General features: G+C 67.7%; 101 protein-coding genes and 1 pseudogene (1 of these 102 cut by a window edge). 55 read left to right on the top strand and 47 right to left on the bottom strand.

Annotation, left to right across the window (positions count from 1 at the left end):
• Positions 1-41 precede the first annotated feature (41 nt).
• Genes ABIE65_RS09895 through ABIE65_RS09880 form a run of 4 tightly spaced genes read left to right on the top strand, consistent with a single transcriptional unit; the run spans position 42 to position 5,167 of the window.
• Positions 42-1,097 carry a type II glyceraldehyde-3-phosphate dehydrogenase gene (locus tag ABIE65_RS09895; RefSeq protein ID WP_354077401.1) on the top strand — a complete coding sequence of 352 codons (1,056 nt, stop codon included), beginning with the start codon at positions 42-44 and terminating at the stop codon, positions 1,095-1,097.
• A complete protein-coding gene (locus ABIE65_RS09890; RefSeq protein WP_253964551.1) occupies positions 1,097-1,792 on the top strand; it encodes a CBS domain-containing protein in 696 nt (231 codons plus the stop codon). The genes ABIE65_RS09895 and ABIE65_RS09890 overlap by 1 nt, the downstream gene beginning before the upstream one ends.
• A 32-nt stretch (positions 1,793-1,824) precedes the next feature.
• Positions 1,825-3,519, top strand: a complete 1,695-nt coding sequence (gene glgP, locus ABIE65_RS09885; protein WP_354077400.1) for an alpha-glucan family phosphorylase — start codon at positions 1,825-1,827, stop codon at positions 3,517-3,519.
• Between the two features lie 19 nt (positions 3,520-3,538).
• The gene (locus ABIE65_RS09880) at positions 3,539-5,167 is read left to right on the top strand and encodes an alpha-D-glucose phosphate-specific phosphoglucomutase (RefSeq protein WP_354077399.1); all 1,629 of its coding nucleotides are present in this window, start codon (positions 3,539-3,541) and stop codon (positions 5,165-5,167) included.
• Positions 5,168-5,282: 115 nt separating this feature from the next.
• Here ABIE65_RS09880 and ABIE65_RS09875 read toward each other — a convergent pair whose 3' ends face one another.
• From ABIE65_RS09875 to ppsA, 5 genes are all read right to left on the bottom strand, one after another.
• The gene (locus ABIE65_RS09875) at positions 5,283-8,024 is read right to left on the bottom strand and encodes an HAD-IC family P-type ATPase (protein WP_354077398.1); all 2,742 of its coding nucleotides are present in this window, start codon (positions 8,022-8,024) and stop codon (positions 5,283-5,285) included.
• A gap of 80 nt (positions 8,025-8,104) precedes the next feature.
• Positions 8,105-8,878: a glucose 1-dehydrogenase gene (locus tag ABIE65_RS09870; protein WP_354077397.1), complete on the bottom strand. Its 774-nt coding sequence runs from the start codon at positions 8,876-8,878 to the stop codon at positions 8,105-8,107.
• A 55-nt stretch (positions 8,879-8,933) separates the two neighbouring features.
• On the bottom strand, positions 8,934-11,063 hold the full coding sequence (gene glgX, locus ABIE65_RS09865) for a glycogen debranching protein GlgX (RefSeq protein ID WP_354077396.1): 2,130 nt from the start codon (positions 11,061-11,063) through the stop codon (positions 8,934-8,936).
• The gene (locus ABIE65_RS09860; protein ID WP_354077394.1) at positions 11,056-12,063 is read right to left on the bottom strand and encodes a hydroxyacid dehydrogenase; all 1,008 of its coding nucleotides are present in this window, start codon (positions 12,061-12,063) and stop codon (positions 11,056-11,058) included. Before ABIE65_RS09860 ends, glgX begins: the two co-directional genes overlap by 8 nt.
• Positions 12,060-14,480: a phosphoenolpyruvate synthase gene (gene ppsA, locus ABIE65_RS09855; protein ID WP_354077393.1), complete on the bottom strand. Its 2,421-nt coding sequence runs from the start codon at positions 14,478-14,480 to the stop codon at positions 12,060-12,062. Before ppsA ends, ABIE65_RS09860 begins: the two co-directional genes overlap by 4 nt.
• A gap of 441 nt (positions 14,481-14,921) precedes the next feature.
• Here ppsA and ABIE65_RS09850 point away from each other — a divergent pair, with 441 nt between their 5' ends.
• Both ABIE65_RS09850 and ABIE65_RS09845 read left to right on the top strand, forming a co-directional pair.
• Positions 14,922-15,317 (top strand): ion channel, encoded by a 396-nt coding sequence (locus tag ABIE65_RS09850; protein ID WP_354077392.1) that lies wholly within the window; start codon positions 14,922-14,924, stop codon positions 15,315-15,317.
• A 52-nt stretch (positions 15,318-15,369) separates the two neighbouring features.
• A complete protein-coding gene (locus ABIE65_RS09845; protein ID WP_354077391.1) occupies positions 15,370-16,683 on the top strand; it encodes an APC family permease in 1,314 nt (437 codons plus the stop codon).
• A gap of 331 nt (positions 16,684-17,014) precedes the next feature.
• On the opposite strand, the gene ABIE65_RS09840 is transcribed toward ABIE65_RS09845, so the two are convergent.
• Positions 17,015-17,701 (bottom strand): PRC-barrel domain-containing protein, encoded by a 687-nt coding sequence (locus tag ABIE65_RS09840; RefSeq protein WP_354077390.1) that lies wholly within the window; start codon positions 17,699-17,701, stop codon positions 17,015-17,017.
• A gap of 550 nt (positions 17,702-18,251) precedes the next feature.
• Here ABIE65_RS09840 and petA point away from each other — a divergent pair.
• From petA to ABIE65_RS09805, 7 genes are all read left to right on the top strand, one after another.
• Positions 18,252-18,815, top strand: coding sequence for a ubiquinol-cytochrome c reductase iron-sulfur subunit (petA, locus tag ABIE65_RS09835; protein ID WP_354077389.1), 564 nt, complete (start codon positions 18,252-18,254; stop codon positions 18,813-18,815).
• A gap of 162 nt (positions 18,816-18,977) precedes the next feature.
• Positions 18,978-19,328 carry a YHS domain-containing protein gene (locus tag ABIE65_RS09830; RefSeq protein ID WP_354077388.1) on the top strand — a complete coding sequence of 117 codons (351 nt, stop codon included), beginning with the start codon at positions 18,978-18,980 and terminating at the stop codon, positions 19,326-19,328.
• On the top strand, positions 19,321-19,659 hold the full coding sequence (locus ABIE65_RS09825) for a DUF5676 family membrane protein (protein WP_354077387.1): 339 nt from the start codon (positions 19,321-19,323) through the stop codon (positions 19,657-19,659). The genes ABIE65_RS09830 and ABIE65_RS09825 overlap by 8 nt, the downstream gene beginning before the upstream one ends.
• A gap of 236 nt (positions 19,660-19,895) precedes the next feature.
• Entirely contained in the window at positions 19,896-20,246 is a 351-nt protein-coding gene (locus ABIE65_RS09820) for an SHOCT domain-containing protein (RefSeq protein WP_354077386.1), read from the top strand.
• Between the two features lie 102 nt (positions 20,247-20,348).
• Positions 20,349-22,712: a heavy metal translocating P-type ATPase gene (locus ABIE65_RS09815; protein ID WP_354077385.1), complete on the top strand. Its 2,364-nt coding sequence runs from the start codon at positions 20,349-20,351 to the stop codon at positions 22,710-22,712.
• 42 nt (positions 22,713-22,754) lie between these two features.
• Positions 22,755-23,831 (top strand): YncE family protein, encoded by a 1,077-nt coding sequence (locus ABIE65_RS09810; RefSeq protein WP_354077384.1) that lies wholly within the window; start codon positions 22,755-22,757, stop codon positions 23,829-23,831.
• Between the two features lie 146 nt (positions 23,832-23,977).
• Positions 23,978-24,373 carry a c-type cytochrome gene (locus ABIE65_RS09805; protein WP_354077383.1) on the top strand — a complete coding sequence of 132 codons (396 nt, stop codon included), beginning with the start codon at positions 23,978-23,980 and terminating at the stop codon, positions 24,371-24,373.
• Between the two features lie 114 nt (positions 24,374-24,487).
• Here ABIE65_RS09805 and ABIE65_RS09800 read toward each other — a convergent pair whose 3' ends face one another.
• The 5 genes from ABIE65_RS09800 to ABIE65_RS09780 all read right to left on the bottom strand — a co-directional run bounded on the left by ABIE65_RS09800 (position 24,488) and on the right by ABIE65_RS09780 (position 32,129).
• On the bottom strand, positions 24,488-24,970 hold the full coding sequence (locus ABIE65_RS09800; protein WP_354077382.1) for a DUF305 domain-containing protein: 483 nt from the start codon (positions 24,968-24,970) through the stop codon (positions 24,488-24,490).
• A 75-nt stretch (positions 24,971-25,045) separates the two neighbouring features.
• Positions 25,046-27,502 (bottom strand): glycoside hydrolase family 65 protein, encoded by a 2,457-nt coding sequence (locus ABIE65_RS09795; RefSeq protein ID WP_354077381.1) that lies wholly within the window; start codon positions 27,500-27,502, stop codon positions 25,046-25,048.
• Positions 27,499-29,076, bottom strand: coding sequence for a trehalose-phosphatase (gene otsB / locus ABIE65_RS09790; RefSeq protein WP_354077380.1), 1,578 nt, complete (start codon positions 29,074-29,076; stop codon positions 27,499-27,501). Before otsB ends, ABIE65_RS09795 begins: the two co-directional genes overlap by 4 nt.
• A gap of 215 nt (positions 29,077-29,291) precedes the next feature.
• Complete coding sequence (locus ABIE65_RS09785; RefSeq protein WP_354077379.1) at positions 29,292-30,497, bottom strand: cation:proton antiporter; 1,206 nt, start codon at positions 30,495-30,497, stop codon at positions 29,292-29,294.
• Between the two features lie 3 nt (positions 30,498-30,500).
• The gene (locus ABIE65_RS09780) at positions 30,501-32,129 is read right to left on the bottom strand and encodes an L-lactate permease (RefSeq protein ID WP_354077378.1); all 1,629 of its coding nucleotides are present in this window, start codon (positions 32,127-32,129) and stop codon (positions 30,501-30,503) included.
• A 1,131-nt stretch (positions 32,130-33,260) separates the two neighbouring features.
• Between ABIE65_RS09780 and ABIE65_RS09770 the strand changes: the two genes are divergently transcribed.
• From ABIE65_RS09770 to ABIE65_RS09760, 3 genes are all read left to right on the top strand, one after another.
• Positions 33,261-33,443, top strand: a complete 183-nt coding sequence (locus ABIE65_RS09770; protein ID WP_354077376.1) for a JAB domain-containing protein — start codon at positions 33,261-33,263, stop codon at positions 33,441-33,443.
• Between the two features lie 233 nt (positions 33,444-33,676).
• On the top strand, positions 33,677-34,666 hold the full coding sequence (gene argC / locus ABIE65_RS09765; RefSeq protein WP_354077375.1) for an N-acetyl-gamma-glutamyl-phosphate reductase: 990 nt from the start codon (positions 33,677-33,679) through the stop codon (positions 34,664-34,666).
• A gap of 94 nt (positions 34,667-34,760) precedes the next feature.
• On the top strand, positions 34,761-35,867 hold the full coding sequence (locus tag ABIE65_RS09760) for a branched-chain amino acid ABC transporter substrate-binding protein (protein WP_354077374.1): 1,107 nt from the start codon (positions 34,761-34,763) through the stop codon (positions 35,865-35,867).
• Positions 35,868-35,967: 100 nt separating this feature from the next.
• Here ABIE65_RS09760 and ABIE65_RS09755 read toward each other — a convergent pair whose 3' ends face one another.
• Both ABIE65_RS09755 and ABIE65_RS09750 read right to left on the bottom strand, forming a co-directional pair.
• On the bottom strand, positions 35,968-37,374 hold the full coding sequence (locus ABIE65_RS09755; protein ID WP_354077372.1) for a PleD family two-component system response regulator: 1,407 nt from the start codon (positions 37,372-37,374) through the stop codon (positions 35,968-35,970).
• A gap of 16 nt (positions 37,375-37,390) precedes the next feature.
• Positions 37,391-37,756: a response regulator gene (locus ABIE65_RS09750; protein WP_354077371.1), complete on the bottom strand. Its 366-nt coding sequence runs from the start codon at positions 37,754-37,756 to the stop codon at positions 37,391-37,393.
• Positions 37,757-37,890: 134 nt separating this feature from the next.
• Here ABIE65_RS09750 and ABIE65_RS09745 point away from each other — a divergent pair, with 134 nt between their 5' ends.
• Complete coding sequence (locus tag ABIE65_RS09745; protein ID WP_354077369.1) at positions 37,891-38,847, top strand: ROK family protein; 957 nt, start codon at positions 37,891-37,893, stop codon at positions 38,845-38,847.
• The gene (locus tag ABIE65_RS09740; protein ID WP_354077367.1) at positions 38,844-40,022 is read left to right on the top strand and encodes a DNA polymerase IV; all 1,179 of its coding nucleotides are present in this window, start codon (positions 38,844-38,846) and stop codon (positions 40,020-40,022) included. The genes ABIE65_RS09745 and ABIE65_RS09740 overlap by 4 nt, the downstream gene beginning before the upstream one ends.
• 6 nt (positions 40,023-40,028) lie before the next feature.
• Here ABIE65_RS09740 and ABIE65_RS09735 read toward each other — a convergent pair whose 3' ends face one another.
• From ABIE65_RS09735 to ABIE65_RS09715, 5 genes are all read right to left on the bottom strand, one after another.
• A complete protein-coding gene (locus ABIE65_RS09735; protein WP_354077365.1) occupies positions 40,029-40,850 on the bottom strand; it encodes an EipB family protein in 822 nt (273 codons plus the stop codon).
• A 215-nt stretch (positions 40,851-41,065) separates the two neighbouring features.
• The gene (locus ABIE65_RS09730) at positions 41,066-42,268 is read right to left on the bottom strand and encodes a CaiB/BaiF CoA transferase family protein (RefSeq protein ID WP_354077364.1); all 1,203 of its coding nucleotides are present in this window, start codon (positions 42,266-42,268) and stop codon (positions 41,066-41,068) included.
• Between the two features lie 69 nt (positions 42,269-42,337).
• Positions 42,338-43,681, bottom strand: coding sequence for a phage exclusion protein Lit family protein (locus tag ABIE65_RS09725; protein ID WP_354077363.1), 1,344 nt, complete (start codon positions 43,679-43,681; stop codon positions 42,338-42,340).
• Positions 43,678-44,331, bottom strand: a complete 654-nt coding sequence (locus tag ABIE65_RS09720; RefSeq protein ID WP_354077362.1) for a hypothetical protein — start codon at positions 44,329-44,331, stop codon at positions 43,678-43,680. The genes ABIE65_RS09725 and ABIE65_RS09720 overlap by 4 nt, the downstream gene beginning before the upstream one ends.
• Positions 44,332-44,412: 81 nt before the next feature.
• Complete coding sequence (locus ABIE65_RS09715) at positions 44,413-46,644, bottom strand: primosomal protein N' (RefSeq protein ID WP_354077361.1); 2,232 nt, start codon at positions 46,642-46,644, stop codon at positions 44,413-44,415.
• A gap of 53 nt (positions 46,645-46,697) precedes the next feature.
• Here ABIE65_RS09715 and fsa point away from each other — a divergent pair, with 53 nt between their 5' ends.
• The 4 genes from fsa to ABIE65_RS09695 are packed head-to-tail and all read left to right on the top strand — an operon-like array spanning position 46,698 to position 49,561.
• Entirely contained in the window at positions 46,698-47,381 is a 684-nt protein-coding gene (gene fsa, locus ABIE65_RS09710) for a fructose-6-phosphate aldolase (protein ID WP_354077360.1), read from the top strand.
• A 25-nt stretch (positions 47,382-47,406) separates the two neighbouring features.
• Complete coding sequence (locus ABIE65_RS09705) at positions 47,407-48,132, top strand: DUF484 family protein (protein ID WP_354077359.1); 726 nt, start codon at positions 47,407-47,409, stop codon at positions 48,130-48,132.
• A gap of 2 nt (positions 48,133-48,134) precedes the next feature.
• Positions 48,135-49,073, top strand: a complete 939-nt coding sequence (locus tag ABIE65_RS09700) for a tyrosine recombinase XerC (RefSeq protein ID WP_502918519.1) — start codon at positions 48,135-48,137, stop codon at positions 49,071-49,073.
• Positions 49,070-49,561: a GNAT family N-acetyltransferase gene (locus ABIE65_RS09695; protein WP_354077357.1), complete on the top strand. Its 492-nt coding sequence runs from the start codon at positions 49,070-49,072 to the stop codon at positions 49,559-49,561. The genes ABIE65_RS09700 and ABIE65_RS09695 overlap by 4 nt, the downstream gene beginning before the upstream one ends.
• Positions 49,562-49,606: 45 nt before the next feature.
• Here the strand turns inward: ABIE65_RS09695 and ABIE65_RS09690 are convergent, their stop codons facing one another.
• From ABIE65_RS09690 to ABIE65_RS09660, 7 genes are all read right to left on the bottom strand, one after another.
• On the bottom strand, positions 49,607-50,920 hold the full coding sequence (locus ABIE65_RS09690; protein WP_354077356.1) for a TRAP transporter large permease: 1,314 nt from the start codon (positions 50,918-50,920) through the stop codon (positions 49,607-49,609).
• 38 nt (positions 50,921-50,958) lie between these two features.
• A complete protein-coding gene (locus tag ABIE65_RS09685; protein ID WP_354077355.1) occupies positions 50,959-51,507 on the bottom strand; it encodes a TRAP transporter small permease subunit in 549 nt (182 codons plus the stop codon).
• Positions 51,508-51,576: 69 nt separating this feature from the next.
• Positions 51,577-52,719: a C4-dicarboxylate TRAP transporter substrate-binding protein gene (locus ABIE65_RS09680; protein WP_354077353.1), complete on the bottom strand. Its 1,143-nt coding sequence runs from the start codon at positions 52,717-52,719 to the stop codon at positions 51,577-51,579.
• A gap of 143 nt (positions 52,720-52,862) precedes the next feature.
• Positions 52,863-53,978, bottom strand: coding sequence for an alanine dehydrogenase (ald, locus tag ABIE65_RS09675; RefSeq protein ID WP_354077351.1), 1,116 nt, complete (start codon positions 53,976-53,978; stop codon positions 52,863-52,865).
• A gap of 110 nt (positions 53,979-54,088) precedes the next feature.
• Entirely contained in the window at positions 54,089-55,432 is a 1,344-nt protein-coding gene (locus ABIE65_RS09670; protein ID WP_354077350.1) for an AmpG family muropeptide MFS transporter, read from the bottom strand.
• Complete coding sequence (locus tag ABIE65_RS09665; RefSeq protein ID WP_354077349.1) at positions 55,429-57,141, bottom strand: adenylate/guanylate cyclase domain-containing protein; 1,713 nt, start codon at positions 57,139-57,141, stop codon at positions 55,429-55,431. The genes ABIE65_RS09670 and ABIE65_RS09665 overlap by 4 nt, the downstream gene beginning before the upstream one ends.
• Positions 57,142-57,166: 25 nt before the next feature.
• Positions 57,167-58,159, bottom strand: coding sequence for an adenosine kinase (locus tag ABIE65_RS09660; RefSeq protein WP_354077348.1), 993 nt, complete (start codon positions 58,157-58,159; stop codon positions 57,167-57,169).
• Positions 58,160-58,294: 135 nt separating this feature from the next.
• Between ABIE65_RS09660 and ABIE65_RS09655 the strand changes: the two genes are divergently transcribed.
• Positions 58,295-59,458 (top strand): EI24 domain-containing protein, encoded by a 1,164-nt coding sequence (locus ABIE65_RS09655; protein ID WP_354077346.1) that lies wholly within the window; start codon positions 58,295-58,297, stop codon positions 59,456-59,458.
• On the opposite strand, the gene nth is transcribed toward ABIE65_RS09655, so the two are convergent.
• The gene (nth, locus tag ABIE65_RS09650) at positions 59,382-60,122 is read right to left on the bottom strand and encodes an endonuclease III (protein WP_354077345.1); all 741 of its coding nucleotides are present in this window, start codon (positions 60,120-60,122) and stop codon (positions 59,382-59,384) included. The genes ABIE65_RS09655 and nth overlap by 77 nt on opposite strands.
• 134 nt (positions 60,123-60,256) lie before the next feature.
• Between nth and ABIE65_RS09645 the strand changes: the two genes are divergently transcribed.
• Entirely contained in the window at positions 60,257-60,760 is a 504-nt protein-coding gene (locus ABIE65_RS09645) for a DUF2244 domain-containing protein (protein WP_354077344.1), read from the top strand.
• Positions 60,761-60,764: 4 nt separating this feature from the next.
• On the opposite strand, the gene ABIE65_RS09640 is transcribed toward ABIE65_RS09645, so the two are convergent.
• From ABIE65_RS09640 to lptF, 4 genes are read right to left on the bottom strand one after another with little or no spacing between them, the layout of a single operon-like run.
• Positions 60,765-61,676 (bottom strand): Asp23/Gls24 family envelope stress response protein, encoded by a 912-nt coding sequence (locus ABIE65_RS09640; RefSeq protein ID WP_354077343.1) that lies wholly within the window; start codon positions 61,674-61,676, stop codon positions 60,765-60,767.
• A 10-nt stretch (positions 61,677-61,686) separates the two neighbouring features.
• A complete protein-coding gene (locus ABIE65_RS09635) occupies positions 61,687-62,646 on the bottom strand; it encodes a diacylglycerol kinase family protein (RefSeq protein ID WP_354077342.1) in 960 nt (319 codons plus the stop codon).
• A gap of 5 nt (positions 62,647-62,651) precedes the next feature.
• Complete coding sequence (gene lptG / locus ABIE65_RS09630; RefSeq protein ID WP_354077340.1) at positions 62,652-63,719, bottom strand: LPS export ABC transporter permease LptG; 1,068 nt, start codon at positions 63,717-63,719, stop codon at positions 62,652-62,654.
• Complete coding sequence (gene lptF, locus ABIE65_RS09625) at positions 63,719-64,906, bottom strand: LPS export ABC transporter permease LptF (RefSeq protein WP_354077339.1); 1,188 nt, start codon at positions 64,904-64,906, stop codon at positions 63,719-63,721. Before lptF ends, lptG begins: the two co-directional genes overlap by 1 nt.
• Before the next feature lie 201 nt (positions 64,907-65,107).
• On the opposite strand from lptF, the gene ABIE65_RS09620 reads away from it, so the two are divergent.
• From ABIE65_RS09620 to ABIE65_RS09610, 3 genes are read left to right on the top strand one after another with little or no spacing between them, the layout of a single operon-like run.
• Positions 65,108-65,887 (top strand): sterol desaturase family protein, encoded by a 780-nt coding sequence (locus ABIE65_RS09620; protein ID WP_354077338.1) that lies wholly within the window; start codon positions 65,108-65,110, stop codon positions 65,885-65,887.
• A gap of 25 nt (positions 65,888-65,912) precedes the next feature.
• A complete protein-coding gene (locus ABIE65_RS09615) occupies positions 65,913-67,061 on the top strand; it encodes a dATP pyrophosphohydrolase (RefSeq protein WP_354077336.1) in 1,149 nt (382 codons plus the stop codon).
• On the top strand, positions 67,058-67,849 hold the full coding sequence (locus ABIE65_RS09610; RefSeq protein WP_354077335.1) for a nucleotidyltransferase family protein: 792 nt from the start codon (positions 67,058-67,060) through the stop codon (positions 67,847-67,849). Before ABIE65_RS09615 ends, ABIE65_RS09610 begins: the two co-directional genes overlap by 4 nt.
• On the opposite strand, the gene ABIE65_RS09605 is transcribed toward ABIE65_RS09610, so the two are convergent.
• Entirely contained in the window at positions 67,837-68,232 is a 396-nt protein-coding gene (locus ABIE65_RS09605; RefSeq protein WP_354077334.1) for a response regulator, read from the bottom strand. The two genes, ABIE65_RS09610 and ABIE65_RS09605, sit on opposite strands and share 13 nt — an antisense overlap.
• A gap of 265 nt (positions 68,233-68,497) precedes the next feature.
• Between ABIE65_RS09605 and ABIE65_RS09600 the strand changes: the two genes are divergently transcribed.
• Positions 68,498-69,283 carry a DUF3108 domain-containing protein gene (locus tag ABIE65_RS09600; protein WP_354077333.1) on the top strand — a complete coding sequence of 262 codons (786 nt, stop codon included), beginning with the start codon at positions 68,498-68,500 and terminating at the stop codon, positions 69,281-69,283.
• Here the strand turns inward: ABIE65_RS09600 and ABIE65_RS09595 are convergent.
• Both ABIE65_RS09595 and ABIE65_RS09590 read right to left on the bottom strand, forming a co-directional pair.
• On the bottom strand, positions 69,275-70,303 hold the full coding sequence (locus ABIE65_RS09595) for an LLM class F420-dependent oxidoreductase (RefSeq protein WP_354077332.1): 1,029 nt from the start codon (positions 70,301-70,303) through the stop codon (positions 69,275-69,277). The two genes, ABIE65_RS09600 and ABIE65_RS09595, sit on opposite strands and share 9 nt — an antisense overlap.
• A 13-nt stretch (positions 70,304-70,316) precedes the next feature.
• The gene (locus tag ABIE65_RS09590) at positions 70,317-71,864 is read right to left on the bottom strand and encodes an acetolactate synthase large subunit (RefSeq protein WP_354077331.1); all 1,548 of its coding nucleotides are present in this window, start codon (positions 71,862-71,864) and stop codon (positions 70,317-70,319) included.
• 192 nt (positions 71,865-72,056) lie between these two features.
• Here ABIE65_RS09590 and ABIE65_RS09585 point away from each other — a divergent pair, with 192 nt between their 5' ends.
• The gene (locus tag ABIE65_RS09585) at positions 72,057-72,803 is read left to right on the top strand and encodes a M23 family metallopeptidase (RefSeq protein WP_354077330.1); all 747 of its coding nucleotides are present in this window, start codon (positions 72,057-72,059) and stop codon (positions 72,801-72,803) included.
• Positions 72,804-72,815: 12 nt separating this feature from the next.
• Here the strand turns inward: ABIE65_RS09585 and ABIE65_RS09580 are convergent, their stop codons facing one another.
• The gene (locus ABIE65_RS09580; RefSeq protein ID WP_354077328.1) at positions 72,816-73,784 is read right to left on the bottom strand and encodes a hydroxyacid dehydrogenase; all 969 of its coding nucleotides are present in this window, start codon (positions 73,782-73,784) and stop codon (positions 72,816-72,818) included.
• 164 nt (positions 73,785-73,948) lie between these two features.
• On the opposite strand from ABIE65_RS09580, the gene ABIE65_RS09575 reads away from it, so the two are divergent.
• The 4 genes from ABIE65_RS09575 to ABIE65_RS09560 all read left to right on the top strand — a co-directional run bounded on the left by ABIE65_RS09575 (position 73,949) and on the right by ABIE65_RS09560 (position 77,251).
• Complete coding sequence (locus ABIE65_RS09575) at positions 73,949-74,773, top strand: HpcH/HpaI aldolase family protein (RefSeq protein WP_354077327.1); 825 nt, start codon at positions 73,949-73,951, stop codon at positions 74,771-74,773.
• 129 nt (positions 74,774-74,902) lie between these two features.
• Entirely contained in the window at positions 74,903-75,643 is a 741-nt protein-coding gene (locus tag ABIE65_RS09570; protein ID WP_354077326.1) for a creatininase family protein, read from the top strand.
• A gap of 36 nt (positions 75,644-75,679) precedes the next feature.
• On the top strand, positions 75,680-76,561 hold the full coding sequence (locus ABIE65_RS09565) for an alpha/beta fold hydrolase (protein ID WP_354077325.1): 882 nt from the start codon (positions 75,680-75,682) through the stop codon (positions 76,559-76,561).
• 69 nt (positions 76,562-76,630) lie between these two features.
• Positions 76,631-77,251 carry a glutathione S-transferase family protein gene (locus ABIE65_RS09560; protein WP_354077323.1) on the top strand — a complete coding sequence of 207 codons (621 nt, stop codon included), beginning with the start codon at positions 76,631-76,633 and terminating at the stop codon, positions 77,249-77,251.
• A 39-nt stretch (positions 77,252-77,290) separates the two neighbouring features.
• On the opposite strand, the gene ABIE65_RS09555 is transcribed toward ABIE65_RS09560, so the two are convergent.
• Entirely contained in the window at positions 77,291-78,301 is a 1,011-nt protein-coding gene (locus ABIE65_RS09555) for a zinc ABC transporter substrate-binding protein (RefSeq protein ID WP_354077322.1), read from the bottom strand.
• Between the two features lie 138 nt (positions 78,302-78,439).
• Between ABIE65_RS09555 and ABIE65_RS09550 the strand changes: the two genes are divergently transcribed.
• The 7 genes from ABIE65_RS09550 (at position 78,440) to ABIE65_RS09520 (ending at position 84,515) form a co-directional block, all read left to right on the top strand.
• The gene (locus ABIE65_RS09550; RefSeq protein ID WP_354077320.1) at positions 78,440-79,639 is read left to right on the top strand and encodes an MFS transporter; all 1,200 of its coding nucleotides are present in this window, start codon (positions 78,440-78,442) and stop codon (positions 79,637-79,639) included.
• Positions 79,639-80,868: an MFS transporter gene (locus tag ABIE65_RS09545; protein WP_354077319.1), complete on the top strand. Its 1,230-nt coding sequence runs from the start codon at positions 79,639-79,641 to the stop codon at positions 80,866-80,868. The genes ABIE65_RS09550 and ABIE65_RS09545 overlap by 1 nt, the downstream gene beginning before the upstream one ends.
• Before the next feature lie 23 nt (positions 80,869-80,891).
• Complete coding sequence (locus ABIE65_RS09540; protein WP_354077317.1) at positions 80,892-81,137, top strand: hypothetical protein; 246 nt, start codon at positions 80,892-80,894, stop codon at positions 81,135-81,137.
• Positions 81,138-81,159: 22 nt separating this feature from the next.
• On the top strand, positions 81,160-81,957 hold the full coding sequence (locus ABIE65_RS09535; protein ID WP_354077316.1) for an enoyl-CoA hydratase/isomerase family protein: 798 nt from the start codon (positions 81,160-81,162) through the stop codon (positions 81,955-81,957).
• A gap of 131 nt (positions 81,958-82,088) precedes the next feature.
• Positions 82,089-82,586, top strand: coding sequence for a peptidylprolyl isomerase (locus tag ABIE65_RS09530; protein WP_354077315.1), 498 nt, complete (start codon positions 82,089-82,091; stop codon positions 82,584-82,586).
• A 92-nt stretch (positions 82,587-82,678) separates the two neighbouring features.
• Positions 82,679-84,067 (top strand): SLC13 family permease, encoded by a 1,389-nt coding sequence (locus ABIE65_RS09525; RefSeq protein WP_354077314.1) that lies wholly within the window; start codon positions 82,679-82,681, stop codon positions 84,065-84,067.
• Between the two features lies 1 nt (position 84,068).
• Complete coding sequence (locus tag ABIE65_RS09520) at positions 84,069-84,515, top strand: DUF1489 family protein (RefSeq protein ID WP_354077313.1); 447 nt, start codon at positions 84,069-84,071, stop codon at positions 84,513-84,515.
• Positions 84,516-84,528: 13 nt separating this feature from the next.
• Here the strand turns inward: ABIE65_RS09520 and ABIE65_RS09515 are convergent, their stop codons facing one another.
• Positions 84,529-85,050 carry a PAS domain-containing protein gene (locus ABIE65_RS09515; RefSeq protein WP_354077312.1) on the bottom strand — a complete coding sequence of 174 codons (522 nt, stop codon included), beginning with the start codon at positions 85,048-85,050 and terminating at the stop codon, positions 84,529-84,531.
• A gap of 260 nt (positions 85,051-85,310) precedes the next feature.
• Here ABIE65_RS09515 and ABIE65_RS09510 point away from each other — a divergent pair, with 260 nt between their 5' ends.
• Both ABIE65_RS09510 and ABIE65_RS09505 read left to right on the top strand, forming a co-directional pair.
• A complete protein-coding gene (locus ABIE65_RS09510) occupies positions 85,311-86,102 on the top strand; it encodes a M48 family metallopeptidase (protein ID WP_354077311.1) in 792 nt (263 codons plus the stop codon).
• An 84-nt stretch (positions 86,103-86,186) separates the two neighbouring features.
• Positions 86,187-87,344 (top strand): L,D-transpeptidase family protein, encoded by a 1,158-nt coding sequence (locus ABIE65_RS09505; RefSeq protein WP_354077309.1) that lies wholly within the window; start codon positions 86,187-86,189, stop codon positions 87,342-87,344.
• Positions 87,345-87,382: 38 nt separating this feature from the next.
• Here ABIE65_RS09505 and ABIE65_RS09500 read toward each other — a convergent pair whose 3' ends face one another.
• Complete coding sequence (locus ABIE65_RS09500) at positions 87,383-89,053, bottom strand: EAL domain-containing protein (protein ID WP_354077308.1); 1,671 nt, start codon at positions 89,051-89,053, stop codon at positions 87,383-87,385.
• A 109-nt stretch (positions 89,054-89,162) separates the two neighbouring features.
• On the opposite strand from ABIE65_RS09500, the gene ABIE65_RS09495 reads away from it, so the two are divergent.
• Together ABIE65_RS09495 and ABIE65_RS09490 are read left to right on the top strand one after the other, a co-directional pair.
• Positions 89,163-89,726, top strand: coding sequence for a DUF924 family protein (locus ABIE65_RS09495; protein WP_354077306.1), 564 nt, complete (start codon positions 89,163-89,165; stop codon positions 89,724-89,726).
• Positions 89,727-89,784: 58 nt separating this feature from the next.
• On the top strand, positions 89,785-90,504 hold the full coding sequence (locus ABIE65_RS09490; protein ID WP_354077305.1) for a class I SAM-dependent methyltransferase: 720 nt from the start codon (positions 89,785-89,787) through the stop codon (positions 90,502-90,504).
• 1 nt (position 90,505) lies between these two features.
• On the opposite strand, the gene ABIE65_RS09485 is transcribed toward ABIE65_RS09490, so the two are convergent.
• The 10 genes from ABIE65_RS09485 to ccoG all read right to left on the bottom strand — a co-directional run bounded on the left by ABIE65_RS09485 (position 90,506) and on the right by ccoG (position 101,540).
• Positions 90,506-91,630, bottom strand: a complete 1,125-nt coding sequence (locus ABIE65_RS09485; RefSeq protein WP_354077304.1) for an ABC transporter ATP-binding protein — start codon at positions 91,628-91,630, stop codon at positions 90,506-90,508.
• Entirely contained in the window at positions 91,627-92,649 is a 1,023-nt protein-coding gene (locus ABIE65_RS09480; protein WP_354077303.1) for an ABC transporter ATP-binding protein, read from the bottom strand. The genes ABIE65_RS09485 and ABIE65_RS09480 overlap by 4 nt, the downstream gene beginning before the upstream one ends.
• Positions 92,650-92,697: 48 nt before the next feature.
• Positions 92,698-94,272 (bottom strand): ABC transporter substrate-binding protein, encoded by a 1,575-nt coding sequence (locus tag ABIE65_RS09475; protein ID WP_354077302.1) that lies wholly within the window; start codon positions 94,270-94,272, stop codon positions 92,698-92,700.
• A gap of 47 nt (positions 94,273-94,319) precedes the next feature.
• Complete coding sequence (locus tag ABIE65_RS09470; RefSeq protein WP_354077301.1) at positions 94,320-95,237, bottom strand: ABC transporter permease; 918 nt, start codon at positions 95,235-95,237, stop codon at positions 94,320-94,322.
• A complete protein-coding gene (locus ABIE65_RS09465) occupies positions 95,234-96,208 on the bottom strand; it encodes an ABC transporter permease (protein ID WP_354077300.1) in 975 nt (324 codons plus the stop codon). The genes ABIE65_RS09470 and ABIE65_RS09465 overlap by 4 nt, the downstream gene beginning before the upstream one ends.
• Before the next feature lie 217 nt (positions 96,209-96,425).
• Positions 96,426-97,151, bottom strand: a complete 726-nt coding sequence (locus ABIE65_RS09460; RefSeq protein ID WP_354077299.1) for a carbonic anhydrase — start codon at positions 97,149-97,151, stop codon at positions 96,426-96,428.
• Positions 97,152-97,205: 54 nt separating this feature from the next.
• Complete coding sequence (gene ccoS / locus ABIE65_RS09455; protein WP_354077298.1) at positions 97,206-97,364, bottom strand: cbb3-type cytochrome oxidase assembly protein CcoS; 159 nt, start codon at positions 97,362-97,364, stop codon at positions 97,206-97,208.
• A complete protein-coding gene (locus tag ABIE65_RS09450; RefSeq protein WP_354077297.1) occupies positions 97,361-99,610 on the bottom strand; it encodes a heavy metal translocating P-type ATPase in 2,250 nt (749 codons plus the stop codon). The genes ccoS and ABIE65_RS09450 overlap by 4 nt, the downstream gene beginning before the upstream one ends.
• Positions 99,607-100,083, bottom strand: a complete 477-nt coding sequence (locus ABIE65_RS09445) for a FixH family protein (RefSeq protein WP_354077295.1) — start codon at positions 100,081-100,083, stop codon at positions 99,607-99,609. The genes ABIE65_RS09450 and ABIE65_RS09445 overlap by 4 nt, the downstream gene beginning before the upstream one ends.
• The gene (gene ccoG, locus ABIE65_RS09440; RefSeq protein ID WP_354077294.1) at positions 100,080-101,540 is read right to left on the bottom strand and encodes a cytochrome c oxidase accessory protein CcoG; all 1,461 of its coding nucleotides are present in this window, start codon (positions 101,538-101,540) and stop codon (positions 100,080-100,082) included. The genes ABIE65_RS09445 and ccoG overlap by 4 nt, the downstream gene beginning before the upstream one ends.
• Positions 101,541-101,713: 173 nt before the next feature.
• On the opposite strand from ccoG, the gene ABIE65_RS09435 reads away from it, so the two are divergent.
• From ABIE65_RS09435 to ABIE65_RS09385, 11 genes and pseudogenes are all read left to right on the top strand, one after another.
• Positions 101,714-103,192 (top strand): DUF8689 domain-containing protein, encoded by a 1,479-nt coding sequence (locus ABIE65_RS09435; protein ID WP_354077293.1) that lies wholly within the window; start codon positions 101,714-101,716, stop codon positions 103,190-103,192.
• A gap of 274 nt (positions 103,193-103,466) precedes the next feature.
• Positions 103,467-103,895 carry a helix-turn-helix domain-containing protein gene (locus tag ABIE65_RS09430; protein ID WP_354077292.1) on the top strand — a complete coding sequence of 143 codons (429 nt, stop codon included), beginning with the start codon at positions 103,467-103,469 and terminating at the stop codon, positions 103,893-103,895.
• Positions 103,896-103,919: 24 nt separating this feature from the next.
• A pseudogene (locus ABIE65_RS09425) lies at positions 103,920-104,627 on the top strand (integrase core domain-containing protein); the annotation flags it as partial.
• 66 nt (positions 104,628-104,693) lie between these two features.
• Positions 104,694-106,598: a DUF6538 domain-containing protein gene (locus ABIE65_RS09420; protein ID WP_354077291.1), complete on the top strand. Its 1,905-nt coding sequence runs from the start codon at positions 104,694-104,696 to the stop codon at positions 106,596-106,598.
• Positions 106,599-106,713: 115 nt separating this feature from the next.
• Positions 106,714-108,363, top strand: coding sequence for a terminase large subunit domain-containing protein (locus ABIE65_RS09415; RefSeq protein WP_354077290.1), 1,650 nt, complete (start codon positions 106,714-106,716; stop codon positions 108,361-108,363).
• A 31-nt stretch (positions 108,364-108,394) separates the two neighbouring features.
• Positions 108,395-109,714 carry a hypothetical protein gene (locus ABIE65_RS09410; protein WP_354077289.1) on the top strand — a complete coding sequence of 440 codons (1,320 nt, stop codon included), beginning with the start codon at positions 108,395-108,397 and terminating at the stop codon, positions 109,712-109,714.
• Between the two features lie 6 nt (positions 109,715-109,720).
• A complete protein-coding gene (locus ABIE65_RS09405; protein WP_354077288.1) occupies positions 109,721-110,047 on the top strand; it encodes a hypothetical protein in 327 nt (108 codons plus the stop codon).
• A 13-nt stretch (positions 110,048-110,060) separates the two neighbouring features.
• Positions 110,061-110,963: a major capsid protein gene (locus ABIE65_RS09400; protein ID WP_354077287.1), complete on the top strand. Its 903-nt coding sequence runs from the start codon at positions 110,061-110,063 to the stop codon at positions 110,961-110,963.
• Between the two features lie 176 nt (positions 110,964-111,139).
• Positions 111,140-111,619 (top strand): DnaT-like ssDNA-binding protein, encoded by a 480-nt coding sequence (locus ABIE65_RS09395; protein ID WP_354077285.1) that lies wholly within the window; start codon positions 111,140-111,142, stop codon positions 111,617-111,619.
• Positions 111,616-112,560, top strand: coding sequence for a phage minor head protein (locus ABIE65_RS09390; protein WP_354077284.1), 945 nt, complete (start codon positions 111,616-111,618; stop codon positions 112,558-112,560). The genes ABIE65_RS09395 and ABIE65_RS09390 overlap by 4 nt, the downstream gene beginning before the upstream one ends.
• Before the next feature lie 258 nt (positions 112,561-112,818).
• On the top strand, positions 112,819-114,265 hold the 5' portion of the coding sequence (locus tag ABIE65_RS09385) for a tape measure protein (RefSeq protein WP_354077282.1). It continues 2,087 nt past the right edge of the window; only the first 1,447 of its 3,534 coding nucleotides appear in the window; the start codon lies at positions 112,819-112,821; the stop codon falls past the right edge of the window.

Raw genomic sequence — 114,265 nt, 5'->3', positions numbered from 1 at the left:
GAGCCAACGAAGAGTTTCCACGCTCACCTGAGGAGAAAGACATGAACACAAGCAGCAAGACCCGCGTCGCCGTCAACGGCTACGGCGTGATCGGCAAGCGCGTCGCCGATGCAGTGGCCCAACAGGAGGACATGGAGCTGGCCGGCGTGTCGGACATCAGTGCCGACTGGCGGGCGCGAATGGTGACGCAGAAGGGCTTCCGGCTCTACGGCGCCGCGAGCGAGCAAGCACAGGCGATGCGCGATGCCGGGCTGGATGTCGCCGGCACCCTCGACGACCTTCTCGGCGCTTCGGATGTGGTCGTCGATTGCACGCCGAAGCGCGTGGCGGCGAAGAACGTCGAGCTCTACCGCCAGAAGGGCATGAAGTTCATCGTCCAGGGTGGTGAAAAGCACGAAGTGACTGGCCACTCCTTCGTCGCCGAGGCCAGCTATGAGAGCGCGCTGGGCCGGGACAGCACGCGCGTCGTCTCCTGCAACACCACTTCGATCGTGCGCACCCTCACGGCGCTGAAGCATGCCGGGCTGCTGCGCCGGGCGCGCGGCACGCTGCTGCGCCGCGCCACCGACCCATGGGAGAGCCATCTGGGCGGCATCATGAACACGCTGGTGCCCGAGCCCGAGATCCCGAGCCACCAGGGGCCCGACGCCCAGAGCGTCGATCCCGACCTCGACGTCATCACCATGGCCGTGAAGGTGCCGGAGACGCTGGCGCACCTGCACTACTGGGCGGTGCAGCTGACGCGGCCAGCCGACAAGGAGGAGGTGCTGGACGCCTTCCGCGCGTCGCCGCGCATCGCGCTGATCCGCATGGCGGACGGGCTGACGGCGATCAACGCGGTCAAGGAGCTGATGGCCGATCTCGGCCGCCCGCACGACAACCTCTACGAGGTGGCGCTCTGGGCCGACATGCTGAAGGTGCAAGACGACGAGCTCTTCTACGGCTACATGGTCGACAACCAGGCGATCGTCATTCCCGAGACGGTGGATGCGATCCGGGCTCTGGTCGGGCAGGTGCGCGATCCTCACGAATCTATTGCCAAGACGAACGCCGCCCTGGGGATCGGCGCGGTCGTCGATGCGCTGGGAGGACGATGATGATGCAGACGAAGGACATCATGACGACGCCCGTCGTCTCGGTCGCGCCGGAGACCGGCGTGTCGGACGTGGCGCGGCTTCTACTCGAACGGCACGTCAGCGCCGTACCGGTGATCGATAGCGCCGGCAGGCTGGTCGGGATGGTGAGCGAAGGCGACTTCCTGCGTCGCGCGGAAGACGGCAGCCATCGGCACGGCTCCTGGTGGCTGCGGCTTTTCGCGGGATCCGGCGAGAACGCGGCGGACTACGTGAAGACGCATGGCCGCTCCGCCGCCGACGTCATGACCCGCGACGTGGTCACCGTCACGGAGGACATGCCGGCGGGCGACGTCGCCCATCTCCTGGAGACCAAGCGGATCAAGCGCGTGCCGGTCCTGCGCAACGGAAAGGTCGTCGGTATCGTCAGCCGCGCCGACCTGCTGCGCGGCCTTGCGGCGCAACGCCATGCTCCGGCCGACATCGCGTCCGTCGAGGACGAGACGATCCGAAAGCAGATCCTCGAAGAAATACAGGCGGCCGACTGGGCGCCGACCTACGGCGTAAGCGTCATCGTCGTGCAGGGCGTCGTCCAGATCTGGGGATTCGTGGATTCGCAGGAACAGGGCGAAGCACTTCGAGTCGCTGCCGAGAACGTGCCCGGCGTGAAGGGCGTGGAGCTGAACGTCAGTAGCGTTCCAGCGTATGGATGGGAATGAGAGAACCGGTCTCCGGCTGAGGGAGCCAAGCAATGTCGCCGATTGACCCCTTTCTCCCGCGCAGGAGGATCGCCTATTTCTCGATGGAGATCGCCCTTCGTCCGGAAATGCATACCTATTCCGGCGGGCTTGGCGTGCTCGCCGGCGACACCGCCCGGTCGTGCGCCGACCTCGAACTGCCGATGGTCTTCCTGACCCTCGCCAGCCGGGAGGGTTATCTGCGCCAAGAGATCGATGGCGACGGCCGGCAGGTCGATCACGCCGATCCGTGGGATTTGGCGGATTGGGCGACACCGCTCGACGCCATGGTGGCCGTTCGGATCGAAGGGCGTGCGGTTTGGGTACGGCCGTGGCTGTACGTTCTGACCTGCCCGGTCGGACATGCGATCCCGGTCCTCCTGCTCGACACAAGACTGGAGCACAACGATCCCGTCGACCGCGCGATCAGCGATCGCCTCTACGGCGGCGACGAAGCCTACCGTCTCAAGCAGGAGATCTTGCTCGGTGTCGGCGGCATGCGAATCCTGCACGCGCTCGGCTTCGACATCGAGACCTATCACCTCAACGAGGGCCACGCCGCGCTGCTCGCGGCTGGCCTATTGCGCGAGCATCGGCATCCGAGCGACCGGCCGAGCGACGGTGCACTGCGCTACGATGCCGACAGGGTGCGCGAACGCTGCGTCTTCACCACCCATACGCCCGTCGAGGCCGGCCACGACCGCTTCGACTACGAAGATGCGGAGCGTCTGCTCGGCGACTTTCTACCGCTGGACCAGATGAAGCTGCTGGCGGGACCCGACCGCCTGAACATGACGCGCCTGGCGCTCAATCTGAGCGGATACGTGAACGGGGTCGCGATGCGCCACGCCGAGACGGCGCGGCGCATGTTTCCTGGCTACGGGATCCGGGCGGTGACCAACGGTGTGCACGCTCCGACCTGGACACACCCGGCCTTTGTCCGGCTGTTTCAGGAGATCGCCCCTGACTGGGGGCACGATCCGGAGGAACTGTTGGGGGCGGACCAGCTTTCGGACGACGCCGTCTGGACGGCACATCAGGAAGCCAAAGGCGACCTGCTCGCCGAGATCCAGCCTCTGGCCGGCGTGGCGATGAGGCCGGACGTGCCAGTGATCGCCTTCGCCCGCCGAATGACCGGCTACAAGCGCCCGGACCTGCTGTTTACGGACCTGGAGCGGCTGCGGGCGATCAACCGCACGCATCCGTTTCAGGTGGTAATGGCAGGGAAGGCGCATCCGCGCGACGAGGGCGGCAAGGCTCTGATCGCCGAAATCCACGCCCACATGCGCAGCCTGGCGGGCGACATCCCGATGGCATTCCTGCCGAACTACGACATGACACTCGCGAAAAAACTCGTCGCCGGTGCGGACGTGTGGCTGAACACGCCGCTGCCGCCCTACGAGGCGTCGGGCACCAGCGGGATGAAGGCGGCGCTGAACGGCGTCCTCAACCTGAGCGTCCTCGACGGCTGGTGGATCGAGGCCTGGGTCGAGGGGGTGACCGGCTGGGCGATCGGCCAGGACGACCAGCGCCATGAGGACGATGCCCAGGACCTCTACGACAAGCTCGAACGAACGGTCCTGCCGCTCTATCACGCCGACCGTGGTCGCTGGATCCGGATGATGAAGGACTCGATCAGCAAGATCGGTCCCCGCTTCAACAGCCAGCGCATGATGCGCCGCTATGCGAGCGAAGCTTACCTCCGCTAGTTCCCGATTGCCGAAAACGATGAACATTCGCACAGTCCCCACGCGCCCCTTTCCCGATCAGCGACCGGGCACGTCTGGGCTGCGCAAGAAGGTCTCGGTGTTCCGGCAGCCGCACTACCTAGAGAACTTCGTACAGGCGATCTTCGACGCCGTGGGCGACCATCGTGGACGAAGCCTCGTCGTCGGCGGCGATGGTCGGTACTACAATCGCCGCGCCATCCAGACCGTGCTCAGGATGGCGGCGGCGAGCGGTTTCGGCCGCATCATCGTCGGCCGACAGGGCCTGTTGTCGACGCCCGCCGCCTCCCATCTCATCCGCAAGCAACGCGCCTTCGGCGGCCTGATCCTATCGGCGAGCCATAACCCCGGCGGCCCCGAGGGGGATTTCGGGATCAAGTACAACGCTGCGAACGGCGGCGCGGCGCCGGAGGCTCTGACCGACGCGATCTATGCGCAGAGCCTGAGGATCGAGGCGTATCGTACCGTCGACGCGCCGGACGTCGACATCGACCGGCTCGGCGTGACCGCCCTCGGCGACACGGTGATCGAAGTCGTCGATCCCGTCGCCGACTACGCGGCGCTGATGGAGACGCTGTTCGATTTCGAGCGCCTCCGAGAGTTTCTCGGGTCCGGCGTCTTTCGGATGCGGTTCGACGCCATGCACGCGGTCACGGGCCCCTATGCCCGTGCGATCCTGGAGGACCGTCTCGGCGCCCCGGCCGGCACCGTCGTAAACGGGGTGCCGCTGCCGGACTTCGGCGGCGGCAAGCCCGACCCGAACCTGGTCCGCGCGTGGGAACTGGTCGAGGCCATGAATGGCGCGGATGCGCCGGATTTCGGGGCGGCCTCCGACGGCGACGGCGATCGCAACATGATACTTGGACCCGGCTTCTTCGTGACCCCGAGCGACAGCCTGGCGGTTCTCGCCGCCAATGCGCACCTCGCTCCAGGCTACCGCGCCGGGCTGGTCGGCGTCGCGCGCTCGATGCCGACCAGCCGTGCGGTCGACCGGGTCGCCGAGGAGCTCGGCATCCCCTGCTTCGAGACGCCGACCGGCTGGAAGTTCTTCGGCAGTCTGCTTGACGCCGGCAAGGTCACATTATGCGGCGAGGAGAGTTTCGGAACGGGTTCGGACCACGTCCGCGAGAAGGATGGCCTATGGGCGGTGCTGCTGTGGCTGAGCATCCTGGCCGAACGCCGGCAACCGCTGGCGGAGATCGTGCGGGATCACTGGCGGAGATATGGACGCCACTTCTATTCCCGGCACGACTATGAGGATATCGACAGCGAAGCCGCGAACGTGATCATGGGCGCGCTTCGCGCCCGAATCGGCGAATTGAGCGGACGCCGACTCGGCGGGTTGACGATCCGTCTGGGAGACGACTTCAGCTACACGGATCCCGTGGATCACCGTGTGACACCCCACCAGGGTGTCCGCCTTCTCTTCGACGACGGCTCTCGCATCGTCTACCGGCTGTCCGGCACGGGAACTGGCAGCGCGATCCTGCGGATTTATCTTGAACGCTATGAATCAAATCCGGGTCGGCACGACCAGGATGTGCAATCGGCGTTGGCCGACCTTGCGGCCATGGCGCGCGAGTTCGCGGGGTTCTCCGCCCGGCGGGATAAACCGTCCGTGATCACCTGAGCGGCACAAGGGCGCAGGGGTTTTCGGACGGCGGATACCTGAGCTGTCAAACGTCCCGGCACAGCCCGTCCTTCGGCCATTCGACCTCCCATCCGATCTGAGGGAAGTGTTCTCCTCATGCGGTCTGACCACGAAGGCGTAGGCGCCTGCAGATTCGCCGAACCAGCTTCTCGATTTCGAGAATGGCCAACAGGGCGATTCCTGTGCCCACCACCGCCAGTCCGTCCGACGGTCCCACCGGCCTTGTATCGAACAGGGCCTGGAGAGGCGGCGCATAGGTGAAAGCGAGTTGGAGAAGCACGACGACTCCGACACCGATCAGCACCGCCGGAGTGCCCAGGACGCCGGACCAAGTGAGAGAGGGACCATGCTGGAAGCGCACGCTGAACAGATAGAAAATCTCCATCACCACGATGGTGTTGACCACCAGCGTGCGCGCTTCCTCCAGCGACAGTCCTCGACGTTCGGCCCAGAAAAACATTCCGAACGTCCCGATCACGAACAAGATCGACACGAAGACGATCCGCCAGACCACGAATCGCGACAGCAGCGGCTCGCCGGCCGCGCGAGGTGGCCGGCGCATGGTACCGGGCTCGGTCGGCTCGAACGCCAGGGTGAGCCCGAGCGCCAGCGCGGTGACCATGTTTATCCACAGGATCTGCACCGCAGTCATCGGCAGCGTCAGCCCGATCAGGATGGCGCCGATGATAGTCAGCGCCTCGCCGCCGTTGGTCGGCAGCGTCCAGGCAATCACCTTCTTGACGTTGTCGAAGACGGTCCGGCCTTCGCGCACGGCGGCGACGATGGAGGCGAAATTGTCGTCGGCAAGCACCATCTCGGCCGCTTCCTTGGCGGCCTCCGTACCCTTTCGCCCCATCGCGACGCCGACATCGGCGCGCTTCAGCGCCGGGGCGTCGTTAACCCCGTCGCCGGTCATCGCCAGCACCGCACCGTCGGCCTGAAGCGCCTCGACCAGGCGCAGCTTGTGCTCCGGCGTGGTGCGGGCAAAGACGTCGGTATCGTGCGCCGTGCGGCGCAGGGCTGCATCGTCGAGTTCGTCGAGTTCTGCGCCGGTGGCGACGAAGTCGGAATTTACGATCCCGATCTGCCGGGCGATGGCGGCGGCGGTCGCGGCGTGGTCACCGGTGATCATCTTGACCCGGATGCCCGCCGCCTGGCAGTCGCGCACCGCCGTGACGGCCTCTTCGCGCGGTGGGTCGATCAGACCGAGCAGGCCCAACAGCGTCAGGCCGCCCTCGGCGTCGGCGAAAGCGAGAGTGTGCATTTGCCGCGGCATCGGCTTGGTGGCGACGGCGAGCACCCGTTGTCCGAGCGCTGCCAGCGCCTCCACCCGCTCCCGCCAGATGGCCCGGTCCAGGGGCTCGTCGCCCGCGGGACCACGCTGGCGATCGCACATCGCGAGCACACGCTCCGGCGCCCCCTTGAGGCAGAGGAAAACCGCGCCATCATGATCGTGGTGCAGCGTCGCCATGAAGCGATGCTGGGCGTCGAAGGGAATCTCGTCCGTCCGCGGGAGTTCGCGGCGCAGTGTCTCGACGTCGATCTCCGTCTTCATCGCAAAAGCGACCAGAGCGCCCTCCATCGGGTCGCCGTCCACCACCCATCCGCCCTCGGTCCGCCGGAGGGCCGCGTCGTTGCAGAGCAGGGCCGCGCGCGCCAGCTCGACGAGCGGCGGATGGATCTCCGGATCGACCTCCTCCCCGTCCCGTCGGATGGCGCCGATCGGGCCGTAGCCTTCGCCGCTCACGGCGAAGGTGTCGACGGATGTCGCGGCCGCCGCCACCGTCATCTCGTTTCGCGTCAGCGTACCCGTCTTGTCGGTGCAGATGATCGAGACCGAGCCCAGAGTCTCGACAGCAGGCAGGCGCCGGATGATGGCGTTACGCGCCGCCATGCGCCGCACCCCTATCGCGAGCGCGATCGTCATCACCGCCGGCAGTCCCTCGGGGATCGCCGCCACCGCCAAGCCGACTACAACCAGGAAGGCGTCCTCTGTGGCGTAGCCGCGGGCGAGTACGGCAAACGCGAAGACCGCCGCCGACAGGCCGAGGATGACGACCGTGAGGCGCCGTGCGAAGCCGTCCATTTGGCGCAGCAGCGGCGTTCTGAGCGTCTCGACCGCACCGACCAGGGCGCTGACGCGCCCGATCTCGGTGTCGGCGCCGGTGGCGACGACCACGCCGGCGCCCCGGCCCACTGCGACCAGCGTGCCCGAGAAGGCGACGGAATTGCGATCGCCGAGCGGCGCTTCGGCAGCGACCGGCGCCGGTGATTTGTCGACCGGAACCGATTCACCGGTCAGCGCCGCCTCCTCGATCCGCAGATTGCGTGTCCGAAGAAGACGGAGGTCGGCCGGGACCCGGTCGCCGGGATCGAGCAGCACGAGGTCGCCCGGGACCAGAGTCTCCGCCTCGACTGTGAGGCGATGCCCGCCGCGCATTACCGAGGCGTGCGGCGCCAGCATGCCGCGGATGGCACTGAGCGCCCGCTCGGCGCGACCCTCCTGCACGAAGCCGATCGCGGCATTGAGGAGCACGACGGCCGCGATCACCGCCGCATCGGTGCCGTGGCCGAGCGCCAGGGTGATCGCCGCGGAGGCAAGCAGTACGTAGATCAGCAGGTTGTCGAACTGGGCGAGGAAGCGGCGGAGCGCGCTGCGCGGCTTGGCTACCGGCAGGCGGTTGCGGCCGTGCCCGGCAAGCCGCCGGGAGGCTTCTTGCCCGTCCAGACCGTCGTGGCCGGTTGCAAGCACCTGCAAAGCCTCCTCGACGGGAACGGCGTGCCAGGGCTGAGCCGGATTCATGGCGGCCGATTGCTGCTGAATAAGGTCGGTCATTGCATTGCTCGGCGCTGAAGGCTGGCGCGCAGGGGGAGTTCGAAGCCGGCGAGTGAACGGATGTCGCGGCGGGAGGCCGCTTATTGGGCGGTGTAGCCGCCGTCGATCACCAGTTCGGTGCCAGTGACGAATTTCGACTCGTCCGAGGCGAGATAGAGTACGCCGAAGGCGATGTCGTCCGGTTCGCCGACATGACCGATCGGGTGCAGGGCGTTCAGGGTCTGCCGGCCCTCCTCGACGTCCCCGTTCTCGGCAAGGTAGTTCTCGACCATCGGCGTCCAGATATAGCCGGGGTGGATCGAGTTGACCCGGATGCTCAGCCCCGCTTTGGCGCAATAAAGCGCCGTCGACTTGGTGTAGAGCCGCACGCCGCCCTTCGAGGCGTTATAGGCCCCGAGATTGGGATCGCCGACCAGCCCCTCGATCGAGGACAGGTTGATGATCGAGCCGCCCGGCTTGTTCCGCTTCATCGCCAGGATCGCATGCTTGGTGCCGAGGAACACGCCGTCGAGATTGACGCTCATCAGGCGGCGCCAGCGCTCCAGCGTCTCCTCCTCCGGCGGCCCGCCCCAGCCGACACCGGCATTGTTGACGAGCACGTCGAGCCGCCCGAACCGGTCGAGGGCGGTCTGCACCACCTGCTCCCAGGCGCTCTCCACGGCGACGTCGTGGTGAAGGTACATCGCCTCGCCGCCGGCCTCGGCAATGGCCTGCGCCACCCGCTCGCCTTCCTCATCCTTGATGTCGGTGACGACCACCTTCGCGCCCTCCCGCGCCAGCATCCGCGCCGAGGCCTCGCCCAGCCCCAGCGCGGCTCCTGTCACGATCGCCACCTTGTCTCGCACTCTGCTCATCTTTTAGACTCCCCTCGATTCCGGCAGGCCGAGAACCCGCCTCAGGTTTCCTGAGCTACGCTTCTTTGGAGCGGCTGACAGCGACGACTGTCGTGCACGCATCGAGCCAGATCTCGCCCGCAGCATTCATCCGGTGCCCGGCGCCGAACGAAGTGTCGGCGGTGGTTTGCTCCTTCGACGTGTCGATCACCACCTCCCATCCTCGCCCTGGCGGCGCCGGCACGACGAACCGGCATCGGACAGGAGAGGCGTTGAAGAGCAGGCAGAGTGCGACGTCGCTGCCCCGCACGAGACAGCCGAGCCGGTTGTCGGCCCCGTTCCAGTCGGGCTCTTGCCCTGCTGGTCCGAACCAGTTGATCTCCCCGTCCGTGTAGAAGGATTCGGAGCGCAGGACCGGATGCGCCTTGCGCAGCGCGATCAGCCGCCGAACGAACTGCACGAGCTCGCCATTCCGCTCCGCCAGCGACCAGTCGTACCAGGAGATCGCATTGTCCTGGCAATAGGCGTTGTTGTTGCCCGCCTGGCTCCGACGGAACTCGTCGCCGCCGAGCAGCATCGGCACGCCGCGCGACAGCAGGAGCGTGGCGAGCAGGTTCCTGATCTGGCGCAGCCGCATCGCGTCGATGTGCGGATCGTCGGTCGGCCCTTCGGCGCCGTTGTTGTCGCTGTAGTTCTCGTCGAGGCCGTCGCGATCGTCCTCGCCATTTGCCTCGTTGTGCTTGCGCGCATAGCTGACCAGGTCGTTGAGCGTGAAGCCGTCATGGCTGGTGATGAAGTTGACACTGTTGAGGGGGGTTTCGCCGCCGTGCTGGTAGAGATCGCTGCTGCCGGCGAGCCTGGTCGCGAAGGCGCCCGTCATGCCCGGGTCACCGCGCCAGAAGCGGCGAACATCGTCGCGGAAATGGCAGTTCCATTCGGCCCAGCGGCGGCCGGGGAAGCGGCCGACCTGGAAGGCGCCTCCGGCGTCCCAGGCTTCGGCGATCAGCTTGACGTCGCGCAGGATCGGGTCCTCGGCGATCTGTTCGAGCAGAGGCGGGTTCGCCAGCAGGTTGCCTTGCTCATCCCGCCCGAGCACCGAAGCGAGGTCGAAGCGGAAGCCGTCGACGTGGCAGTGGATCACCCAGTGCCGCAGGCAGTCGACGACCATGCTGCGCACCACCGGATGGTTGCAGTTCAGCGTGTTGCCGCAGCCGGTATAGTCCACGTATTCCCCATCGGGCGTCAGGACGTAGTAGATCGAATTGTCGAGCCCCCGAAAGCTGTAGGTCGGACCGTTCTTCCCTCCTTCCCCCGTGTGGTTGAAGACGACGTCGAGGATGACCTCGATGCCTGCCCGGTGAAGCTCCCGGACCATGGTCTTGAAGGCGACGAGCTCGCCGCCCGGCGCGACATCGCCGGCATAGCCCGGCATAGGTGCAAACAGGGCGACGGGATTGTAGCCCCAATAATCGCGCAGCCGCTCGCCTCTCAGCGGGTTGAGCCCTTCGACCGCATCCGGGTCGAAGGCCTGGACCGGCATCAGCTCGATCGCCGTGACGCCGAGCTCCCGCAGATAGGGGATCTTCTCGACGACGCCGAGATATTCCCCCGGTCGGCGGACTCCGGAGGACGGGTCGATCGTGAGCCCGCGCACGTGGGTCTCGTAGAGGATCGTCTCGCTCCAGGGATGGCGGAGCGGTGCCTCGTCAGCCCAGTCGAAGCGCTGGTCGGCGATGACGCAGCGGCCACGCGAACCGGCGGACAGGTCTGTGACGGCGGCGGCGTAGGGATCGAGCAGCGTTCGATGAGGATCGAACTCGTCTCCGCCAGCCCGCGAACGAGGCCCGTCGGCCTGCAGAGCATAGAGCTTCCCGCGAAGGTCTCCCGTCAAGCTGGCATGCCAGATGTCGCCGGTCCGGTGACACCGGGCATCGAGAGGGAACCGGGCGCTCGGCTGGGTCCCGGCGGCCGTCTCGTATAGAAGCAGGGTCATGGCCGTGGCGTGCCGGCTGAACACCGCGATGTTCAAGCCGTCGCGGCAATCGTGCAGCCCGAGCGGCAGCGGCTCACCGCGGTCGATCCGGACGGGGCCGCTGTCCGGCTCCGCCGGTGTGGAAGCTGCCTGTGCCGGTTCGTGTGATGGAGGCGGCGCCTGACGCCTCCCATGGACACCGACGGGCGCTCCGGCGGCCTTGTCGTCAGCCATGGGTGACCAAATTGCGCGGCTCGCCACGGACGAAGGCCTCGATGTTCTCCAGCGTGGTCTCGATGATGCGTCGCACCGCGCTTTCCGTGTTGTAGGCGTTGTGCGGCGTGACGATCACGTTCGGGAAGCGCAGCAGCACGTGGTTGGCGACGAGCGCCTTCAGGTCGTGGCCTTCGGTCCACGCCTCACGGAAGATCTGCGCCTCCTCGCGGATCAGCGGCTCCTGCGGCAGGACGTCGAGCCCGGCGGCCCGCAGCCTCCCGTCGGAAAGCGCCCGGACCAACGCCGGCACGTCGACGACATTGCCGCGCGCCGTGTTGATCAGGATCGCGCCCGGCTTCATCAGGCCGAACTCGCGGTCGGAGATCAGGCTCGCGGAGCCCGGCGTCGCCGGCACGTGGAGCGTCAGCGCGTCCGCCGCAGCCAGCACCTCGTCGAGGTCGGCATAGCAGAAGCCGAGACGGCTCGCCGCGTCAGCGTCTGGGTAGAGATCGTGAGCGATGACCGTCATGCCGAAGCCGCGGGCGATCTCGATCGCGCGCCGCCCGATCCGCCCCGTGCCGATCACGCCGAGCGTCTTCCCGCGCAACTCGAAGCCGCGCAGCCCGGCCTGCGAGAAGTTGCCGCGGCGGGTCCGCTCGACCGCCTCGACCAGGCTCCGCGCCACGGCGAGGAGCAGCGCAAAGGCATGCTCCGCCACGGTTGAATCGCCGTAGTCGGGCACATTCGCCACCGCCACACCGTGCGCGGCACACCAGCCGAGGTCGATATGGTCGTAACCGGTCGAGCGGGTCGCGATCAGCTTGAGCGAAGGGAACTGCGCCAGCACGTCGGCGCTGAGCTTCGAGTTAACGAAGGTGCTGACGATCTCGGCGTCCGCGTGAGTTGCGGCCGTGCGAGCATCGAGGGGCTCGCGCGTGCAGCTCAGCTCGTGCGCCGGCTTCAGCCGCAGGCAGGCCTGGTGCTCCCATTCCTCGGTCTCGAAGACGACAACCTTCATCGTACAGCCTCGCCCGCGCGGGGTGCCGTCGCCGCGCCGAGCCGTTCCTCCTCTTCTGCCACGCGGCGCACGGTGGCGACGAAGCTGTCGGGATTAAGCGAGATTGAATCGATCCCCTCCTCGACCAGGAAGGCGGCGAAGTCGGGATAGTTGCTCGGCGCCTGGCCGCAGATGCCGATCTTGATGCCGGCTGCGTGCGCCTTGGCGATCGCCTCCCGCACCGCGCGCTTGACCGCCTCGTTGCGCTCGTCGAACAGCGGCGCGAGCTCGCCCGAGTCACGGTCCACCCCGAGCACGAGCTGGGTCAGGTCGTTCGAGCCAATCGAGAAGCCGTCGAAGCGTTCCGCGAACTCCTCCGCCAGGAACACGTTCGACGGAATCTCGCACATCATGTAGATTTCGAGGCCGTTCTCGCCGCGCGACAGCCCGTTCTCGGCCATGACTGCCAGCACGCGGTCCGCCTCCTCCGGCGTCCGGCAGAACGGCACCATGACGATGACATTGGTCAGCCCGATCGTCTCGCGCACCTTTTTGAGTGCGCGGCATTCGAGGGCGAAGCCGTCCCGGTAACGCTCGTCGTAATAGCGCGAGGCGCCGCGCCAGCCGAGCATCGGGTTCTCCTCCTCGGGTTCGAAGGCGGCGCCGCCGAGGAGATGGGCATATTCGTTGGTCTTGAAGTCGCTCAAGCGCACGATCACCGGGTGCGGATGATAGGGGGCGGCGAGCTTGGCGATGCCGAGCGCCAGCGTCTCGACGAAATAGTCTTTCGGGTCTTCCCAGCCGCGGGTCAGGTCGCGGATCTCGCGCCGCACCGCCGGGTCGGCCACCCGCTCCGGATGGACCAGCGCCATCGGATGGATCTTGATCAGGTTGTTGATGATGAACTCCATCCGCGCCAGCCCGACGCCCCTGGCCGGCAGGCGCCACCAGCGGAAGGCGGCGGCGGGGCTGGCAATGTTCACCAGCATCGCCGTGCGGGTCGCTGGCAGGTCGGAGAGGTCTACCTCGGTCGCTTCGAACGGCAGGATGCCGTCATAGACCACGCCCCGGTCTCCCTCGGCGCAGGAGAGCGTGATTTCCTGGCCGTCGCGCAGCAGCTCGGTGCCGTGGCCGGTGCCGACGATGGCGGGGACGCCGAGCTCGCGGCTGACGATGGCGGCGTGGCTGGTCGTGCCGCCATGGTCGGTGATGATCCCGGCCGCCCTCTTCATGATCGGAACCCAGTCCGGATCGGTCATCCCGGTGACAAGGATGGCGCCGTCGCGGAAGCGGTCGATGTCGGCGGCGCTGCGGATGGCGCAGACGGGACCGGCGGCGATCGCCTCGCCGATCGCCGAGCCGGTAAGGATCGGCATGCCCTTCTCTTTCAGCCGATAGGTCCTGAACTGGCCGGTCTGCCGGGAGGACTGCACCGTCTCCGGCCGCGCCTGGACCATGTAGAGCTCGCCCGTCTCGCCGTCCTTGGCCCATTCCATGTCCATCGGGCGGCCGTAGTGGTCCTCGATGATCGCCGCCCATCGGCCGAGCTCGAGGATCTCCGCCTCGGCGAGGACGAAGGCCTGCCGCTCCTTCTGAGTGGTCGCGACCGTCGCGGTGCGGGTGCTGCCGCCGGTCGCGTAGATCATCTTGGTCTCCTTGGCGCCCAGCGTCTTCTCAATGATCGGCGTATGGCGGCCGTCGCCGAGCAGGGGCTTGAACACCAGGTACTTGTCCGGGTCGACGGCGCCCTGGACCACGGTCTCGCCGAGACCCCAGGCGGCGCTGATCACCGCGACGCCGGGAAAACCGGTCTCGGTGTCGATCGAGAACATGACGCCCGATCCGGCAAGGTCGGAGCGGACCATCCGCTGGACGCCGATCGACAGCGCCACTTCCAGATGGTCGAAGCCCTGGGTCTCGCGGTAGCTGATGGCGCGGTCGGTGAACAGCGAGGCGTAGCAGCGCCGGCAGGCGTCGAGCAGGGCGCGCTCGCCGCGCACGTTGAGGAAGGTCTCCTGCTGACCGGCGAAGCTCGCCTGCGGCAGATCCTCGGCGGTGGCGCTGGAGCGCACGGCGACGCTGACCTCGCGCTGCTCGCCGCGCCGCGACAGCTCTCGATAGGCCTCCTTAATTGCCTCGGCGATCGGCTCCGGGAATTCGGCGTCGAGGAACAGCCTGCGGATCGCCTCGCCGGTCTCGTGCAGCGAAGCCTTGCCGCTCTTCAGCGCCTCGATGCGCGCGCGCAGCTCCGCCTCGAGGCCGTTGGCCGCGACGTATTCACGGAAGGCGGCGGCCGTGGTGGCGAAGCCGTCGGGAACCCGCACGCCCTTGTCCTTCAGCGTACGGACCATTTCGCCAAGCGACGCGTTCTTGCCGCCGACGCGCGGGACATCGCGTACGGTCAGGGTGTCGAACCAGGCTGTGCGTTGTTCGGTCATCGCTGTGCTCCTCGTGATCGGGCCGAGATCCTGCGCCGCCTCCGTGCCGCCCCACTTCGGCCTTGAGTGAACCGGGCGCTTTCGGTCCTGACGGTGGCAGGTCGGCTTCTCTTTCAAGGACGCGACTGGGCGTCGTGCCTTACAGCGGCGCCGCGACGCTCCGGGAGCCGCGAGGGCGCCCGCCGGTCACAGAAATTCATCGGCTGCTCTGAAAGGTCCGACCGGAGGGCGCCTGCTGCATCGGATACAGGGAGACGGCGCGATCAAAACGTCAGCTCTGCATTGCCCTTGCTTCCATACGCTAAGCCGCTGAAGACGGCGCGAAGAATCCGACCTATTCAGATCAACCGGAGTCCGAGATGATCGTTGCAGTAATCATGGCGGTGTCGCTCGTCGTCGCGACATTCCTTTTTCACTGTGCTGCGCTGGCTTTCCGGAGGGATGGCGCGCATCGCAATGACCGCCGGCGTGCGTATTCTGGTCATCGTCCTGGTGGCGCTGATGACCCACTTCGTCGAGGTGGCTGTGTACGCGGGTGCCTATGCGCTCGCCAGTGGTGCGCTTGCCCTCGGCGACTTCGGCGGTCGGACCATCGCTGATCCGCTCGACTATTTCTATTTTTCGATCGTGAGCTATACCTCGCTGGGACTCGGCGACGTCTTTCCCAGCGGCCACCTTCAATTCATCACCGGTGTCGAGGCCTTGAACGGTCTCCTGTTGATCGCCTGGTCGGGCTCTTTCATCTATATCGCCATGGGGCATCTCTGGCCCTGGCAGCCTTGCACCGAGCCGGGCGGCCTCGCTGCGGATAGGAAGCCCGGCGGAAATGCGCCATGACATCCATGACACCTTTCCGGGCCACGCCGGAACCGAGACAGACGGGCACACGATGAAATCCGATTACCAGGCGAACAGCATCACCCTCACCGGTGCCGTCTCGATGGGAACCGGCGTCATGATCGGCGCCGGCATCTTCGCGCTCACCGGGCAGATCGCGGAACTGGCGGGACCCTGGTTCCCGCTCTCCTTCGTCGCCGGCGGGATCGTCACCGGGTTCAGCGCCTATACCTATGTCAAGATGTCGAATGCTTTCCCGTCAGCCGGCGGGATCGCGATGATCCTGCAGAAGGCCTATGGGCCCGGCGCGGTCGCGGCGGCGGCATCGCTGCTGATGGCGCTCTCCATGGTGATCAACGAGAGCCTCGTCGCCCGCACCTTCGGCACCTATGTCCTCAGGCCATTCAATCTGGATGCCGGTAGTATCCTTGTACCAGTGCTCGGCGTCGGGCTGATCGTCTTCGCCTACCTGGTCAACAGATCGGGCAACCGCTCCGTCGGCCTGTTCTCGGTGGTCATGGCGTTCCTGAAGATCGGCGGCATCGCGGTCTTCGGCATCGCGGCGCTCGCGGCCAGCGGGTTTGCGTTCGCGCCGGCATCCGGTTCGCCGGAAACCATCCCGATCGCCGGCTTTATGGCGTCGATCGCGCTTTCGATCCTCGCGTTCAAAGGCTTCACCACGATCACCAACAGCGGCGCCGAGATCGTCGATCCGCACCGCAATGTAGGCCGCACGATCGTCTTCTCCATCGCGATCTGCGTGGTCGTCTACCTGCTCGTCGCGTTCGCGGTCGGCTCGAGTCTCTCGCTGGACGAGATCGTCGCCGCCAAGGACTATTCGCTGGCAGAGGCGGCGGAGCCGGCGCTCGGTCCTTACGGGTTCTACTTCACCATCGCGCTCGCGGTCGTCGCCACCGCCTCGGGTCTGCTCGCCAGCGTCTTCGCGGTCTCGCGCATGCTGGCGATGCTGACCGAGATGGAGATGATTCCGCACAGCCATTTCGGCATGTCCGGTCCGATCCGCGAGCACACGTTGGTCTACACGGTGGTGATCGCGGGGCTGCTGACGGTGTTCTTCGACCTCAGCCGCATCGCCTCGCTCGGCGCCTTCTTCTATCTGGTGATGGACATCCTGATCCACTGGGGCGTGTTCCGCCGGCTGCGCCAGGAGATCGGCGCGAGTGGCTGGGTGCTGGTCACGGCCATCGCCCTCGACACGCTGGTGCTCGGCGTCTTCGGCGCCACGAAACTGCAATCCGACCCGCTCATCGTGGTCATCGCTGTCGTGGCCATCACCGCGGTCTTCGCGTATGAGCGAATCTTCCTATCACGCTGGACTACCGGGAAGCCGCACGCCGATCACTGAAGCGTGAAACTCCGAACGTTCGGCTAATTTGTGGCGTGGGAACACCGGACCGGGCCGGCATCGATCAGATTCGCCGCCGCCTCGACGGGAAGGGAACTTACCCGACGGCGGACGTCATCGGCAGAATGCAGCCGTTCAGCCTAAGGAACGGCCCGCGCGACCGGGACGGCCGAGAAGGGCGGTCCCTCCCACCGTAGTGAAGGGGCAGGAAGCGCGACGGCGATCCTGCGCTATTCGAATCGCGACATCCTGGAGGCGATCCCGAACTGGAGCGCGAGATCGCTCCTGCCTGATAGGTGGTGGACGCCGCCTGCCCCAGAGCGGCGTCGCCTCACCGCTTCCCAACGACACCAGCCCAGTACTGATCCAGAGTGCTGCGCCAGTTGTCGCCCGACGTCTGATCGAAGCTCCCCCGTTCGACCTTCGGCGCTGCTGCGAACGCTTCAGGGGACGCATCGAGCACATAGATCTCATGGTCTGTCGAGGCGCGAAGATCGGACCAGCGAACGGCGACAAGCTCTCCACCCAAACCGAGGAAGCCGCCACGCGAGGCCAGGACGTAGGCGATCGTCTGCCGAGCCGGATCCAAGACGACGTCTTCGATCTCCCCCAGCTCCTGGTCCTGGGGCGTGCGGATGTCGGCGCCGATGACGATATCCGCGCGCATCAGGCGGTCCATCTCCGTGACGGGGGTCGCCTGCGCCAGGTGCGCGCGACGCCAAGTCCTCCGCGCATCCGGGTCGTCGCTCTCGGGGCCGACCAGCTTCTGGTGCTCCTGATAGACCTGGCGCATTGACGCGAGCACTGTCTGGCAGGATTGCTCGTCGCCGTCGAAGGCATAGACATAGGCGGCGTCGCGGAGCGACTGCATCTTCTGCCGCGGCGTTCCGGACATGCCATAGCCCATACCGTAGCTGCCGTACCCTGTGCCGTATCCGGTTGGCGCCAAGACGCCGAACCCGACACCTGCAAGCTCATCCTCGAACGCCCGCAGGTCTGCCAGACATTGCTGCGCCACCTGCCCTGTTGAGAGGCTCCATCCGGCAGGCTCTCCACATCGGCCGCACGGACCGCCAGCGGAGCGCCGGCGGCGGCGACGAAGGCTAAAGCGACAAGTCGAGACGTATGCATGGTGTCTTTCCTCCATTCAAATCGGCGAGGCGAGGATCGCCGATGCTCCTCTGATGACTTCGTCGTGGATCCGCCGGGACGTTTCCCCTCGGATATCCACCCGAAGAGCCGGAGTGATGCCGGGCGACGGCCTCCGACGGTTTCCGGCACTGAAAGCCTGCCGAGCCCGTTGCCGCATGCACTTCAGCGCATGCCGGTTTCTCCGGACAGGCCAGATTGCCTTCACCGTCTCTAACTGACGTCGCCGAGGACGACGCATTACAGCTGGGGCGTGCGTCCTTCCCACCCACGCACGCATGGCCGACGCGGTTCCTTGGTTCCGCCAGGTCGACGCGCGGCTCCGGGGCGGTGGGAGGACCCGCCGTAAGAAAGTGCTTCGAGCCGCGTCTTTATCCGTGACGTCGGACGCTACCATGGCACCGACAGGAGGAAGAGCAATGGCCGAGACTGTCGCTTCCAGCCGCTATTACGACGGGTCGGCGGACGGCGCCGGCACCCGCCGTGATTTCCTGTACCTGGCCACGGGCGCCGTGGCCGCGGTCGGCAGCGCCGCTGCCCTCTGGCCATTCATCGACAGCATGAATCCCGCTGCCGACGTCCTCGCCGTGTCCTCCGTCGAGGTCGATCTGGCACCGATCGAACCCGGCCAGCGCGTGACCGTAAAATGGCGCGGCAAGCCGGTGTTCATCGATCACCGACCGCCGGAGCGAATCGCCGAGGCCCGCGCGGTCGATCTGAATGAGTTGATCGACCCCCAGACCGACGGCGACCGCGTGGTGCGGGAGGAGTGGCTGATCGTCGTCGGGATCTGCACGCATCTCGGCTGTGTACCGCTCGGCCAGCGGCAAGGCGACCCGGTCGGAAACTGGGACGGCTGGTTCTGCCCCTGTCACGGCTCCCATTACGATACCGCGGGGCGCGTCCGTCGCGGCCCGGCCCCGCTCAATCTGCAAGTGCCGCCCTATGAGTTCGTCACCGATACGACCGTCCGGATCGGTTAGCGCGGCGGACTTGAAGCCTGCCCAATTCGGACGGACCCACGCGGCCGACTGTAACGATCACCGTATCGCACCGTCTATACGGGCTGCAGGGTCAAAAGTGAGTACGGCGTCGCCACCCGTTCTCGATCCTCCGAGGAAGCTGAGAATGTCGGATGCAGTTTCATGAGCGAGCTTCTCTATTTTCTGATCTGGGCGGCGGTCATCTTCGTGATGCTGCGCTTCGGTTGCGGTGCCCATGTCATGGGATACGGCCACGGCAAGGCCGAGCGGGACGGTGGAAACCCGCAGAGCCGGGGAGCCGGTACCTTGCGGTGGATTCCTCCAGCCGAGGACGTGGATCCCGTCTGCGGCAAGACCGTCAGCACCGCTGCGGCGAAGCCGAGCGTCCATGAGGGCAGCGTCTACTACTTCTGCTCACGCGACTGCCGGGAGATGTTCGAAGCCGCACCCGAGCAGTACGTCGGGCCGGCGGCTCAAGGGCCGCAACTGCGGCTGGAGAATAGCCATGGCTGATGCAAAAACTTCTCCGAGCATCGCGCTGCGCTCGGGGACGCCCCTGCCAGTCCAGGCCACGCCCCGGATCCCGGTGATCGCGCTCGGTATGAGCCTGGGTCTGTTCCTCGCGGTCACTTTCGTCCTCTGCGTCGGGTTCGACCTCCTGTTCCCCGGGAAGGCGATGTATGAGAGTTGGCTGCGGCTGCTGCCGGGCTTCACTTGGCTCAGCTGGCCGAGCTTCCTTCTCGGGCTGGCCGAGAGTTTCGCCTACGGCTGGTACGTGGCCCTGGTCTTCGGCCCACTCTACAACTTCTTCGCCGCGCGCAGCGGCCGAAGAGAGAGAGGATGACCTCGCCAGCGAAAGCGCCTCTCTCCATGGCTGCGTGAACAGCGGGCTCAGCCGGCTTCGACGGTCACCGTGAGCCTCATCATGATCGGCGAGACGGCCCTGCGGCCGCCGCCGCGGCTGCATGAGGCTGACGCTTCAGACTCGAGAGAGCGCAGCACTGTAATGCGTCCAAGTCCGGCGCGTCTGAGCAGATGAACTCGCTTCCAAGATCGGAACGTGCCCGTCACGGTCGCGCGATGGAGGGTTTGAGGATGAAACGACTCAAAGCGGTTGGGCCGGCAGCGGCGGCAGCCTCGGCGCCGCTGCCGGCGCTGGCACAGGCCGCGGCAGATCGGCCGACCTATTGGCATTCCGGCTGGGACTGGGGATGGGGACACATGTTTTTCGGCTCCCTCATGATGATCCTTTTCTGGGGCGGGTTGATTCTGGTGATCCTGCTCGCGGTCCGGTGGCTGGGTGGCGGGACGTCCCACGGCGCCGGATCGCCTTCAGTCAGGCGGCCGCTCGATATCCTTCAAGAACGTTTCGCCCGCGGCGAGATCGATCAGGAGGAGTTCGAGAAGCGCAGGCGCCTGTTGTCTGATTGAGAGTGCCGCTTCGCCGTGAAACGGAAGCCGACCAAGCGCTATTTCAGCTCCCCGCAGCCGCTGCACTTCAAAGTCAACACAGCCGATAAACCGGACGAGGCGATGAATAAGCCCCAGGATCATGATCACATCCACCATCACCGCGATGTGCCCGACCTTGTTGCAAGTGGAACCACAAAAGATCCGGTTTGCGGAATGACGGTTAAGTTGAACGCAGGCAAGCCGACCCGGCAGTATAAGGGCGAGACCTACCATTTCTGCTCGCAGAGGTGCCACGACAAGTTCGCGGCCGATTCGGCGAGATACCTGGAGCCGGCGAGCGCGCCGGTCGAGAGCGTCCCGCCGGGCACGAAGTACACCTGCCCGATGCATCCGGAGATCGTGCGCGACGGGCCGGGCGACTGCCCGATCTGCGGGATGGCGCTGGAACCGATGGGGAACCCCGCCGCCGACGAGGGACCAAACCCCGAGCTCGTCGATTTCACGCGGCGGTTCTGGGTCGGCACCGTGCTCACCGTGCCTCTTCTGGTGCTGACGATGGGTCCCTTCGTTGGGCTCGGCGTCGTCCGCGACGTCCTCGGCGAGCGCACGACGCTCTGGATCGAGCTCATCCTGGGTACACCGGTCATCCTGTGGGCCGGCTGGCCGTTCTTCGTGCGCGGCGTCAAGTCCGTGATCAACCGCAGCCTCAACATGTTCACGCTGATCGGCATGGGCGTCGGCGCGGCCTATCTCTTCAGTGTGGTCGCCGTACTCGCGCCAGGCATCTTTCCCGCCGGCTTTCGCGACGCCGAAGGCCATGTCGGCGTCTATTTCGAGGCCGGCGCGGTGATCGTTGTCCTGGTGCTGCTCGGCCAGGTGATGGAGCTGCGCGCGCGCGAGCGCACCGGCTCGGCGATCCGGGCACTGCTGGACCTCGCCGCGAAGACCGCCCGCGTGATCCGGGAGGACGGGCGGGAGGAAGAGATCCCGCTCGAGGAGGTCGAGGTCGGCGACCGGCTGCGCGTGCGCCCGGGCGACAAGGTCCCGGTCGACGGCGTCGTCATAGAGGGTCGCTCCTCGGTTGACGAATCGATGATCTCCGGCGAGCCGGTGCCGGTCGAGAAGGTCGAGGGCGAGAAGGTGACCGGTGCCACGATCAACGGTACGGGCAGCCTGATCATCGAGGCCGAGCGCGTCGGCGCCGACACCATGCTCAGCCAGATCGTCGAGATGGTGGCGAATGCGCAACGCTCGCGCGCGCCGATCCAGAAGCTCGCCGACTCAGTGGCCGGCATGTTCGTGCCGGCCGTGATCGCGATCGCGATCGTCGCCTTCGTCGTCTGGGCGACCTGGGGGCCGGCGCCGGCGCTCGCCTACGCGCTGGTATCGGCGGTGGCAGTCCTGATCATCGCCTGCCCCTGTGCGCTGGGCCTGGCCACGCCGATGTCGATCATGACGGCGACCGGCCGGGGCGCGCAGGCCGGCGTGCTGATCAAGAACGCCGAAGCGCTGGAGCGCTTCGCGAAGGTCGATACGCTGATCGTCGACAAGACCGGCACGCTGACGGTTGGCAAGCCGAAGCTCGTCGCCGTCCTTCCGGAAAGCGGGCATGACGAGGACGAGGTGCTGCGCCTGGCGGCAAGCCTGGAACGGGGCTCGGAGCACCCGCTCGCCGAGGCGATCGTCACGGGAGCCGAGGAGCGCGGGATCTCCCTGGCCAAGGCCGAGGAATTCGAGGCGGTCACTGGCAAGGGGGTGAAGGGCGTCGTCGACGGCAAGCCGGTGGCGCTCGGCAACGCGAAGCTGCTCGCCGACCTCGGCGTCGACGGCGGCGGGCTCTCGGAGTCCGCGAATGCCCGGCGCGACGAGGGCGAGACGGTGATGTTCGTCATCGTCGGCTCGGAGATCGCCGGCCTCGTGTCGGTCGCCGATCCGGTCAAGGAGACGACTCCGGCTGCGCTGAAGGCGCTGCATGAACAAGGCTTCCGCATCGTTATGGCGACCGGCGACAACGCGCGCACAGCCAAGGCGGTGGCGGCGCGCCTCGGCATCGACGAGATCCGCGCCGACGTGCTGCCCGAAGACAAGGCACGCATAATCGAGGAGATGCAGGCCGAGGGCCGCAAGGTCGCCATGGCGGGAGACGGTGTCAACGACGCGCCCGCGCTCGCGCAGGCCGATGTCGGGATCGCCATGGGCACCGGCGCCGACGTGGCGATCGAGAGCGCCGGATTCACTTTGGTGAAGGGCGACCTCAGCGGCATCGTCCGGGCGCGGCGGCTTGCGCGCGCGACCATGCGCAACATCAAGCAGAACCTGTTCTTTGCCCTGGTCTACAACGCCGCTGGCGTGCCGGTGGCGGCGGGCGTGCTGTTCCCGTTCTTCGGCATCCTGATCTCGCCGATCTTTGCGGCCGCGGCGATGAGCCTGTCGTCCGTGTCCGTTGTCGGCAACGCGCTGCGCCTGCGTTCGGTCAAGATCTAGGGAAGGTCACCGATTCTCTCTCGAAATGGAGAACCTAAAGCCATGAAAGCCATATCAATCCTTCGGACGACCGCGTGGACGGGGCTGCTGATGCCGCTGGTGCTGGGAGCGCAAGCCGCCATGGCCGAGCCCCTCGTCTATGTACCTCTCGGTGGCGAGAACAGAATCGTCGCCATCGATGCCGCGAAGGACGAGATCGTCGGCACGATAGGCGGTCTCGCGGCCGTTCACGGTCTCGCCGGAACGCCTGACGGTCGGTTCCTGATCGCCGGCAGCTTCGAGACGCGCGCGCGGGACAGCGAAGCGGTGGCGAAGCCGGCGGGCGTCTCCGAAGACGAGCACGCTGCGCACCACGGCGCCGCGCCTGCCAATGCGAAAGCCGACGCGGGCGTCAGCACTGTCTCGGTGATCCAGACCGCTGACGGGTCCGTGGTCCGGCGCATCGACGTGCCCGGTGCCGTCCATCACGTTGCGGTCAGCCCCGACGGCCGGTTCGCCGTCGTCACCCACCCCAATGACGGTGCAATCAGCGCCATCGACCTGGAATCTTATGAGCTGGTCGCTACCGTCGCGACCGGACCGCTGCCCAATTACGCGACCTTTGGCCCCAACGGTGACCGGCTCTTCGTCAGCAATGCCGGCAACGACACGGTCAGCGAGGTCGACACGACGCGGTGGATCGTCCGGTCGAACGCCGTGGTCGGCAGCAGCCCCGAGCATGTCGTATTGGCCGACGACGGCGCCACTCTCTACGTCAACAACGTGGAGGACGGCACGATCTCCGTCCTCGACGTCGGCGACCGGAAGGTCGTGAAGACGATTCCGATTGGCTCGACCCTCCACGGGATCGATCTGTCCGACGACGGCCGAACGCTCTTTGTCGCCGCCCTCGGCGACGACAAGGTGGTCGCCGTCGATCTCGGTACCGGTGCCGATCGCAGCGCTTCCCTGGCTCCGGCCCCCTATCACTTGGCCGTAGTGCGCGGGACGGGCAAGCTCTACATCTCCAGCGCCGAGCAGCCCAAGATCTGGGTGATCGACCAGCGGAATCTCGAAATTCTCGGAGACATCCCGATCGGCGGCAAGGGCCATCAAATGGTCCAGGGCGCAGGCGGATGATCCCGCGCTGTTCCTCTCAAAGAGGCGGTGCGGATGCGGGGTTGTGCCAGACCATCTGTTGCCGGAAGAAGTGAGCCGTGACAGGAAAACGTAAGCGCACCGGTCCCAGAAGCTGGCGTCGTCCCAGTCTGCCGGCGGTCCTGGTTATGGGCGTCGTCGCCGCCGGGGTGGCGCTCGTCGGTTGGAAAGTCCTCGCGCCTCCGTCGCCCGACACGACAATCGAGGTCACCGTGCCGAAGCTTTCGCCTATCGCCACCGCAGGCAAGACGGCGTTCGACGCCAACTGTGCGCTGTGTCACGGCCGTAACGCCGCCGGAACCGACAAAGGGCCGCCCCTGGTCCATGACATCTACAACCCCGGCCACCACGGGGATGCCGCATTTCTCGCCGCCGCAAGACGAGGCGTGCCGCAGCACCACTGGCCCTTTGGCAATATGCCGGCGCAGCCGCAGATGAGCGATGAGGACATCGCTTCGATCGTTCGCTATGTACGCGAGCTGCAACTGGCCAATGGGATCGCATACCGGCCGCATCGCATGTGAGGAGCACGCCGCTTGCGGTCGGGCATCTCGATTCCCGGCCAAGGGGCCGTTCGTGTCGTGCGGTTGGCGCCACAATCGCCGTTCAGCCCCGGCCGCCTACCGCTCAATTCTGGTTTAGTTACCGTCGATTTCCGGTGTGGCCGGAGGACCGCCCTCGAGATCGGCGATCAACGCCTTCATCTCGGCGATTTCGAGCCGTTGCGCCTTGATGATCTCGTCAGCCAGCTTGCGAACCCGCGGATCGGTGATCTGGGCCCGTTCGCTTGTCAAGATGGCTATCGAATGATGCGGGATCATCCCCTCCATATAGTCAACATCATCGACCGTGATCTGGCTGCGAAGCAGATAAAGCAATCCTGCGAATACAAGAACTGCGCCCAAAAATATTGAAATGTTAGCAGCCTTGCTGGGGTACATCCCGAGCATGTAGAGCATCATGACCACAACCATCGTGGCGCCCATCAACAATGCCACGAACACGCGTGTTTCACTAAAATATGCATGATCAATGATCTGGAAGCTCTCCAAATATGTTATTCCAAACATCAGAATAACGGATGTACCGACCATCAATGAAAGACGAATGTAGTTTGACATTGAAACACCTCTTGGTTCGTGATGATGCATGATTTGCGATAACGTGATCAGCGCCGCACTGGACGGACTGGAACATCAACCGCCTTCGGCCCCTCCGTTCTTGTCGCCGGCGCGCGGGGCCGGTCGCCAACCGCCGTCTTCGAGGTGGCAGGGGACTTCCAGGCGCTCGCCTGCATGAAAGCCATAGGACTCGTCGCGGATGACGATGCGGTCCGGCCCGTCCCAACCGTCCGGGGCTGAGATGGTCAGACGCTCGCAGCCGATGTCGATGTCGAGCCAGTGGCCGCGATGGCGGATACGAAAGCGCAAGCCGCGCAGTTCCTCCGGCAGGCAGGGATTGAGGCGGAGCATATCGTCGCGGATCTCGAGTCCGGTCTGGCCGCGCTGGACGAGGTCGACGGTGCCGGCCATGGCGCCGAGATGGATGCCTTCTGGCGTCGTCCCACCCTGCACGTCGGCGATATCGCTCTCCAACGCCGCCTTCAGCTGCGTCCACGACCGGGCGCGGTCGGATCGCGCCAGCACCCAGGAATGGACGATGCCGCTCAGCGTCGATCCGTTCGAGGTTCGTCGCAGGTAGTAGTCGACCGTGCGCGGGATCAGCTCTCCCTCGAACGGGTATCCGAGCCGGGCGAACAGGTCGCCCAGTTCTTCGGCCGAAAACAGGTAGAACAGCATCAGGGCGTCGGCCTGTTTGGAGGCCTTGTAGCGGTTGACCGTGTCGCCCTCGGCCTCGAGCAGCCGGTCGAGCCGATGGATGTCGCCGTACTTTGCGCGATAGTCCTCCCAGTCGAACTCCTCGAGCCGCTCATAGCCCTCGAACTGACTGATGACGCCGTCATGGAACGGCACGAACATCTTGCGGCTGATCTCGTCCCAGCCGGCGACCTCATCGGCGCCAAGTCCGAGCCTCTCGTCGAGTTCGACCCGCCGCTCCGAGTCGAGAAGCATGCGCGCATCGAGCGCGCGGAGCAGCACCCAGACCGCCATCACGTTGGTGTAGGCGTTGTTGTCGAGGCCGGGCTTCTCTGCCCAGGGGTAGCGGTCATGGAACTCGTCCGGTCCCATCACGCCGCGGATCTCGTAGCGGCCGCGCTCAGCGTTGAAGCTGGCGATACTGGCCCAGAAGCGGGCGATCTCGACCAGCATCTCGGCGCCGTAGACCGACAGGAACTCGGCATCGCCCGTCGCCTCGTAATGGCGCCAGACATTGTAGGCGATGGCGGCATTGACGTGCCGCTGCAGGTGCGTGTTGTCGGGCAGCCAGCGGCCGGATTTCGGGTTGAGGTGGAGCACTTGCGTCTCCTCGCGCCCGTCGCTGCCGCTCTGCCAGGGATACATCGCGCCGCAGTAGCCGGCCTCCCGCGCCAGCCGCCGCGCCGCCGGCAGCCTCCGGTGGCGGTAGCGCAGAAGCGCGCGGGTGATCTCGGGGATGCGCAGGTTGAGGAACGGGAAAATGAACAGCTCGTCCCAGAAGATGTGCCCGCGATAGGCCTCGCCGTGCAGGCCGCGCGCCGGCACGCCGACATCGAGGTCGACGCTGTGCGGCGAGACGGTCTGGAGCAGGTGGAAGACGTGCAGTCGCAGGATCATCTGCGTCCGATGCCGGCCCTCCAGGGTGAGGTCGCAGCGCCGCCACAGATGCGACCAGGCGCGCGCGTGATCCTCCAGGAGCGTCCCGAAGCGTCCCGCCTCGCGCAGCGTCTCCTCTGCCGCCAACGCCGGGCTGGAGATCGCCCGGTCGGTGGAGGTGTGCAGCGCGACGACCTTCTCGATCGTGACCGGAGTGCCTTCGGCAACCGGGAAAGAGAGGGCATGGGCGACATAGCCCTCCTCCGTGACGAAACGGCGTTCTACCGCTAGCCCCTCGCCGTCCTGGAACACCTGGGTGCGGGCGGCCTCGGCGATACGGATATGCGACTGGCTCGTCTCGGCGAGAAGGAGGACGCCGTCCTCGCCGATCTCTCGCGAAGCCAGGGGGACGAGGTGCTTGCCGTTGAGCTGGCGGTAGCGCGGCACCCCGGCGTTGATCACCCGTCCGTCCAGGGCGGAGAGGACCTCGACCCGCCCCGACCAGTTCTCGGGCGTGAGCGTCCATTCGATGGCCGCCAGATGCGGCGCGCCCATATGCACGAGGCGCCGGCTCTCCAGCGTCGTCTCCCGCCCCGTCCGGTCGCGCAGGCGCATCGCGCGCTTCAGTACCCCCTGCTTCAGGTCCAGCTCCTGGCGGTAGGACAGGACCTCGACCGCCAACAGGTTGAGCCAGTCGCCGCCCTCCGGCCGGAAGGTGAGCGGCAGCCAGTTCGGCAGGTTGACGAGGTCCTCGTTCTCGATAACCCTCCCGGCGACCTCGGTGGCGAGGCGATTATAGCCGCCGGCGAGGTAGGTCCCGGGATAATGCGTATCGTCGGCCTCGGCTTCCTCGGCGGCGCCGCGGGCGGCGAAATAGCCGTTGCCGAGCGTGCACAGCGCCTCGCGCAGCCCCTCTTGGGCCGGCTCGAACCCCTCATAGGAAAGCGTCCAGTCCGTCATCGCGTGGGGTCTCCCAGAATGGCGACGAGTTCGCCCAGGAACCGGCCGACCTCCTCCGTATTCGCCAGCACGTAGTCGGCCGCGGTGGGATGCTCCGCCTCAGTCACCAGGATGCCGAGACCGCGGCCCTTCAGTGCCGCGAACGCGTCCTCGTCGGTGTCGTCATCGCCGAGATAAAGGGGCAGGACATCTTCCCGGTCGAACCCCAGCGCCGCCAGCAGCCAGAGCACGGCCCGGCCCTTGTCCCAGTCAACGCGCGGCCGCAGGGCGAACACCTTCTTGGCGGCGGTGCGGCGGAGGTCGGTGATCTCGGCGGCGATCGCCGCCACGGCACTCTCGACGCGTGCGACCTGATCGTCGGCCACCAGCCTGTAATGGACGGCGATGGCGAACTTCTTGCGCTCGACCAGCGCGCCATCGATACCGGCGACCTCCCGCCGCAGCCGCTCTTCGGCCCGGTCGAGCGCCGGCAGAAACGCGGCGGCGCGCTCGTGCTCCTTGCGCAGGCCGCCGGGGCCCGCGATGTCGAAGCCGTGGCTGCCGGCATAGACGAGACCGTCGAGCGCGACCAGCCGTTCGACATCGGCACGGTCGCGGCCGCTGACGATGGCGACGGGGCAGCGCTCGGCGAGATCCTGGACGACGGCGCGCATGTTTTCCGAGAGCACGGCGAGCTCGGGCCGATCTACGATCGGCGTCAGCGTGCCGTCATAGTCGAGAAAGACAGCCGGCCGCTTGCGGGTAAGACGCGCCCGAAACTCGGCGGCGCGGACCAGCGCGTTCGGGAGGGCGGCGGCATCCAGGCGGGGCCTTGCCCGCAGGGCCGTCCCGTCGCCGAGTTCCGTCAGATCCCTGACCACGAGGTCGGCGCCGCCGGCTCGCAGCCCGGTGCCGTCGCCCGACCGGACGACGCCGATCACCAGCCCGAACCCGCCCGCCCGTCCGGCCGCGACGCCGGCGATCGCGTCCTCCACCACCGCCGCCCGCGCCGGCTCGATGCCCAGGCGCCGAGCCGCCTCCAGAAACGTGTCCGGGTGCGGCTTGCCTTCAAGGCCAAGGCGCGCCGCCTCCACCCCGTCCACCCGGACCTCGAACAGGTTCCCAAGTCCCGCCGAGGCGAGCACCGCCGCGGTATTCTTGCTGGAGGAGACGAGCCCCACCTTTATGCCGCTCTCCGTCAGGGCGCGGATGAAGGTGACCGAGCTCTCGAACACCTCGACGCCGCTGCTTGCCAGCAACTGCTGGAACAGCGCGTTCTTGGCATTGCCAAGCCCGCAGACCGACTCGCGATCCGGCGGATCGCCCGGATCGCCGTAGGGCAGCGCGATGCCGCGGGATTCGAGAAAGCTCCGCACCCCCTCGTAGCGCGGCTTGCCGTCGACGAAGCGCCGATAGTCCTCATCCGCGTCGAAGGGCTGGAACAGCTCGCCACGCTGCGCTGCCCGCTGCGCAAGATAATCGTCGAACAGCCGCTTCCAGGCCGCAGCATGCAGACGCGCCGTCCGCGTCACCACGCCGTCCAGGTCGAAGATAACGGCGTCGATGGTGCGCTCCTGGCGATCGGCATGGCTCATCGGTCTTCCTTCGTCCGTTCCGTGTTCGGCCTGCCTCGCGCTGCCGCCGCCGATCTGGATCACGTTCCTTTCGCCTTGCTGCAGTCCGGCGTTTCGAGCGAGCGGCCACACGCTCACAGACGGCTCCGCCGCCTGCACATTACACAGTGAAAACGCTGAGACCTTCGTTCCGGAGATCGAGCACCAACGCGGCGCCCTTGCAACCGCAAGGTCGATCACCGCAGGACGCGTCGCAAACCGAAAGGCATAATCAGCGTCGTCACCACGGCCATGATCACGAGAGCGGAGAAGAGGTTGGCGACGATGGGATCGGGCTGATCGAACAAGCCGGCTTCGAGTGCGATGCTGGCAATGATCAGCTCGACCGCGCCGCGCCCGCTCATGCCGACGCCGACCGCGAGCGACTCTCGCGACGACAGTCCAGCGAGCCGTGCCGGCAGTCCTGCGCCAAGCAACTTGCCCAGAAATGCCACGCCTACGAGCGCGAGCAGGAAACCCGGAACTGCGGTTACGGCGCCGAGTTCGACCCGAACGCCGATCGAGGCGAAGAAGAGCGGCGCCAGCAATCCGTCCGTAAAATCTCCGACGCTTCGCTTGATGCCGTCGTAGATTTTGGCCCCGACGGTCTCCGGATCAAAGAACAGACCGGCCATGAACGGGCCCAGGATGAAGTCCATGCCCAGGGCCTCCGCCAACACGGCGAAACCAAGCGCCAGCGCCATGAGCGTGCTGAAGTGCGGCGCCGGGATGCGCATGCGGGAGACCGCCCGCGAAAGGCGTGGATAGAGGAACAGGCCCACCGCTATGGCAATCAGGAAAAACAGGCCGGCCCTCCCGAGCAGCGCCAACATTGCGGCCAGATCCGGACTGGCGCCCGTCTCGATCACCCCGGTCACCACGGCGAGCAGCATCAGCCCGATCACGTCGTCGAAGATCGCCGCCGACACCACTGTCCGACCGACGCGGGTGTGGAGGTATCCAAGCTCCCTGAAGATGCTCACTGCCACGGGGACCGCCGAGATCGATAGCGCCACACCGACCAGAAGCGCCTGCGCGAACTTCAGCGGCGTCTCAGGCAGAACAGACCAGGCCAGTGCGAACCCGGCGCCGAGCGGAAAGAGCACGCCGCCGAGAGCGACCGCGAGGGAACCGCCCGAATGCTCGGCGATCTCCCGCGGGCGCATCTCGATGCCGGCAAGCAGCAGCAGGAAGAAGATGCCGAACTCGGCGGCGACCTCGAGGAACGGGCTTTCTGCCAGGCTCGCGAGAAGGGGGATCGGCAGCGATGCGGCAGCGACGAGCGCGATCGCCACGCCGGCGACGATCTCGCCCATCGAGGCAGGCTGGCCCAGCCGTTCGGACAGTTCGCCGAACAGCCGCGTGACGACCAGCAGAAGCAAGAGATGAAGAGCATGCTCCATGGCTTACGAGGCCGCCACGAATGCAAGCGCCAGCAGCCCGGCCGCGGTGGTGTAATAGAGCATCGGCAGGAGCGTGAAACGGATGATGGCGCCCTCCTGGCGGAGCAAGCCGACGACGGCGGCCGCGGCGACGACATTGACCACCGACACCATGTTGCCCGCGTTCGCCCCGAGCATTTGTGCGGCCAGCACTGTCGTCTCCGACAGTCCCGCCCTGTCGGCGGCGCTGAACTGGAGCAACGCGAACATCATGTTGCTGAAGGTGGCGCTGCCCGACAGAAAGGCGCCCATGGCGCCGACCAGGGGGGCCACCAGCGGCCAGGCGCCGCCGACGGAATCGGCGGCGACGATCGCGAGCTCCATCGGCATGCTGGCAAGGCCCGCGTCGTTCACCCCCGACTGGATGAAGACGCGCACCATGGGCACGGCCGCGCCCAGCGCCAAGGCGCTGCCGATGAGGACGCGGCCGGCGTCGCGCAGGGCGATGCCCGCTTGCCAGGAGCCCATCCGGAAGAACACGATCGCGGCCAAGGCGACGGCGACGAAGCCGGCCCCGGGAAGATAGAGCGGTGCGACCGAGACGCCGATGTCGGTTCCCAGGATGCCCGTGGCGGATATCGTGACCGCCTGCAGCCATCCCTTCAACGGCAGGACGTCCAGGCGCGTCGCCACCAGCAGCGCCGCCAGCAGCAGATAGGGCGTCCAGGCGCGGGAAAGCGGCATTGCCGCAGGGACCGGCGGGCCGCTCACCCGTCCGCCCTTGCCCTGCGATAGGCCGTCCCGGGGCAGCAGCCATCCCTTGCGCGCCACCGGGGTCACCAGCGCCAAACCGACGAGGGCGCCGATCAGCGAGGGGAATTCGGGCCCGAGCAGAACCGCGACAGCGAGGGCCGGACCGGTGAAGGCGAGGCCGGCGAACAGAGCGAAGCGCCACGCCCGCAAGCCGTCCCGCCAGTTCCGCCCGGGGTCGAAGAAGCGGGTGAGCACGACGACCATGATCAACGGTATCGTCGTTCCAACAAACAGGTCGATCATGACCGCTTGCATGGCGACGCCCTGAAGGAAGTCGGCCGCGGGCACGTCGCCGAGTGCAGCAACGACGGCCGGTGCGAGGTCGCTACCCTCCTGCAGGCCCTGGGCGAGACCGACCACGACCGGCGTGCCGATGGCGCCGAAGGACACCGGGCTGCTGTCCGCGATCAGGGCGAGGACGACGGCCGCCATCGGCGTGAAGCCCAGCGCCACCAACAGAGGCGCGGTGATCGCCGCCGGCGTCCCGAAGCCGGCCGCACCCTCGAGAAAGGCGCCGAACAGCCAGGCAATCAGAATGACCTGCGCACGCGGATCCGGCGTGATGCTCATGAACCCGCTGCGGATCGCGGCCATCGCGCCGCTTTCGGTCAGGACCTTCAAGAGGAGGATGGCGCCGAAGACGATCCAGAGGATCGATGTCGCGATGACTGCGCCCTCGATCGATGCCGCGATCACCTGGCGGATCGGAACTTTCCACACGATGATGCTCACGGCGGCCGTGAGCACCAGGCTCAATGGCATGGCCGTGGCCGCCGGCAGCCGTAGGATCACCAGGAGCCCGAAGACGGCAAGCAACGGTGTCAGGGCGGCAAGCAGCATCGGAAATCGCAATCAGTGCAGGACGGACAGACGGACACGGCATTCTGGCGCTTCGGGCGCCTTCCACCACGAGCTACGTCCCGCGATGAACGACTGGTGCTGAATGAGAGAGACGCCCGAGCGGTACGCCCTCTTACAGTGCCGGAGGACCGAGTGGTCGCTTATCTCGACGCTCGCCACCAGACCGCCGACAACCTGTCCTTGGGACAGCGGCGACCATTCTTTCACGCCACCGAGATTCTCGCGACGCCATAGCGTCGAACATCCGACGGAGAGATCGCGAATTACGTCATCGGGGCGCTACGGCTCGCCGGCGCCGATCGAGCGCTGAGGCCCGGCCGTGCGCCTGCATGAGCGCTTTACGTTGGTTTTTCCGCCGCCGGCACTTCGCTAGAGTTTCCCGCCGGATGATTCCGATATGATTCCGGCGCGCGTTCTTGGAGACCTGAGCAGGGCACGAAAAACGCCGCCAAGCCACTGACTTGACAGCGTAATCTGTGGTTGCGGGGGCAGGATTTGAACCTGCGACCTTCAGGTTATGAGTTTGAGGCGCGTTTTCCCGGGGCAACCAAAATGCAGTCGACAAAATGCACCAACTTGCAGGCTCCGAATCGTTCGCCGCGAGCGGGGAAGCAACAGCTAGCCGAGCGCCGGTCCAAGATCGGCGCGCAGAGTGCCTATGGCAGCTATGCTCTACCCCGCCAATTGCCGCCATTTCCCTGTCTTTGCCCTACTCCCCCTACCAGTCTCTTCCATGATCCGTCGGGATTGCCATGCTAGGGCAATGACCTAAAGTGCTCGGGAGTGGCTACGATGGAGAATCGAAAGTACCTGACAGCGGAGGAAGTCACGGAACGATATCGTGGAGAGATCAGTGTGGGCACTCTTCGGAATTGGCGCGCTATGCGCGTAGGCCCACCATTTGTGAAGATCGGCAAGGCGGTTCTGTACCCTGTCCAAGAGCTCGACGAATGGGATAAGAAGAATCTCGTGATGTGCCGTGCCTCTCGAAGCCTGCACATGACGGAACAAGAGGAGCGGTGATGATCACGATCAAGCATTTCAAACCGCTCCCGAACACCGCCACCAGCGCTTCGATCTTACGAGAAATTCTCATTAAAGGTCAGTTACATGGCCACTTTTGCTAGATTGGTTCACAACCATCCGAGCGGCGACCCGACGCCGTCGCGCGCCGACATCGACATGACGCGCGAGGTCGCCGACGCCGCGAAGAAGCTGGGCATCACCGTACACGACCACATCATCGTCGGCCGGACCGGCCACAAGAGCCTGCGCGGCATGGGCATCCTCTGAGACCGCCGCGGCGGACGTTGACAGCGCGCGCCGCGCCGACGATCTTCACCGCATGACCAGCCGCGCCGCACGCCGCCGACGTACCGGAACCGATCGCCACGCGCGATTGCGATGACGCACGGCCGGTGCGTCCGCCGCAAGCCGCGCTGCCCAGCGCGGCTTTTTTGTTGTCATCCGTCGCCGATCGTCCTGAAACTCCGCCCCATCGGCGAGGCCCATCCAGAGGACTGCCCATGACCGCCCTGTCGGAGAACGCCCAGAAGACCGCGGACCAGTCCGGTGCTGCGGCCACCGCGCGTCGCACCGTCTTCATCGACGGCGAAGCCGGCACGACGGGCCTCGGCATCCGCGAGCGCCTCGCCGGCCTGGGCACGGTCGAGGTCAGGAGCATTGACCCGGCGCTGCGCAAGGACGTCGAGGCGAAACGGTCGCTGCTGCGCGACGTCGACCTCGTGGTCCTGTGCCTGCCGGACGACGCGGCGAAGGAGACCGTGGCGCTGGTCGACGGCCTGGGCGCCGACGCGCCGAAGGTGCTGGACGCCTCGACGGCGCACCGGGTGGCCGCCGGGTGGGTCTACGGCTTCGCCGAACTGGACCCCGGCCAGTCGGAGGCCATCGCGGCGGCGGCGAAGGTCGCCAATCCCGGATGCTATCCGACCGGCGGCATCGCGCTGCTGCGGCCGCTGGTCGACGCCGGCCTGCTGCCGCCGGACTATCCGGTGACGATCAACGCGGTGAGCGGCTATTCGGGCGGCGGCAAGGCGATGATCGCCGACTTCGAGAGCGGCAAGGCACCGTCCTTCGAACTCTACGGCCTGAGCTTCGAGCACAAGCACGTGCCGGAGACGCAGGCCTTCGCGAAGCTGACACGCCGGCCGATCTTCGTACCGTCGGTCGGCAATTTCCGGCAGGGGATGCTGGTCTCCGTTCCGCTGCACCTGGACACGCTGCCGGGCGCGCCGTCGGGAGCCGACCTGCAGGCGGTGCTGGCGGCACATTATGCGGGTGCGGAACTGGTCTCCGTCCTGCCGCTGAACGACGCCGGCGGCAGCAGCGCCACGCGGCTGGAACCGGAAGCGCTCAACGACACGGACCGGCTGGAACTGCGGGTCTATGCGCACCCGGCACACCCGCACGCGCTGCTCGTCGCGCGCCTCGACAACCTGGGCAAGGGCGCGTCGGGTGCCGCGGTTCAGAACATCCGCCTGATGCTCGGCTGCTGATCCTCGCCGGCCCCGCAAGACGAAATTCCGCTCTCGGCAGAGTTCGGCTATCCTGCGGGACCAGCGGTTTCATCAGTTAGCGGGGAGACGAGACATGAGGGCACTGAGAACGGCACTGCTCGCGGCCGCGGCGGCGGCCGCACTGGGCGCTTCGGCTGCCAGTGCGGACATCGTGATCGCCACGGCGGGCCCGATGACCGGCCAGTATGCGAGCTTCGGCGCCCAGATGAAGGCGGGCGCCGAAATGGCCGTCGCGGACCTGAACGCCAAGGGCGGCGTCCTCGGCCAGAAACTGATCCTGGAGATCGGCGACGACGCCTGCGATCCGAAGCAGGCGGTGGCGGTCGCCAACCAGTTCGCCAACAAGAACGTCGTTCTGGTCGCAGGGCATTTCTGCTCCGGCTCGTCGATCCCCGCCTCGGACGTCTACGCCGATGAGGGCATCATCCAGATCTCGCCGGCATCGACCAATCCGAAGCTCACGGAGATGGGCAAGGAGAACGTGTTCCGGACCTGCGGCCGCGACGACCAGCAGGGTCAGGTGGCCGGCACGTTCCTGGCCGAGAAGTACAAGGACGGCAAGGTCGCGATCCTCCACGACAAGTCGGCCTACGGTAAGGGCCTCGCCGACGAGACCAAGGCGGCGATGAACAAGGCCGGCAAGCAGGAGACCGTGTACGAGGCCTACACGGCCGGCGAGCGCGACTATTCCGCGCTGGTCACCAAGCTGAAGGCCGAGGGCATCGACGTCGTCTATGTCGGCGGCTACCACACCGAGGCGGGGCTGCTGCTTCGTCAGATGCGCCAGCAGGGCATGAAGACGCAGCTGATCTCGGGCGACGCCCTGGTCACGCAGGAGTTCTGGGGCATCACCGGCGAGGCCGGCGAAGGCACGCTGATGACCTTCAGCCCGGACCCGCGCAAGAATCCGGTGGCGGCCCCGGTCGTCGAGAAGTTCCGCGCCAAGGGCATCGAGCCGGAAGGCTATGTCCTCTACACCTACGGCACCGTGCAGGCGTGGGCGCAGGCCGCCGAGAAGGCGAAGTCCACGGATACCGATAAGGTGATCGAGGCGCTGCGCGGCAACCAGTTCGACACGGTGCTCGGCTCGATCGGCTTCGACAAGAAGGGCGACGTCACGGCGCCGGGCTATGTCTTCTACGAGTGGAAGAACGGCGCCTACGACTACTACCAGAACTGACCGCACCTGCCGGTCGGACGGGAAAGGGCCCGGCGGCAACGCCGGGCCCTTTCAGTTCGGACGACTGCCCGTAGGGCCGGCCCCCCGGCCCCGCACGGCGCTAGCCGACCGCGACGGCAGGGGTGCGACCGGCGGCCTCGCGCAATACGACCCGGTCCCGGCCGGTGCGCTTGGCTTCGTAGAGCGCCTCGTCGGCACGCCGGACGATGAGGTCCGCGGCATCGTCGCCGACCTCCAGTCCACCAAGGCCGATGCTGACGGTGACGGGCAGGTCGATCGCCGGGGTGTTGATCGAGAAGGGCTGGTCGGCAACCGCGCGCCGCAGCCGTTCGGCCGCGCGGTGGGCATCCACGAGCCGCGTCTCCGGCATGACGATCACCAGTTCCTCGCCGCCCATGCGGGCGACCATATCGAAGCTGCGCACGCCCTTGACGATGCGGGCGGCCAATTCCTTCAGCACCTGATCGCCGGCGGCATGACCATAGGTGTCGTTGACCGATTTGAACCGGTCGACGTCGAGCATCAGCACGGACAGCGGCCGGCCGTGCTCTCGGGCGTGCTTGAACAGCCCGTCGAAATGCGAGTTGAAATAGTGCCGGTTGTAGAGACCGGTCAGGCCGTCGGTGAGCGCCATCGCCAGGCTGGCCTCGTGGGTCGCCTGCATGCGCAGCTGAAAGCGGCGGCGGCGTACCTGGGTCCGGACGCGCGCCCGAAGCTCGTTACCGTCGAGCGGCTTCATCAGATAGTCGTTGACGCCGAGTTCGAGCCCCTTCAGCAGCCGCGCCTTGTCGGTCAGACGGCCGAGGATCAGCAGCGGCAGATGCCGGGTGGCGTCGTGCGACCGCATCTGCGAGGCGATCCTGAGGCCGTCTGCCGTCTTCATGTCGAGATCGACGATGACCAGGTCGGCACGGAGCGCGACCAGTTCCTCGATGATCTTGGGCCCGGGCGGCAGCGCGAACATCTCGTGCTCGTCGCGCGGCAGGACGGACAGCGTGCGCTGACGCAGCCGCTCGTCCTCGGTCACCATCACGACGCGGGCGCCGTCGCCGCGCTCTTCCGCCAGCGTCGGTCCCTGCTGGGTCGAGCCGAGGCGCAGGCTGGTCTCGTGGCGCATGCACCACTCGTCCATCAGGCGCTTCAGCCGGACCAGCGAGCGGACACGCGCGAACAGCGCCAGATCGTCGACCGGCTTGGTCAGGAACTCGTCGGCGCCGGATTCCAGCCCCTCGACCCGGTCTTCCGGCAGGTCCAGAGCCGTCACCATGACGACGGGAATGTGCGTCCAGCGCGGATCGGCCTTGATCCGCCGGCACACCTCGAATCCCGTCATGCCCGGCATCATCACGTCGAGCAGAACGATGTCCGGCGCCTCGCGCTCCATGGCGGCGAGGGCCTTCGGACCGTCCTCTGCGGTGACGACGTCGAAATACTCGGCCGTCAGCTTCGCGTGCAGAAGCCGCAGATTGACGGGCGCGTCGTCGACGACGAGGATTCGGGCACTCATGTAGGCCCTCCGGCGATCAGGCCAGATGCTTCTGAACGGTTTCGAGGAAGCGCGACACGGTGATCGGCTTGGCGATGTAGTCCTCGCACCCGCCCTGCCGTATCTTCTCCTCGTCACCCTTCATGGCGAAGGCGGTCACGGCGATCACCGGGATATGGCGGAGATTGTCGTCCTCCTTGAGCCATTTGGTGACCTCGAGCCCGGAAACTTCGGGCAGCTGGATGTCCATCAGGATGAGGTCGGGGCGATGCTCGCGCGCGATGGACAGAGCCTGAATCCCGTCGCGCGTCTTCAACGTCCGGTAGCCGTGGGCCTCCAGAAGGTCGTTGAAGAGCTTCATGTTGAGTTCGTTGTCTTCGACGATGAGCACTGTCTTCGACATTCAGATTCCCCGGGAGGTGCCGGCCGCCCAAAACGTCCGGTTCTCTTCCGATGCAGCCTCCTACCCTACCGGCTAAGAGGCAACCACCGAATTGAACGTCTTCATATAAGGCGGCAAGGCTAAACATCCGATAAATGACGGGACACTCTTTCGAAGCAGGCGAGGTAAGGCTGGGCATCGACCTCGGGGGCACCAAGGTCGAGATCGTCGCGCTTGCGCCAGGGGGGAGCGAGCCGATCAGACGGCGGCTGCCGACGCCCGCGGGCGACTATGCGGCGACCGTCGCGACGATCGCGGCCCTGGTCGCCGAGGCGCACGCCGCGCTGGCGGGCCGGGCGCCGGTCGCCGCCGGGGTGGGCGTCGGGATACCCGGCACCATCTCGCCGGCTACTGGGTTGGTGAAGAACGCCAACAGCACGTGGCTGAACGGCCGGCCGCTGGAGCAGGACCTGCGCGCCGCTCTCGGCCGGCCGGTGAGAATCGCCAACGACGCCAACTGCTTCGCCCTGTCGGAAGCGTCGGATGGGGCCGGCGCCGGCGCGGCGACGGTGTTCGGCGTCATCCTGGGGACCGGCGTCGGCGGAGGCATCGTGATCGGCGGTGCCCTGGTCGGAGGCGCCAACGCGATCGCCGGGGAATGGGGCCACAACGCACTGCCCCGGCCCGATGCCGACGAGTGGCCCGGTCCGACGTGCTGGTGCGGCCGGACGGGCTGTATCGAGACGTTTCTCTCCGGGCCCGCGCTGGGGCGCGACCATGCGTCGCGCACAGGCGGCACGGCGATTCCGGCCGCCGCGATCGCCGCCGCCGCGGTTGCGGGCGACGTGCAGGCGGGCGAGAGCATCCGACGCTATGCGCGCAGGCTGGCCCGCGCCCTCGCCGGCGTCATCAACGTGATCGATCCCGACGTGATCGTGCTGGGCGGCGGCCTGTCCCAGATCGGCGCACTCTACGAGGCCGTGCCGCGGATGTGGGCCGAGCATGTCTTCTCCGACCGGGTAGACACCCGGCTCGTCCCACCACGGCACGGCGATTCGAGCGGCGTGCGTGGCGCCGCCCGCCTCTGGCCGATCGGGACGGGCGCACCGTGATCACGACCGTCTGCCGCGACTGCGATACCGTCGCCGCCACGGCGAGCGCCGAGGGGGCGGCGTGCTCCGCCTGCGGCTCGGCACGCATGGTTCGGCATCCGGAACTCGGCGTCCTGACGATCGCCCATCTCGATTGCGACGCCTTCTATGCCAGCGTCGAGCAGCGCGACGATCCGAGCCTGCGCGGCAAGCCGCTGATCGTCGGCGGGCGCACGCGCGGCGTCGTGCTCGCCGCCTCGTACGAAGCGCGCCGCTTCGGCGTGCGCTCCGCCATGCCGATGTTCAAGGCGCTCGCCGACTGCCCGGACGCCGTGGTCGTGCGGCCGGACATGGAAAAGTACCGTCAGGCGGGCGCCGTCGTCCGCCGGCTGATGCGCGAGGCGGCACCGCTCGTCGAGCCCCTGTCGATCGACGAGGCCTTTCTCGACCTCGCCGGCACAGCGGAACCGCCGGCCGTCGCCATGGCGCGGCTGGCGCGGCGGATCGAGGCCGAGGTCGGCATCACCGTCTCGATCGGTCTCAGCTGCAACAAGTTCCTGGCCAAGATCGCCTCGGATCTCGACAAACCGCGCGGCTTCGCCGTCATCGGCCGGCAGGAGGCCGGCGCCTTTCTGGCGCCGCGACCCGTCGGGCTGATCTGGGGCGTCGGGCCGGCGATGCAACTGCGGCTCGCCCAGGACGGCATCGTGACGATCGGCGACCTGCAGCAGCGAACCGCCCAGGACCTGACGGCGCGGTACGGCCGGTTCGGCGAGCGGCTGGCCCGCTTCGCCTTCGGCCGAGACGAGCGCCGGGTCGTTCCGGAGCGGGAGGTGAAGAGCGTCTCCGCCGAGACGACGTTCGACGTGAACCTCGACCTGCTCGATCCGCTCAAGCGGGCGCTGTGGCGGCTGTGCAAGCGGGTGGCGGCGCGCCTGACCGACCGCGGCATGGCCGCCGGCACCGTGACGCTGAAGCTGAAGCGGCACGATTTCCGGATCCTGACGAGAAGCCGCACGGTCGACGGGCGGCTGCAGAGCGCCGTCGACATCTATGCGATCGCCCTGCGCCTGCTGGAGCCCGAGGTCGACGGCACGCGCTATCGCCTCATCGGCGTCGGCGTCTCGGGCATCTCGATGCGGCAGGACGGCGGCGAGCCGGACCTGTTCGCCGCGGCCGAAGCCGCAGCGCCGTAAGTCCGTTCAGCAGTGCGGCGCAGGCAGAGCCTCGATCTGTTCCAGGCGATAGCCCAGCGAGAACTCGTCGTAGATCACCTGGGCGTCGCCGACGACGCCGCTCTTGTAGAGAGTCTCGCGGATCTCGAATGCCGGCAGCATGTCGTCCTCCTCGCCGAAGAAAGCGAGGGCCATGTTCCAGGACGGCTGCGCGAGCAGGGGGTCGTTCGCGAGGGCCTCGCGGGAACCACCCGGCTTGCCGGAGACGCCGAACGTACCGTCCTTGCGCTCGGAGATCTCGGCGTTCACGGTCATCGGCTCGTCCTCGCGCTGGCCGAGCAGCACGGGGCGCATGATCCGCTGCCGGCCGGCGAGCGCCTCGCGGATCAGCAGCCGGGTGTGGCCCGCAGGAAACAGCGTCCCGGGCGGCAGGCCTACGGTCTCGGCTTCCGGGCGGGTATAGGTGGCGCTGCCGCCCTCCTCGTCCGCGTCCAGCTTGGCCTCGCCGCGCAGGTCCTCGACGACGTTGCCGTCCTGGAGCGTGCGCAGGTTGAAGCCGTAGCGGTCACCGGTCTTGTGCTCCCAGCTGGAGAAGCTGACCTCGGTGCGGACCGAGTTGCCCTCGGGACCGAACATGTCGAACCGCGCGCGCTGGCGGACGATCCAGCTGTCGCAGCTCTCGGCCCACTCGAACACCATCGCACCGGAGGCGTCGACGACGCCGCTGCCGACCTCGGCGTTCATCAGCCGCAGGCTGTAGACGGCCCGGTGCGGCCGCAACTCGATGGCGGATGCCGTGCTGGCGGCCGTGACGACGAGCAGACCGATCAGCCAGAGCGTGCGGGACATCAGGGGACCGTATCGATGCGGTTGAACGCCGGAGCGGGCCGGGCGTCAACCGGGCGGGCGCCCGGCCTGGAGAAGTATGGCATGCGGACCGAATGCCCGACAGGCAAAGCGGTCAGCGGCCGCAACAGGTGCAAGAAATACACGCTCTGTGGCAGAAGTGCGGCAACGGCCGGGCAGGCCCCGCAGGACCGGCCCGACTGCGTGCCGTCGGCAGCCTACTCGGCCGCCTGCTTCGTCGGATACTCGAAGCCGATCGCCTTCTTGGCGGCGAGATCGGCGATCTCCGCCTCGGTATAGCCGGCGCGCGCGAGGATTTCGCGGGTCTGCTGGCCGACGTGGGGGCACTCGGACATCGGCGAGCCGGTCGCGAACGGCTCGACGCCGGGGATGTTCGCCATGGGCAGCGACCCCATGCCCTGGTGCTCGACCCACGGCAGCGCGCCGATCGCAGCGACGTGCTCGTCCTTCATGAAGTCGTCGTAGGTGTTGACCTTGGCGTTCATCACGCCCGCCTCGGTCAGGTCCTTCGCCCACTCCTCGGTCGTCCGCTTCAGGAACTCGGCGCGGACGATCGGCATCAGTTCCTTTTCGCGCGCGATCCGCTTCTCGCGGCTGTCGTAGCGCGGGTCCTTGGCCAGATCCTCGCGGCCGAGCACCTTGCAGAGTCCGGTATAGTGATGCTCGCGCATCGCCGTCACGTTCAGGTAGCCGTCCTTGGTCTTCATCGTGCCAACCGGGACGTAGAGGACCTGCGGCTCGCCCTGCTCCAGGTGGTACTCCATCACCTTCGCCGCCTGGAAGGCCGCGGCCGACTGCATCAGCGAGCAGTCGATATACTGGCCCTTGCCGAAGCGGACCTGCTTCAGGATCGCGGTCGACAGCGCCTGGAAGGCGTAGAGGCCGGTCATGACGTCGACGGCGATCATGCCGCTGCGCATCGGCACGCCCTCGGCGTCGCGGTGCAGCGTCATCCAGCCGGAGAAGGCCTGAATGACCGAATCCGTGACCGGGAGCTTCGAATAGGGACCGGACTGGCCGAAGCCGGTGACCGACAGGTAGACGACCTTCGGGTTCGACTTCTTCACGTCGTCATAGCCGAGACCGAAACGGCTCATCACGCCCGGACGGAAGCTTTCGACGACGACGTCGGCCTCGGACGCCAGCTTCTGGGCGATCGCCTTGCCCTCGGCCGTCTTCAGGTCGAGCGCCACCGACTTCTTGCCGCGGTTGAACGTGATCGCGTGGGCGCAGAGATCGCCGTACATCTTGCCGAGCGTGCGGCCCCAGTCGCCCTCGAGCGGCTCGACCTTCGTCACGTCCGCGCCGTACTGGGCCAGCAGCATCGTCGCGTGCGGCCCGGCGACGCCCTGCGTCGCGTCGAAAACCTTGATGCCGGAGAAGGGCAGATCGTCCGTCATGCGGATGGGTCCCGGATTCTGATTGAGCAGACAGGAAGTCACGAATTAGCCACAGGCACGTTTGTCCTGTCAATTCGCACGCCGGACCCGCCACGCGCCACCGTCGTCCGCGCTGCCACGATAGCCCCATCGGCCGGCGAGCGCGTCGCCGTCGCGGACCATCGTTCCCCGGCCGGTATCGCCGCCGGATCGCCAGGAATAGTAGAGCTTTTCGCCCTCGATCCGGCCGTCCAGTTCGCCGACCCCGGCGCCGATGCTGAACAGCCCGGCGACGCGCAGCCCGTCGCGGACCAGCGCAAGCCGGACGTCGAAACTCTGTCCCTGGATCTCGATCGAACCGTCATAGGTGCCGCTGAAGGCGGCGCTGCCGGACGACGAAACGGCGCCCAGCTTCTCGCCGTGCCGCCGGGGCGCGAGGCCCGCGAGGGTGGCGCGACGCGACGTCATGGCGACCAGCTTCTGCAGGTCCGGGTCCGACAGCGTCTCGGCGACCAGCGCGATCTGGTCGGCCGTGAACAGGACGTTCTCGCGCCCGGTGCGCCGGTTCTCGTATTCGACCGCGAAGCCGTCGGCATGGCGGCGCAGGATGTCGGCGATGGCGCGCATCCGGTCCGGCGTGACCGGGTGGGTGGCCCGCTCCATCGCCTGCCGCCAGGCCGCGTCGCCGTCGAAGTCGCCGCGGTTCGGGCCGGCATAGGCCATCAGCTGGAAGAAGAGGAACATGCCGGTCGGCTGGGCCGGCAGCCGGCGCATCACCTCCAGCGCAAAGGCGTCGGCCTGGGCCTCGTTGGCCCGCGCATCCGCGCGCCGCACGAGCGGACCGTAGCCGGGATGGCCGTGCAGCACGTGCCCCATCTCGTGCAACAGGATGAAGATCACGGCCGACTTGAAGATCTTCTGCGACAGGCCGTCGACGGCCGGATCCTTCAGCGCGTCCTCCGGAATCCGCAGCGCCCGCAGCGGCGCCGGCCACCGGCCGAAATCCGCCTCGCGGCCGTATTTCAGCATCCCGACATATTCCTGGACCGTCTCCGGCGAATAACCGTTCCGGTTGAGCCAGGCGAAGGCGACAGAGAGATCGTCAAGGAACTTCAGCGACATCGCCGGCAGCACGACCGTCCCGGAGGCGAGGGCGTAGAAATCGAGCGGATGGCCGGAGGCGGCGCGCAGGGGAATGTCGATGCGCAGGTCGCGCAGCCCGCGCAGTTCCTCGCGCGTCAGGACGGGCCGCAGGACCTCGTCCAGGTTCGACAGGATCCCGGGGCGGTAGCGGTCCGCCCAATGCGCCAGTTCGGCGTCGTCGTAGAGCGAGGCGTAGCCGCGCTCCGCTGCGGCGGCGGCGGCCGGGCCGAGGAGAAGGGCCGCGACCAGCGCGATCCCCGCGGCACCGAGCCTCGCGGCGCGGGCGGTCACGGCGGCTGTCCCGCGCGGTAGACGGCGACGCCCGCGGCGACGGCGGGCGGCGGCGGCTCCGGCTCGCCCTGCGCCAGCCACAGGCGGAAGGCGTCGGCGGGGCCCCAGTCGCGCTCGTTCCAGACCGAGAGCAGCAGTTCGACCCGCGCCGTCCGCAGCGCGCGCTCGATGTCGCCGCGCGTGAAGGCGTCGAGGGCCGGATCCAGCGCCCCCGCCGCCCGCGCCAGCCGCTCGGCCGCCACCTGCATGGCGGCGACCCGAGCCGGATCGGCGATGGGCGGGCCGGCTGCCGTCGTCGGGACGGAACCTGCGCCGATCCCGCTGTAGCTCACGCCCCGGGCGGCGGCGACCCGCTCGCCATTGCCGTTGGCGCTTTCCGGGAATGGCCCCTGAGGGCCGGAATAGGCGATGCCGTAGTGGAGCGACAACCCGAGGATCGCAGCACCGAACAGTGTGAAGAAGACGCCCGGTCCGACGCGGGAGACGTGGATGGAGACGCCGCCGGGCAGTTCGAGCTTGCCGGCGCCGCGCTCGCGGCTCGGCATCGCCAGGAACAGCCGGTAGCCGCACCAGATCGCGATGCAGGCGCCGCCGACGACCACCAGGCGCTCGATCGAGCGCATGACGATGGTCACGATGAGCGGATCCATTGCTTCCCCCGTCGCCGACTGGCCAAGCCTACTACGACAGGAAGCGTCCGGCTGCCGGCGCGGACGCGCAAGTGATCACGTTCACATGAAGCTGTGCGGATCCACGTCGATCTGGAGCCGCACCTTCCGGCCGATCCGCGTCTCGCCGAGCCAGCGGTGCAGCACCTCCTGGACGTTGACGTGCCGGGCCGTCTGCAGGAGCAGGCGCCAGCGATGCTGGCCGCGCAGCAGGGCGAGCGGCGCCGGCGCAGGGCCGAGCATGCGCAGGTCCGGGCCGTGCGGCGCGGTGCGCGCCAGCGCTTTCGCCGAGCTTTCGACCTCCGCCGCCTCCGGCCCGGATAGGATCAGGGCCGCCAGACGGCCGAAGGGCGGCATGCCGCTGCGGCGGCGATTGTCCATCTCCGTCGCGACGAAGCCGTCGCGGTCGCCGCGGACCAGGGCCTCCATCACCGGCGCCTCGGGCTGCCAAGTCTGGAGCAGGACCCGGCCGGGCCGCTCGGCGCGCCCCGCCCGTCCCGCGACCTGGGACAGAAGCTGCCACGTCCGCTCCGCCGCGCGCAGATCGCCGCCGGCGAGGCCGAGGTCGGCGTCGACCACGCCGACGAGGGTGAGCATCGGAAAATGATGGCCCTTCGCCACGACCTGCGTGCCGATCAGGATGTCGATCTCGTGGTCGGTGACGCGCCGGACGAGTTCCGCTGCGGCCCGCGGCCCGGCCAGGAGGTCGCTCGCCATGACGCCCGTGCGCGCGTCGGGGAAGAGCAGTCCCACCTCCTCGGCGAGACGTTCGACCCCGGGGCCGCAGGCGACGAGGCTGCCCTCGGCGCCGCAGCCGGGGCAGGCGTCCGGCGGCGGCATGGCGAAGCCGCAATGGTGGCACTGCAGGATCTGGTGGAAACGATGCTCGACCAGCCAGGCGGTGCAGTTCGGGCACTGGAAACGGTGACCGCAGGCACGGCAGAGGGTCAGCGGCGCATAGCCGCGGCGGTTCAGGAACAGCAGCACCTGCTCGCCGGCGGCCAGCGTCTCGCCGACGGCCTCGAGCAGCGGCGGCGAGAGCCAACGGCCGCGGGCCGGCGGCGTGCGGCGCATGTCGATCGCCGCGATGTCCGGCATCAGGGCGCCGGCGTGGCGGTCCGGCAGACGCAGGGTCTCGTAGCGGCCGATCTCGACATTGTGCAGGGATTCGAGCGACGGTGTCGCCGAGGCGAGCACGATGGGGATGGCTTCGAGGTGCGCCCGCACGACCGCCATGTCGCGGGCGTGGTAGGCGACGCCGTCCTCCTGCTTGAAGGCCTGTTCGTGCTCCTCGTCGACGACGATCACGCCGAGGTCGGGAAACGGCAGGAAGAGCGCCGAGCGGGCGCCGACGGCGACGCGCACCGTGCCTTCGGCGATGCCGCGCCAAGTGTCGCGCCGGCGTGCGGGCGTCAGTTCGGAATGCCACTCGCCGGGACGGACGCCGAACCGCGCGGCGAACCGGTCGAGCCATTGGGCGGTCAGGGCGATCTCGGGCAGGAGGACCAGCGCCTGCCGCCCCTCTGCCAGCGCGGCGGCCATCGCCTCGAAATAGACCTCGGTCTTGCCCGAGCCGGTGACGCCGTCGAGCAGCACGGCGGAAAAGCGGCGCTGCTCGACCCGCTCGCGCAGCAGGTCGACGGCGCGGCCCTGCGCCCCCGACAGCTGCGGTCCCGGCCGGCGCCAGTCCGGGTCGACGGACAGCGCCGGAGACGGGAGGCCGACACGCTCCACCAGCCCGGCGCGCTCCAGGCCGTGCAGGACGGCGGTGCCCGCCCCGGTCTCGCGCGCGACGTCGGCGGCGGGACGCGCGAAGCCGTCGCCGAGCAGGGCGAGAACGCGGCGGCGCGCCGGCGTCTGGCGGAAGTCGGCCGGGATCTCCGTCCCCGTAAGCCGAAAGGCGGGAACGGGCCGCGGCGGCTCCAGCGCCGCGCCGACGCTCATCGCCATGCGCAGCACCGCACCCGGCGGCGTCAGCGTGTAGGCGCCGACCCAGCGCACCAGGCGGCGCATCGGCGCCCGCATCGGCGGCGCGTCGAGACGCCGCAGCACGGATTTCAGCCGGCGCGGCTCCACATCCGCGCGCTCGCCCTCGTCCCAGACGACGCCGACGACCGACCGCGGACCGAGCGGCACTTCGACGAAATCGCCCGGCGAGAGCAAAAGCTTCTCCGGCACGCGGTAATCGTAGGCGCCGGCCAGCGGGTACGGCAGCAGCACCGGCACGGTTTCCGGGGCGTCGTCGGGCCGCAGGACGAATTCCTCGGGGCGCGAACTGGCAAGGGAGCGGTCCATCGGCTACATTTACGGCCGGCGGCGGCGCCGCCAAACAGCAAGGAAGCGCGATCATGAAATTCTTCGTCGATACCGCCGACATGACCGAGATCCGCGATCTCGCGGAAACCGGGCTGCTGGACGGCGTCACGACGAACCCGTCGCTGATCGCGAAGTCGGGTCGGCGGATCCTCGACGTGATCGCCGAGATCTGCGAGGTCGTCCCCGGCCCGGTCAGCGCCGAGGTGGCGGCGACGGACCACGCCACCATGCTCGCCGAAGGGCGGCGGCTGGCGAAGATCGCGCCGAACGTCGCCGTGAAGGTGCCGCTGACGCGCGACGGGCTACGCACCTGCCGCGCGCTGGCCGACGAGGGCCGCATGGTCAACGTCACCCTGTGCTTCTCGGCTGCGCAGGCGATCCTGGCGGCGAAGGCCGGGGCGGCGTTCATCTCGCCGTTCGTCGGCCGCCTCGACGACGTCGGGCAGGACGGCATGATGCTGATCGCCGAGATCGTCGAGATCTATCGCCAGTACCCCGCCTTCGAGACCGAGGTCCTGGTCGCGTCGGTGCGCCACCCGCAGCATGTGGTCGAGTCGGCCAAGATGGGCGCGCACGTCGCGACGCTGCCGCCCAGCGTGCTGCGGCAGCTGTTCAACCATCCGCTGACCGACAAGGGTCTCGCCGGCTTCCTGGCCGACTGGAAGGGAACCGGGCAGTCCATCCTGGACGACGGCGCGCCGGTGGCCGCCGAATGACCGTAGAGCGGACGGACAGGTCGGGATGGTGAACGAGCCGGAGAAGCGAACCGAACCGCCGCGTGCCCCGACCGCCGCCGAGGTCGCCGCCTATCTGCGCGGCCATCCCGACTTCCTGGTGCGCCACCCGGATCTGCTGGGCGTGCTGACGCCGCCGTCGCGCCGCACGGGCGACACCGTCGTCGACATGCAGCACTTCATGGTCGAGCGGCAGCGCCGCGAGATCGACCGCCAGAAGGAGCAGTACGACAAGCTGGTCGGGATCACCCGCGGCAACCTCTCCAGCCAGAGCCGGGTGCATGCGGCCGTGCTGAAGATGCTGGCGGCGCGCAGCTTCGAACATCTGATCGACATCATCACCCACGAACTCAGCCATGCCCTGGCGGCGGACGTCGTCGGCCTGTGCGTGGAGAGCGACGGCAACACGATGCCCCGCACTGTGCGCGGCACCCTGTCCGTGCTGACGCCGGGCGAGATCGACGCCGCCATCGGAATCGACCGCGAGATCGCGCTGCGCAGCGGTCCGGAGGCCGGCAACCTCTCCGCCTTCGGCCCGGCCGCAGGCCTGATCCGCTCCGAGGCGCTGATCCGGCTGAAGATCAGCCGCATGACCCCGGAGGGCATGCTCGCCATCGGCTCGCGCCGGACGGACTTCTTCAAGCCGAGCCATGGCACCGAGCTGCTGAGCTTCCTCGGCCGCACCGTGGAACACAGCATCCGGACCTGGCTCGACCTGCCGCGCCCCGCCTGACGATGGCGCACGTGCCGCTCGCCGCCGACGTCGCCGCGGCCATGGAGGACTGGCGCCGATGGCTCGGTGCCGAGCGGCGGCTCTCCGTTCATACGCTGCGGGGCTACGAACACGACCTGCTGAGCTTCCTCGGCTTCCTGGCCGACCATCTCGGCGGCGCCCCGGACGTGGCCGCCCTCGGCCGGATGCGCCCGACCGACATCCGCGGCTGGCTGGCGCGGCGCGCCGGCGAGGGCGCCGAGGCACGAACCCGGGCGCGCGCCCTGTCGGCCGTCCGCAGCTTCTTCCGGCATCTCGGGCGCAGCGCCGCCATCGACGAGAGCGCGCTCGCCGCGGTGCGCGGCCCGCGCCTGCCGCACGGCGTGCCGAAGCCCCTGACGCGCGGCGAGGCGTCCGCGGTGCTCGAGTCCGCCGGCGACATGGAGGACGCGCCGTGGATCGGCCGGCGCGACTCCGCCCTGTTCGCCATGCTCTACGGCTGCGGCCTCCGCCTGGGCGAAGCCCTGTCCCTGACGCGCGGCGAGGCGCCGGCGGGCGACGCGCTGACCGTCACCGGCAAGGGGCGCAAGCAGCGCGTCGTCCCCGTCCTGCCGCTGGTGCGCGACCTGCTCGCGGCCTATCTCGCCGCCTGCCCCTTCGCGCTGGAGCGGACGGGACCGCTGTTCGTCGGGGCGCGCGGCGGGCCGCTCAATCCAGCCGTGGCGCAGCGGCAGATGCGCCGCCTGCGGCCGCTGCTCGGCCTCTCCAACACGGCGACGCCGCACGCCCTGCGGCACAGCTTCGCGACCCACCTCCTGGGTGCCGGCGTCGACCTTCGCGCCATCCAGGAACTGCTGGGCCACGCCTCGCTTTCCACGACGCAGCGCTACACGGCGGTGGACGCCGACAGGATGATGGCGGTCTATGCCGCCGCACACCCAAGGGCACGGAGGACGGCATGAGCCGCTGGCGGGCAATGACCAAGGACGATCTCGCGGCGGCCAAGGCCGTCGCCGACCGCGTCCACACCGAGCATCCCGAGGACGAGGCGGTCTTCGCGGACCGCCTGCAGATCCACCCGGAGGGCTGTCGGGTCATGGAGGCGGACGGCGCCATCGCCGCCTACATCCTGAGCCACCCGTGGCGGGCCTTCTCGCCGCCGCAGCTGAACAGCGTGCTGGGCTGCCTGCCGGAGGCGCCGGATACCTACTACATCCACGACATCGCCCTGCTGCCGCAGCTGCGCGGCACGGGCGCCGCCGTCGAGATGGTCGAGGCGGTCGCGAAGCACGCGGCCGACATCGGATTGCGGACGATTTCGCTGGTCGCGGTCAACGGCTCGGCCGGCTTCTGGCGCAGCCGGGGCTTCCGGCAGATCGAGGATCCCGCGATGGCGGAGACGCTCGCCAGCTACGGCGGCGGCGTCTTCATGATCCGCGACGCCCGCTGACGGGCGCTGACGGGCGCGCGCCGACCAACTCGAGAAGGCTGGGCGTCAGCTTCCCATCTGCCTGGGCAGCCAGAGCGAGATCTCCGGGAAGCCAATCAGCAGGACCATGATGACCGCCTCGGCCGCGATGAACCAGGCGAGGCCGCGGAAGATCGTGGTGAGCGGCACCGCGTCGCCGACCACGCCCTTCACGACATAGGCGTTGAGCCCGATCGGCGGGGTCAGCAGGCCGATCTCGATATACTTGACCACGATGACCCCGATCCAGACCAGGTCCAGCTTCAGCGCCTCGAACATCGGCAGGAAGACCGGCAGCGTCAGCAGCATCAGGCCGAGCGGGTCCAGGAACATCCCGAGGATCAGGTAGACGATCGAGATGCCGACGATCAGCCAGATCGGGTCGATCGCCCAGGAGCCGATCGATTCGGCCATGATCGTCGGCACGCCGGCGAAGGCGAGCAGCCGCGTGAGCAGCAGCGCGCCGATCGCGACGAAGAAGATCGACGCCGTGCTCTCCAGCGCCTCGACGACGCTGGTGCGGAAGGCGGTCCAGGTGAGCTGGCCGCGCAGCAGGCCGATGATCGCCGCGAACAGGGCGCCGAGCGCCGCCGCCTCGGTCGCCGTGGCGGTGCCGCTGTAGATGCCGCCGACCACGCCGAGCACGAGGACCGGGATCGGCCAGATCTCGAGCAGCACCCGGAACTTGTCGCCCCAGCTGACATGCTCGGTGACGCGCGGGGCGAGGCTGGGGTCGTAGACGCAGCGGCCGACGATCATCGCGGCATAGATGCCGGCCGTCAGAAGGCCGGGGAAGACGCCGGCGATGAGCAGGGCGCCGATCGATGTTTCGGTGAACCAGCCGTAGAGCACGAACAGAATGCTGGGGGGAATGAGCGCGCCGAGCGTGCCGGACGCGGCGACGACACCCGTGGCGAGCGCCTTGTCGTAGCCCATCTTCAGCATCTCGGGGATCGCCAGGCGCCCCATGGCCGCGGCGGTCGCGAGGCTGGAGCCCGAGGCCGCGGCGAAGCCGGCCGCCGCGAAGTTCGTCGCCACCGCCAGCCCGCCCGGCAGACGGCCGAGCCAGAGTCGCGCCGCCTTGAACAGGCTGGACGTCAGGCCGGTGTGATAGGCGATCGACCCCATCAGCAGGAACATCGGCACCGCCGAGAGCGACCAGCTCGCCCCGAACTCGAACGGCAGGTCGCCGAAGATGCCGAGGGCCGCCTCGGTGCTGCGCACCATCATCAGGCCGATCAGCGAGACGCCGCCCAGCGCCAGCCCGATCGGCACGCGCAGACCGATCAGCACGAGCAGCACGGCGATGGCCGCGAGGCCGACGAACAGATTGAAATCCATGGGGTATCGGCTCCGGGGGACGGCGCGGGGCGCGGGGGTCAGGCTTCTTCGACGACCATGTCGGATTTCGGCTGAGGCGTCGGTGCGCCGCGCCCGGTGAGCCCGAAGGTGAGGTCGCGCACCGCCTGCAGGACGAGGACGATGGCCATGGTCCCGAAGGCGAGCGGCAGCAGCCAGCGTGCCGGCCATGTGGGCAGGTCGAAGAAGGTGGCGTCCTGCACCTCGCCGGCGATCGTCGTGGCGATCGCATGCTCCAGGGTCAGGTATGCCAGCGTCGTCACGTAGACGAAGGTCAGCACCGCAACGATGCCCTCCAGCACGGCGAGGCGCTTGGCGGACATGTTCCGCGTGAAAAGTTCGACCAGCAGGTGCTTCTTGTGGACCTGGATGTAGGCGACCGGCAGGAACACGGTCGCCACCATGTAGTACCAGGCCACGATCTCCAGCGTCGCGACGATGGGCCGGTTGAAGACGGCCTTTGCAACGATGTCCGCACCGACGTGCAGCATCATCAAGGTGATGGCAACGCCGGCGATCGCCAGCAGGACGTTGCTCAGGATCGCTAGTGCGCGCTCGAGACCGGCCAAGACTTGCTCCAGAAATCGACGGTGGGACTTCGGGCGGGCCGGAGCCCGCCCATTCGGTCGCTTAGCCGGCTATTTGTCCTGAACCTTGTCGAACACCTCGCGCTGGAGGGCGGCCTGGTACCTGTCCCACTGCTCCGGCCCCCACGTCCCGTCGCCGATCTCGGCCACGATGGCCGTCCACTTCTCGACGTTCTTGGTGAACTGGTCGACGATCGGCTCCGGGTTCTTCACGCCGCGGGACGCGGCCAGTTCGATCACGCGCTTCGTGTCGTTCTCCCGGAATTTTTCGACCGCCTCGCCGAACGCCGCGGCGGGCTCGACCCACTGGACTCCCTTGGCCTGCGATTCCTTGCGGATCTCGGCGTCGTCCTTCTCGTAGACCTCGGCCATCTCGCGGGTCGCGCGCGCCAGATTCTCGCGGACGGCCTTCTTCTCCTTCGCGGACAGCTTCTTCCAGGTGTCCGTGCGGATGTTGATGAAGTTCGTCCCGTGATAGGTGCCGACGGGCCGGTCGGTGACCGACTTGACCAGGTCCCACAGCGTGTAGCTCTTCAGCCACGGCACCGGGCCCAGGGCGCAGTCGGCCTGCCCGCGCTGCAGCGCCTCGTAGATCTCGGCGCTCGTCACGTTCACCGGCGTGCCGCCCATCGCCGCCGCGAGTTGGCCCATGGCACCGGTGCCGCGGATCTTCTTGCCGGCCATGTCCTCCGGCTTGGCGACCGGCGCGCCGGTGCACATCAGGTAGTAGGGCGTCAGCGAGTAGCTGGCGAGCGGCAGGACCTTGTGCTTCAGATAGTCCTGCTTGCAGGGCTCGCAGTCGATCAGCAGCGTCTGGTTGACCGCACCGGTCATCACGCGCGCGTCCTTGCCGAGGACGGCGAGGTCGCTGGTCAGCGCGCTGGTGGACAGGTCGCCCGGCGTGTAGACGTCGGCGAGCAGTCCCATGTCGGCGGTGCCGTTGCTGATGGCGTTCAGCGTCGTCTTGCCGCTGGCCAGCGTGCCGCCGGGGAAGAGCTTGAAGGTCAGCGAGCCTCCGGTCGCCTCCTCCACCCGCTTGAAGAACGGCTCCAGCCCGGTCGCATGGACCGGATGCTTCGCTGGAACCGAGCTGGAATAGACGAGTTCGCGCGCGGTGGCGCTTTCGGGTGCGCCGGCGGCAAGGGCCACCACCCCCGTCAGCGCAACGAGCACCGACCGGATCCTGTACTCCATCCTTGTCTCCTCCCACTGAGACGTTTCAGCCCGGCCCGATCTGACGTCGGGTCCTTGGTCCAGCATGCTGGCACGCCGTCGGGGAGCGTGGGAAGGGGAATGTTGTCCAGACGTATCGGGCCGGCCGCAGCCCGCCCGGCCCGTCAGACGAGGGCGGAGGCCGCCGGATGGAAGTCGAATCCGAGGTCGGCGGCGACGGCCGCGTAGGTGATCCGGCCGCGATGGACGTTGAGGCCGGCGAGCAGGTGGCGGTCGTCGGCCAAGGCCTTGCGGTAGCCCTTGTCCGCGAGCGCCAGCACGAAGGGCAGCGTGGCGTTGTTCAGGGCGACGGTTGAGGTGCGGGCCACCGCACCCGGCATGTTGGTCACGCAGTAATGCACGACCTCCTCGTCGACATAGGTCGGATCGGCGTGGGTGGTCGGCCGGCTGGTCTCGCAGCAGCCGCCCTGGTCGATGGCGACGTCGACGATGACCGCCCCCCGCTTCATGCCCTTCACCATGTCGCGCGTCACCAGTTTCGGCGCCGCGGCACCGGGCAGCAGCACGCCGCCGACGACGAGATCGGCCTGGGCGACCGCCTTCTCGATGGCGTCGACGGTGGAGAAGACGGTGTTCAGTTTGGCGCCGAACTGCAGGTCGAGCTCGTAGAGACGGCGCAGCGACTTGTCGACCACCGTGACCTTCGCCTCCAGGCCCATCGCCATGCGGGCGGCGTTGGTGCCGACGACGCCGCCACCGAGGATCACCACGTCCGCCGCAGGGACCCCCGGCACGCCGCCGAGCAGCACGCCGCGGCCGCCCGATTCCTTTTCCAGGCAGTGCGCGCCCACCTGGATCGACATGCGGCCGGCGACCTCGCTCATCGGCGAGAGCAGCGGCAGGCCGCCGCGGTCGTCGGTGACCGTCTCGTAGGCGATGGCGACGCAGCCCGAATCGACCAGACCCTGGGTCTGCACGCGGTCGGCGGCGAGATGCAGGTAGGTGAACAGCACCTGGCCCTCGCGCAGCATGGCGATCTCGGGCGCCAGCGGCTCCTTGACCTTCACGATCATGTCGGCGCGCGCGAAGATCTCCGCCGCGGTGTCGACGATCTCGGCCCCTGCCGCCGCATAGTCGGGGTCGTCGAAGCCGATGCCGTGGCCGGCATGGGTCTCGACCATCACCTGATGGCCGTGATGGACGAGTTCGCGCACGCTGGCCGGCACCATGCCGACCCGGTATTCGTGCGTCTTGATCTCCCTGGGCACCCCGACGAGCATCTCCGCCTCCCGCACAGCTTCGACATATGCCGAAAAAGTAGGCGCCGCCCCGGGGGGCGGCGTCAATCGCCGCGTTCAGCGCAAGAAGCGGACCATCGGGGCCGGCCACTCTATCCGGTCTCGGCAAGAACCGGCCGCGGCGGCGGCTCTCGGCGCAGCAGCACCCAGGCCAGGATCAGCCCGGGCACGGCGGCGACGGTCGTGATCAGGAAGAAGGTCACCCAGCCCGTCTCGGCCGCGATGGCGCCGCCCGGCGACGCCAGGACCGTGCGGGCGACCGCCATGAGGGACGAGAGCAGTGCGTATTGCGTCGCCGTGTAGGCGACGTTGCAGAGGCTCGACAGGTAGGCGACGAAGGCCGCCGTCCCCATGCCGCCGGCGAGATTCTCGAAGCCGATGGTCACCATCAGCATGCTCGTGTCGTGGCCGGCCACCGCCTGGAGGGCGAACACCGCGTTGGAGACCATCTGCAGGACGCCGCAGATCAGCAGGCTGGCGCCGATGCCGAGCCGGTGGACGATGATGCCGCCGATGAACCCGCCGGCCAGCGTCGCGACGAAGCCGTAGAGCTTGCTGATGTTGGCGATCTCGACCTTGGTGAAGCCGATCTCGATGTAGAACGGGTTGGCCATCACGCCGGCCAGCGCGTCGCCGAACTTGTAGAGCACGACGAAGGCGAGGATCGTCAGCCAGCCGCGCCGGGTGAGGAAGTCGGCGAAGGGTGCCACCACGGCGCTCGACAGCCATGCGGCGATGCCGACGCGGTCGGCCCGCAACGTGCCGGCGATGCGCCGCTCGCGATCCACCGTGGCGGCGTCGACCGCCACCTCCGGCTCGCGGTTCAGCAGCACGGCGACGCTGCCGACCAGGACCAGCCCCGCCATCGCGGCATAGGTCCAGAACCAGTCGTAGAAGGTCGCGAGATAGAGGGCGCCGGCGCCCGCCACGAGCATTGCCATCCGGTAGCCGAAGACGATCATCGCCGCCCCCGCGCCCTGCTGGCGCTCCTCCAGCAGTTCGACGCGGTAGGCGTCGATGACGATGTCCTGGCTGGCGGAACAGAAGGCGACGATCACGGCGAGCAGCGCCGTCTGGCCGGGGTCGACGCGCGGGTCGACGGCGCCGAGGCCGAGCAGCGCCGCCACCAGCGCCGCCTGGGTCGCCAGCAGCCAGCCGCGGCGGCGGCCGAACACGCGCGACAGGACCGGCAGCGGCAGCCGGTCGATCAGCGGCGCCCACAGGAACTTCAGGCTGTAGGGCACGCCGACCATCGCGAACAGGCCGATGGTCGTGAGGTCGACGCCGCTCTCGGTCAGGCGGATGGCGAGCGTCGAGGCCGTGAGGAGCAGCGGCAGGCCGCTGGCGAAGCCGAGGAAGAGGACGGCGACCACCCGCGGCTCGAGGTAGATCATCGAGGCCTCGGCCCAGCCCGGGCGGCTCGTGCGGCGGCTCATGCGGCGGCTCCGGGGCGGGCACGGCCGGCGACGGGGCGGGGCGGCGGTTCGGGCAGGTCGCGGGCATCCGCGACCGCATAGACCGTCAGCATCCTGTCCCTGCCCCGCACCTGGATCTCGTGCGCGGGAAACCGCGCGAGATCGATTCCGGCGCGACGCGCCACGCTCTCCGAGACGACGGCCTGGCAGGCCAGTTCCTTGGTCATGGTCTCCAGCCTGCTGGCGACGTTCACGGCGTCGCCGATCGCGGTCATCGAAACGGCAGTGCCGTAGCCCATCTCTCCGACGATGACCGGACCCGCATGGACGCCGATGCCGATGCGCAGCGGCTCCGGCAGGTCGTGATCCAGCGCCCGGTTCAGGCCTTCGAGGGCCTCGGCCATGCGGCGGGCGGCGTCGAGCGCCGACCGGGCGCCCGCCTCGCGGCCGCCCTCGATGCCGAAGAGCGCCATCACGCCGTCCCCGATGAACTTGTCGACGCGGCCGCCGGCGCGTTCCACCGCATGCCCCATCTCTCGGAAATACTGGTTGAGCAGAAAGACCACGTCATAGGGCAGCTTGCGCTCAGCGAGGCGGGTGAAGGCGCGAAGGTCGGCGAACAGGATGGCGATGTCCAGTTCGGCGCCGTGACGGTAGCCGGGCCTGGGACGAGCGTCGCGCGGTCCCGCCGTCGGCGGGAAGAGCGGCGCCACCTCCAGCGACGAGACGGGGCGAAGCTGGCAGGCGAGACGGACATTCTCCGGCGCGCCGATCCGTTCGAGCACCTTCAGTTCACCCTCGTCGGCCGCCGGCAGCAGATCGGCGCCGCTGCCGACACGGATCCGGCAGGTCGAGCAGCGGCCGCGCCCCCCGCAGACCGAGGCGTGCGGCACGCCCGCCATGCGGCTGGCCTCCAGGACCGAGGTGCCCGGGACGATGGTGACGGTGCGCCCGTCTGGATAGGTGAGCCGGACGGTGCCGCGGCGCCGGGCGAGGCCGATCCGGCCGACGCGCACCGCCGCCAGGGCGAAGACCAGCGCCAGGAAGCCGCCGACGATGTAGGGCTCCGTGCCGTAGATGAAGCCGGCCGCGGCGTCTCCCGGCCAGCGCGCCGCCTGGGCGAGGCGTTCGAAACCGCCCGGTGCCGCGGCGATCTCCGCCACCTCCCGGCCCGCCGATACGAAGCCGAGCAGCGCGAAGGCGGGCAGCAGCAGCGCGAGCGCATACAGGGCGGGAAAGGCGCGCGCATACCAGCGGCGCAGCCTCAGCCAGAAATGAACGCCGATGCATCCGTGCGCCCAGACGACGAGGGTCAGCACGGTCTGCCGCAGCGCGCCGTCCGGCCAGAGGACGGCCAGCACCCAGTGATAGGTGTCCTCGACGCCGAAGACCTCGTGCGCGCCGCGGGTGCCGAGCACGTGCACGGTCAGCAGCACCGGGATGGCGAGGCCGAGCAGCACCTGCGCCCACTCCCAGGCGGGCATCGAGAGCCCCCGGCCGCGGAAGAGCTTCCAGAGCGCGAGGACGACGTGGACGCCGGCGGCGCCGGCAAGCAGGACGGTGCCCGGCAGGCTGCGCCAGAACCCCAGAAACCAGAAGCGCCCGGCCTCCATCGCCTGAAGCGACACGAGGCCGAGCGCATGGTTCAGAAGGTGCGTCGCCGCGAAGGCGAACAGCACGAGGCCGGTCGCGAGCCGCAGCCGCTGCGCCGTGACACGGGACGCGGCCATGCGGGGTTCGCGGACCGGCTAGAGGTCAGCCGAGGCGCGTGCGCACGAGATCGGCGAGCGTCGTCTCGGGACGCGCACCGACATGGCTGATCACCTCCGCGGCGCAGATCCCGCCGATCCGCGCACTGACCTCCGGGCCCTTGCCGTGGGTGTAGCCGTAGAGGAAGCCGGCGGCGAACAGGTCGCCGGCCCCGGTCGTGTCGACGACCTTGGCGACGGGCTCCGCCGGCACCGCGTGGACCGCGCCGCCGGCAACGACGACCGAGCCCTTCTCGCTGCGCGTCAGCACCGCCGTCTCGCAATCGCCGCGGACGCGGGCAAGCGCATCGTCGAACGCCTCGACCTCGTAGAGCGAGCAGATCTCGGCCTCGTTGGCGAAGAGGATGTCCACATGGTCCGCGATCAGGCTGCGGAATTCCGCACGATGGCGGTCGACGCAGAACGGGTCGGACAGGGTGAAGGCCACCTTGCGCCCGGCGGCGTGCGCCGCGTTCGCCGCCTTCAGCAGCGCCGCCTTGGCGCGCGGGTCGTCCCAGAGATAGCCTTCGAGATACGTCACCTTGGCCCGCGCGACCTGCGCCTCGTCGATGTCCGCCTCGTTCAACTCGGTGCAGACGCCGAGGAAGGTCGCCATGGTGCGCTGGGCATCCGGCGTCACGTAGACGAGGCAGCGCGCCGTCGGCTTGCCGGCCGTCGCGGAGGGCGTCTCGAACTCGACCCCGAGCGAGCGCACGTCGTGGCGGAAGATCTCGCCGAGCTGATCGTCGCGGACGCGGCCGATATAGGCGCAGCGCGCACCGAGCGACGCCAGGCCGGCGACGGTGTTGCCGCAGGATCCGCCGGACATCTCGACGCCCGGACCCATCGCCTCGTAAAGCTTCACCGCGCGATCCGCGTCAATCAGCGTCATAACCCCTTTGGGCAGGTCGTGCTGTTCCAGGAACGCCTCGTCCGTATGCGCGAATACGTCGACGATGGCATTTCCCACACCCAGCACGTCCAATTCGCCCTTAGCCATACTCAAAACCCTTTTTGCCGAAACGCGTTGTCGATCACGGGAGTATAGTGCTTATCGCCTTCGATCGCACGCCGCGCGGACTGCCAGCAGATTCCGGGCGGTCACAGGACCTTCGGGAGCAGGGACCGAGCCGCTTTGTACCGGGACGTCATTCGGACGCTTCGCCAGGTGACCGACCGCCGTTTCGCGCGGGTGCTGATGCTGAGCCTGGCATTGGCGGCGGTCGTCTTCGTCGGCCTCATCGTCGCGGCCGGCTGGACACTCGGTTCGTTCGCGGTGTTCGGGACGGGCTGGATCGACTCCATCGTCGACGTGTTCGGCGTCCTGGCGTTCGGCGTCGTCGCGATTCTGCTCTTCCCGGCCTTCGCGACGGGCATCCAGGGCATCTTCCTCGACGACGTTGCGGAGGCCGTGGAGACACGCTGGTATCCGGACCTGGGCGAACCGCGCAAGCAGCCCTGGCGCGAAATCCTGCTGTCGAACCTGGAACTCGCGGCCCTGGTGCTCGCGGTCAACCTCGTGCTGCTGCCGGTCTACCTGGCGCTGATCTTCGTTCCGCCGCTCAATCTCGTCCTGTTCTACGTCGTGAACGGCTTCCTGCTGGGCCGGGAGTATTTCGAAGCCGTCGCCCTGCGGCGGATGCCGCCGGCCGCCGCGAAGCGGGCGCGCCTGCGGATACGAGGGCACGTCTGGCTCGGCGGTGCCGTCATCGCCTTCATGTTCAGCATCCCCTTCCTCAATCTCGCTGCTCCGACGCTCGGCACCGCGATGATGCTCCACATGTTCCAGCGGCTGCGCGGGCGCCTCGGCGACGAGGGCGCCGACACGGGAGAGGCCGGCGCCATACGGCTCGGCGACGGCACGCGGGGGATGCGCGCCGGCATCGCCAGCGTCCTGCTCGGCGGCCTGATCATCGGCGCATCGGTGCAGACCTTCGAGAACCGCGACCAAGATCCCTTCGGATCCGTCAAGCCACGGCCGATGCGCCTGACGAACTCACCGCAGGAACTCGACGGCCAGGGACAGATAGAGATCTGGAGCCGGCTGGGATCGCCCGACTTGGTCAGGCGGGAGGGACCGGCACGGGTCTGGCAATACACGACCGGGACCTGCGTCCTCGACCTCTATCTCTACGAGGCCGGCGACGACTTCGAAGTCATCCACCACACCCTGCGCGGACGCCGGGAACAGGAACCGCCCACCCCCGGCTGCTACACCACCTTCATCGAGCGCGCGCGGTCGCGTTCCGGGCCGACCGCGTCCGTGGCGCCGGCTTCGACCGCTTCGCCGCCTTTCTGACCTTCGGCGCGGGAGAGACCGCGACGGGCGGCCCCGCCGTCTTCGCCGGCCACTCGCAGAGATCGTTGACCACGCAACGCTCGCAGTCCGGCTTGCGCGCCTTGCAGACATAGCGGCCGTGCAGGATCAGCCAGTGATGCGCGTGCAGCAGCCGGTCCTGCGGCACCACGCGCATCAGCGCATCCTCCACGGCGCGTGGCGTGGCACCGCGGGCGAGGCCCGTCCGGTTGCCGATGCGGAAGATGTGCGTGTCGACGGCGATGGTCGGCGCGCCGAAGGCGATGTTCATCACCACGTTCGCGGTCTTGCGGCCGACGCCCGGCAGGCGCTCGAGCGCGTCGCGATCCTCGGGCACCTGGCCGCCGTGCTCCTCCACCAACAGCCTGCTGAGGGCGATCACGTTCTTCGCCTTGGCGTTGAACAGACCGATGGTGCGGATGTGCTGCCGCACGCCCTCTTCGCCGAGGGCGAGCATGGCCGCGGGATCGGCCGCGGCGGCGAAGAGGCCCCGCGTCGCCTTGTTCACCCCCACGTCGGTCGCCTGGGCGGAGAGCACCACGGCGACCAGCAGTGTGAACGGATTGGAGTATTCCAGCTCGCCCTTGGGGTCGGGCAGCGCCGCCGCCAGGCGGTCGAAGAAAAGGGCGACGGCTTCCGGGTTCATGGGACCGGATCTTAGGGCGCGCCGGCACCGCCCCGCAATGGCGGCGCCGGCCCGAATATGCACAGGAACGTGAGCGCGGTGCGCGCCGAAGGTTGCGGCGGGCCGCATCGCGAATATGATCTGGGACAATGACCGTGAAGCGCGACATACGTCCTGTCGGAGAAGGCGATTCGCTGATCTTCGACGCGGTGCTCTACCCGCACAGAAGCCTGTCGCCGACGGGATTCTGGATCGTGATGGGCATCGTGGCCGGCGTCAGCTTCGCCGCGGGCGCCGCGGCCGTCGCGATCGGCGCGTGGCCGGTGTTCGGCTTCTTCGGCGCCGACGTCCTCCTGCTCGCATGGTGCTTTCGGCGAAACTACTGGGACGCCCGTCTCTACGAGACCGTCCAGCTGACCCCCGACGCCCTGACGGTGCGACGCGTCCTGCCGACCGGCAAGACGCGCAGCTGGACGTTCCAGCCGCATTGGCTGCGGGTCGAACTGGAGGAGCCGATCGACCGGGCCAGCCAACTGGCGCTCGCCTCGCACGGCTACCGGCTGTCCATCGGAGCCTTCCTGTCGCCGGACGAGAAGCGCGATTTCGCCCGCGCACTGGGAACCGCCCTGCAGCGGGCGCGTGCTCCGGGGGTCGCCTAGAGCATCAGCGGAAGCCGCCGCGGCGGTAGAGCCGGAGCGCGATCACCGGGGCGGCGAGGAGCGGATGCCGGCGCTGCCACGGGGTCGGTTCCAGAGCGACGCCGGAATGCCGCTTCACCTTCCATAGGATGTAGTCGAGGCCGCCCGCGAAGGTGAACGTCGCCTTGGCCAGCCGCAGCACCTGCGCCGCACGCCCGCGGATCCGCAGGCGCCGCCACAGGCGCCGAGCCGCCTGAGGATCGCGTCGCCGCCATCGCGAGATGTCGTCGGCCAGGATCTCCGCGATCCGCTCGTAACGCGCCGCGAACGTCTCGTAGAGGAGTTCGGGGCGGTTCGCCTTCTCCGCGCGCAGTTCGGTACGGAACGTCTCGCCATAGGCGCAGACCCAGAGGGCGCGGCCGTCGCCGCCGCCCGCCAGCGGAGCGGCAGCCGCGAGCAGCGTGGTCACGGCAGCGGCGAGAGCCCGCTCGATCTCCGCCCGGGCGGCCGGGTCGCGCACATGGACCAGGGCGCAGGGCTGCGACAGACGCGCCCAGAGGGCGGGCGTTCCGGCAGCGGGCGAAGTGCCGGAAGCGAGGTCGCTGCTGGACACGACCGCATACTTGCAGCGCAGGTCGGGATCGGCACCGGGTTCGTCCGGCCCGCGCGGAACCTGAGTGAAGTAGACGTTCGGCGGCACCAGGGCGTTCGCGACGGCGGGGACGGCCCGACCGTAGGCCCCACGATAGCCTTCGACGATCACGTAGAAGTCGATGACGCCGTCGTCGGTGCGGTCGCGCAGGCAGGATCCGTAGAACAGGATCGCGACCACCGCGCCGCCGAGCCGCTCGCGGACGGCGGCGGCGATACGGGCGACGCCGGGCGCCACCTCGGCATCGAGTTCCGCCGCCAGAAGGCTGCGCAGCGCCGCCGGCACCGCCGGGAGCTCAGACCCGGACGAACGAAACACGGCCGCCGTCGTGCAGCGTGAGCGGAATGCCCGGCGCCGGCCGGAACGTCTCCCCGTCGAGCGTGTAGGGACAGTCCATCGTCAGGCTGATCCGGTCGGCGCACCGGCTCTCGTATGTCTCCGGCGGCAGCCGGCGCGGCGCACCACCATACATCACGCGCGGCACACGCGTGAGCAGCCCGCGCGGCGGCCAGCGCACCGAGGTGTAGCGCAGCCCCCCCGATCCCGTACCCCAGAACGGCCGCGAACGGAGGACGAGCCGGTCTAGCGTCGTCACCAGCAGCAGAAAATGCTCGGCCGCCTGTGGGTCTTGACCGTCCAGCGCGACGGCGATCCGATCCCCCGACAGCACCGCATCCGAGCCGCCCCGCTGAAACAGCAGGCGGCGGAACAGGCCGGCCAGGGTGAGTGCCGAGGCGAGGCCAGAATTCACCTTCAACGGGTGCACCGCTTGCCGGCAATATTCGATGGCGCGGCAGATTCCGGCGGTCCCGAAGAACATCCCGAACTGGACCGGTTCGCCGACGCCGCGGTCCACGCCGACAACATGCCGCTCGACGGTGGCGGGGCGGGCGGCCCCCGCCGCGGCGGCGATCAGACGCGCGAGACCACGCTCCCGGCCGCCGCGCAGCCCGACGTCGGCGGCCGTCATGTTGGTCGTCCCGCCGGGCAGGAGGGCCAGAAGCGGCAGCCGCGCGAAGGGAGTGGCCGGGCCGAGCAAGACCGTCAGGGCGGCCTGGACCGTCCCGTCGCCGCCGTTCACGGCGACGATCTCCACCCCGCGTGCGGCGAACCCCGCCAGCGCCTCCTCGAGGCCTTCGACGCCGTCCAGGACGGCATGCTCGACGCCCGGCGCTGCACTGGCGATTTCGGAAACCCGGGCGAGCGTGCGGCGGTTGCGGCGGCTGCGACCGTTGCTGATGAGGCCAATCTTCACGGGCGTCAGAGCGTCTCGTGCCGCAGGGCGATGGACCCCGCGATCGCCGCGAAGGCGATGGTCGGTCCCCAGGCCGCAAGCGCCGGCGGCAGCAGCCCCGCCTCGCCGAGCGCCACCACGATGCCGTCGAAGCTGAAGAAGACGAAGCCCAGAGCGATGCCCGCCGCGATGACGAGCGCGGCCCCGCCGCGGCGATTGAAGCCCTGGACCAGGGGTACCGCCAGGAACACGATCAGCACGGTCGCCACGGGGACTGCGACCTTCTTGTGGAGCCAGAAGACATAGAGATAGGGCGGGCTGCTGCCGACATTCTGCTCGTAGGCATAGCGCACCAGTTCCGGAAAGGACATCTCGCGGGGATAGGCGGAGAGCGAGCGCAGCAGCGATCGGTCCGGCCCCGCTGCCCAGTCGAGGCTCTCGTGAAGCTCGGGCGCCGGAGCGCCGGGCCGTGTCACCCGCACATCCTCCAGCCGCCACCCCGCCGCGCCGGGCCGCGCCCGGGCCGCCTCGATCTGCTCGCGCAGCCGGCCCGTCTCGTCGCGCCGGAAGATGGTGACGTCGGACAGACCGCCCCTGCCGGCGGCACGGAAGCTGACCACGTCATGGCCCTGCCGCGCCCAGGTGAGGCCCGCATCGTCCTTCGCGGCGACCGGCTTATAGTCGCCGACGCCCCAGGTGCGCAGCGCCGACACGGAGGAGGGCACGAGGGCGCTGTCGATCCAGAACTGCGGAATGGCGATGAGCACGGCGACCGGCGCCAATGCCATCATGATCCGCAGCTGGGATATGCCGAAGGATTTCAGCGCCGTGAGCTCGCTCTGCCGCTGCATGCCCGACAGGGTGACCAATGTCGCCAGCAGGACCGCGAAGGGAATCGCACGCGAGACGATCTCCGGCAGGCGAAGCGCGAGGTAACGGATGATCGTCGCGGCGGGCGCGGCCGTTCCCTCGCGGACGACGTCGTCCCCCTGGGCGAGGAAATCGAGCAGGCTCATCAGCGCGACGATGCCGAAGAGCAGGAGCAGGAAACGCGCGGCGAAGAGACGCGTGAAATACCGGTCGATGACGCCCATCAGGTGGAACGGCGCAGGCGCGGCAGACGCCCGGAAATGCCCGCGACCAGCCCTTCCACCCGGGCCGGAAGCGATCCCAGCGGCTCCGAAACGATGCGCAGGCTGGTGTGCAGGAAGAAGACGAGACTGCCGCCGGCGAACAGAAGGAACGGCAGCCAGAGGCCGAACATCGGGGCGATGATGCCCTTGGCCGAGAGCGACAGGCCGAACTGCAGCGCCTGCTCGTAGACCACCAGCGCCAGCATGCCGAGGCCGATGCCGTATGTCTGGCCGCCTCGCCCGCCCCCCAGCCCCAGCGGCATCGCCAGGAACGGCAGGAAGACGACGGATAGGATCTGCACGATCCGGGCGTGGTACTCGGCGCGGATCTCGGCCACGCGGATGCCGGGGGGGGCATCGCTGCGCGCCGCCCACAGTTCCGGAAGGGTAAGCTCACGCTCGTCCTTGCCGCGCGGACGGTAGCTCCAGTCGTCGCCGCGGTTTATCGGCCAGCGATATTCGTCGAAGGTGAGCGTGCTCTTGGCACCCCCCGCCGGGCTGCTCTCCGTGCGCACCCCGTTGCGCAGAAGCAACATGATCTCGCCGGACTGCCGACCGGGCAGGAAGGAGCCTTCGTCGGCCGTGGTGGTGAACATCCGGCCGCTGCCGTCGCGCTCGTAGACGAAGATCCCGCCCAGGCGCATGCCGTCCGGCGAGACACGCTCCGCCATGAACGTCATATCGTCCGTATGGAAGAACTTCCCGGGCATCACCGACGAGCCGATCGTCACGTGCGACGCGTCGTGCGCGATCGTCCTGTAGGCATAGCGGCCGTAGGGCTGCAGATAGCTGAAGGTGACGGCGGCGACGGCGGCGAGAATGAGCGCCAGCCCGATCACCGGCCGCAGCAGGCGGATCAGCCCCAGCCCCGACGCCTGCAGGACGGCCAGTTCGCCGTTGCGGTTCATGTGGTTGAAGGTGAGCAGCACGCCGAAGAAGAAGGCCGCCGGGAGCGCCATGCCGAGATAGTGCGGCACGAGGTTCAGCATCATCCGGACGACGAGCGTGAGGCCGCCTTCCCAATTCGTGATGATGCCCATCACGCGGATCATGCGCTCCAGCAGGAGCGCGAGCAGCGCGAGCCCGGTCATCGCAAAAAGGTAGACCAGCACCCGTCGCAGGATGTAGCGGCTGATCGTGTTCGGCATGGCTCCACGGGCCGACGGTCGCTGGTGTCGGACCGCGCTCATCTGGTGACCGGGGCGGTTGAAAACACCCCTCTTGTTCCGTACATCACCCCAGTCTTTAGCGAAGTCGCGTCGGAGAGGCCAGATCGCTAGCCTGTCGCGGACGTGGTCTTGACGGTCAGCGGGCGGCGTGCCCCAGCCTTTTTGTCGCGGAGAAGCAGGGTGATCATCGGCTACCGGCGGTGGCGGGAGCAGAGCTGGCTCCTCAACAGGATGACGCTACGGGACCTCGTCAGGGCCTATTTCACCTACCCGGCGATCCAGGTGTATCTGGCGCTGTTGGTCGTCAGTGCCGTCGTCGCCGTCGCCACCGCGACGGGCGTCCTGCCGCTCCTCGCGTCGGCCCTCGCCGCCTGCCTGCTCTACCCGCTGGTCTGGTATGCGCTGCACCGCTGGGTGCTGCACGGCAGCTGGCCCTACAAGACCCCCTATACCGCCGCACTGTGGAAACGGGTGCACTTCGACCATCACCAGCATCCCAACGACCTGGGCGTGCTGTTCGGCGGGCTGCACACGACGCTGCCGACGATCGTGATCGCCACGGTGCCGGTGGGCTGGGCGATCGGCGGCCTTCCCGGGGCTGCGGCCGCTCTCGCCGGCGGACTGGCCATGACCTGCTTCTACGAGTTCTGCCACTGCATCCAGCACCTGGCCTATACGCCGAAGTGGGAGTTCCTGCGCCGGATCAAGCGGCTCCACCTCGCGCACCACTTCCACAACGAGAACGGCAACTACGGCATCACCAACTATCTGTGGGACCGGATGCTCTCGACCTATTACGAGAAGCCTGGCCAGGTGCCGCGGAGCCCGACGGTCCGCAATCTCGGCTACGAGGGCGAGGCGGCCGAGCGCTATCCCTGGGTCGCGGACCTGACCCGCGCCCAGCAGGGGAACGACCTGCGCGACAGGGGCGACCTCGCGGAGGGGTCGGGCCGCGGCTGAACTGTCGGCGGACCGGAGAGGGCGCATGACCGGCGGGAACCGGGTCACGATCGAGCCGGTCCGCGACAAGCGCGACCTCGGCCGCTTCATCGCGGTCCCGTTCGACATCTATCGTGACGATCCGAACTGGGTGGCGCCGCTCAACTTCGAGCGCCGCCAGCACCTGGACCGGAAGCGCAATCCCTACTTCCAGCACGCCGAGGCCGAACTGTTCGTGGCGGTGCGGGACGGCCGGCCCGTCGGCCGCATCAGCGCCCAGATCGACCGCCTCGACCAGGAGCGCCAGGGCGCCGATCTCGGCCATTTCGGCTTCATCGAGGCGATCGACGACCCTGCGGTGTTCGACGCCCTGTTCGAGGCCGCCGAAGGCTGGCTGAAGGCGCGCGGCATCGGGCGGGTGCGCGGTCCCTTCAACTTCTCGATCAACGACGAGTGCGGCCTGCTGATCGAGGGCTTCGACCTGCCACCCGTGTTTCTGACGGGTCATGCCCGGCGCTGGTATGCGGACCATGTGGAAGCGCGGGGCTACGCCAAGGCCCGGGACACCATCGCCTATCGCTTCGACATCCGCGGTGAGCCGCTGCCGGCGGTGGCGCGGCGGCTCGTCGACCGGACCCGCAACGTCCCCAACATCACGGTCCGCCCCCTGCGGATGAAGTCGTTCGACGAAGAGCTGCGGATCATCATCGGCATCTTCAACGACGCCTGGTCCGGGAACTGGGGATTCGTGCCATTCACCCAGGCCGAGATGGACCGCGTCGCGTCCGACCTGAAGATGGTGCTGCGGCCCGAGTTCGGGCAGATCGTCGAGATGGACGGCGAACCCGTCGCTTTCGGCATCCTGCTGCCGAACATGAACGAGGCGATGGCGGACCTGAACGGCTCCCTCCTGCCGTTCGGCTGGGCGAAGCTGGCCTGGCGCCTGCTCGGCGGACGGATCCGGTCGTGCCGGCTGCCGCTGATGGGCGTGCGCAGCCACCTGCACAGCACGGCGATCGGAGCAGCGCTGGCCTTCATGGTGATCGACCGGATCTACGCCGCCGCAGCGCAGCGCGGCTTCCGCGAGGCCGAACTGTCGTGGATCCTGGAGGACAACCTGCCGATGCGCCGGATGATCGAGTCGGCCGGCGGCATGCCCTACAAGGCGTGGCGGATCTACGAGAAGAGCCTGTGACGCAGACGCGGTTCACGGCGCTCGTCCTCGCCGGACGGCGATCCGCCGACGATCCGGTGGCGCGCGCCCGCGGCGTGACCCACAAGTTCCTGGCCGACGTCGCCGGCCGGCCGATGCTGGCGCGGGTGCTCGACACGCTGGCCGCGTCGGGCAGCGTCGGGCGGATCCTCGTGTGCACCGACGATCCCGGAAGCCTGCGCACGGTGCTGCCGCCCGGGGTGGAGACGGTGGCTGCGGCGGCGAGCCCGAGCCGGAGCATCCTCGCTGCCGCCGAAAGCGTGGGAGAAAGCGGCCCGCTGCTGGTCACGACGGCCGACCACCCTCTGTTGACTGCGGAGATGGTCGAGCATTTCTGCGGCCGTTCGGCGGGCACCGATGCGGACATCACCGTCGGCCTGGCCCCCAGGAGCGTGATCCGGCCCGCCTATCCACAGACGCGGCGCACCTATCTGAACTTCCGCGACGACGGCTATTCGGGCTGCAACCTCTTCGCCGTCATGCGGCCGCAGGGGCTCGCGGCCGTACGCTTCTGGATCCGCGTCGAGCAGGAGCGCAAGCGGCCGTGGCGCATGGTCCGGGTGTTCGGGCTGTGGCCGCTGCTGCTGTTCCTGACGCGCCGGCTGACGCTGGCGCAGGGGATGCGGCATGCCTCACGCGTTCTCGGCGCGCGGGCCGAGGCGGTCTCGATGCCGTTCGCCGAAGCCTCGATGGATGTCGACAAGCCCGACGACCTGACCATGGCGGAGAGCATCCTTGCCGCCCGCGCCGCCGTGCCTCAGTCGCGATAGGGCGCCGCCGCCCAGACTTCAGCGAGCTTCGCCGCCAGTGCGGCGCGCGGATACGGCTTGTCCAGCACGTGCGGACGGCGACCGTCCTCCACGTCGCCCAGATGGCCGTAACCCGAAGTGAAGAGCACGCGGACATCAGGCAGCCGATCCGCCACAGCGGCTGCGAGTTGGAGCCCGTCCATGCCCCCGGGCATGACCATGTCGGTGAACAGAAGGCCCGGCCGCAGGCCGTCGTCCAGGAGTGCCAGCGCGACACGGCCGTCGGGGGCGCCCACAGCTTCGTAGCCGAGCGCCTTCAACTGCGCGAGGACGATCCGCCTGATCGCCGCGTCGTCCTCCACCACAAGGATCGGCAATGCCGGAGCGGCCGGTGAGGTGTTCATTCGGTGGGGAGGCACGAGAAATTGACCGGAAGCGCCGGCAGGATCATGGGATCGTTTCCCTGGTGAAGGCGAGGCTGGAGGCGCAGCGGCCGGAAGGGCATGAACGGTCGATGCAGGCATCAGAATGTCGGGTTCCGCACACCGGCAGAAGCCCCAAGAAATGGGGGAAGCGGATCGCATTTTCTTCCGCCATGGGCACGCCGGGACGTCGATCCAATATCACGCGGGCGAACCGACATCAGGGGAACCGACCGGAGTCCGATCCATGTGCACTGTCCGACGTCTGGCACTGTCGTTCCTGATCGCGGCCGCAGCCGCTCTGACGGCGGCTCCGACACCGGCCTCGGCGGCAATGGCATTGAGATATCAGGCCACGCTGATCGGGTTGCCCCTGGCGAACGTTTCGGCCGTCCTGGATCCGCGGTCGACATTCCGGATCACCAGCGATCTAGAGACCGCCGGCATCGTCGACCTGTTCAGCCCATGGCGCCACCATGCGTCAGCGGCAGGGCGCCTTTCGGCGGACGGCGCGGGCATTGCGGGCGTCCGGTACCGGGGCGACAGCGTCCGGCGCAGCGAAGAAACTTACGCGCAGTTGCTGTTCGAACCAACGCTCACGACGGTCGAGGCCGTCAAGCTGGCGCCCAAGGCGCTTTCGGAGAACCGGCAGGTACCGCCGCCCCTGCGCAATGGCACCGTCGATCCGCTCACCGCCTTCTACATCCTGGCGGAGCGGCTGGATCGCGGCCGCGGTTGCGACGGCCCGATCGCGGTCTTCGACGGGCGCTACCGCTACGACCTGCTGATGTCGGCCGGCCCGGACGCCCTGTCGTGCCATATCGCCTACAGGCAGGTCGCCGGCTTTTCGAAGAGCAAGGAGCCCTACGTCGACGCCAGCAAGGCGACACCCGGGCTCATCCGCTACGTGCGGCTGGCCGACGGTTTTCCCCCGGTGCCGCAGCGGCTCGAGGTCCCGACCCGCTTCGGCAGCGTGGTCGTGGCCCTCGCCGACTGGTCGATCGAAGCGCCTACCGTGACGACGTCACAGTAGGACGCTCGCCACGGTGCGGATCGCCTCGGGCGTGGCACCGGTCAGCAGCATCGAGCCGACCTTGCCCTCGGAGCCCGCCTGCTTCCAGGCCTGCAGCCGGTCCTTGATGCGTTCGGCCGGTCCGACCAGGGCGATCTCGTCGACCAGGGCGTCGGGCACCGCCGCCACGGCCTCGGCCTTCTTCCCGCCCAGGAACAGGTCCTGGATGCTGGTCGCCGCGTCGCCGTAACCCAGGCGGGTAGCGTAGTCGTTGTAGAAATTCTTCCCGCGCGCGCCCATGCCGCCGATGTAGAGCGCCAGGTTCTGCTTCACCGCCTGCCGGCAGGCGTCGAGATCGTCGCCCATGCGGATCGGCACGAAGGGGGCGACGTCGAAGGCCTTGCCCGGCGTCGCCTTGGCGAAGCCGGCGTCGAGATGCTCGCCGATCACGCCGTACTTCTCCGGGCTCATGAAGATCGGGAACACGCCGTCGGCCACCTCGGCCGCGGTGCGCAGGCCGGCCGGCGTGATCGACGCCGTGTAGATCGGCATGGTCGGATCGCCCTGGCCGATGCTCTTCAGCGGCTTGCCGAGCCCCGTGGCGCCCGGTCCCTTGTAGGGGACCTGGTACATCTCGCCCTCGAACTCCAGCGGCGCCTCGCGCTTCAGAATGCGCCGCACGATCTCGATATATTCGCGCGTGCGCGCCATCGGCTTGCCGAAGGCGACGCCGTGCCAGCCCTCGACCACCTGCGGGCCGGACGGACCGACCCCCAGGCGAAAGCGGTTGCCCGACAGCATCTGCAGCGTCATCGCCGTCATCGCGGCGCAGGCCGGGGTGCGCGCCGGCATCTGCATGATCGCGGTGCCGACGTGGATCCGACTGGTCCGGGACAGGATCCAGGCGGCCGGGGTCACGGCGTCGGTGCCGTAGGCTTCGGAAGTCCAGATCGAGTCCAGGCCGCTGTCCTCGGCGGTCCGGACGAGATCCATGTCGAGGGCGCCGGCCGTACTGTAGCCGATGACGATACCGAGACGCATTGGCCCGCCTCCCTCAGAGCATGACTTCGATCAGGTACGGCCCTTCGGACCGCAGCCCGGCCTGGAACTGGTGCGCCAGCTCCTCGGCGGTCGAGGCGCGGCCGGCCTCGACGCCCATCGAACGGGCCATCGAGACCCAGTCGAGATCGGGACGGCCGATCTCCAGCATGTCCATCGCCTTGCGGCCGGGATTGCCGGCGCCAACGTTGGCGAGTTCGCCCTTCAGGATCTGATAGGTGCGGTTGGCGAAGACCAGGACGGTCACGTCCAGCTTCTCCCGCGCCATCGTCCACAGCGACTGGACCGTATACATGCCGCTCCCGTCGCCTTCGAGGCAGACGACCTTGCGGTCCGGGCAGGCGACCGCGCAGCCGGTCGCGAGCGGCAGGCCGAGGCCGATCGAGCCGCCCATGTTCTGCAGCCAGTCGTGCGGCGGCGCCCCGGCGGTCAGCGGATAGAAGCCGCGGCCCGTGGTAACGGACTCGTCGCAGACGATGGCGTTCTCCGGCAGCAGGGCGCCCAGGATGGCGGCGATGCTGTCCGGATTGAGGGCGCCGGACGGAAGGTCGGGACGGGCCAGCTTCTGCAGCTTCGGCTCGGTCGACTTGGCGCCGAGTGCGTCCGCCAGCCGCTCCAGCGCGTCGAGCATGTCCTGCTCCAGCGTCGCCAGCGGCAGGACGTGGCAGTCGGCCGGCGTCAGCAGGCTGGGCTTGTCCGGATAGGCGAAGAAGGCCACCGGGTGCTTGGCGCCGACGAGGACGAGCTTGCTCACGTCCTTCAGGACGGCGAGCGCCTGGTCCACCGGATAGGGGATGCGGTTGACGGAGAACCGGCCGGCGCCGCGCTGCACGCGCGCGTTCGAACCCTGCGCCATGACGCGGCAGCCGGTCTTGGCGGCGATGCGGCCGGCGAGTTCCAGGCCCTTCTCACGCACCGCGATGCCGCTGAGCAGCAGCATGCCGGCCGCCCCTGCACTGCGCAGCGCCTCGGCGGCGGCCTTCACGCCGTCCTCGGGGACGGTCGGCAGCTTCGGCACGGCGGGCATGCGGACGGTGCCGTCGGCCTCGTTCCACGCGGTGTTGGCGGGCAGGATCAGCGTCGCGATCTGGCCGGCACCGGACATGGAGGCGGTGATCGCCTCGGCGCCGTCGCGGGCGACCGACTTGGCGTCCGGCGAGGTGCGCACCCAGTGCGACACCGGCCGGGCGAGGCCCTCGATGTCGGCGGTCAGCGGCGCGTCGTACTTGATGTGATAGGTCGCGTGCTCGCCGACGATGTTGACGATCGGCGAGTTGGCCTTCTTCGCGTTGTGCAGGTTGGCCGACGCGTTGGCGAGGCCGGGACCGAGATGGAGCAGGGTGCAGGCCGGCTTGTCGAGCATGCGGGCGTAGCCGTCGGCCGCTCCCGTCACGACGCCTTCGAACAGGCCGAGGACGCAGCGCATGCCGTCGACCTTGTCCAGCGCGGCGACGAAATGCATTTCCGACGTGCCGGGATTGGTGAAACAGACGTCGACCTCGTTCTCGACCAGCGTCCTGACCAGACTTTCCGCACCGTTCATCGCTCGCTCCTGCATCGCGCTTCCTGAGGACGTGATAGCCCGGAACGGTACCGCGGCGAAACGGGCAACCGTCGAGGGCGCCGGCGAAGCGGCGCACCGGCCTTCTCGATCCTGGTTTACCGGCGCTTAAGCGGGCGCGGCTATCACGGGGGAATGCATCGCAACCTTCCCCCCCGCGGCATGCTTGCAGCCGTGCTCCTCCCGCTCCTGCTCGGCGGCTGCCTGTCGGGTGGCGGAATGCCCGCGGGCCTCGAGTACCGGCTCGTGAACCGCATCGACCACACGCCTGGGGCCGTAACCGCACCGGGCCGGCAGGGCACGCAGCTGGCGATGGCACCCGACGGGCGGATGAAGTGGATTCCGGCGCCCTCCGGCTGGAGCCGGGCGAGCGGCGTCTGGCTGGTTCCGCCGGCGCGCACCGGCCGGACGGTCCGCAATGCCGGGCGCACCGCCGTGCCGGCCTTCGCGGTGACGGAAGCGGAAGCCGTGGACGGCTTCGTGCTGCCGGTCTCCGGGGCGACCTTCACCTCCGGTTTCGGCATGCGCGAGCATCCCATCCTGGGCGGCGACAGGCTGCACGCCGGCATCGACCTCGCCGCGCCCGCCGGCACGCCGGTGCGCGCGGCCGTCGCGGGCACGATCGAGACCGCGGGGTGGAACGGCGGCTACGGCAACTATGTCCGCATCGCGCACGGCCCGATCGGCACGGCCTACGCGCACCTGCAGAGCTACGCGCCCGGCCTCGCCCCCGGGATGACCGTCCAGGCCGGCGACATCATCGGCTATGTCGGCACGACCGGCCGCTCGACCGGGCCGCACCTGCATTTCGAGGTGCTGGTCGGCGACGACGCGATCGACCCGATGTCGGTCATGCCGGCCCAGATCCAGGTGGCACTCGGCGGCGCGCCGCGCATCGAACTGGCGCGCGGCGGCCGCTGAGGCTACCGGGCGTCAGCCCAGCACTTCCTTGTTGATGACGTTGTCGGGGTTCAGCTTGCCGTCGAAGCAGTCGACGATGTTCTGCGCCGCCCACTCGCCCATCCGGTACATCGATTCCTGCGTCACGCCGGCCGAGTGCGGCGAGACGAGGATGTTGTCCAACGCGAACAGCGGGTTGTCCGCCGTCGCCGGTTCGACGACGAACGGGTCGATGCCCGCGCCGGCGATGACGTTGCGCTTCAGCGCGTCGCAGAGAGCCGCCTCGTCGACGATGCCGCCGCGCGCCGTGTTCACGACGAAGGCCGTCTTCTTCATCGCCTCCATCTCCGCGGTGCCAATCATGCCCGTGGTCTCCTCGTTCTTCGGGCAGTTGACCGAGACGAAGTCCATGTCGGGCAGCGCCGCCCTCCAGTCGACGACGGGCGTCGCGCCCGCGGTGAAGATGGCGTCGCGCAGCACGTACGGGTCGTAGACGTAGACGTCCATTTCCATGGCGACGAGCCGCTTCACCAGGCGGCGGCCGATGCGGCCGAAGCCGAGGATCAGCACCTTCTTCTCGGCGATGTCGTAGGCCGGCAGGTCGAAGCGGATGTTCCAGTTGCCCTTGCGCACCTCGCGGTCGTACTGCACCGCGCGCTTGGCGAGCGCCAGCATGAAGAACAGCGCGTGCTCGGCGACCGTGACGGAGTTCGCCGTGCCGACGACGGTCAGCGGGATGCCCGCCTTGGTCAGCGCAGGCACGTCCACGGAATCGTAGCCGACGCCGTGGCGCGAGGCGATCTTCAGCCGGGTCGCGTTCTCGATGATGCGCGGCGTGAAGGCCGCGACGCCCAGGATGACCGCGTCGTAATTGCCGATGTGCTGGAGGATGTTGTTCTCCGACAGTTCGGTGAAGCGTTCGTATTCGATATCGCCACGCTCGCCGAACACCCGCTCGATGCCCGCGGTGATCGGCATCTGGATCATGACGCGCTTCTTCATGTCGGCTCCCTCCTCGTTCGGCCCGAGGCTCCTGCGCACGGGCTCTTGCATTGCGGCGCATAGTGATCGGTTTCGGCCGCAGCCGGAAGGCAGTGGCGCGCCACCTCCGGGAGCGGCTAGTCTCCCGCGTCGGCAGCGACGTCGAATCGAAAAGGGGAAACGCCATGATGCGCGAGAACAAGGTCAAGACGATCTGGAAATCCGGCGGCGCGGTGGTCAACGGCTGGCTCGCCATTCCGAGCAGCGTCTCGGCCGAGGCGATGGCGCATTGCGGCTTCGATTCGCTGACCATCGACGTCCAGCACGGCCTGATCGACTACAGCAGCGCCCTGCCGATGCTGCAGGCGATCTCCACCCGCGAGGCGACGCCGCTCGCGCGCGTGCCATGGCTGGAGCCCGGCATCATCATGAAGATGCTCGACGCCGGCACCTACGGCATCATCTGCCCGATGATCAACACCCGCGCCGAGGCCGAGAAGCTGGTCGGCGCCTGCAAGTACGCGCCGATCGGCTATCGCAGCTTCGCCGGCGCGCGGAACTCGCTCTATGGCGGCCCCGGCTTCAGCCCCAAGGCGGCGAACGAGACGGTGCTCGCCATCGCCATGATCGAGACGGTCGAGGCGATGCAGAATCTCGACGCGATCATGAGCACGCCGGGCCTGGACGGCATCTATGTCGGCCCGTCCGACCTCGGCCTGTCGATGGGCCGCGAGGCGAAGCTGGACCAGACCGACCCGGTGGTGGTCGAGGCTCTGGACAGGATCCTGGCGAGCGCGAAGCAGCACGGCGTGCATGCCGGCCTGCACTGCGGCAGCCCCGCCTATGCGGCGCAGATGATCAAGAAGGGCTTCCAGCTCGTCTCGCTCAGCAGCGAGATGGGCATGATGCAGGCGGCCGCGACCGCCGCCGCGAAGTCGGTCCGCCATGACGCCGGCCTGGAGGCACCGAAGGAGGCCGCACCGCTCAGCGGTTCCCGCCCGGCCTATTGATCTCGTCGGCGGCAGGGCGTCGGACGCCTTGCCGCCGCATTGCCCGACGACGCGTTCCCACGGTGGTCTTGCAGTGCAGCATGGGCTAGCCTCGGCCCTGCCACGCCGACCGCAGCACGGGAACATGACATGCGCCTGCAACTGTCCACCTGGCAGGAAGTCGAAGCCTATCTGGGCCGATCGAAGGGCATCATCATGCCCGTGGGCTCCACCGAGCAGCACGGCCCGAACGGGCTGATCGGCACCGACGCGATCTGCCCCGAGACCATCGCCGACGGCGTCGCCGCCAAGGGCGACATCCTCGTCGGCCCGACGCTCTCGATCGGCATGGCGCAGCACCACATGGCCTTCGCCGGCACGATCACCTATCGCCCGAGCACGTTCATCGCCGTGCTGAAGGACGTGATCGGCTCATTGGAGCGGCACGGCTTCGAGCGCATCTATTTCCTGAACGGCCACGGCGGCAACATCGCCACGATCACCACGGCCTTCTCCGAGATCTATGCCGAGCGGAGCATGGCGGGCGAGAAGGGCGTGCTGCGCTGCCGCCTCGCCAACTGGTTCGCCGGCCGCCGCACCAAGCAGCTGGCGCGCGAACTCTACGGAGATTCCGAAGGCCGCCACGCCACCCCGTCCGAAGTCTCGGTCAGCTACTACGCTCATCCCGAATCGGTGAAGCAGGCGCAGATGGAGCCCAAGGTGGCCCCGGTCGGCGAGATCCGCGACGCGCTTGACTATCGCCGCCAGTTCCCGGACGGCCGAATCGGCTCGGATCCGTCGCTCGCCTCCGTCGAGGACGGCAGGCGGCTGTTCGAGGCGTCGGTCGAGGACGTCGCCGAGGACTATGCGGCGTTCCTGGCCGAAGGCTGACCGTCCGCCCGCAGGGCGTTTATCGAGGAAGACACCGTGAGCACCGACATTCCCGGCCCCATCTCGCGGGCCTACTTCTCGCAGCGACTCCGTCTCCACTATGTCGACTGGGGCAATCCCGAGAAGCCGCCGCTGCTGCTCGTGCACGGCGGGCGCGATCATTGCCGCAACTGGGACTGGGTGGCGCAGCGGCTGCGCAACGACTGGCACATCATAGCACCGGACCTGCGCGGCCACGGCGATTCCGAGTGGATCAAGGGCGGCGTCTACACGATGTCGGACTATGTCTGCGACATCGCCCAGCTGGTCCACCAGCTCGAACTGAAGCCGCTGACCATCATCGGCCACTCGCTGGGCGGCGCCATCACGCTGCGCTACACCGGCCTCTTCCCGGAGACGGTGGTCAAGGCCGTGGCGATCGAGGGCCTGGGCTCGTCGCCCGACAAGATCGCCGAACGCGCCAAGGTCCCGACCCACGAGCGGATCGTGAAGTGGATGGCGGAAATGCGCGACCTGTCCGGCCGCATCCCGCGCCGCTACGCGACGTTCGCGGAGGCGGTCGACCGGATGCAGGCGGCCAACCCGCATCTCTCGCCGGAGCGCGCCGAGCACCTGACCGTCCACGGCATGAACCGCAACGAGGACGGCACCTGGAGCTGGAAGTTCGACAACTACGTCCGCGCCGACCGGCCCACCGGGCTCGATCCGAACGAGACCTATGCCCTCTGGGCGCGGATCACCTGCCCGACGCTGCTGGTGCGCGGCATGGAGAGCTGGGCGAGCGATCCGGAGAAGGACGGCCGGGCGAAGCACTTCCGCAACGCACGGGTGGCCAACATCGCCAATGCCGGGCACTGGGTGCATCACGACCAGCTCGACGAATTCATGGATCTTGTCACGGCCTTCCTCGCGGAGTAGCCGGGGGCTGTCCCGCTTCGGCCGGCGGCACTATCCTGCCGCGCAGCCAACTGGGAGAGGACGTTTCGCATGCTGAAGATCTGGGGCCGCCCGACGTCCAGCAACGTCATGAAGGTCGTGTGGACCTGCGCCGAACTCGACATCCCGTTCGAGCGGATCGACATCGGCGGACCGTTCGGCGGCAATCGCGAGAAGGCTTATCTCGACAAGAACCCGAACGGTCTGGTGCCGACCCTGGAGGAGCCCGACGGCTTCGTCCTTTGGGAATCCAACAGCATCGTGCGCTACCTCGCCTCCGGGCACGACACCTTCTATCCGGCCGACCGGCGCGCGCGTGCCGACGCCGAGCGGTGGATGGACTGGCAGCTGACGACCGTCGGCCCGACCTACGGGCCGATCTTCCACGGACTGGTTCGCACGCCGCCCGAGCAGCGCGACCCGGCGGCCATCGCCGCGGCCGTCGCCAAGACCGCCGACCTCTTCCAGGTCCTCGAGGCGCGGATGGCGGGCCGGCCGTACCTCTGCGGGGACGCGGTCACCGTCGCCGACATCCCCTACGGCCCGATCCTGCACCGCTGGTTCCGCCTGGACTTCGAGCGGCCGTCGTTCCCGGCCCTCGCCGCATGGTACGAGCGCCTCTGCGCGCGGCCGGCGTTCAAGACCCAGGTCGTCGACGTTCCGATCGTCTGACGCCGCGACGCGGCACGCCGGGAAGGCTGCCGCGGGGCTTCAGCCGGCGGAGTCGAGGCAGGTCCGGAGGGACGCCACCAGCCCGCGCATCAATGTCTCGTAAAGACCCGCGCCGGGCTCGAGCGTGGCGCCGAGCGGATCCAGCCGGGCGACCCGCGCCGGGCTACCCTCCGTCACGGTGGCGACCAGAGACGGCGAGAACTGCGGCTCGCTGAAGACGCAGCGCGCGCCGGTGTCGGCGATCTTGCGGCGGATCTCGAGGAGACGCCGCGCCCCCGGCACCTGGTCGGCGCTGATCGTCACGGATCCGACCGCGTTGAGCCCGTAATGGTGCTCCAGATACTGATAAGCGTCGTGGAAGACGATGTAAGGCGCCGTCCGCACTGGTGCCAGCGTCGACCGGAGCTCCGCGTCGAGAGCGTCGATGCGCGCCACCGCGCGGTCGGCGTTGGCGGCATAGGCGACGCCGTTCTCCGGATCGACCTCGCTCAGCACGCCCGCGACATGCCGTACGATCCGGCGCGCGTTCCCGGGGTCGAGCCAGACGTGCATGTCCTCCGCCCCATGGTCGTGTCCGCCATGCGCGGCCTTGCCGTGATCGTGGTCCTTGTGTGCCCGGTGATCATGCCCGTTCTTGTGGCCATGCTTGTGGCCGTGCTTCTCCCCGCCAGCGTCCTCGGGCTCCCACGCGCCGCCTTCGCGGTTCGGCAGCAGGACGAGATCGGCGTCCTCCGAAAGCTCGACGGACCGCGCACCCTGCCCCAGCGCCTCGATCGGCTTGACCAGGAACGCCTCCAGTCCCTCGCCCACCCAGACGACGACATCGGCATCGCCGAGGGCGCGGGCGTCCGACGGACGCAACTGGTACGTGTGCGGCGACGCGCCCCCGGAGACGAGCAGCTTCGGTTCCGCCACGCCCGCCATCACCCCGGCGACCAGCGCATGCACCGGCGCCACCGACACGACCACCGAGGGCTTCGCCAGCGCGCCGCCCATTCCCCCCGCGAGCGACAGCGCCGCAGCCAAGCCCACGCCCAGAGCTCCGCGCATCCCGACCTCATTCAGCAGCGAAACGTTATGTCATAACGTCTCACACCGGACCGCGATGCGCAAGCCTCGGCCCTGGACAGCGGCGGTCGGACCCGAAATGATCGGACAAACGCCCGCCGCACGAGATCCCGCCGAAGCATGGCGAAACTGCCGCTCGTCCCGATCCTGGCGACCTTCTCGGTCCAGGTCTGCGCAACCATGACGCTGTTCGCCGTGCCGGTGATGGCGCCGGCCATGGCGCTCGACCTCGGCGTGCCGCCCTCGCTCGTCGGCGCCTACATGTCCATCGCCTATGTCGCCGCGACGTGCGCAGCGCTGCTCTGCCCGGCCTTCATCATGCGGGTCGGCGGCATCAGGGCCAGCCAGACGGCGCTGGTCGGCATTGGCCTGGGCTTGGCGCTGGCGACCGTCGGCGGGCTGGCGCCGATGGTGGCGAGCGCGCTCATCCTGGGCTCCGTCTACGCCCTGCCGATCCCGGCGGGCGCCCATGTGCTGGCGCGCCATACGCCGCCGCGCCTCTACAACATCGCGTTCTCGATCCGCCAGTCCGGCGTGCCCGTGGGCGGGCTGATCGCCGGCGCGGCGACGCCGGCGCTCGTCATCGCGTTCGGCTGGCGGCCGGCGCTTCTCGCCTTTGCCGCCGTGCCGATCCTGCTGGCCGGCCTGCTGATCCCGCTGCGCCGGAGCCTGGACGTGGACCTGCAGCCCGGGCGACGCCTGTTCGGGCGCTCGGCCTTCCAGCCGATCAACCTCCTCCTGCGGCACCCGCTGCTGCGCGCCCTGGGCTTCGCCGCGATCTTCTTCGCGGGACTTGAGGTCGCCTTCGCCACCTATGTCGTCGTCACCATGATCGAGCGCGTCGGTGTCGGCTATGTCGAAGCAGGACTGGCGCTCTCAGTCTTCCAGGCGGGCGGCCTGGTCGGCCGCCTCGCCTTCGGCGTCATCGCGGACCGGTTCGCCGCACGGCGCGGGCTCATCGCCGGGCTGGGCTTCGGCATGGCGATCGCGGGGTTTGCCGCCGCCGGCTTCGGACCGAACTGGCCGTTCGCCCTCGTCCTGGCGGTCTGCTTCGTTGGCGGCCTCACCTCCGGCGGCTGGACGGGTGTCGGCATCGGCGAGGCGGCGCGCCTCGCCGGCGAGGGCGCGGCCGCCGTGGGCAGCGGCGCGATGCTGATGGCGATGTTCACCGGGGTGATCGTCTGCCCCAGCCTGTTCGCCGCGATCGTCGCCAGCGGCGCCGGCTATGGGGCGGCCTATGCGGCACTGGCGGCGGGTGCGGCGCTCGGCGCCGTCGCGCTGCTGATTCCGCCCGGGGTCCGGCCGGCGGAGGTCTCGTGATGCCCGAGGCGGCTTCCGCACGAGCGGCGGGCATTCCGCACGGCGCCCTCTACGGCACGCTGGCGGTCCAGACGCTGTGCACGATGGCGGCCTACTCGATGTCGGTGGCGGCGCCGGAAGTCGCGGCTGAACTCGGTATCCCCGGCTCGACCGTCGGCTACTACATCTCCATGGTCTACGGGTTCGGGATGATCTCCGCCATCGCCAGCCCGGGCTTCATCCATCGCTTCGGCCCGATCCGGATCAACCAGTATTGCCTGCTGACGGCCATGGCGAGCCTGCTGGTGGCGGCGCTGGGCGGGACGGTCGCGCTGATCGCCTTCAGCGCCTTCGTCATCGGCACCGGCTATGGCGCCACGGCACCGGCCAGTTCCTACATCCTGGCGCGCCGCACGCCGCCCAGCGTCGTGAACCTGGTGTTCGCCATCCGACAGACGGGGGTGCCCCTCGGCGGCGTCCTGGCCGGCATCGTGATGCCGCCGCTTCTGCTCGCCGTCGGCTGGCGCAACGCGATGCTGGCCGAACTGGTGCCGATGACGATCCTGCTGCTCATGCTCCAGTGGCTGCGCGGCGCGTACGATTCGGATCGCGATCCCGGCCGGCCGCTCTTTCCCGGCGGCCCACTGCGACCGCTTCGGCTGATCGTCGAGGTCGCCGAACTGCGGCTGCTCAGCGCCGTCTCCTTCGTCTATTCCGGTGCGCAGCTGTGCTTCGGCGCCTTCATGGTCGTCTACCTGACCGAGCGCGCCGGCTTCCCCCTCGTGTCCGCCGGACTCGGCCTCGCCGTCTATCAGGTCGCCGCGGTGACGTCCCGCATCGTGCTGGGTTGGGTCGCGGACCGCTGGATATCGCCGCGCGTCCTGCTGGGCGCCCAGGGCGTCGTCATGGCCGCCGCGGCTGTCGTCGCGGGATTCTTCGGGCCGGACTGGCCCCTGCCCGCCATTCTGGCGGTGTGCGCGGTCGCCGGTGCGACGGCCAGCGGCTTCACCGGCCTCGCCTACGCCGAATACGCGCGCATCGGCGGGCCTTCGCGTGCCGCCGAGGTCACCAGCGTCGGGGCCTTCTCGATGTTCCTCGGCGTGATGGTGATGCCGTCGCTGTTCAGCGTGGTGATCGGTGCAACCGGCAGCTATGCCGCGGCGTTCAATGCCGTGGCGGTGTTGGCCGTCCTCTGCGGCATGGCGCTGCTGCTGTCGCGGCCCGGCACCGCGCCGGCCGTCCGGCCATGATGAATAAGGCGCGAAAGAGTGCGATGCGCAGGTTGAGGACCGCCCTGCTCTGCCTGCCGCTCCTGGCGGCATGCGGCGGCGGCACGATGAGCGACGGCAGCGTTCGGCTGGGCGACAAGGTCCGGATGCTGCCGGGCGGATCCGATGCGGGCGGCTGTCCGACCTACCGCATGTCGTCAAACGGCCGGGCGCCGCTGCGCCTGCCCTTCTACCGCACGGCGAACGGCGACTTCACCACCATGCGGGCCGAGGCGGCCTGCACCCCCTGACGGATATGACGAAAGGCCGACGATGGACTGGGAATTCGTGAAGGTCGAGCGGCGCGGGCGCGTCGCGATCGTACGGCTCGACCGGGGCGACGGCATGAACCCGCTCTCGCTGCAGACACTGCGCGAGCTGACGGAAGCGGCACATGCCTTCTCCACCGACCTGGAGACCACCGCGATCGTCCTGACCGGGGTGGGCAAGGGCTTCTCCGCCGGCCGGGACCTGCGCGACCCGCAGATGGACGAGCGCGTCTCCAAGCCGATGATCGAACGCCGTCACCTGTCCGGCGCCGGCGCCCGGCTCTGCCGCGCCTGGGAAGAGCTGGAGCAGTTCACCATCGCGGCGATCGAAGGGTTCGCGATCGGCGGCGGACTGGCGCTCGCCGTGGCCCTCGACTTCCGCGTCATGGGCGAAGGGGCGCATTTCCGGGCGCCCGAGATCGGCCTCGGCATCAGCATGAGCTGGGGCAGCATCCCGCGCCTGATCAATCTCGTCGGCCCGGCGCGCGCCAAGCAGATCCTGATCCTGGCGCAGGAGCGGATCTCGGCGCGCGACGCGCTGGCCTGGGGGCTGGTCCAGGACATGGTCCCCGACGGCGGCGCCCTCGACCACGCGATCGCGATCGCCGAGAAGGCCGCGGCGATGCCGCCGGTCACCGTCAGGATGACCAAGCAGACGGTCAACGCCATCGCCAATGCAGGGTCGGCTGCGCTGATCCATATGGATACCGATCAGCTGATGCTGACCGAGACGACGGCCGATTTCGCCGAAGGCGTTGCGGCTTTCAAGGAACGCCGCAAGCCGAACTTCACCGGCGGTTGAGCGTCCGGAGGCATCCATTCTGGTCACGCGGGGCGGAGACCTGTATACCCGCCCGATCTTTTCCGCCTGGAGTCGGATAGATGAGGAATTTCGTCGCGGCAGCCGCCGCTTTTTGCATGGGATTGCTGCTGATGAGCGCACAAGCAGGGGCGGCCGACCCCGAGAACACCCTGTATCTCGAGACCGAGGACGGTCGCGTCACCATCGAGATGTTTCCGAACCTGGCGCCGAAGCACGTGGCGCAGATCAAGGAACTGACGCGGAAAGGCTTCTATGACGGCGTGCCGTTCCACCGGGTAATCCCCGGCTTCATGGCACAGACCGGCGATCCGACCGGCACCGGCATGGGCGGTTCGGGCAAGAAGATCCCGGCCGAGTTCAACAAGACGAAGCACGTCCGGGGCACGGCCTCGATGGCGCGCGCGAGCGACCCGAACAGCGCCGACAGCCAGTTCTTCATCGTCTTCGAGCCGGCACCGTTCCTCGACGGCCAGTACACCGTCTGGGGTCAGGTCGTGGACGGCATGGAGCATATCGATGCCGTCAAGAAGGGCGACCAGCGCAACAACGGCCAGGTCACCGACCCCGACAAGATCGTCAGCATGCGCGTCGCCGCCGACGTGAAGTAGCACCGGCTCGCGGGGCGTCCGGCGCGATCACCTCCGGGTGGCGTGCCGGACGGCCGTGACGTAAGGATAGGGCGTCCGCAGTACGGCAGCCGATGCGCCCTTCCCTCTCTCTCGTTCAACCGACCCTCGCCGTCCTAGTCCTGGCCGCATCCGCAGCGCTGCTGCTGATGCCGGTTCCGGCCGACGTACCCGCCCAGCTGATGCGCGCCAGCGGGCTGATCGTTTTTGCCGTCGGCTTCTGGGCGACGGCCGCGATCCCGGAAGTCCTGACGGCGATCATCTTCTTCCTGATCGCCATGCTCTTCGCCGTGGCGCCGCCGGAGGTCGTGTTTTCCGGCTTCGCGTCGGCGGCATTGTGGCTGGTCTTCGGCGGCCTGTTCATCGGCGCCGCCGTCCAGCGCACCGGACTCGGCGAATCGCTGGCGCAGATGCTGGTCGGCCGCATCGGCCGCTCCTACCTCACCGTGCTGATCGGGCTCGCGCTGGGCTGCATCGGCCTATCGTTCCTGATGCCGTCGGTGATGGGACGCGTCCTGCTGCTGGTCCCCATCGTCGTCGCGCTGAGCGACCGGCTGGGCTACGGCACCGGCAGCCGCGGGCGGGCCGGGCTGGTGATGGTGACGCTCCTGGCCACCTACATGCCGTCCTGCGCCATCTTGCCGTCCAACGTGCCGAACATGGTGCTGGCCGGCGCCGCCGAAACGAATTACGGCCTGACGCTGACCTATGGGCGGTACTTCCTGCTCCACTTCCCGGTCATGGGCGCACTGCGGACCGTCCTGATCGTGGCGCTTGCCTGGCTGCTGTTCCGGGAACCGCCGCAGGCGACCGCAGCCACGGCCGAGGACACTGCCATGAGCGGCGGGGCGAAGAAGCTGCTGCTGATGCTGCTCGTCGCCCTGGCTTTCTGGATCACCGACTTCGTCCACCACATCTCCGCCGCGTGGGTGGCGCTCGCCCTGGCGGTCGTGCTGCTGCTGCCGCGCATCGGGCTGCTGCCGATGACCGTCTTCAACGGCGGCATCAATTTCGGCTCCTACTTCCTGGTCGCGGCGATCCTGGGGGTCGGCGCGGTCGTCGGATGGAGCGGCCTGGGCACCGCCATGGGCGAGGCCGTGGTGAACTGGCTGCATCTCGCGCCGGGCGAGCCGTTCCGCAGCTTCATGGCGCTGTCGGTCGCCTGGATCGCCCTCGGGATGGTCTTTACGGTGGCTGGCCTGCCGGCGGTCCTGACACCCTTTGCCGAGCATGTGGCGACGGTCACGGGGCTGCCGCTGGAGACGATCCTGATGACCCAGGTCAACGGCTATGCCAGTCCGGTCCTGCCCTACCAGATGGGTCCCCTCATCCTCGGCATCGCCATCGGCGGCGTGCGCGCCTCGGACGGGGCGCGTATCATGCTGCCGCTCACGCTGCTGACCGTGATCCTGATCCTGCCGATCGACTTCCTCTGGTGGCGCCATCTCGGCTATCTGGGCTGACATGGCGAAGAGCGGCACAATTCACCTGATCAAGCTTGCGGTCGGCGTCGACGACGTGGCGCACCTCGTTCGCATTCAGGAGATGCGGCGCGCGGCCGCGCGCCAGGAGGGGCGCCCGCCGATCGCCCGCCACATCACTCGCAGCCGGCCGAAGCGTGCCGACGACGTGCTGGCCGGCGGCTGCATGTTCTGGGTGATCCGCGGTCTTCTCCAGGCACGACAGCGGATCGTCTCGCTCGAGGAAGTGGTGGGCGACGACGGCATCCCGCGTTGCGCGATAGGCCTCGACGACGAGCTCGTTCGGCTGGCGCCGCGCCCGTGCCGGCCGTTCCAGGGCTGGCGCTATCTCGATCCGGCGGAAGCGCCGCCGGACCTGCGCGAACAGTCCGCCAGCGAAGAGATGCCGCCCGAACTGCTCGCGGAACTGCGGGATCTGGGCCTGATCTGACCGCTTCGGGCCGTCAGAACTCGACGCCGAAGCGGTCGAGGAAGATCGAGAAGGCGAGGATCATGTCCACGGTCTCTCCGTCTGCCGCCAAGGGCAGGTAGACCCGCTCGATGTGCGTGAAGTCGTGGAGTTCCCAGAAAGCCGGCTTGCCCGATCGCCAGGACGCCAAGCCGGTCTCCACGACCTCCTCGAGATAGCGGGCGACGCCGTTCGACCCGAAATCCTGATGAACCTCGTCGAGATGGCGCCCGGTCGGATCCTCGCTGAAGGCGCGGGTGATCCGAGTACCCGCCAACCTGTAGCGGAACCGCAGGGCGCGAGAGCGCTCGACGTCGACGAGCCAGACGTTCGGAAGCAGCCGCGGGATGGTACGGGGATCCAGGTGCTGGCGGCCCGGCAACCTGTCCTGCTGCCCCATCGTCGCCCAATGCGCGACGATCGCGCGGACACGGGGGTGAAGATCCTGCGCGAGGATGATATCCGGGTGCCCGACGACCCCCTGCACACGTGGGGTATTTCTGACGGCCAGCTTCATATTCGGTCTCCGGAAGCCCGGATTATTATTCCCAGCGCCCCATAATGAGAAGAGCATACTAAGACACAACCATTAACAGACAGTATTCGTACACTGCGTGCCACAGGAATACTATCGATGAATTATGTAAAATTGGATCGTCACCAGCGGCTGGACCCGCGGCGTCCCTGCGGCACAGCGAACGCATCGCCGGCCGAGACGTTGATCGGGTGGGGCCGGAGACGGGCCATCCACAGCATCATTGCTCGAGGCGAATGACGATGACGAAGGACCATGCGGCGCGACGGCGCCACACACTGCCGACTCTCGGGCTCGCAGCGATATTGGCGCTAGGTGGCTGCGCAGGGGAAGGAACCGGCCTCGGCCTGCAACTGGTATCGCCGGACCAGGTCGCCGAACTCGGCCAGCAGAGCTGGCAGCAGATCAAGAGCTCGCAGCCCGCCTCGACCGACGCCGCCGCCAAGGCGCGTGTGGCGAGAGTGGCGGAACGGGTGCTTCGCGGCGCCGGGGAGGACCCGGCAACCTGGGAGGTCGTCACGTTCAAGAGCGAGCAGGCGAACGCCTTCGCTCTGCCCGGCAAGAAAATTGGCGTCTACGAGGGCATGCTCAACGTCGCCGAGACCGACGACCAGCTGGCGGCCGTCATCGGTCACGAGATCGCGCACGTCGAGAGGGCCCATGCGGTCGAGCGCGTGAACTCGGAGGCGGCGACCCAACTCGGCGCACAGGTCGTCGGCGGCGCCCTCCAGATGAGCGGCACCGGCGGAGGCGAACAGATCGCCGCTCTGCTCGGTGCGGGCGCGCAGTACGGACTGCTGCTCCCCTATGCGCGCAATCAGGAACTCGAAGCGGATCGCCTCGGTCTGATCACCATGGCACGCGCCGGATACGACCCGCGCGCGGCGATCGCGCTCTGGAAGAACATGGAGGCCGCCGGCGGCGCAGGGCAGCCGGAATTCATGTCGACGCATCCGAACCACGGCAACCGCATCGCGCAGCTGGAGCGGATGATGCCGGAGGCGGAGGCGGCCCGACGCCAAGCCGGCAGCTGAAACCGGACCTCCCGATCCGGCGCCCTTGCGCCGGTGGGTGCGGAAACGCATGTCTGGTCGGTGTCGCGGATACGGAAGGCGCGGATGCCCGGGTTGTTGTCCTCTTCGTTGCGGGCCTTCTGGCTCATCGCCGCAATCGGCATGACGGCCCCCGCCCATGCGGCGGCACCCCGCTACCTCGCCGAGACCTACGTGGCGAAGCAGAGCGATTCACTGGTGGACCTCGCGGTCGACCTCGATCTGGGCTTCCTCGAGCTGTTCGCGGCGAACGACGGGGTGGACCCGTGGCTGCCCGGCGAGGGCACCGAGGTCATCATCCCCAGCACGCACCTGGTGCCCGATGGTCCGCACAAGGGGATCATCGTCAACATCGGGGACCAGCGCCTCTATTACTTTCCCGGCAAGGGGCAGCCGATGGAGAGCTGGCCGATCGGCATCGGCCGGGAGGGTTTCGACATCCCGCTGCAGCAGTTCTCCATCACTGCGAAGCGAAAGCACCCCACCTGGGTCCCGACCGCGTCCATGCGGGCGGCGAAGCCGGAACTGCCGGCATCCGTCGGTCCGGGGCCAGACAACCCGCTCGGCGACTATGCGCTGAACCTCGGCTCCAGCCTCTATCGCATCCACGGGACGAACATGCCCTACGGCGTCGGCCGCCGCGTGAGCTCCGGATGCATCCGCATGTATCCGGCGGACATCGAGACGCTCTTCAACAAGGTGCCGGTCGGGACGCCGGTGCGGGTGGTGAACCAGCCGGCGAAGCTCGGCTGGATCGACGGCGATCTTTATCTCGAGGTCCATCCCGAAGGGGAACAACTCGACGAATTGGAGGTCAACTACACGTTCGAGCCGCAGCTGGCGCCAGAGTTCGAGGAACAGGTGGCCCGAGTCGCCGGCGATCAGGTCGAACGCGTCGACTGGTCTGTCGTCGTGCGGACCTGGGCGCACCGGACAGGCGTCCCGATGCGCATTACCCGTACCGCCGGAGAGGAGCTGATCGGCGAGGCGCCTCCGCCGCGCGTCGCCGCTTACCCTGACGCCCGCCCCGGCCTCGACCGCGCCGAGATGCCGCGGTCGCGGACATTGCCGACGGTGCCAGAGGGCCCGCGACAGACGCGGCCGGCATGGAGCGACATGTCGTCGGCGCGGCGAATCCCCGAACCCGCCGTGGCGCCGGCGGTACGTCCGGATGCGGGTGGAAGCAGCGAGCCGGCACGCGTGCCCGGCGCGGGCGTCTGGTAGGGGCCGCGGTCCCGTAGCGACGCGGGCGCGCGGCCGCGTCAGCCCCAGGTTTCGCGCGAACCCTGACGGCGAGCATTGACCGGCCGCACCGGTTCGGGAACGCCGAGCCGCGGCTCCAGCGCTGGTTTGCCGAAAAGCCAGCCCTGCGCGTACTCTACCCCGAGATCGGTCAGCATGCCGGCCTGGCTCTCCGTCTCGACCTGTTCGCCAACGGTGCGGATCTGCAGTTCGCGGCAGAGATTCGCCATCGCCTTCAGGAGAACGCGGTCGCGAGGTACCTCCAGCACCGAGCGGATGTACCGGCCGTCGAACTTCACCCAGTCGACGTGCAGGCCATGCAGGTACTGGAACGACGCGAAGCCGGCGCCGAAATCGTCGAGGCAGATCTCGTGTCCGAGTTCGCGCAGTTCCTGGAGCACGCGGTTCGTGCCCTCGATGTCGCTCAGTTCGCTCGACTCCGTGATTTCGAAGGCCAGGCGGTTGGCGTACCGGCTGTTCCGCCGAACGAGATCGAGCAGCGCAGAAACGAAGATGTCGTTCTGCAGCGACTGGGCGGAGAGGTTCACCGCGACCATCGCGCCGCCGGCCCCGTCTCCCCGCGAGAGCCACTGAATGACCGACTCGCAGATGGCGAGATCCATCTCGTGCACCAGGTGCATGCTCTCGGCGAACTTAATCATCTCGTACGGGCTCTTGTCGCCGTCGAAGCGGACGAGAACCTCGAAATGGTGCGGCTTGCGCGACCGCAGGTCGACGATCGGCTGGAAGCGCAGAGACATCTCGCGCTGGGCGACGGTCGACTTGAAGACGCGCACCTTGTTGAGGGTTTCGTCGATCATGCCGCGGACCGCGCCCGCCATGGACGTGATATCGAAGCTGTCGCTGCCTCCCCCGACGAACCGGTTGACCGTGTAGACGAGTGCCCGGGCGACCGCGGCGTCATCCGTCTCGTCCTGCGCATCCAAGGTGGCGTGACGTACCGCCAGCGGCGGGCTCTCGGGACTGGCCGCCTGCCCCAGGTTGGCAATCTGTTCTTCCAGGTCGGATGTGTCGAGCCGCGCGTCGTGGAGCAGGCCGTACTTGTCGGGCGAGAGCCGTGCGCTGGCGTCGCCGACCGCATGGCTGCGGAGAAAGGCGCCGACCTCGCGCAGGAACTGATCGGTGGGATCCTGCCCCGCCTGCGCCTGCATCTCCGCGAAGCCGACGAGGTCGATGAGCGTGACTTTCACCTCCTGACCGACCGCCTGCGCCATCTTGATGCTTTCAGCGGTCACACGCGCGAAGCTGTCACCGTCGAGCAGACCCGTTTCCGCATCGCGGCGGTTGGCCAGAGCCTCGGTCGCATGCATTGCCGAGGCGGCATTCAGCGTGAGATAGAGATCGTCAGGGCGGCCGGGGAGCCTGCAGCCGTTCAGGATGGCGCGGAGGGGGCGGCCGCCTTTGTGCGCCAGCTTCACCATCACCGGGCCGAAGCGCCCGCGCGCGGCGCCTGCGAGAACCAGTGACGTCACCATCGAGTGGTCGCCGACCGAGAATATTTCGACCACGGGTCTTCCGACCAGCGCCTGTGCGTCGACTCCCAGAAGCCTCTGCGCCGCTCCCGACGCGTAGGTTATGCGATTTCCCGCGCCGGTTTCGATCAACAGATCGGCCGCCGCGAAGGAGAAGGCGACGAAACGATCTCGCTGTTGTCTCAGGTTGCTGTTCACGCCCACGCCCCGGATGCCTGACGTAACAACCCTAGCGACGGCGGCTTAAGAACTCGCTAAATAGTCGGCATCATGCCCCTTGCGACGAACGCGAGACATCTGGATCCGGATGGCTGATCCGCAGGACATCCTCGACTTCTGGTTCGGTCCGGCCGGATCTCCGGCACACGGGCAGGACAACCGCGCCTGGTTCGTGCGGGACCCCGCCTTCGACTCCGCGATCCGAGCGGCCTTCGCGAACGACTACGAGGCGGCTGCGGCGGGACGACGCGACGCGTGGCTGGGCGAACCCGAACCGTGTCTGGCGCTCGTCCTGCTTCTGGACCAGTTTCCGAGAAACTTGTTCCGCGGTTCGCCGCGGGCCTATGCCACGGACGTCGCAGCACGGACCGCAGCGGACCATGCCCTGACGAGCGGCCATGACCGGATTCTGCCGCGCTTCACTCGAAAATTCCTCTATATGCCCTACATGCATAGCGAGTTGCTCGGGGATCAGCGCCGCAGCCTCGCGCTGTTCGAGGCGTTGGGAGAGGATGCACCATTGAACGCTGCGCGACGTCACCTGGAGATCGTCGCGCGTTTCGGACGTTTCCCACATCGCAATACGACACTGGGACGTGCGACCCGCCCCGAAGAAGCCACATTTCTGCTGGAACCAGACTCCTCCTTCTGACTGGACCGACCTGTCGACACAGGGCAGATTGACGCGCGCAAGACGGAAAAACGCCCCGATGGATCTGATCTCGATACAAGCCGCCTACCGCCGCTATGCGCGCGTCTACGACGCGACGTTCGGTACCGTATTCGCCGCGGGCCGCAAGCGGATCCTCAGGCAGCTGAACCGGCACGGCGGGCAGCGCATTCTGGAGGTCGGCGTGGGCACGGGCATCTCGCTGCCCGGGTACCGCCGCGACAACACCATCGTCGGCATCGACATCTCGAAGGACATGCTCGACATCGCGCGGCGGCGGATCGAACGGCGCAGCCTGACGAACGTCGAGTCGCTGAGCGAGATGGACGCCGAAAAGCTGGAGTTCCCGGACCACAGCTTCGACACCGTGGTGGCGATGTACGTCATGACGGTCGTCCCGCACCCCGACCGGGTCATGTCCGAGTTGCGCCGCGTGTGCAAGCCGGGCGGCGACATCTATCTCCTCAATCACGTTATGGACGACGACGACGGGCTGCTGCAGGCGACGGAGCGCCGGCTCGCGCGCTTCTCGGCGCGCATCGGCTGGCGGCCGGACGTGACGTTGGACTCCCTCGTGGAGGGGGCCGGGATCGAACTCGTCTCGGTCGACGTCGTGCCACCGTTCCGCCTCTTCCGGCTGATCCGATTCCGCAACGTCCCGGCAGCGATGCCCGCGGAATCCTACCGGATGGCGGCTTCCCAGATCGCCCAGCAGTCGGCGGTCCACAACCGCCCGAGCCTGGACGGCGCCCCGCGCTGAGTCAGGAGCCGGCCTCGGCGAGAGGCCGGCCGGCGGCCGGATCGGGCGCGGCGAAAGCGCCCGACCTCACTTTCGCTTCGTCGAACAGGCGCAGCCGCTTCAGAAGGTTGGGGCTGGCGTGGCCGAGCGCCGCCGGGTCGGCGGCGTACGGGATGTCTTCGAAGAAGTGGCAGGCCACCCTGTGTCCCGGTGCTGCGTCGCGCAGCAGGGGCTCTTCCTGCCGGCACCGATCCTGCGCATGGGGACATCGCGTGTGGAACCGGCAGCCGCGAGGCGGGTGCAGGGGGCTCGGCACGTCGCCCGTCAGGATCATGCGGGTCCCGGCGGCGCGCGGATCGGGTTTCGGGATGGCCGACAGCAGCGCCTGGGTATAGGGGTGCTGCGGCCGCGCGAAGAGCGACCGCTTGTCCGCCGTCTCGACCAGCTTGCCCAGATACATGACGGCGACGCGGTCGGCGATGTGCCGGACCACGGCGAGATCGTGGGCGATGAACAGGTAGGAGAGGCCGAATTTCTGCTGCAGGTCCTGCAGCAGGTTCACCACCTGCGCCTGGATCGAGACGTCGAGAGCCGAGACGGGCTCGTCGCAGACGATGAAGGCCGGGTCGACGGCCAGCGCCCGGGCGATGCCGATGCGCTGGCGCTGTCCGCCGGAAAACTGGTGCGGATAGCGGCGCGCATGCTCGGGCGCCAGTCCGACGACCGACAGCAGCTCCCGGACCCGGTCGCTGCGCTCCCGCCCCTGCGCCATCCGGTGGACGTCGAGCGGCTCGGCCAGGATGTCGCCGACCGTCATGCGCGGATTGAGCGAGGCGAACGGGTCCTGGAAGATGATCTGCAGGTGCCGGCGCATCCGGCGCATCGTCTCGCGGTCGACGTTCGCGATATCCGTCCCCTCATAGAGGATGCGGCCGCGCGTCGGCGTCAGCAGGCGCAAGATCAGCCGGCCGGTGGTCGACTTGCCGCAACCGGATTCCCCGACCAGCGCCACCGTCTCGCCGCGGTTGACGGTCAGCGAGACGTCGTCGACCGCCTGCACCGTGCCGACCGTGCGTTTGAAGACGATGCCGCGCTGGACCGGGAAATGCTTCGTCAGGCCCTCGACCTGGATCAGAGGCTCGGTCATTCCGCCGCCCTTCCCGATACGTGGGCCGCCATTTCCACCGGCGCATGCCAGCAGGCGGCGCTGTGCCCCGGCGCGATCTCGACCAGGGGCGGCGGCAATGCCCGGCACTGCGCGTCCGCGAACGGACAGCGCGGATGGAAGCGGCACCCGGCGGGCATCGCCTGCGGGCTCGGCACCGCGCCTTCGATCGTCGACAGCCGCCGCCGCTCCTCGCCCAGGCGCGGGATCGAGCCGAGCAGCCCGATCGTGTAGGGATGCTGCGGATCGTCGAACAGCATGCCGACCGGCGCGCTCTCGACGATCTTGCCCGCATACATCACCACGACCCTGTCCGCGATCTCGGCGATGACGCCCAGGTCGTGGGTGATGATCAGCACCGACGTCCCCGTGCGGGCCTGGAGGTCGCGGAGCAGGTCCAGGATCTGCGCCTGGATCGTGACGTCGAGCGCGGTCGTCGGCTCGTCGGCGATCAGCAGGGTCGGATCGCACGCCAGCGCCATGGCGATCATCACGCGCTGGCGCATGCCGCCCGACATGTGGTGCGGATAGTCGTCGAGGCGCGACGCCGCGGACGGGATCCGGACGAGGTCGAGCATCTCGATCGCGCGGGCGCGCACCCGCGCGGCATCCCAGTCGAAGTGGGCGCGGACGATCTCGCCGATCTGCCGGCCGACCGTGTGGACCGGGTTCAGCGACGTCATCGGCTCCTGGAAGATCATCGACATCCGCCGGCCGCGATAGCGGCGCAGCGCGTCCTCGGAGAGGCCGACCAGGTCGCGGCCCTCGAACAGGATCTGCCCGTCCGCGATCCGCCCGGGTGGATCCGGGACGAGGCCCATGATCGAGAGCGAGGTGACGCTCTTGCCGCAGCCCGATTCGCCGACGAGCCCCACCGTCTCGCCGCGATGGACCGCGAAGCTCACCCCGTCGACGGCCGCGACGCGGCCGCGGTCGGTGTCGAAGACCGTCCGCAGTCCGCGCACGTCGAGCACCGGTCCGCCGTCGCCATCCTGGCCCATCGCCTCACTCCCGCTCGGCAAGATGCTCTTCGGACCGCTTCCGGCGCCTCATTTCGACCAGTCGAGCGTCTTGTAGGCGAGCGAAGTGTAGAAGGCGTGCGCCTTCACGTTCTTCAGCTTGCTGCTCGCGACCAGGGCGAGGCCTTCGTGCGCCAGCGGCACCCAGAGCGCGTTGCCCTGGACGATCTTCTGCACCTCGGCCAGCGCCTTGTTCTTCTCCTCCTCGGTCTTCGCGGCGAGGGCCGCCTCCAGCAGGCGATCGGTTTCCGGATCCTTCCAGTTCATGCGGTTGGGCGTCGGGATGTTGCCCGAGTGGAAGTAGAGGCGCAGCGCGTCCGCGGCGCTCGAATAGGGAAAGGCGATCGACCAGATGTCATAGTCCTGCTGGGCGAGCTTGGAGAAGACGATCGTGCCGTCCCACATCTGCAGCTTCAGGTCGACACCGATCTTGCGCCAGAAGCCCTGGACCGCCTCGGTCACCTTGGGAGAGCGGCCGGCGGCGAAACCGTAGAGCTGCAGCTCCAGCTTCTTGCCGTCTTTATAGCGGAAGCCGTCGTCGCCCATCTTCCATCCCGCCTCGTCGAGGAGCCGCTCCGACGCGGTCGGGTCGTACTTGCCGAGGGTCTGCGGCGCCTCGGCCGAATAGCCCGAGGCGTTCGGATGGACGAAGCTCGAGGCCGGCTCGGCGTTGCCGAAATAAATCCCCTTCACGATCTGCTCGCGGTCGATCGCCTGGCTCAGCGCGAGCCGCACGCGTTTGTCCGCGATGTTCTCCCGGGTGATCTTGAAGCCAAGATAGAACAGCCGCTGATTGGCGACCGGGCGATAGATCTTGACGGTGGGTGCCTTCGCGATCGTCGGCAGCGACTGGTCGGGCATGGAGAAGCTGTAGTCGACCTGGCCGCTGAGCATGGCGGCCACCCGCGCCGACTCCTCCGGCACGATCTTCATCACCAGCTTCTCGAACTTCACCGGCCCCGGATTCTCGTAGATGGGGGGCCCCCACTTGTAGGCGTCGTGGCGCTTCATCGTCATCTGGCTGCGCGGCTGCCAGTCTTCCCAGCAATAGGGGCCGGTGCCGTCGAAGCCCTTGACGCCGAAGTCCTTGCCCAGGCTCTCGACGTTCTCCTTGTTGATGATCGTCCCCTGGAAATTCGACAGCTGCAGCGGGAGCTCGTTGAACGGCTCCTCCAGCTCGTATTCCACGGTGTAGGGACCGGTCGCCCGGACGTCCTTGACCTTGCCCATCCGCCAGTAGAAGGGCGACTTCGTCTCGGGCGAGGTCACGCGCTTGAACGAATAGACGACGTCCTCCGCCGTCATCTTCTTGCCGCTGCAAAAGCTGACGTCGTCGCGCAGCTGGAACGTATAGAGCTTGCCGTCGTCGCTGACCGTCCACGACTTCGCCAGGTGCGGCTTTATGGTCTTCAGGTCGAAATCGATGGTCGTCAGCGTGTCGCCCAGCAGGAACAGCACGTCCGCCGTGGTGCCGGAGGAGGTCCGATGCGGATCGTAGTGGGGCGCATCGAGGTTCATCATGTAGTTGAGGGTCTGGGCGGCGGCGCCGCCGCCAGCCCCGATCGAGACGGCTGCAGCGGCGGCCAGTAGGATCCTCGTGCGCATGTGTCCTCCCTGTTCTTCGATTGTCGTTGTCGATCACTGCCCCGCCGTCAGTGCTGCAGCCGGGGATCGAGCGCGTCGCGCAGCGCGTCGCCGACGAGGTTCGCCGCCAGGACGATGACGAAGATGACGAGGCTGGGAATCGTCGCCACGTGCGGCGCCAGGAACAGGAAGTCGCGCCCCTGCGCCGCCATCATGCCGAGTTCCGCCGTCGGCGGCTGCGCCCCGAGGCCGAGGAAGCTCAGCGCCGACCCGATCAGGATGATCTGGCCGAAGCGCAACGTGAGGAAGACGAAGATCGTCGAGATGCAGTTCAGCGTGAGGTAGCGCCAGATCAGCACGCGGTCGCGCACCCCGACCGCCTGTCCGGCCGTCATGAATTCCTGCCCCATCACCCCGACCGCGGCGCTGCGCGCCACTCGTGCGACGTCGGGAATGGTGGCGATCACCAGCGCGATGATCACCGCGCGCAGTCCCGGCCCCGATATCGCCGCCACCGCCAGCCCGATCAGGATCGCCGGGAAGGCCAGCAGGATGTCGACCAGCCGCATCAGCACGCCTTCCAGCCGGCTATAGAAGGCGGCGCAGATGCCCATCACGCCGCCGATCAGGCCGCCGCCGACGACGCCGATCAGGCCCATGAGCAGCGTGTTGCGCGCGCCGTAGAGGCAGCGGCTGAGGATATCGCGGCCGGTCGGATCGGTGCCGAACCAGTGCTCGGCCCCCGGCTCCACCATGACCTTCGACAGGTCCGTGTAGTAGGGGTCGTAGGGCGCGATCCACGGCGCGAACACCGCGGCCAGCGTGAACCCCGCCAGCAGCAGCGCCGCCACCGCCGCGATCGGGTCGGCGGCGAGGCGGCGCAGGATGCCGGCACGGCCCGGAAGGGCGACGGGTTCCCCGGCGTCCATCTCCGCACCGGGCGTACCCACGGGCCCACCGGCAGGCACCGACTGAGATATCGTCATGCGCGCTGCACCCGCGGGTCGATGTAGACGTAGAGCACGTCGACGATCAGGTTGATCACCAGGAACGACAAAGCGAGGATCATGATCGCGCCCTGCGCCACCGGGAAATCGCTGGAAATGATCGCGCCGACGGCGAGGCGCCCGACCCCCGGCCAGGAGAACATCGTCTCGGTGACCACCGTGCCGCCGAGCAGGTAGGCCGCCTGGAGCCCGACCAGCGTCACGACGGGGATGAGGGCGTTGCGCAGGGCGTGGTTCACGATCACCGACCGCTCGGCGATGCCCTTGGCGCGCGCCGTCCTGACGAAGTCCGCGCCGAGAACCTCGAGCACCGCCGTCCGGGTGATGCGGGCGACGGGCCCGACCAGGACGCTCGCCAGCGTGAGCGCCGGCAGCGTCAGCCCCTTCAGGCCCTCCCAGGTCCAGAAGGGTGCGGTGCGCCCGGTGAAGGGCAGCAGTCCCCACTTGAAGCCCACCCACTGGATGAGCAGCAACCCGACGAAGAAGATCGGCAGCGACACGCCGGCGACGGAGATCGCCATGATCACCCGGTCGGCCGGCCGGCCGCGGCGCACCGCCGCCAGCGTCCCCAGCAGGATCCCGACCGGCACGGCGACGACCATCGAGGCGACCATCAGTTCGACGGTCGGGCCGATCGTGCTGCCGAGTTCCTCCAGGACCTCGCGGTTGCTGATGATCGACCGGCCGAGATCGCCCTGCGCCACCCGCACGACATAGTCCGCGAACTGCACCAGCAGCGGCCGGTCCAGCCCCAGTTCGTCGCGGATGGCGGCGATCGTCGCGGCGTTGGCGTCGGGTCCGGCGATGACCGCCGCGGGGTCGGTCGGCACCACCTGCAGCAGCAGGAAGCACGCGAAGAGAACCCCGATCAGGGCGGGAAGGGAAACGAGCAGGCGGCGCAGAATGTAGCGCCCCATCAGCGTCTCGCCGCTGCGGTGCGAACGTGACACGCCATCCCTTTGTCGAACGCGGCAGCGTCCGGCATGGCATCTGTCCTCCCGATGTCCTCGCCACGGCCGGGTGGCGACGGACCGGACCGGGGTCTAGCGCCCCGCTGCAACCGGTCTGGACAAAAGGATCACCGCTGCAGCCGCAGCGTGTCAACCGTTTCGAAGGGGATTAGAAGTGACTGGTTCGCCTGCGGCAGATACCGGCCGCAGCGCCGCCTCAGTCGCCGTCGCCGGCTATCGCTGCCACGAAGCGGCCGAGGTCGAAGGTCTTGGCGCAGGAGCAGTCGACGGATGCCGCGTTCTCGATAGGATGCGGATGCCCTCGCGCCGGCACGAAAGCGGCGGCCTCGCCGTCGAACGCCAGCAGTTCGCCGGCACCGATGTCGAAGTACCAGGCATGCAGCGCCAAGCTGCCCTTCTCGACCCGCTCCCGGATCCAGGGAAAGGTCGTGAGATTGCGCACCGAACAGAGCAACGACGCCTTTTCCAGGGTCGGCAGCCGCTGATCGTCGGGAAGGTCCGCGGCCATGACCGCGTCGCGCGCCTCCGCCATCAATTCGACCCAGTCCGAAATGAACTCCAGCCGGACCGCGTCCGGCTCCGCCAGAGCCCGCATGCCGCCGCACATGCCGTGCCCCAAGACGACGATGTGTTCGACCCCGAGCCCGCGCACCGCGAACTCGATGGCGGAACTGGTGCCGTGATGGCGGCCGTCGGGGGAATAAGGCGGGACGATCGCCGCGACGTTGCGGACGATGAACAGTTCGCCCGGCTGGGCGCGCGTCAGGATCGCCGGATCCGCGCGGCTGTCCGAACAGCCGATGAGCAGCACCTTGGGCTGCTGCCCCAGGCGCAGCGTTTCGAAAAGGGCGGTGCTTCGCTCGAAATATTCGCGGCGGAAGTCTTCGAAGCCGTCGACCAGGCTCTGGAGGGGGTTCGTCATGGGGCTGGAAGATAGCCCAATGCGGGGTCCTGCCAAGGCCAATATCCGCGCCCTTCACGGTGGCGGACGGTCGTCGTCCTCGTCGTACAGGATCCGCTCGGCGGCGCCGTCGAGATCGTCGAACTGGCCCGACCGCAGCGACCAGAGAAAGGCGATCAGACCCAGCCCGCCCAGGAAGAGCGCGACCGGTATGAGGTAGATCATGCCGCTCATGCCGTCCCCTCCTGGCAGCGTCCGGCCCGGGACAACCGTAGCGCGTTGCCGACCACGAGCAGCGAGGAGGCAGACATGCAGATCGCCGCGATCAGGGGCGTGACCACACCGGCAACGGCGAGCGGTACGGCAAGAAGGTTGTAGCCGAGCGCCAGTCCGAAATTCTGCCGGACCAGGCCGTCGGCCCGCCGGGCGACCTCCAGCAGTTCGATGACCGGGGCCAGCCGCGCTCCCTGGAAGATCGCATCCGCTGCCGTGCGGCTGACGTCGACCGCCGACGCCGGCGACAGCGAGACGGTGGCCGCAGCCAGGGCCGGCGCATCGTTCAGGCCGTCGCCGACCATCAGCACCTTGCGACCCTCCGCGGCCAGGGCCTGCAGCCTCGCCACCTTGTCCGCCGGCGTCGCGGCGGCCGTCCAATCCGCGATGCCGAGGGCACCGGCGACGGCGGCGACGGTCGGCCGCCGGTCGCCGGAAAGGAGTTCCACGCGCAACCCGCGGTCCCGCAACCCGGCAATCACCCCCGCCGCATCCGGACGGAGTTCGTCCTCGAAGCCGAACCGGACGGGAGCCCCCCCAGGCCGCACCAGCCACATCTCGGCGCCGACCTGTTCGTCGAGGCCATCGACGCCGCACCAGCGCCGGCTGCCGAGCCGCGTTTCGCCCGACTCATCATCCAGCAGAAGGCCACAGCCCGGAACCTCGCGCACACCGTCCGGCGGCACTGTGCCCGGAACGCTCGCGGCGAGCGCCCGGGCCAGGGGATGGCGGCTCGCGGCCGCCATCGAGGCGGCGAACGCCATCGTTTCCCGATCGACGGCAGGGTCCGCCGACAGGCGCGGGCGCCCGAGCGTCAAGGTTCCCGTCTTATCGAAGACGACGGTGTCGACGCCGGCGAGCCGTTCGAGGGCGGTGGCCGACTTGAGGAGAATGCCGCGCCGCATCAGCCGGCCGCTGGCGAGAACCTGCACGGCCGGAACGGCCAGACCCAGCGCGCAGGGACAGGTGACGATCAGCACCGCCACCGCGATCATCAGCGCCGGCTGCCAAGCCATGCCGCCGACGAACACCCAGCCGAGAAACGCGGCGAGCGCGACCCCATGAACGACCGGCGCATAGAGGCGTGCGACGCGGTCTGCGATGCCGACGAAGCGCGCGCGGCGCTGCTCCGCGACCTCCATGAGGCGCACGATCTCCGCGAGCAACGTCGCTTCGCCGACGGCGCCCACCTCGACACGGAGCACGGCGCCGACATTGATCGTTCCGGCGAAGACGCCCGTACCTGGGCCGGCGGCCGAAGGGACTGTCTCGCCGGTGATGAGGCTGGTGTCGACCTCGGACTGGCCCGCGATCACCCGGCCGTCGGCCGGGATACGCTCGCCCGATGCGATCAGGACGACCATGCCCGGATGCAGTTCGTCCGGCGGCACGGCCCGCGTACGGCCATCCGCATCGAGCACCGTCACCGCCGTTCCGTCGAGCGCCACCAGCCGCTCCGCCGCCGAGCGCGCCCGGCCCCGGGCAACGCTGTCGAGAAACCGGCCGATCAGCAGGAAGAAGAGCAGCGTGATGGCGGAATCGAAGTAGGTGTGCGGCCCGCCCCGCATGGTCTCCCACAGGCTCATGCCGGCGGCCAGAAGAACACCGAGGGAAATCGGCACGTCCATATTCGTCCGGCCGTGCCGGAGCGCGCCGAGGGCGGAGCGGAAAAACGGCCTTCCCGCCCAGGCGATCGCGGGGAGGGCGACGAGCGCCGAGAACCAGTGCAGGAGCGCCCGCGTCTCGGGGCCCATGTCCTGGAAGTGACCTGCCCACACGCCGACCGAGAGGAGCATCACGTTGGCGGCGGCGAAACCCGCCACCGCCATGGCCCGCAGCAGCTCCGTTTCCCGCTGCCGCTCCGCGCGCCCCAGCTTCTGTGGATCGTAGGGCAGCGGGGTGAACCCCAGCGCGGCCACTGCCCCGACGAGCTCGCCTGCCCGCCCGGCACCACCCCACCACTTCAGAACCAGCCGCTTGGTCGTGAGGTTGACTCGGGCATGCACCACGTCCGGCAGCGCCTGGAGTGTTCGCTCGATCCGGCGAACGCAACCACCGCAGTGCACGCCCTCGACCATCAAGTAGAGGACCGACAGTCCGTCCTTTTCCGAGCGAACGTAGGCGGTGCAGTCCGCGTACGGCGCGACCAGTGGCTCTCCGGTGCGCGCAGCAGGGTCGACGAGGATATCGGCAGCGAGTGCGCTCATCGTCCTGCCACGATCCGCTGATTGAACTGGAAGCTGTCGGCGCCCCGGCGGGCGACCGTACGGATGTCCCACAAGCCCGCCAGCGGCACGTCGGCGGCGGCCGCGTAACGGCCGCTGCCCTGTTCCGCCAGATCGGCCGTGAAATCGTGACCTTCGGCCGTCGGCCTTACGAAAGCGGCCCGCACCGTCGCGGCGGTCACCGGCTCGCCGCGGCGGTCGGTCAGCGTGACGGTGATCCGTCCCGCCTCCACTGCCGCGACGCCCTGCCACCCGAGCGCACTCTCCCGGCGTTCGGCATCGAGCGTTCGGTTGTAGGCGAGCCCCTTCCGGTAGGCGTCCTGAGTCTCAAGGCCGGTCCAACTGCTCATCGCAAACGTCACCATGACGGCGTTCGCGGCGAAGACGACCGCGAAACTGCCGACGAAGGCCCACGGGATCCAGCGGCCCCGCATCGGCATGCTCGTCGTGCTCATGGCTTCGGCCCCCTGAAAACCGTTTCGTGAACCGCGGTCTCGCTGCCGCCCGCTTCCGCGACCCGGAACGTGATCGGAACGACCTCCTCGGAAACCGCGGAGCGCGGCACCCGGACGAAGACCTGATGCGTGGCCACGCTGTCCGCGTCGGCCGTCAGGACCGGACGATCCTCCCCGGCGGCGCCGGCCACCGTCACGGCCGCCCCGGCGAGCCCGTCGACGGCCAGAGAGAAAGTGCGCGCGGATCGGCTCATGTTGAGGATCTTCACCGTATAGCCGTTGCGGATGTCGCCGTTCGCGAGCGTCACAAACAATGGGCTGCGGTCATGCAGGATGTTGAGGCCCAGGCTGGACCGGGTCGTGAGCCCCCAGAGCATGAACACGCCGACGATCGCCAGAAGCGTCGCGTAGATGGCGGTGCGGGGTCGGACTAAGCGGTACTCGGTCGGCCTGCCGGCCGCCCGGTTCAGCCGGTTGCGCTCGGTGTCGTAGCCGATCAACCCGCGCGGCTTGCCGATCTTGTCCATGACGGCGTCGCAGGCGTCGATGCACAGCGCGCAACCGATGCACTCCAGTTGAATGCCGTTGCGGATGTCGATACCGGTGGGGCAGACGGCCACGCACTGGTTGCACGCCACGCAGTCGCCCAGCGGCTGTCCGTCCTGGACCGCGCCCTTGCGCAGCTTGCCGCGCGGTTCGCCGCGGTGACGCTGATACGTGACGACCAGCGTGTCTTCGTCGAACATCGCCGCCTGGAACCGCGGCCATGGGCACATGTAGGTGCAGACCTGCTCGCGCGCCCAGCCGGCGAGCAGGTAGGTCGTCCCCGTGAAGAGCGCGACGAAGCCATAGACGGTCAGCGAGGCCTCACCGGTGAAGATCTCCCGCACCACCGTCGGCGCATCGTTGAAGTACATGATCCACGCACCGCCGGTGACCGCGGCGATGACCAGCCAGATCGCGTGCTTGGTGATCCGCTTGCGCGCCTTCCGCCAGCCGAACGGCTCCGCATCCAGCTTGATGCGTGCGTTGCGGTCGCCCTCGATCCGCCGCTCCACCCATAGAAAGAGGTCGGTCCAGACCGTCTGCGGGCAGGCGTAGCCGCACCAGACGCGACCGGCGAGGCTCGTCACTAGGAACAGGCCGAGGGCGGCCAGCACGAGCAGGCCGGTGAAGTAGTAGACCTCCTGCGGCCAGAGTTCGATGAAGAAGAACCAAGTGCGCCGATTGGCCATGTCTATCAGCACGGCCTGGTCCGGGGCGTTGGGTCCGCGATCCCATCGCACCCATGGCAGGATGTAGTAGATGCCGAGGAGCACGCCGAGCGCCGCCCACTTCAAGGTGCGGAAGCGGCCGCGGACGTCCTTTGGATGTACCTTGACGCGATCCGCATAGAGCGGCTCCACGGGCTGCTCTTCGCGTGGGACGGCATCGTCGACGATGACGGTCTGATTCATGGCGCTCTGTCCTGGCTGACGTCGAAGCTAGGACCGGGCGAAGAACCGCGCTCTGATCTAGATCAATCTGCGGCAGACGGGTGCGGCCGGTGGCGACCCACCCGCAACCTAAGATTAAGACTCACGGATGCATCATGCCGCGGATCGACGCGTGAACGAGGCGGACAAAGCGAATGCAGATCGGCGAGATCCTGATCGCGGCGGGGGCGGTGACTGCGGAGGATGTCCAGGCGGCACTGCGCCGGCAGCAGTCGGCCGGCGGCCTCCTGGGTGACAACCTCGTCGCGCTGGGTCTCCTCACGCCGGAGCGGCTCGAGGGCATCCTGAAGGAGATGCCGCAGCCGCCCCGCACCCTCGCCGAGACGGGAATTGCCGAAGCCGAACTGCTGAACCTGATGCTGAAGGTTATGTACACCCGCAGCCTCGACACGCCGTCCAGAATTGCGGACGGACTGATGCTGCCGGCCCGCCTGGTGGGCGTGCTGATGGCCGATGCCGAGAGGCGCCAGCTCGTCGAATCGATGGGGATGCTGGAGGGACCCGTGCTGTCGGAGGTGCGCTACGCGCTCAGTCAGGCGGGCCGCCGCCGCGCGCTCGAAGCGCTGGAGGCGAACCAGTATACTGGCCCGGCGCCGGTGTCGCTCTCGGACTACCATGCGCGCGTGCTGCGCCAGCGCATCACCAACGAGCGCATCGGGCGCGCCCGGGTGGACGAGGCGTTCGCCGACCTCACCATCCCCGGCGACTTCGTCGACCGCCTCGGCCCCGCGATCAACTCCGGGCGGGCGTTGCTGCTCTACGGTCCGGCCGGAAACGGCAAGACATCCATCGCCGAGCGCATCGGCGGCATCTTCGGCGACATCGTGTACGTCCCCTACGCCATCGAGATCGAAGGCCAGTATGTGAAGGTCTTCGATCCCGACCTGCACGAGGTGGCCGCGACCCAGCCGAAGCCGGAGCGGATCGAGGCTATCCGCAGGCGCGACGTCGACCGCCGCTGGGTACCCTGCAAGCGACCGATCGTCATCACCGGCGGCGAGCTCTCATTGGAAATGCTGGACCTGCAATGGAACCCGCAGGCCCGCTTCTATGAGGCGCCGCTGCACATGAAGGCGATCGGCGGCACCTTCATCATCGACGATTTCGGACGCCAGCTCGTCAGCCCCGAGCGTCTGCTGAACCGCTGGATCGTGCCGATGCAGAGTCGCTTCGACTATCTGAAGCTGCACACCGGCAAGAGCTTTTCCGTGCCGTTCGACGAACTGCTGATCTTCTCGACCAATATGGCGCCGCAGGACCTGATGGATCCGGCGTTCCTGCGCCGCATCCCGTACAAGCTGGAGACGCCGGCGCCGACGATGGAGGTCTATCACGACATCTTCACGTCGGTGGCCGAAGCTTCGGGCCTGCCGTTCGACGAGGACATCTTCCGCTACATCGTCGACCGCCTGACCAACGTCGAGAACCAGCACCTCGCCTGCTACCAGCCGAAGTTCATCGTGGACCAGGTCATCGCCGCCTGCAAATACGAGGGCGTGCCGCCGATGCTGACCCGCTCGCGCGTCAGCATCGCCCTGGACAATCTCTACGTTCGCGCGAAGGCACCGGCCCCCGGCCATCACAGCCCCTTCTCCCTGGCGCGCGCCGGCTGACGCAGGTGACGGCGAGGTCACGCGAAGCGCTTCGCGCGGAATTCGGATCATTCAATCTCGAACGGGCGAGGTTCATCACCTCGTTCGACGCCGCGATCAAGTAATAGGAAAGCCCGCTCCGGCACCGTTACAGGCATAGACCGGCGATAAGCAGCGGCGCAGATATTTGAGCGGCCCGAGACATGGGTGACAGATCGTACCGGACACATGGGTAACACCTCCCGCCAGGCATGCCTGTCGGGAGGTGTCGATGCCATGGAAGGAGTGTTCGGTAATGGAAGAACGCCTGCGGTTCGTGGCCCGACTGCTGGATGGCGAGGCCATGACGACGGTCTGCCGGGAGTTCGGCATCTCCCGCAAGACCGGCTACAAGATCTTCGAGCGCTACAAGGACAGCGGTCTGGAGGCTCTCACCGACCGATCGCGGCGGCCGGTGCGTTATGCCAACCAGCTGCCCGGAGCGATCGAGACCCTGATCGTCGGGCTGAAGCGTGAGAAGCCGCATTGGGGTGCCCGCAAGATCCGCGAGCTGCTGGTGCGGCGCCTCGACGGCGATATCCGCATTCCCGCCAGGAGCACGATCCACGCCGTCCTGCATCGTCACGGCCTGGTCAAGATCCCCGTACGGCTGCGCCATCGAGCCACGGGAACAAGCCTCTCGACAGGCGCGGCGCCGAACGACCTCTGGTGCGCCGACTTCTAGGGCGAGTTCAAGCTCGGCAACGGGCGCTATTGTTACCCGCTGACCGTCACAGACCACGCCTCGCGCTATCTCCTGCTCTGCGAAGCCCTCGAATCGACCCGGGAAGACCCGGTCATCACAGCGTTCGACCGGCTCTTCCGCGACCGTGGGCTGCCGCACGCCATCCGCTCGGACAACGGCGTTCCCTTCGCCAGCCCCAACGGGCTCTTCAATCTCTCCAGGCTCGCGGTCTGGTGGCTTCGCCTCGGGATCGGGATCGAGCGCATCAAGCCTGGACACCCGCAGCAGAACGGTCGCCACGAGCGCATGCACCTGACGCTCAAGACGGAAACGACCCGACCCCCTGGCGGCAACAGCCTCCAGCAGCAGGGCCGCTTCGACGACTTCGTCCGCGAGTTCAATGCCGAGCGGCCACACGAGGCGCTCGGCATGAAATGCCCGGCCGAGGTCTATTCGTCATCCGTCAGGACCTATGACGGCCTGCCCGAACTCACCTATCCGCTGCATGATCGCGACGTGCTCGTCACCGCATGCGGCCGCATCTGCATGCATCGCAAGCGCGTCAACATCTCGACCGTTCTCGCCGGTCAGAAGCTCGGGATCAAAGAGGTCGACGACGGAATTTGGATCGTCAGCTTCATGCGCTACGATCTCGGCTTCATCGACTTGGAACAGAAAACCCTGCAGCCACTCGACAACCCGTTCGGCACAGGGCTGTCACCCATGTCTTAGGTACGCTCCGTTACCTATGTGTCCGGGCCGGACAATGCCGGCGCTGGCTGGGGCGCCAGGATCCCCATGGCGAGGCAGCAAAACGCTAAGCTATTGGCGTTTATTGCTTTTCAATCGGTCACTGCTACACACTGCGGCACCACATGCCAGCCACACACGAGGCCGCAGGGAATGTGCCTATCAACGAATGTCCTACGCCGAAACGGCACTTACACCGTCCGTCTGCGGGTTCCGCGCGACCTGATCGAGCGTCTTGGAAAACGTGCCATCTGGCGATCTTTGCGGACCTCAGACCCAGCCGAGTGTAGGTTGCGAGCGCCGCGCGTGATCGCTGAGCTTCAACAGTTCTTCTCTGACGAGCGGGAAGCGATGCTATGCGCGAAGGCGACGGGCGAGCCGGCGGTCCCCGGTCGCGCACCAACGGCAGCCGACATTCTTGGCGCAGCACGCACGCTCTATGAGCGCGAGCTTCGCCTTGACCATCAAACCCGCCTCACCTTCCCGACCAGACAGGAGTTTGAGGCGGAAGGTCGTCGCGTCATGGCGGAGATGGAAAGCGGCGAGACGGCACCGGACGACATCGGCAGGGTCGCCGACGTGCTCGCGATGCGTGACGCTGCAGAGATGGATCGCACGCGGCGCGAAGCTCTCGTCGCCGAGTTGCGCAAGCATGCAGCCGTTGGCGAAACGACGCTGATCGAATGGGCTGCCGACGAAGCAATAGAGCGAGCGGGCTGGACGATTGAGAAGGGCAGCGGCACCTATCGGGAGCTATGCCACCGGCTCACACTGGCATGGCTAGAAGCTCTCACGCGCGCCCAAGAGCGCGATCACGGGCGCTTCGACGACACCCCCAGCGATCCGGCGCTAGCTGCCGCAGCCGCCCCGGAGCAGCCACAAGAAACCATCGGCGCGGTTGCCGCTGAGTTCATGCAAGCCCGCCCGGATATGTCGGCGGAGTATGACATTGCCCACAACGCAGCGATGCGCTGGTTCCTCGATTTCGTCGGGCGCGACACACCGGTAAAGAGCATCGGAAAGCGCGAAGTGCGAGCATGGGTTGTGGCGCTGCGAAAATTCCCCTCGCGCGGCAGCCTATTGAAGGAGAACGAGGGCGCGACGTTCCAAGAGATTGTCGCCCGCAACGAGGTTCAGCAACGGCCGGTAATCGCCCCTCGCACCGTGAATAAAAACCTCTCAATCATTGCGGGCTTCATGGATTGGATGGTGAACAACGATTACATAGAGTCCAACCCGACCGAGGGGCAGCGTCTGCCGAAGGGCAAGCCGAAGAACCCGCGCGACACATTCACGGTTGCCCAGCTTCAGACTCTATTCAACTCCCCCCTCTATACCGGCTGCCTGTCCGCAGCCCGCAAGCCCGATATGGCGAAGCCCGGCAACGTGCGCGTCGGCGGCTATGCCTATTGGGTGCCACTGCTAGGCGTCTGGACGGGTGCGCGGAGCAGCGAGCTACTGAACCTTCGTGTCGGCGATATTCAGCAGATTGATGGCGTCTGGTGCTTCCGCATTCACGGCACCAAGACTGATGCAGCCGAGCGCATCGTTCCCGTTCATCCCGAGCTAGAGAAGCTCGGTTTCATGGCCTTCGTCGCCAAGATGAAGGCAGACGGTCATGAACAGCTTTTCCCAGATGCAAAGGGCGACTCTCTGGACCGGTTGGGCAGCAGATACAGCAAAGAGTTCAGCGACTATATCGAGCGCGTCGGCATCAAGTCCGACACGAGTCTCGTCTTCCACTCACTGCGACACACTTTCGTTGATGAACTAAGACGCCGCGGCTATGCAGACACCGTTATAGCAGTATTCGTTGGACATGAAGGCGGAAGCGTCACGGCTGGATATGGGAAGCTTCCGCAATTCAGCCCGGCGCAGAGATTAGAAATAATACGCGACGTCAAACATGACGGTCTACGCCTGGAACATCTATACGGCCCGAATAAGCTGTAGGATTTTAGACAGCATACTGCTATAATATCTGGGAACGGCAGGGAGTGGTGTGGCGCGCAACTTGCGTAACGCCCTCCCTTTTTCTTTGCGACCTTCCAGATGAGGCAGTCTTGTCGTGAGTGCGAAAGCCGAAAAGGTGAAGTTGGACCGCTGGCGTCACGGCGCGGCCGGCTTCTTCGCGTGGCTGGACGACGTGAAGCCGATGGTGCCGAGCGCACGCGGCGGATATGAACCATTCGTCCCCGGCGCTCGCGAGCGCGTCGAAATCGAGAAAGCGCTTGATGGCGGCTATAACACCGCCGTCTTCTGTTGGCCGCGTCGGCACGGCAAGACGCTCGTTTCGGCGCTGATAATCATCTGGCGCTTCATGACGCGCCGCACGGAGAACGTCGCGGTCGTCGCGAATAGCGAAAAGCAGATCGTCGACACGGCGTTCCGCCTGATCCGCACCATCATCGAGCAGACACCCGCCATCAAAGCGATAGTCGAAGCCGGCGCGATCAAGGTCGGCCTCGATAAGATCGAATACGCTGCCGCCGGCTCGCTGATCCAGGCGTTCAGCGCCAGCCCCAACGCGCTTTGGGGAAAGAAGCTGACGGTTGCGCAGATATCCGAGCTTCACGCCACGAACAACGAGGCGGTGCTAGAAGCGCTCGCCGGCTCGTTGCTCGATAGCTTCGGGTCCTTGCTCCTGATCGACTCCACGGTAGGGCCGCGAAGCTCGCCGCTGTTCGGCCTCTACCAGACGGCGCAGAACGGCGACGACCCGAGACTCTTCTTCTCGCATATCCAGTATGACGACCTCGAAGACGCGTGCGCGCGCTCGCCGCACTGGATACGGCCGGAAGAGCTTCGCAGCCTCGCCAAGAAGATGCTGCCGCAGCGCTTCGGCAGCTACCACCTGAACCGCTGGCAGGACGGCAGCGCATCGCTGTTCCCAGCCGACATACTGAAACAGTGCGTCGATACCTACCCCATCGACGTGAAGGCTATCACCGCTGGCGGTGCCTACGTGGTCGGCGGTGGCCTTGACCGCGCGTTCGGCGGCTCGCGCCATGGCGACGCTACGATAGCGACCGCGGTGCTCAAGACGGTCATCGATGAAGACGAGCACTTCTATGTGCTGGCGAGCGAGAAGGTCCTTTTCTCGCGGCTGTCGGGCATCAAGAACGCCTTGACGAGCTTCCACCGCAATTACGAAATGAGCCGTCTGACAGTCGAAGCATACAACGCGCAAGACGTTGGCGATTGGGCGGCGGGACAGCCATATCATTCGGAAACAATCCATCCGACACGGCAGGTTCAGAACTACGCCTTCACCACGCTCTACACGGCAGCGGCGGAGGGTCGCCTTCACATTCACCCGGACCTTCAACGGCTCTTGTCTGAGATGGGCACGTTTGAAGTTCACCACGATAATACGGGCGTGGGGCAAGCCGGACTCCCCGCGTTCCGACACGCGAAGGGTTGCCGCGACGATGCCGTCTATAGTTTGGCGTGGGCGGTGCACTCGCTTCGCGAGGTAGAGCTAAGCCCGTATGAAATGACGGGCATCCACTGTTTCACGACAGCACCCGTCGCAAATCTATGCGTATTGAATGGGGGCTCCATTCTACCGCCGTGCGCCGAATCTTGTCGCTCCGCTCACACCGCGCACAAGCTGCACGCGGCTTACCTTGATCGCAAGCCCATTGCCCCTATGAGCTTTGACGAATTTTTCGCGACCAAGATCAAAAACACCGGAGCGCACACGATTTCACGTTGATATTAATGTCACAGTTTGCGATAATATTGCCATGTTGACCATGTGGCGCAAACCTACCGCTCCATTCATTGGCGGTGCCGATCCGATTATTTCGGTCGTCAAATCGTCTTCGGCCCGAAAAGCCGAAGCCGATAAGCGTCTGCGCTATTATGCCGACGAGCAAGCCGACGAGACGATCAACCTCATTCGTCGCCGCTTCTCTGAGGGCGACAGCTTCCGCGTGTTCTCGCTGAACATCGTGAAGAAGATCGTCGACAAGCTCGCCAACCTCTATCGGCTGCCACCGCGCCGCGTGTTCGACGGCATGGACCAGTTGGCAGGCGAGGACATCTATCGCGCCTTGAATGCCGACGTGCGCCTGAAGGTGGCGCAACGCCGCGTGAAGTTGCTGCGGTCGGCCCTTCTTCATGTCGGATGGAACGGCACGCATGCGACCCTGAACGTCGTGACCGGGAACATCGCCGATGTCCTCTATGAGGACCCCGAGAACCCGACCCGCATCGTCATCACGCACCGCCGCGCCCGCGAAGAAGACACGACCTATTCCGACTGGACCGCGACCACGTATCACCGTCGCGACTACCGCGGTCGGATCATCTCGGTCCCTGGCAATCCCGACGCGGTGAACCCTTACGGTATTCTCCCCTTCGTGCCGCTGTTCGCGGCGGCACCGGATGACGAGTTTTGGCTTCCCGGTGGCCGCGATCTGATCGAGGCGCAAGAGGCGATCAACGTCGCCACCGCGAACCTATGGCGCGCCATCGAGCTTCAAAGCCATGGGCAGGCTTGGGCGACCAAGCTCGACCCGCGCGACGTGCTGAAGACGGGGCCTAACCGCGCGATCATCCTCCCTGATGGTGGCGAGTTCGGTTATGCGGCCCCGAATACCCCTATCCAACAGGTGCTCGCCGGCATCGAGTTTCTGATCCGTCAGACGGCGATCACCAACGGGCTTTCCGCCGACGTGTTCGACCTTGACCGCAAGAGCGAGTCAGGAGCGGCGAAGAAGGTCGAGCAAATCGACCTCGCGGAGGCACGGCTCGACGACATCGGCCTTTGGCGCACTTACGAAGCGCGGCTTTGGGAAGTGCTGAAGGTCGTCGTGAACACGCATGCGCCCGGCACGGTCCCCGCGGATGCGAGGATGCACGTCGATTTCGCGGAGATGAAAGAGCACGTCTCCGAAATTGATCGGCTCACGAACTACCGCAACCGCCTCGATATGGGCGTGTGGTCGCCGGTCGACGTGCTCATGACGGAGAACCCGGACGGCTTCAGCACGCGCGAGGACGCCATGCGCGAACTTCTGCGGCGTCGCGAGGAAGCCGATCAACTGGCACTGACACTGTAGGAACTCATGGACCCTGAGAACCCGAACCCGCCGGCACCGGAGAACGCGCCGGCACCAGTCGACACGACCGAAGCCGACAAGCTGAAGGCGCAGCTTGCGGCGCTCGCAGAACAGGTGCTTTCGGCCGTTCCGGAGCACCTGAAACCGCTCATTCCGGCCGGATTGGAGCCGGCGGCGCGCGTCGAGTGGTTCAACAACGCCAAGGCTACCGGCGTCTTCAACAGCAAGCCGGTCATCCCGGAGACGGACAGCAGCAAACCGACAGTCACGCCGAAGACGGCTGACGTATCGACATTGCCGCCGGTTGCCCGAATGGCACGCGGCTACAAGTAAGGATTGAACAGGTATGCTCACCGTCATCGAATGGGAGAAGCTGAACCCGACTCCCCTCTCGTCCGGCGTCGTCGAAATCTTCGCGGCCGAGAACCCGATCCTCGAACGCCTGCCGTTCATCAATATCAGCGGCAATGCCTACCGGTATAACATCGAGGGCAGCCTTCCCGGCGTGGCCTTCCGCGGCTTCAACGAGGGTTACGCGGAGTCGACCGGCGTCGTTAACCCGGCCGTCGAGAGCCTGACCATCGTTGGCGGTGACAGCGACTTCGACGTTGCACAGATCGCCATGGGCACCGGCGACAACGATACGCGCGCCGTCCACGACGCGATGAAGGCGAAGGCGCTGACGCTCACGTGGCTCAAGACGTTCTTCGACGGCGACAGCGGCACCAACCCGAAGGAATTCGACGGGCTGAACGTGCGGCTCACCGGCGACCAGGTCATCACGGCCGGCGCGAACGGTGCGGCGCTCACCATGGACATGCTGGACGACCTCGTTGACGCCGTCCGCGGCACCCCGAGCGTTCTCGTCATGAACAAGGCGATGCGCCGGGCGGTCGTGAAGCTCGCCCGGAGTTCACAGGTGCTTTCGATCACCCGCGACTATTTCGGTCGCGAGGTGGAGAGCTACGGCGGCGTTCCGATGGTGGTCGTCGAGGACGACGCGGACGGCGACGCGATCCTTGGTTTCGACGAGACGCAGGGCACCGACGAGGCGACGACCAGCATCTACGCGTGCCGCTTTGGCGTCGACACCTGCCACGGCATTCAGACGAAGCCGGTCGACGTTCGCGACCTCGGCGAGATCGACACGAAGCCGGCGCTTCGGACGCGGATCGAATGGTATTCGGGAATGGTCATCAAGCATCCCCGTGCCATGGCGCGGCTGAAGGGCGTGAAGAAGCCCGCATAAAGTCAAGGCACGGCCCGGCGCAAGTTGCGCTGATGAGCGTGCGTTAGAACGATTGGCTTCACGTCGCCAATCTCGGTCTTAGTCGGCGAGTCACCGTAAGAAACCCCGACAGCCGTCAGCCGGTCTATCAGGACTCAGCCGGCGTGGGCGGCACCAATCTATCAAGGGCATCGAACATGACTATCACCGTCGCAGTTGACAGCTTCGCGGGTCTGGACGAGGCGAATGAGTATTTCGCCGCGCGCCTGCATGCGGCGACGTGGACCGAAGCCGATGATGCCATGCGCGAACGGGCATTGAAGACGGCTACCGCAACTCTCTGTCGTGAAAGCTATTCCGGCCGGATCACCAGTCAGGTTCAGCCGCTTGCGTGGCCTCGCACGGGCGCGACCGATGCTGAGGGACGACGCATTGATGCCAACGCCATACCGCGCGCCATCGTGCATGCGACGGCGGAACTCGCGCTCTCCCTTCTTCGCGACGACCTCACCGACGACGCCAACCGCAGGCACGTGTTCGCCGTTGTCAGACAACGCGTCGGCGAGAGCGAGACGGAGTATGCGAGCGCGCCCGTTCATGATCTTCCCGGCACCGTCCGCGCCCTGATCCGCCCGCTTCTCCGGGTCGGCGGTAGTTCCGCCGCCATCGTGCCATGACTGATGCAGTTCGACAGATCGCGGATCGGGTTGAGGTTCGGCTTCGGGCTGCCTTTCTGAAGGCGGTCGACCATGTGCGCGCCGAAGTCGACCTAGACGCGCTGGCGCGCGCCATCATTGCCCGCGATGCCGACACGGTCGCCGCCCTCGTCGCGGATCTTGAAGCGACACTAGATGATGATGAAGGTCTAGGCGGCGCGGCGAGTATGGCGTTGATAGTCAGCGCGAAGGCGGCAGCATCGGCCCTTCGCCTTCGCTTCGCTGCCGAAGCCGCACGCATCCATCTGACGGACCACCGCGCCACCCTGATCCGCTCGATTATGGACAGGAGCGCACAGGCGGTCTCTGAGACAGCGGCAAGAGCGTCGGCCGGACGGACCGCCGAACAAAACAGGATCAACGTCGCGTCACAGGTGCTCGACAGCGTCGGTCTTACGCCTGCCCAGGCGCGGAGCCTCGATACCTTCCGTGCAGTGCTTGACCGTGCGGCCCGCGTGACGGCGCGGCCCGTTATCTTGACTCCCGATATGCTTCGGCACCTGTCGGCGCCGCAACGCGCCGTCGTTCAGCGCGCCGCAGCGGGCGAACTCTCGCCGGAGAAAGTCAGGGACATCGTCGAGCGGCACCGTAAGGCGCTCGTCGACCATCGGGCCGCATCCATAGCGCGCACGGAGGCCGCACGTCTCACGAATGCCGGCGAACACACGGCATGGCTTCAAGCGGCTGAACGCGGCGTGATCGACGAAGGCCGACACCGGCGGTTCTGGATCACCGCAGGCGACGAGCGGGTCCGGCTGGATCATCGGGCCGTTCCCGCGATGAACATTGCCGGCGTCGGCCTCCGGGAACCGTTCAAGACACCCTTCGGCGCAATCATGCACCCGCCGTTGGAAATCAACTGTCGGTGCCGCGTAGCGCTGCGGAGCATCACCAGTGCGTAACGTAGAACAGACTACCGCGGAGCGGTTGCTTTGGTGCACCGTGATTTACAACGCTCTTCAAGAGGCCAGCGGGGTCGTTAGGGGTCCCAAGAGCACTCATGATGCTGTTCGGGCTGAGGCGACTAAATGGTTGACGGGCAATGACCCGGACTTTCGCGCAGTCTGCATCATGGCGGGCCTAGAACCTGACGCCGTCCGTAATGGTGCCATCGGCATCATTGAATCCGGGAAGAAGCTGCGAATTGGGCGGACCCACTGATGATCGCTGGAACTATTGGCGTCACTCTTGAACTGAACGACAGGACGTTTAGCGTTCGGATCGAGAAAGCCGGAAAATCTATTCGCCAGCTTGCCGGCAACCTGACAGATGCAGGCAAAGCCGCTGAAGCGTTCGGCGCGAGCTTGCGCAAGGCGCTGTCGGCCAACGTCGCGCAAGACCTCACGAAGATGGGGACGGCACAGAGCCGTGCGGCAGCGCTCGCCGTGGCAGCCAATGCCCGCGTTACCGCTTCCGCGAACCAACTGAAGGCAGCCCAGGTAAGCGCCGCAGCCGCAGCCGCTACCGCAGCGGCGAATGCAGCCGCAGCCCAAACCCGGGCGGCTGCGGTCACGACGGCCGCCAATGCGCGCATCGTGGCATCCGCCAATAACCTTCAGGCAGCCCAGGCACGCGCAGCAGCGGCGACCACGGCAGCCGCCAACCGTGCCAACCGCAATGTGCAGGTGCAGGCATCGCAGGCGCGTAGCTTCCTCGGCACCATGCGCGACGTGACGATCGTCGCCGGCATGTTGCCGACCGCGCTCGCCACCGCGCAGACGGCGCTTACCGGGTGGTTCAGCGGCGTCATTAAGACGAACGCCGAAATCGAGCGCATGACCTTCCTTATGAAGGGCATGTCCCGCGCCGCGACCGAAGCCGGGCAGTGGGAAGAAGCACGGCAGAACGTGCAATGGCTGTTCGACCTCGCCGGCCGCGCACCGTTCCAGGTCGACGCCCTTTCCGACACGTTCGTGAAGCTGAAGTCTGTCGGCCTGGATCCGACAACGGGCTCGATGAACAGCCTCACCGATGCAGTCGCGGCGTTCGGCGGGAAGGCCGAGAACCTAGAGCGCGCTGCGGTCGCCATTCAGCAGATGGCGGGCAAGGGCGTCATCTCCATGGAAGAGCTGCGGCAGCAGCTTGGCGAGGCGGTGCCGACAGCCATCAACCTGATGGCGCGGTCCATGGGCATGACCTATGGCCAGTTGGTCGAGAAGATTTCCAGCGGCTCGGTTCAGTCGCAAGACGCGCTCGCACGTATGTTCGGCGAGTTTGAACGCGTCTACGGCGGCGCGGCGCAAGCCCAGATGCGCACCTTCAACGGCCTCGTTGCGCAGCTTCAGACCAAGTGGACCGAGTTCCAGCTTGAGGTTGGACGAACCGGCGCGTTTCAGGATGCGAAGGACCAGCTTCAGGGCGTCGTCGACGCCATGGACAGCCAACAGGTTGCCCAGTTCGCGAAGCTGTATGGCGAGGCCATCAAGACGGCCATCGGCGCGGCGCGCGACCTTGCTGAAGTGCTCTATGCCAACCGCGACGCCATCGAGTTTGCCGGGAAGGCGTTGCTCACCTACTTCGTCGCGTCGCGCGGTATCCAGGGCGTAACGGCACTCACGCGCGCCTTCACCGCCCTTCGCGGGAACGTCGGACTCCTCACCGGAGCGA

It is taken from the genome of Constrictibacter sp. MBR-5 (genome assembly GCF_040549485.1).
Taxonomy (GTDB): domain Bacteria; phylum Pseudomonadota; class Alphaproteobacteria; order JAJUGE01; family JAJUGE01; genus Constrictibacter.
The sequence above is the reverse complement of the archived record's forward strand: the minus strand, read 5'-3'. Positions and strand labels throughout refer to the sequence as shown.

Coding starts and splice junctions, on each gene's coding strand:
- ABIE65_RS09895 (WP_354077401.1), top strand. CDS start 42: ATGAACACAAGCAGCAAGACCCGCGTCGCCGTCAACGGCTACGGCGTG.
- ABIE65_RS09890 (WP_253964551.1), top strand. CDS start 1,097: ATGATGCAGACGAAGGACATCATGACGACGCCCGTCGTCTCGGTCGCG.
- glgP (WP_354077400.1), top strand. CDS start 1,825: ATGTCGCCGATTGACCCCTTTCTCCCGCGCAGGAGGATCGCCTATTTC.
- ABIE65_RS09880 (WP_354077399.1), top strand. CDS start 3,539: ATGAACATTCGCACAGTCCCCACGCGCCCCTTTCCCGATCAGCGACCG.
- ABIE65_RS09875 (WP_354077398.1), bottom strand. CDS start 8,024: ATGACCGACCTTATTCAGCAGCAATCGGCCGCCATGAATCCGGCTCAG.
- ABIE65_RS09870 (WP_354077397.1), bottom strand. CDS start 8,878: ATGAGCAGAGTGCGAGACAAGGTGGCGATCGTGACAGGAGCCGCGCTG.
- glgX (WP_354077396.1), bottom strand. CDS start 11,063: ATGGCTGACGACAAGGCCGCCGGAGCGCCCGTCGGTGTCCATGGGAGG.
- ABIE65_RS09860 (WP_354077394.1), bottom strand. CDS start 12,063: ATGAAGGTTGTCGTCTTCGAGACCGAGGAATGGGAGCACCAGGCCTGC.
- ppsA (WP_354077393.1), bottom strand. CDS start 14,480: ATGACCGAACAACGCACAGCCTGGTTCGACACCCTGACCGTACGCGAT.
- ABIE65_RS09850 (WP_354077392.1), top strand. CDS start 14,922: ATGGCGCGCATCGCAATGACCGCCGGCGTGCGTATTCTGGTCATCGTC.
- ABIE65_RS09845 (WP_354077391.1), top strand. CDS start 15,370: ATGAAATCCGATTACCAGGCGAACAGCATCACCCTCACCGGTGCCGTC.
- petA (WP_354077389.1), top strand. CDS start 18,252: ATGGCCGAGACTGTCGCTTCCAGCCGCTATTACGACGGGTCGGCGGAC.
- ABIE65_RS09830 (WP_354077388.1), top strand. CDS start 18,978: ATGAGCGAGCTTCTCTATTTTCTGATCTGGGCGGCGGTCATCTTCGTG.
- ABIE65_RS09825 (WP_354077387.1), top strand. CDS start 19,321: ATGGCTGATGCAAAAACTTCTCCGAGCATCGCGCTGCGCTCGGGGACG.
- ABIE65_RS09820 (WP_354077386.1), top strand. CDS start 19,896: ATGGAGGGTTTGAGGATGAAACGACTCAAAGCGGTTGGGCCGGCAGCG.
- ABIE65_RS09815 (WP_354077385.1), top strand. CDS start 20,349: ATGAATAAGCCCCAGGATCATGATCACATCCACCATCACCGCGATGTG.
- ABIE65_RS09810 (WP_354077384.1), top strand. CDS start 22,755: ATGAAAGCCATATCAATCCTTCGGACGACCGCGTGGACGGGGCTGCTG.
- ABIE65_RS09805 (WP_354077383.1), top strand. CDS start 23,978: ATGGGCGTCGTCGCCGCCGGGGTGGCGCTCGTCGGTTGGAAAGTCCTC.
- ABIE65_RS09800 (WP_354077382.1), bottom strand. CDS start 24,970: ATGTCAAACTACATTCGTCTTTCATTGATGGTCGGTACATCCGTTATT.
- ABIE65_RS09795 (WP_354077381.1), bottom strand. CDS start 27,502: ATGACGGACTGGACGCTTTCCTATGAGGGGTTCGAGCCGGCCCAAGAG.
- otsB (WP_354077380.1), bottom strand. CDS start 29,076: ATGAGCCATGCCGATCGCCAGGAGCGCACCATCGACGCCGTTATCTTC.
- ABIE65_RS09785 (WP_354077379.1), bottom strand. CDS start 30,497: ATGGAGCATGCTCTTCATCTCTTGCTTCTGCTGGTCGTCACGCGGCTG.
- ABIE65_RS09780 (WP_354077378.1), bottom strand. CDS start 32,129: ATGCTGCTTGCCGCCCTGACACCGTTGCTTGCCGTCTTCGGGCTCCTG.
- ABIE65_RS09770 (WP_354077376.1), top strand. CDS start 33,261: ATGGCCACTTTTGCTAGATTGGTTCACAACCATCCGAGCGGCGACCCG.
- argC (WP_354077375.1), top strand. CDS start 33,677: ATGACCGCCCTGTCGGAGAACGCCCAGAAGACCGCGGACCAGTCCGGT.
- ABIE65_RS09760 (WP_354077374.1), top strand. CDS start 34,761: ATGAGGGCACTGAGAACGGCACTGCTCGCGGCCGCGGCGGCGGCCGCA.
- ABIE65_RS09755 (WP_354077372.1), bottom strand. CDS start 37,374: ATGAGTGCCCGAATCCTCGTCGTCGACGACGCGCCCGTCAATCTGCGG.
- ABIE65_RS09750 (WP_354077371.1), bottom strand. CDS start 37,756: ATGTCGAAGACAGTGCTCATCGTCGAAGACAACGAACTCAACATGAAG.
- ABIE65_RS09745 (WP_354077369.1), top strand. CDS start 37,891: ATGACGGGACACTCTTTCGAAGCAGGCGAGGTAAGGCTGGGCATCGAC.
- ABIE65_RS09735 (WP_354077365.1), bottom strand. CDS start 40,850: ATGTCCCGCACGCTCTGGCTGATCGGTCTGCTCGTCGTCACGGCCGCC.
- ABIE65_RS09730 (WP_354077364.1), bottom strand. CDS start 42,268: ATGACGGACGATCTGCCCTTCTCCGGCATCAAGGTTTTCGACGCGACG.
- ABIE65_RS09720 (WP_354077362.1), bottom strand. CDS start 44,331: ATGGATCCGCTCATCGTGACCATCGTCATGCGCTCGATCGAGCGCCTG.
- ABIE65_RS09715 (WP_354077361.1), bottom strand. CDS start 46,644: ATGGACCGCTCCCTTGCCAGTTCGCGCCCCGAGGAATTCGTCCTGCGG.
- fsa (WP_354077360.1), top strand. CDS start 46,698: ATGAAATTCTTCGTCGATACCGCCGACATGACCGAGATCCGCGATCTC.
- ABIE65_RS09705 (WP_354077359.1), top strand. CDS start 47,407: ATGGTGAACGAGCCGGAGAAGCGAACCGAACCGCCGCGTGCCCCGACC.
- ABIE65_RS09700 (WP_502918519.1), top strand. CDS start 48,135: ATGGCGCACGTGCCGCTCGCCGCCGACGTCGCCGCGGCCATGGAGGAC.
- ABIE65_RS09695 (WP_354077357.1), top strand. CDS start 49,070: ATGAGCCGCTGGCGGGCAATGACCAAGGACGATCTCGCGGCGGCCAAG.
- ABIE65_RS09690 (WP_354077356.1), bottom strand. CDS start 50,920: ATGGATTTCAATCTGTTCGTCGGCCTCGCGGCCATCGCCGTGCTGCTC.
- ABIE65_RS09680 (WP_354077353.1), bottom strand. CDS start 52,719: ATGGAGTACAGGATCCGGTCGGTGCTCGTTGCGCTGACGGGGGTGGTG.
- ald (WP_354077351.1), bottom strand. CDS start 53,978: ATGCTCGTCGGGGTGCCCAGGGAGATCAAGACGCACGAATACCGGGTC.
- ABIE65_RS09670 (WP_354077350.1), bottom strand. CDS start 55,432: ATGAGCCGCCGCACGAGCCGCCCGGGCTGGGCCGAGGCCTCGATGATC.
- ABIE65_RS09665 (WP_354077349.1), bottom strand. CDS start 57,141: ATGGCCGCGTCCCGTGTCACGGCGCAGCGGCTGCGGCTCGCGACCGGC.
- ABIE65_RS09660 (WP_354077348.1), bottom strand. CDS start 58,159: ATGGCTAAGGGCGAATTGGACGTGCTGGGTGTGGGAAATGCCATCGTC.
- nth (WP_354077345.1), bottom strand. CDS start 60,122: ATGAACCCGGAAGCCGTCGCCCTTTTCTTCGACCGCCTGGCGGCGGCG.
- lptG (WP_354077340.1), bottom strand. CDS start 63,719: ATGGGCGTCATCGACCGGTATTTCACGCGTCTCTTCGCCGCGCGTTTC.
- lptF (WP_354077339.1), bottom strand. CDS start 64,906: ATGCCGAACACGATCAGCCGCTACATCCTGCGACGGGTGCTGGTCTAC.
- ABIE65_RS09615 (WP_354077336.1), top strand. CDS start 65,913: ATGACCGGCGGGAACCGGGTCACGATCGAGCCGGTCCGCGACAAGCGC.
- ABIE65_RS09605 (WP_354077334.1), bottom strand. CDS start 68,232: ATGAACACCTCACCGGCCGCTCCGGCATTGCCGATCCTTGTGGTGGAG.
- ABIE65_RS09600 (WP_354077333.1), top strand. CDS start 68,498: ATGTGCACTGTCCGACGTCTGGCACTGTCGTTCCTGATCGCGGCCGCA.
- ABIE65_RS09595 (WP_354077332.1), bottom strand. CDS start 70,303: ATGCGTCTCGGTATCGTCATCGGCTACAGTACGGCCGGCGCCCTCGAC.
- ABIE65_RS09590 (WP_354077331.1), bottom strand. CDS start 71,864: ATGAACGGTGCGGAAAGTCTGGTCAGGACGCTGGTCGAGAACGAGGTC.
- ABIE65_RS09580 (WP_354077328.1), bottom strand. CDS start 73,784: ATGAAGAAGCGCGTCATGATCCAGATGCCGATCACCGCGGGCATCGAG.
- ABIE65_RS09575 (WP_354077327.1), top strand. CDS start 73,949: ATGATGCGCGAGAACAAGGTCAAGACGATCTGGAAATCCGGCGGCGCG.
- ABIE65_RS09570 (WP_354077326.1), top strand. CDS start 74,903: ATGCGCCTGCAACTGTCCACCTGGCAGGAAGTCGAAGCCTATCTGGGC.
- ABIE65_RS09560 (WP_354077323.1), top strand. CDS start 76,631: ATGCTGAAGATCTGGGGCCGCCCGACGTCCAGCAACGTCATGAAGGTC.
- ABIE65_RS09555 (WP_354077322.1), bottom strand. CDS start 78,301: ATGCGCGGAGCTCTGGGCGTGGGCTTGGCTGCGGCGCTGTCGCTCGCG.
- ABIE65_RS09550 (WP_354077320.1), top strand. CDS start 78,440: ATGGCGAAACTGCCGCTCGTCCCGATCCTGGCGACCTTCTCGGTCCAG.
- ABIE65_RS09545 (WP_354077319.1), top strand. CDS start 79,639: ATGCCCGAGGCGGCTTCCGCACGAGCGGCGGGCATTCCGCACGGCGCC.
- ABIE65_RS09540 (WP_354077317.1), top strand. CDS start 80,892: ATGCGCAGGTTGAGGACCGCCCTGCTCTGCCTGCCGCTCCTGGCGGCA.
- ABIE65_RS09535 (WP_354077316.1), top strand. CDS start 81,160: ATGGACTGGGAATTCGTGAAGGTCGAGCGGCGCGGGCGCGTCGCGATC.
- ABIE65_RS09530 (WP_354077315.1), top strand. CDS start 82,089: ATGAGCGCACAAGCAGGGGCGGCCGACCCCGAGAACACCCTGTATCTC.
- ABIE65_RS09525 (WP_354077314.1), top strand. CDS start 82,679: ATGCGCCCTTCCCTCTCTCTCGTTCAACCGACCCTCGCCGTCCTAGTC.
- ABIE65_RS09520 (WP_354077313.1), top strand. CDS start 84,069: ATGGCGAAGAGCGGCACAATTCACCTGATCAAGCTTGCGGTCGGCGTC.
- ABIE65_RS09515 (WP_354077312.1), bottom strand. CDS start 85,050: ATGAAGCTGGCCGTCAGAAATACCCCACGTGTGCAGGGGGTCGTCGGG.
- ABIE65_RS09510 (WP_354077311.1), top strand. CDS start 85,311: ATGACGAAGGACCATGCGGCGCGACGGCGCCACACACTGCCGACTCTC.
- ABIE65_RS09505 (WP_354077309.1), top strand. CDS start 86,187: ATGCCCGGGTTGTTGTCCTCTTCGTTGCGGGCCTTCTGGCTCATCGCC.
- ABIE65_RS09495 (WP_354077306.1), top strand. CDS start 89,163: ATGGCTGATCCGCAGGACATCCTCGACTTCTGGTTCGGTCCGGCCGGA.
- ABIE65_RS09490 (WP_354077305.1), top strand. CDS start 89,785: ATGGATCTGATCTCGATACAAGCCGCCTACCGCCGCTATGCGCGCGTC.
- ABIE65_RS09485 (WP_354077304.1), bottom strand. CDS start 91,630: ATGACCGAGCCTCTGATCCAGGTCGAGGGCCTGACGAAGCATTTCCCG.
- ABIE65_RS09480 (WP_354077303.1), bottom strand. CDS start 92,649: ATGGGCCAGGATGGCGACGGCGGACCGGTGCTCGACGTGCGCGGACTG.
- ABIE65_RS09475 (WP_354077302.1), bottom strand. CDS start 94,272: ATGCGCACGAGGATCCTACTGGCCGCCGCTGCAGCCGTCTCGATCGGG.
- ABIE65_RS09470 (WP_354077301.1), bottom strand. CDS start 95,237: ATGACGATATCTCAGTCGGTGCCTGCCGGTGGGCCCGTGGGTACGCCC.
- ABIE65_RS09460 (WP_354077299.1), bottom strand. CDS start 97,151: ATGACGAACCCCCTCCAGAGCCTGGTCGACGGCTTCGAAGACTTCCGC.
- ccoS (WP_354077298.1), bottom strand. CDS start 97,364: ATGAGCGGCATGATCTACCTCATACCGGTCGCGCTCTTCCTGGGCGGG.
- ABIE65_RS09450 (WP_354077297.1), bottom strand. CDS start 99,610: ATGAGCGCACTCGCTGCCGATATCCTCGTCGACCCTGCTGCGCGCACC.
- ABIE65_RS09445 (WP_354077295.1), bottom strand. CDS start 100,083: ATGAGCACGACGAGCATGCCGATGCGGGGCCGCTGGATCCCGTGGGCC.
- ccoG (WP_354077294.1), bottom strand. CDS start 101,540: ATGAATCAGACCGTCATCGTCGACGATGCCGTCCCACGCGAAGAGCAG.
- ABIE65_RS09435 (WP_354077293.1), top strand. CDS start 101,714: ATGCAGATCGGCGAGATCCTGATCGCGGCGGGGGCGGTGACTGCGGAG.
- ABIE65_RS09430 (WP_354077292.1), top strand. CDS start 103,467: ATGGAAGAACGCCTGCGGTTCGTGGCCCGACTGCTGGATGGCGAGGCC.
- ABIE65_RS09420 (WP_354077291.1), top strand. CDS start 104,694: ATGGCGAGGCAGCAAAACGCTAAGCTATTGGCGTTTATTGCTTTTCAA.
- ABIE65_RS09410 (WP_354077289.1), top strand. CDS start 108,395: ATGTTGACCATGTGGCGCAAACCTACCGCTCCATTCATTGGCGGTGCC.
- ABIE65_RS09405 (WP_354077288.1), top strand. CDS start 109,721: ATGGACCCTGAGAACCCGAACCCGCCGGCACCGGAGAACGCGCCGGCA.
- ABIE65_RS09400 (WP_354077287.1), top strand. CDS start 110,061: ATGCTCACCGTCATCGAATGGGAGAAGCTGAACCCGACTCCCCTCTCG.
- ABIE65_RS09395 (WP_354077285.1), top strand. CDS start 111,140: ATGACTATCACCGTCGCAGTTGACAGCTTCGCGGGTCTGGACGAGGCG.
- ABIE65_RS09390 (WP_354077284.1), top strand. CDS start 111,616: ATGACTGATGCAGTTCGACAGATCGCGGATCGGGTTGAGGTTCGGCTT.